This window comes from Streptomyces sp. DH10, from assembly GCF_029813805.1.
In the GTDB taxonomy this organism is placed as follows: Bacteria; Actinomycetota; Actinomycetes; order Streptomycetales; family Streptomycetaceae; genus Streptomyces; species Streptomyces coeruleofuscus.
Map to the genome: position 1 here is coordinate 1 of NZ_JARVKU010000024.1, position 115,343 is coordinate 115,343.

Consider the following 115,343-nt stretch of genomic DNA (forward strand, 5'->3'; position numbering starts at 1 on the left):
TGTTTCGGTGGTTATAGCGTAGGGGAAACGCCCGGTTACATTCCGAACCCGGAAGCTAAGCCTTACAGCGCCGATGGTACTGCAGGGGGGACCCTGTGGGAGAGTAGGACGCCGCCGAACAATTCTTGGGAAAACCCCCGCATCTTCGGATGCGGGGGTTTTCTGCGTTTGAGGGCCCTCTTTCGAGGGCCCCTCTTTGTCACAGGCGTCCAGCCGCCTTCAATGCCAAATACGCGTCCGCCAGTGCCGGCGCCAGGTCGTTCGGTGTCGCGTCCACGACTGTGACGCCGTGACGGCGGAGTTGTTCTGCCGTGCGGTGGCGTTCGGACTGGGCCTGGGCGGCTGCTGCCGCCTCGTAGACGGCGTCGACGTTTCCGCGTGCCTTGGCCATTTCGGTGATGTGCGGGTCCGCTACCGATGCCAGCAGGACCGTGTGGCGCTGGGTGAGCTGGGAGAGGACCGGGAGGAGGCCCTCTTCGATGGGGGCCGCGTCCAGGGTGGTGAGGAGCACGATCAGAGAGCGGCGGGGAGACGTGCGCAGCGCCGTGGCCGTGAGGCCGCGGGCGTTCGTCTCGACGAGCTCGGGCTCCAGCGTGGCCATCGCGTTGACCAGTGACGGAAGGACGTCGCCTGCCGTGCGGCCCTGGACCAGGGCGCGGACCTTGCGGTCGTAGGCGAGGAGGTCGACGCGGTCGCCGGCGCGGGACGCGAGGGCCGCGAGGAGGAGGGCCGCGTCCATGGAGGCGTCGAGGCGGGGTGCGTCGCCCACGCGGCCTGCCGAGGTCCGGCCGGTGTCGAGGACCAGGAGGATGTGGCGGTCGCGTTCCGGGCGCCAGGTGCGTACGGCGACCGTGGTCTGGCGTGCTGTGGCGCGCCAGTCGATGGAGCGGGTGTCGTCGCCGGGGACGTACTCGCGCAGGCTGTCGAATTCGGTTCCCTCGCCTCGGGTGAGGACGCTGGTGCGGCCGTCCAGTTCGCGGAGGCGGGCCAGCTTGGACGGCAGGTGCTTGCGGCTGGTGAACGGCGGTAGGACGCGTACCGTCCAGGGAGCCTTGTGGGTGCCCTGGCGGGAGAAGAGACCCAGGGGGCCGTACGAGCGGATGGTGACGCGGTCGGCCTGGCGGTCGCCTCGGCGGGTGGGGCGCAGCCGGGTCGTCACGCGCCGGCGTTCGCCTGGAGGGACCGTGACGCGGTGGCGGGAGGCCGTCGTCTCCGTGCCGGGCTGCCAGGTGCTCGGGGGCCAGGCGTCGCGGAGGCGGGCACGGAGGGGGCGGCGGGTCGGGTTGGTGATGGTCAGGGTCACGTCCGCTGTGTCGCCGAGTCGTACGGAGGTGTCGCCGGAGCGGGTCAGGCCCAGGCGTCGTACGGGGGCGGCCAGGGCGAAGTCGCAGGCGCAGGCCACGGCCAGGGGTGCGTTGACCGCCAGGATGCCCGTCCAGCTGGGTTCCCAGATGCCGACGGGAAGGGAGCCCAGGGCTGCGAGGAGGGCGGCGCGTCCGGTGAGTGCCATCAGCGGGGGACGGGGACGTGGGCGAGGATCGCGTTGATGACGGAGTCGGCCGTCACGCCTTCCATTTCGGCCTCCGGGCGCAGTTGCACGCGGTGGCGGAGGGTGGGGAGGGCGAGTGCCTTCACGTCGTCGGGGATGACGTAGTCGCGGCCTGTCAGCCAGGCCCAGGCGCGGGCGGTGGCCAGGAGGGCCGTGGCGCCTCGGGGGGAGACGCCGAGGGTGAGAGACGGCGACTCGCGGGTGGCGCGGCAGATGTCGACGACGTAGGCGGTGATCTCCGGGGAGATCGTCGTCTTGGCGACGGCGGCGCGGGCCGCTTCGAGGTCGGCCGGGCCCGCTACGGGGCGTACGCCGGCGGCGTGGAGGTCGCGTGGGTTGAAGCCTTCGGCGTGGCGGGTGAGGACGTCGATCTCGTCCTCGCGGGAGGGGAGGGGGATGGTGAGTTTGAGGAGGAAGCGGTCCAGCTGGGCTTCGGGGAGGGGGTAGGTGCCCTCGTACTCCACCGGGTTCTGCGTCGCCGCGACCAGGAAGGGGTCGGGGAGGGCACGCGGTGTGCCGTCGACCGTGACCTGGCGTTCCTCCATGGCTTCCAGGAGGGACGACTGGGTCTTGGGGGGTGTGCGGTTGATCTCGTCGGCGAGGAGGAGGTTGGTGAAGACCGGGCCGGGCTGGAAGGAGAACTCGGCGGTGCGGGTGTCGTAGACCAGGGAGCCGGTCACGTCGCTGGGCATCAGGTCGGGAGTGAACTGGACGCGTTTGGTGTCGAGTTCGAGGGCGGAGGCGAGGGCGCGGACCAGGAGGGTCTTGGCGACGCCGGGGACGCCTTCGAGGAGGACGTGGCCGCGGCAGAGCAGGGCGACGACGAGGCCGGTGACGGCGGGGTCCTGGCCGACCACGGCCTTGGCGATCTCGGCGCGCAGGGCCTCCAGGGCGGCTCGGGCGGTGCCCTGGTCCCCGGACTGCCCGGCGTTGTCAGTGGTCGGGTCCATCATGGACGGCGTACCTCTCTTTCGAGGGCGTCGAGTTGGTCGGCGAGTGCGATAAGTGCTGCGTCGTCGCTGGGCGGTGGTCCGAAGAGGAGGGTGCGCAGGTCCTGTCCGTCACCGTGGAGGTGGGCGGACAGAGCGGGGAGCAGGGCCTCGGGCGTGTGCGCCTGGGTGACGGGGACGCCTGTGAGGGGGGCGAGGCGGGTGCGTGTGGTGGAGCGAAGAGCGCTTGCCGCGCGGTCGCGGGCGTCGGCCTTGCGGTAGAGGCGGGCGCGGCCTTCGGCGGTTTCGGAGGCGCGGATCGCCACGGGGAGTTTTTCGGGCACGAGGGGGCCGAGCCGGCGTGCCCGCCAGAGGGCGGCCAGGGCTGCGGCGATGAAGAGTTGCAGGGTGCCCCAGAGCCAGCCCGAGGGCATCAGGTCGAAGAAGCTGCGTTCGTCGTCGCTGCCGGTGGCCGACGTGTCGGAGAGCGAGGGGAGGTACCAGACCACATGGGGGCGGGAGCCGAGGAGTTGGAGGGCGAGCGAGGCGTTGCCCTGCTTGTCGAGACGGTCGTTGAGGAGGATGTCGGGCGCGCCGAGGACGACGGTGTCGCCGTCCCCGGTCGGGGCCGGGATGCGCAGCAGGGTGGCCAGGCGCTCGCTGGTGTAGCACTTGTCGGCGTCGAGGTGGGTGGTGGTGTAGCGGACGCCGCCCGTGTCGGCGGTGCCCGCGCGCCGGGCGGCGGGCAGGTCGCAGTCGGGGGAGAGCGTCGAGTCGAGGCTGGTGGCGGGGTCGGCGGTGACGCCGGGGGCGAGCCGTTCGACGGACGCGCTGCCGGGGGCGACCAGGACGGTACGGCCGTCGGAGTCGGCGAACACGTTGTGCAGCCCGGACTGCTGACTTCTGCTCAGCAGGTCGGGGACGGCGACCAGGAGGGTCGTGTCCGGGCCGGTTGCGGCGGCTGCCTCGTCCAGGGTGGTGACCACGCGCGTGTCCACGCCCCGGTCGGCGAGGAGCTCGGCGACGGCGCGGCTGCCGTTGGGGTCGGCGGAGCGCGGGTCGAGTTCGCCGTGCCGGGCGTCGGAGCGGATCACGGCGATGGCGATGGCACCCACGAGAAGCAGTACCAGGGCGAGCGCGATGCCGCGCGTGCGGGTCCATACCTGGCGTGCGGTGGGCGAGGCCGAGGTGGACGGGAGCGTGGCCTCGGTGGTCATTCGGCGGCTCCCTGGCGGGGGTGGGGGGCCGTGCTGTGGGCGCTGCTGCTCGCGAGCTGGGGCTTTGTGCGTTCCAAGTCGCGGTCGAGTTCGGTGATGCGGTGGTACGACTGCTCGCTCGCCGACCGGCCGCCGTACGTCACGTCGTCGAAGTCGCGGGCGGCGGCGCGCAGTCGGTCGGTGTGGGCGGGCAGGGCCCGGCCGGCTTCGGCGGCGGCCTCGTCGGCGGTGCGGCCGGGGCGGGCGTCGAGGAGGGCGCGTTCCTCCAGGGCGCGGACGAGGGCCCGCATGCGTTCCTGGACGGCCTGGTTCCAGTGGCCCTGGGCGGCGTGTGCCTCGGCTGCGGCGCGGTGGTCCGCGGCGTTGCGGGGGCGGTCGTCGAACAGGGTGGCGGAGGAGGTGGGTTGGCGGCGCGGGGTGCCCAGGCGCCACCACAGGGCGGCCAGGACCGCGACGACGGCCAGGATGATGACGACCAGGCCGAGTGCTCCGCCGGGTGTGGCACTCGAGGCGGCGTTGAACAGTTTGTCGAGCCACTCCCAGAAGGCGTCCAGGGCCCGCTGGAACAGGCTGGGGTCGTCCTCGTGGTACATCCGCTTGGACAGCTCGCGTCGGGCCGCCTCGCGCGCGGGGTCGCGCGGTGTGGTGAGGGGCGGTTCGTCGTCGGAGCGTGCCGCCGCCAGCACCGGGGTGTCGCCGGCGCGCAGCACTGTGCGTATGGCGGCGCGTGGCAGCGCCGTTGTGAGAACTTCCCCCGCCCAGGTCACCGCATCAGCTCCCCGGGGTGGCGCCGGGTGCGTTGGGGCCGTAGCCCTGGACGCCGGCGGCGCGGGCCAGTTCGAGGTCGAGGGCCTCGCGGCGGATGCGCTGGTCGATGTACAGGAGCACGGTGACGCCCGCCGTGATCGGGAACGTGATCATGGAGCCGATCACCGAGCCGATGCCGCTGACGATGAGGAACGTCCAGCCGAGGCTGCCGACGCCGGAGTTGAGCCAGCCGGTGATGCCGTCGCCGCTCAGGGCCCCGGCGAGGAAGGTGAACGGGATGACGATGATCGAGGCGACGACGTTCGCGATGATCGTGGCGAGCAGCTGGATGCCGAAGATCCGCCACCAGGTGCCCCGGACCAGCTTCGTGGAGCGGCTCATCGCCTTCTTGATGCCCTGCTTCTCCAGCATCAGCGCCGGCGAGGCCAGGGAGAAGCGGATCATCAGCCACAGGGCGACGATGCCGGTGCCGATGATGCCCAGGACGGTCAGGGCGACGCCCGCGCCGGTGCTCCCGGCGACGCTGACGAGGATGCCGGGCAGCGTGCCCGCGGTGACGATGCCGGCGGTGATGAGCAGCAACAGGCAGATGAGGCCGAAGAGCTTGACGACCTGAGGACGGGCGTCCCGCCAGGCCTCGCCGATGGTCACCGACTTGCCGAGCACGGCGCGGCTGGTGACGGTGGTGAGCAGCGCGGTCGCGATGACGGTGCCGACGAGGGAGATGACGACGACGACGGTGGAGTTGAGCATGGCGTCGCCCAGGGCGCGGCTCAGTTCGCTGAGGGTGGCGCTCGGGTCGTTGAGGGCATCGGTGCTGGAGTCGTCCAGTACGAGGCCCTGGAACAGCACGACGATGATCTCGGTGATGACCGCGACGGTCAGGGAGATGCCCAGGACCGTGCGCCAGTAGGTGCGCATGGTGGAGACCGCGCCGTCGAGGATCTCGCCCACGCCGAGCGGGCGGAGCGGGATCACGCCGGGCTTGGCCGCGGGCGGGGGGCCGCCCCAGGCGCTGCCCCAGCCGCCGGGGCCGCCGGGGCCTCCTGGACCGCCGGGGCCGTATCCGCCGGGGCCGCCAGGGCCGTAGCCGCCGGGAGGCTGGGTGCCCCAGCCCGGGCCGGGCGGCGGGGGCGGGGGCGCCTGGCCGGGGCCGGCCGGGGCGCCGGGGCCGCTGGGGCCGCTGGGGGCGGACCACTGGGCGGGTGGCGGCTGGTCCTTGGACCACTGCGGGCCGGGGGCCTGCGGGGCCTGGCCCGGCTGGCCCTGCTGATCCGCGGGCTGTGCGGGGCCGGGGCGGTCGGCGGGCTCGGCAGGATTGGGGCGGTCGGCGGGCTCGGCAGGGCCGGACGCGTCAGGCTTCTGCCCGTCGGACGGGGCGGATCCGGGCGAGGCCCAGCCCGGAGTGTCGTTCATCGTCGCTCCTTCACGGTGCCCGTCCGCGGTCGCGGCGGCAGGTTGGCAGCCATCGTGCCATGGGGTGGTCTTGGAGTGACCGGCAGCGGTATGGGCTGCGTACCTTCAATTGTCCGCTGGTTAGGGGGCAGACTGACCGCATGGCTGATCAGTACGCGTACAGCGGCGATGACAAACGGCCGACCGAGATCCCGGCGATCCGCTGGGAAGAACCACCGGAAGGACCCGTTCTGGTCCTTCTCGACCAGACGAGGCTGCCGGTCGAGGAGGTCGAACTGGTCTGTACGGACGCGCCCGCGCTCGTGGAGGCGATCCGCTCGCTCGCCGTGCGCGGGGCGCCCCTGCTCGGCATCGCGGGGGCGTACGGTGTCGCGCTCGCCGCCGTGCGGGGCTTCGACGTGGACGAGGCCGCGGTCGCGCTGGCGAGCGCCCGGCCGACCGCGGTGAACCTGGCCGTGGGTGTGCGCCGGGCGCAAGCGGCCCACGAGGCCGCGCTCGCCAAGGGCGGTGACATCAGGCAGGCGGCCGCGGCGGCGCTGGCGGCGGCGCGGCAGCTGCACCGGGAGGACGCGGAGGCCAGTGCGCGGATGGCCGAGCACGGGCTGGCGCTGCTGGACGAGCTGCTGCCCGGCGGCGGGCACCGGATCCTCACCCACTGCAACACCGGTTCGCTGGTGTCGGGCGGGGAGGGGACGGCGTTCGCGGTGGCGCTCGCGGCGCACCGGTCGGGGCGGCTGCGGCGTCTGTGGGTGGACGAGACGCGTCCGCTGTTGCAGGGCGCCCGCCTGACGGCGTACGAGGCGGCGCGCAGTGGGATGGCGTACACGCTGCTCACCGACAACGCTGCCGGGTCGCTGTTCGCCGCCGGAGAGGTGGACGCCGTGCTGATCGGGGCGGACCGCATCACGGCGGACGGTTCGGTGGCGAACAAGGTCGGGAGTTATCCGCTGGCGGTGCTCGCGCGGTATCACCATGTGCCGTTCATCGTGGTGGCGCCGGTGACGACGGTGGATCCGGACACCCCGGACGGGGCGTCCATCGAGGTCGAGCAGCGGGCCGGCCATGAGGTCACCGAGTTCGTGGCGCCGCAGGTACCGGTGACCGGGGCGGAGGCGGGCGGTGGCATCCCGGTGGCGCCGCTGGGGACCCAGGCGTACAACCCGGCGTTCGACGTGACCCCGCCGGAGCTGGTGACGGCGATCGTCACGGAGGAAGGCGCGGTGTCGCCCGTCACGGCCGAGGCGCTCGCCGAGGTGTGCGCCCGCTCGCGCCGGGTGTCGGCGGGCTGAGCCGGGCGGCTGCCGGAGCGCGTGCGAGAGTGGCGCGGGCTCCGGCGATCTCGCCCCTTCGCGGGGGGACGGGAGCCTTGCCGCTGCCCGTCGTCGAGATCGACAGGGGTGGGCGCGGGCAGACAGTAGCGCTTGCTGCGACTATGGTCACTGCCGGTGACCTACCTCACCACTGCCTTCGCCACCGTTATGAGAATGGGATGATGTCGTTTATGAAGGGACGAGTCCTTGTCGTCGACGACGACACCGCACTGGCCGAGATGCTCGGCATTGTGCTGCGTGGTGAGGGTTTCGAGCCATCTTTCGTGGCCGACGGCGACAAGGCGCTTGCCGCCTTCCGTGAGTCCAAGCCCGATCTGGTGCTGCTCGATCTGATGCTGCCCGGTCGGGACGGCATCGAGGTGTGCCGTCTGATCAGGGCGGAGTCCGGGGTGCCGATCGTGATGCTCACAGCGAAGAGCGACACGGTCGATGTCGTCGTGGGCCTGGAGTCGGGTGCCGACGACTACATCGTGAAGCCGTTCAAGCCGAAGGAGCTGGTGGCCCGGATCCGGGCGCGGCTCAGGAGGTCGGAGGAGCCCGCTCCGGAGCAGCTCGCCATCGGTGACCTGGTCATCGACGTGGCCGGGCACTCCGTGAAGCGGGACGGGCAGTCGATCGCGCTGACGCCGCTGGAGTTCGACCTGCTGGTCGCGCTCGCGCGCAAGCCGTGGCAGGTGTTCACGCGCGAGGTGCTGCTGGAGCAGGTGTGGGGCTACCGGCACGCGGCGGACACGCGTCTGGTCAATGTGCACGTGCAGCGGCTGCGCTCCAAGGTCGAGAAGGACCCGGAGAAGCCGGAGATCGTGGTGACCGTCCGTGGTGTCGGGTACAAGGCAGGGCCGAGCTGACATGTCCGGCGACAGTGCCGCTTCGGCGCCCGGCCGGTCCGGGGGCCGCCCGGGGCGGTCTGTCGGGCAGAAGAAGGCCGGTTCCCGTTGGGGGCGGTTCCTGGAGAGCGGGCTGCTGCTCCAGGGCGGGGTCCAGGGCAGCCCGGTCATCCGGCTGTTCATGCGGTGGGTGCGCCGGCCGCTGCTACCCGTCATGCGGCTGTGGCGGCGCAACATCCAGCTCAAGGTCGTCGCGACGACGCTGCTGATGTCGCTGGGCGTGGTCCTGCTGCTCGGCTTCGTCGTGATCGGGCAGGTGCGCAACGGCCTGCTGGACGCCAAGGTGAAGGCGTCGCAGAGCCAGGCCGCGGGCGGGTTCGCGGTGGCCAAGCAGCGGTCCGACGAGGCGGCGAGCGGCACCGGCGACGATGTCGCGACGGCGGACGGCCGTCCCGCGCAGAACGTCATCCAGTGGATGAGCGACCTGGTGTCCTCGCTGTCCAGTGGCGGCCAGGGTGCCTTCGACGTGGTCACGCTTCCGGCCTCCGACGCGGACGGTGTACGCGGCCGCGGACCGCGTGCCTCCGGCGAGGTGGACTGGAGCAAGAGTGTGCCCGCCGACCTGCGCGAGCGGATCGGCAGCAGTACGACGGCCGCGCAGAGCTACACCCGGATCACGTACAACAACGAGACCAAGGACTCCCAGCCGGGCCTGGTCATCGGCAAGCAGCTCGACGATCCCAACAGGGATCCGTACCAGCTCTACTACCTCTTCCCGCTCACCCAGGAGGAGAAGTCGCTGAGCCTGGTCAAGGGGACGCTCGCGACGGCCGGGCTGTTCGTCGTCGTCCTGCTGGGGGCCATCGCCTGGCTCGTGGTGCGCCAGGTGGTCACGCCGGTGCGAATGGCGGCGGGGATCGCCGAGCGGCTGTCCGCCGGGCGGCTCCAGGAGCGTATGAAGGTCACCGGCGAGGACGACATCGCGCGGCTCGGCGAGGCCTTCAACAAGATGGCCCAGAACCTTCAGCTGAAGATCAGCCAGCTGGAGGACCTGTCGCGGATGCAGCGCCGGTTCGTGTCGGACGTGTCGCACGAGCTGCGTACGCCGCTGACGACCGTGCGCATGGCCGCGGACGTCATCCACGAGGCGCGGGAGGACTTCGACCCGGTGACCGCGCGGTCCGCGGAGCTGCTCGCCGACCAGCTGGACCGGTTCGAGTCGCTGCTCGCGGACCTGCTGGAGATCAGCCGGTTCGACGCGGGTGCCGCGGCGCTGGAGGCGGAGCCGATAGACCTCAGGGACGTCGTACGGCGGGTCGTGAGCGGGGCCGAGCCGCTCGCGGAGCGCAAGGGGACGCAGATCCGCGTCCTGGGCGACCAGCAGCCCGTCGTCGCCGAGGCCGATGCCCGGCGCGTGGAGCGCGTGCTGCGCAACCTCGTCGTGAACGCCGTCGAGCACGGTGAAGGCAGGGATGTCGTCGTCAAGCTCGCCGCGGCGGGCGGTGCGGTCGCGGTCGCGGTGCGGGACTACGGGGTCGGGCTCAAGCCGGGTGAGGCGACGCGGGTGTTCAGCCGTTTCTGGCGGGCCGACCCGGCACGCGCGCGTACCACGGGTGGGACGGGTCTGGGGCTGTCCATCGCCCTGGAGGACGCGCGGCTGCACGGCGGCTGGCTTCAGGCGTGGGGCGAGCCGGGCGGAGGTTCGCAGTTCCGGCTGACGCTGCCCAGGACCGCGGACGAGCCGCTGCGGGGCTCTCCGATACCGCTGGAGCCCAAGGACTCACGGCGCAACTGGGGGCTCGACGACGCCGGTCTGCCGTGCGGCGGCGGGGACGGCGAGAAGCGGGCAACCGTGCCGGCACAGTCGGCGAGCGGGCCGCGGCCGCCGGGGCCGGCGCGGGACCCGATACCGCCGCGGGCGGCCTCCGCGGCCCCCACGGCCGATCCGACGGCGCTGCCCGGCAACGGCGCGCGCGTGGTGCCGCGGCCCGCCTCGGGCACGCAGCGGCAGGACGACTCGCAGGCGGCCCCGGAGCAGCCGGCTCGCGGCGGGGCCGCAGGCGGTCCGGCGGGCGCGGGCGGCTCTGGCGGGGAGAGCAGTTCGTCAGACGTGGTCGGCGACGGTGCGGTGAGCGGTCCGGCGAGTGCGGCCGGCGAGGGCAGGCCGACTGATCCGGCGAGTGCGGCCGGCGACGGCAGGCCGAGTGGTCCTGCTGGGCCCTCTCGGGACCAGGTCGTGAACGGGCCGCGGGACGCGGACAGGGACAACGGATCCGCGGGCTCGGGCAGGAAAACCGAGTCGGAGAAGGCGGACAGGCATGGGGAGGCATCTCGTGGGCGCTGACCGTGGGGGGCGCGGTTGGCGTACGCCCGCGCGCGTGATGGCGTACGCCACTGGTGGCGTCCTGCTGCTGGCGGGGTGTGCCTCGATGCCGGACAGCGGGGATCTGCGGGGTGTGGAGTCCACACCGCGCCAGGAGAGCCAGGTGCGGGTGTTCGCGGTGCCGCCGGGTGAGGACGCGCAGCCCTCGGAGATCGTGCAGGGCTTCCTGGAGGCGCTCACCAGCGACGACCCGCACTACAAGACCGCGCGCCAGTACCTGACCGGTGAGGCCGCCAAGACGTGGCGGCCGGAGGTTTCCACGACGGTGCTGACGGACGGGCCGGGTGCCGAGCCCGAGGATGCCGGCGGCCGGGAGGACACCGGGGGCGAGATCACGTACATGCTGACGGGCACCAAGGTGGCCACGGTGGACGCACAGCAGTCGTACGCACCGGCGACCGGGGCGTACGGCAGGGCCGTGCACCTGAAGAAGAGCGAGAAGAGCGGGCAGTGGCGGATCGACGCGCTGCCGCAGGGCGTCGTCATGGGCCAGTCGGACTTCCAGCGCAACTACATGTCCGTCAACAAGTACTACTTCGCTTCGAACACCACGGTGGCCGGGGCCGACACCCAGCCCACCGCGGTCGCCGACCCCGTGTACGTCCGCCGGCGGGTGGATCCCATGACGCAGATGGTGCGCTCCGTCCTGAGCGGGCCCACGCGGTGGCTCGGACCCGTGGTCAGGTCGAGCTTCCCCACCGGTACGGCGCTGACGAAGAACGCCGGCGCGCTGACGCCCGACGACCGGAACAAGCTGACGATCCCGCTCAACGACAAGGCCGCGCGCGTCGGCACCAACCGGTGCGAGGAGATGGCGGCCCAACTGCTGTTCACGCTGCACAGCCTCAGCCCCGCGGTGGACGGGGTCGAACTGCGGGCCGGCGGAACGGAGCTGTGCTCGCTCACGCGGCAAGGTGCCGACGCCGTCGCCCTGCGGAGCGCGGTGCGCAGCCCCGACTTCCTGTACTTCGTCGACGCCAAGGACCGGCTGGTACGGATCCCCGCGGGCGACAGCGACACCAAGCCGGACCCGGCGCCGGGGGCGCTGGGCGAGGGCGACACGGCACTGCGGTCGGTGGCGGTGTCGCGCGACGAGCACACCGCGGCCGGAGTCAGCCTCGACGGCAAGTCGCTGTACGTGGGGTCGATGGTCTCAGGCGGTTCGCTGGGCGAGCCGGTGCTGCGCAGCCACGGCCCGACCGAGAAGGACCGGCTGACCACCCCCAGCTGGGACGCCCACGACGGGCTGTGGGTGGCCGACCGCGACCCGGACAATCCACGGCTGCTCCTGCTGGAGGAGGGCAAGGGCGATCCGCTGGAGGTCCGCACGCCGCACCTGGACGGGCGGATCCAGGCCGTGCGGGTGGCCGCCGACGGGGTGCGGATCGCGCTCGTCGTGGAAAAGGGCGGCAAGAAGACCCTGCTCATCGGGCTGATCGAGCGGGAGGGGAAGCCGGGCGAGCAGTCGGCCGTCAGGGTGGTCGAACTGCGCTCCGCGACCCCGGAGCTGGAGGAGATCACCGCCATGTCGTGGGCCGGGGACAGCCGGCTCGTGGTGGTCGGGCGCGAGCACGGTGGCGTGGAGCAGATGCGGTACGTCCAGGTCGACGGCTCCACGCCGGACATTCCGGCGCCCGCGGCCCTGACCGGCGTCAAGGAGGTCACCGCCGCCGAGGACGACCAGTTGCCGCTGGTGGCGTACTCGGTGGACGGGATCGTCCGGCTGCCGTCGGGTGCGCAGTGGCAGAAGGTGACTCAGGGGACGGCGCCGGTCTATCCGGGGTGAGGTGCCTCCTGTGACCGGTGCCCGGGGCGCGCTTGTGCGTGCGCTCCCCTGGCTGGTCCCGAGGTGCGCTTGTGGCTTCGGTCGCTTCTGCCAAGGGGTCGTCGCGCAGCGCCGTCACTCGTGTGGGGGACGAATGGTTCGCCTGGTGGGGAGTTGTCCACAGGCCGTTGTCCACAGGGGTGGCCGGAGAGGGCCCGGGGCGGCACAGTGGTGGCCATGCGGGGGTGGTGGCAGGATCTCACCGACCTGGTGCTGCCGGCCGAGTGCGGGGGCTGTGGGAGGCCTCGTACGGTGCTCTGCCCGGAGTGCCGTGCGGTGCTGAGCGGAGTCGCGGCACGCCGGGTGCGGCCGGTGCCGGAGCCGCCCGGGCTGCCCGTGGTGCACGCGGCGGTTCCGTACGCGGACGAGGTGCGGGCGACGCTGCTGGCCCACAAGGAACGGGGCGCCCTCGCTCTTGCCGGTCCCCTCGGGGTGGCCTTGGCGGGAGCGGTGCGGGCGGGGCTTCGGAAGGCGCGGGGCGGCTCCTGGGCCGGGGCCGAGGGGGCGTGGTCCCGGGGCGGCGGAGCCCCTGTGCTGCTCGTGCCCGTGCCGTCGGGGCGGCGGGCCGTGCGGGCCCGGGGGCATGATCCCGCGCGGCGGATCGCGCTCGCGGCGGCCGGCGAGCTGCGGCGGAGCGGGGTGCCTGCCCGGGTGCTCGGCGTGCTGCGGCAGCGGCGGGCCGTGGCCGACCAGTCGGAGCTCAACTCCCGGCAGCGACTGGACAATCTCGCGGGCGCGCTGGCGGTGGTGCCCGGAGGCGCCCGGCTGCTCTCCGGCGGGCCGGTCGTCCTAGTCGACGACGTGATGACCACGGGGGCGTCCTTGGCGGAGGCCGCGCGGGCGGTGCGGGTGGCGGGGCCGGTTTCGAACGCTGCGGGGGCCGCGGCCGTGTACGAGGGAGAGACGTGGGAAAGCAGAGAGGAACAGAGCGTCGGATCAAGGCGGGAGAGGACCGGCCGGCGGCCCGGTCGGCACGGAATGACGGGCGCGGGCTGCGCCGGCGGAGTCGTTGACGTGGTGTGTGCGGCAGTGGTCGCGGCATCACCGGACTCTTTCCAAATAAACCGGAACTGACTGAGATCTTGCGTCGTTGCAGGTAACGAGAGGGCTTATTCACCTGAACGGAGGTACGCCGCAGTAGAGGGTGACGACATCCGTCCGGGCGAGATATGTTCGGTTGAGAGGGAAAGCCGCAGGCCACACCTCTCAAATCCGAATGCCGTGCCGCGGGATTTTCTTCATCACTCGCGGCGGTGGAGTGGAGATCTCGCCCACGGGGGAGGAGGTGGAAGTCACCGAGTCCGAGGTTCCGGGGCACACCGGAACCTGGTGCAAAAGGGAGACGCTCCGCAGCGAAGCGGAGCGATCCGGGAACGGAGTTCTGCGTGGACATCGTCGTCAAGGGCCGCAAGACCGAGGTGCCCGAGCGGTTCCGGAAGCACGTGGCCGAGAAGCTGAAGCTGGAGAAGATCCAGAAGCTCGATGGCAAGGTGATCAGCCTCGACGTCGAGGTGTCCAAGGAGCCCAACCCAAGGCAGGCCGACCGTTGTGACCGAGTGGAGATCACGCTCCGCTCCCGCGGTCCGGTGATCCGGGCGGAGGCAGCGGCGAGCGATCCGTACGCGGCTCTCGACCTGGCGGCGGAAAAGCTGGAAGCCCGGCTGCGCAGGCAGCACGACAAGCGGTTCTCGCGCCGCGGCGCGCGCCGGATCTCGGCCGCGGAGGTCGCCGACCACGTCCCGGGCGTGGCGACGCTCAACGGAAACGGCCTGGTGCCGACTCCGCAGGAGGAGCCGGAAGAGGCCGTCCCCACGAAGAAGATCGGCTCACTCGAAGTGCAGGGTGACGGCCCCATCGTCGTCCGCGAGAAGACCCACGTCGCAGCCCCCATGACCCTCGACCAGGCTCTCTACGAGATGGAACTGGTCGGGCACGACTTCTACCTGTTCGTCGACTCAGAGACGAAGGAACCGAGTGTCGTCTACCGACGACACGCCTACGACTACGGCGTGATCCACCTCAGGACGGACACGATGGTCACACAGGCGCACTCGCCCGACGCGGGCGGTGCGCTCGGCGGCTGACCGTGCCGGGTGACAGCGGAGCAGGTGCCCCTGGGAGCGCGTGTGCGCCCCCAGGGGCACCCCCGTGCGACCACTTGGCGCCCCGCTCCGTCACCCTGGTGTCGTCCAGGCATGAAATCATGGTTGGCCACGGCCCAACCGGTGGGTCGTTGCTCTGGGTTGGCGATGGCTCAGGACCACAGGCCACAGCCTTCAGGGGGAGGAACGATGGCGGACAGCTTCGGACCGATGCGTGACGAGGATGCCGACGACGGCGTCGTCGGCATGGGCCCGGACACGGGCTCTCCACGCAAGGAACCGATCAGAGTCCTTGTGGTCGACGATCACGCCCTGTTCCGCCGTGGCCTGGAGATCGTGCTGGCGGCCGAGGAGGACATCCAGGTCGTCGGCGAGGCGGGCGACGGTGCCGAGGCCGTCGAGAAGGCCGCCGACCTGCTGCCCGACATCGTCCTGATGGATGTGCGGATGCCCAAGCGGGGCGGGATCGAGGCCTGCACCTCCATCAAGGAGGTCGCCCCCAGCGCCAAGATCATCATGCTGACGATCAGCGATGAGGAAGCCGATCTCTACGACGCCATCAAGGCGGGCGCGACCGGCTACCTCCTCAAGGAGATCTCGACGGACGAGGTGGCCACCGCCATTCGCGCGGTGGCCGACGGGCAGTCGCAGATCAGCCCGTCCATGGCGTCGAAGCTGCTCACCGAGTTCAAGTCGATGATCCAGCGCACGGACGAGCGCCGGCTGGTCCCCGCGCCCCGGCTGACGGACCGCGAACTGGAAGTCCTCAAACTCGTCGCGACGGGGATGAACAACCGCGATATCGCCAAGGAGTTGTTCATCTCCGAGAACACCGTGAAGAACCACGTGCGCAACATCCTGGAGAAGCTCCAGCTGCACTCCAGGATGGAAGCGGTGGTGTACGCGATGCGGGAGAAGATCCTCGAGATCCGGTAGGGCTCAGACCCGGTAGGGCTCAGATCCGGTGGGGCTCAGACGAGGATGCGGGCGAGTTCCTTCACGAGGGGCTCGCGCAGGTCCGGTGCGTCGACCAGCTCCACGCGTACGTCCGTGCAGTCCACCCAGGTCGCCGCCTCGGCCAGGGCCTGGGCGACGGCCGGGACCGCCTTCGGGCCGTCGAGCGCGACCTGCTTGGCCACCAGCGTGCGGCCCTCGCGGGCCGGGTCCACGCGGCCGACGAGCCGGCCGCCGGCCAGGACCGGCATCGCGAAGTAGCCGTACACCCGCTTCTGCTTGGGGACGTAGGCCTCCAGGCGGTGGGTGAATCCGAAGATCCGCTCCGTGCGCGCCCGCTCCCAGATCAGGGAGTCGAAGGGCGAGAGCAGCGTGGTGCGGTGGCGGCCGCGCGGGGGCGTCTCCAGGGCCGCGGGATCGGCCCAGGCGGGCTTGCCCCAGCCTTCGACCGTGACCGGGACGAGGCCTGAGTCGGCGATCACCGCGTCGACCTGCTCGCCCTTGAGGCGGTGGTAGTCGGCGATGTCCGCGCGTGTGCCGACGCCGAGGGACTGGCCCGCCAGGCGGACCAGACGGCGCAGGCACTCGGTGTCGTCCAGCTCGTCGTGCAGCAGGTCCTCCGGGATCGCGCGCTCGGCGAGGTCGTACACGCGCTTCCAGCCGCGGCGCTCCACGCAGACCACCTCGCCGTACATCAGGGCGCGCTCGACGGCGACCTTCGTGCCGGACCAGTCCCACCAGTCGTTCGTCTTCTTCGCGCCGCCCAACTCCGTGGCCGTGAGGGGGCCTTCCGCGCGGAGCTGCTTGATGACCTCGTCGTAGGCGCCGTCCGGCAGCTCGTGGTTCCAGTGCGGGCGGTTGCGGTAGGCGCGGCGGCGGAAGGCGAAGTGGGGCCACTCCTCGATGGGGAGGATGCAGGCCGCGTGGGACCAGTACTCGAAGGCGTGGGTGTCTTTCCAGTAGGCGTTCTCCACTGTCTTTCGGCCCACCGCGCCCAGGCGGGCGTACGGGACGAGTTCGTGGGAGCGGGCCAGGACCGAGATGGTGTCGAGCTGTATCGCGCCCAGGTGGCGGAGGATGCCGCGGACGCCGGAGCGGCGGAGTGGGGCGCCGAGGAAGCCCTGGGCGCGGAGCGCCAGTCGGCGGGCCTCGTCTGCGGAGAGCTCTGTTGTGGGGCGCGGGCGCGGGGTGGTCATGGTTTTGCACGATAGGGGGTGGGACTGACAGAGGGGCGTGAGCTGCGGGGTTGGATGTGGGGTGCTGGGCGTCGGGGCTGGAGTGGGGTGGGTGCGCAGCCCGGCGTGGCGGGGTGCCGCTGCGTCCACCCGTGCCGCCCTGGGGGTACCTCCCAGGCCCTCAAGGCACTGGGGGAGGCACGATTGCCCGCAGCTCAGCAGCTCAGCAGCACAAGGCGGCTACTAACGCGCCGGCAAGTATGGGGCCGTCGACGGGAGCCCCATGTCCGACGGGAGCAGGGAGCCGACCCAGGTGTCACGGCGTACGCCCTTGTTGTTGGTCGCGGCGCGCAGCGTGCCTTCGATCGTGAAGCCGGCCCGTTCCGCTACCGCGCGGGAAGCGCGGTTGCCCACCTCGGCGCGCCATTCGATGCGGTCGACGGCGGCCTGGACGAAGGCCCAGCGGCAGGCGGTGAGGGCGGCTTCCGTGATGTAGCCCTTGGCGCGGTGCTGCTTGACGGCCCAGAAGCCGATCTCGCCCATGCCCAGGGCGCGCATGGTGATGCCGAGCATGCCGGCGAGTTCTCCGGAGTGGAGGAAGACGCCGAAGGTGTACATGGATCCGTCCGCCCAGCCGTCGGGGACCAGCTGTTCCGTGAAGGCCTCGGCGTTCTCCCGGAGGTACGGCGAGGGGATCGTGGTCCAGCGCTGGACGTCGGGGTCCTGGCAGGCGTCGTGCACCGCGTCGGTGTCCTGGGGGCCGACCGTGCGCAGCAGGAGGCGGTCCGTGGTGAGTGTGACGGGGTCCATCGGCCGATTGTGGTCGGGGCACTCTGGGAAGCGCCATCTGTTTGCTGTGGGTGAGGGCTTGATCACGCTTCGCTTAATTCGGATGGGGGATGCGGCACCATCCGAGGGGCCCGGACGTTGTCCCCTTTGAAGCAGAGTGAAAACGAAACGAAGCAACGGACGGTCGCCGTCACGGCAGGCCCTCCCGGCGCGGTGGGGTCCTCGCATACGATGGCCGTTGCTCAGTGAGTCAAGTGGTAACCGACCGTCCCAGGCCCGACCGGCAAGGAGACCAACCCCCGTGTCCGTCCTCTCCAAGATCATGCGTGCAGGCGAAGGCAAGATCCTGCGCAAGCTGCACCGCATCGCGGACCAGGTCAACTCCATCGAAGAGGACTTCGTCGACCTCTCCGACGCCGAGCTGCGGGCCCTCACCGATGAGTACAAGCAGCGGTACGCCGATGGTGAGAGCCTGGACGACCTGCTGCCCGAGGCGTTCGCCACCGTCCGCGAGGCCGCCAAGCGCGTCCTCGGCCAGCGGCACTACGACGTGCAGATGATGGGCGGCGCCGCCCTGCACATGGGCTACGTCGCCGAGATGAAGACCGGTGAGGGCAAGACCCTCGTCGGCACGCTGCCGGCGTATCTGAACGCGTTGTCCGGCGGCGGCGTCCACATCATCACGGTGAACGACTACCTGGCCGAGCGTGACTCCGAGATGATGGGCCGCGTCCACCGCTTCCTCGGTCTCGAGGTCGGCTGCATCCTCGCCAACATGACGCCGGCTCAGCGCCGCGAGCAGTACGCCTGCGACATCACGTACGGCACGAACAACGAGTTCGGCTTCGACTACCTGCGCGACAACATGGCCTGGTCCAAGGACGAGCTCGTCCAGCGCGGCCACAACTTCGCCATCGTCGACGAGGTCGACTCCATCCTCATCGACGAGGCCCGTACGCCGCTGATCATCTCCGGCCCGGCCGACCAGGCGACCAAGTGGTACGGCGACTTCGCCAAGCTGGTCAAGCGCCTCAAGCGCGGCGAGGCGGGCCAGCCCCTCAAGGGCATCGAGGAGACCGGCGACTACGACGTCGACGAGAAGAAGCGCACGGTCGCCATCCACGAGTCGGGTGTCGCCAAGGTCGAGGACTGGCTGGGCATCGACAACCTCTACGAGTCGGTGAACACCCCGCTGGTGGGCTACCTGAACAACGCCATCAAGGCCAAGGAGCTCTTCAAGAAGGACAAGGACTACGTCATCATCGACGACGAGGTCATGATCGTCGACGAGCACACCGGACGTATCCTCGCGGGCCGCCGTTACAACGAGGGCATGCACCAGGCGATCGAGGCGAAGGAAGGGGTGCCGATCAAGGACGAGAACCAGACGCTCGCCACGATCACGCTCCAGAACTTCTTCCGCCTCTACAAGCGCCACGACCACAACGGCAAGGAAATGCCCGGCCTGTGCGGCATGACCGGTACGGCGATGACCGAGGCCGCCGAGTTCCACCAGATCTACAAGCTCGGTGTGGTGCCGATCCCGACCAACCGGCCGATGGTCCGCAAGGACCAGTCCGACCTGATCTACCGGACCGAGGTCGCCAAGTTCGAGGCGGTCGTCGACGACATCGAGGAGAAGCACCGCAAGGGCCAGCCGATCCTCGTCGGCACCACCTCGGTCGAGAAGTCCGAGTACCTCTCGCAGCAGCTCAGCAAGCGCGGCATCCAGCACGAGGTGCTGAACGCCAAGCAGCACGACCGTGAGGCGCAGATCGTCGCCCAGGCCGGCCGCAAGGGCTCCGTCACGGTGGCCACGAACATGGCCGGCCGTGGTACGGACATCAAGCTCGGCGGCAACCCCGAGGACCTCGCCGAGGCGGAGCTGCGCCAGCGCGGCCTCGACCCCGAGGAGCACATCGAGGAGTGGGCGCAGGCCCTGCCCGAGGCGCTCAAGCGGGCCGAGAAGGCCGTCCAGGCCGAGAAGGACGAGGTCGAGAAGCTCGGCGGCCTCTACGTGCTGGGCACCGAGCGGCACGAGTCGCGGCGCATCGACAACCAGCTGCGCGGTCGTTCCGGCCGTCAGGGCGACCCCGGCGAGTCCCGCTTCTACCTCTCCCTCGGCGACGACCTGATGCGGCTGTTCAAGGCCCAGATGGTCGAGCGCGTGATGTCGATGGCGAACGTCCCGGACGACGTGCCGATCGAGAACAAGATGGTCACGCGCGCGATCGCCTCCGCCCAGTCGCAGGTCGAGCAGCAGAACTTTGAAACCCGTAAGAACGTCCTGAAGTACGACGAGGTCCTCAACCGCCAGCGTGAGGTCATCTACGGCGAGCGGCGCCGCGTCCTGGAGGGCGAGGACCTGCACGAGCAGGTGCAGCACTTCATGGACGACACGATCGACGCCTACGTCCAGGCCGAGACCGCCGAGGGCTTCCCCGAGGACTGGGACCTCGACCGGCTGTGGGGCGCCTTCAAGCAGCTCTACCCGTGCAAGGTCACGATCGAGGAGCTGGAGGAGGCCGCCGGCGACCGTGCCGGGCTGACCGCCGAGTTCATCGGCGACTCCGTCAAGGACGACATCCACGAGCAGTACGAGGCGCGCGAGGCGCAGCTCGGCTCCGAGATCATGCGTGAGCTGGAGCGCCGGGTCGTGCTGTCGGTCCTCGACCGCAAGTGGCGCGAGCACCTCTACGAGATGGACTACCTCCAGGAGGGCATCGGCCTTCGCGCGATGGCGCAGAAGGACCCGCTGGTCGAGTACCAGCGCGAGGGCTTCGACATGTTCACCGCCATGATGGAGGGCATCAAGGAGGAGTCCGTCGGCTACCTGTTCAACCTGGAGGTCCAGGTCGAGCAGCAGGTCGAGGAGGTCCCGGTCGAGGACACCAAGCCGGTGGCCGACCTGGAGAAGCACGACGCGGTGCCGGCGCAGGCCGGTGCCCGCCCGGAGATCCGCGCCAAGGGGCTCGACGCCCCGCAGCGGCGCAACCTCCACTTCTCCGCGCCGACGGTCGACGGCGAGGGCGGCACCATCGAGGGTGACTTCGCCGCCGACGACGAGCCGGTGCGTTCCGAGGCCGACGGCCTCACGCGCGCGGAGCGCCGCAAGCAGGCGCGGAGCCGGGGGCGTCGTAAGAAGTGACGGTCGCTGAGGCACCGTAGCGGCTGAAGGGCCGGGCACCTGAGGGTGTCCGGCCCTTCGGCTTGGTGGATCGGCGGCTGTGCGGCCTGATGCGGTGGCTCAGTCGGACTCTGCGCGGGGTGGGCGGGGGCCGCCGAGTTCCACCGCCGTGCAGCGCCAGCGGAGGTCCTGGCCGAGTTCCAGGCGGAAGGCCATCGCGCGCAGCCGGTCTCCGGCGCCGATGCGGGCGAAGGCCTCGATGGCGCCGGGGCGGGGTTCGAAGTAGCCGATGTCGCGGACGACGGGGCGGGCGCCCCGGGTGCGCAGGGGGCCGCGTTCGGCGAGCCAGGCCAGTTCGTCGTAGGCGCGGCCCCGGGTGTGGCGGAGCATCGAGTGGACGGGGCGGTGGCCGCTGAGGACGGCGAGGAGGAGGTCGGCGAAGAGGTCGGTGGGGAGGGGGTGGGGAACCGGACGGCGGGGATGGCGCGCCGGGACGCGTGGTGCGGTGTCCCGGGAGGCCGGGGCGGTGGTTCGCGGCGCTCTGCGGGGTGCTGTGGCGGTGGCCGAGGGGGACGGCGGGCGGGTGTCCGTGGGGCGGGTGCGGGGCCTCACGGCGCGGGCGGAGCCCGGAGGGCGGTCGTCGGCTGCCGGGGTGCGGGTGGGGCCTCCGCCCGGGGTGCGGGGTGGGGCGGTGCCGCCGGAGGTGCGGGGAGTGGGGTTCGCGGGGGTGCGTGAGGTGGCGGTGCCGTCGGGGCGGCGTGGGTCGCGGCGGGCCGGTGGGCGGCCGTCGGCTGCCGGGGTGCGGGCGGGGCCTCCGCCCGGGGTGCTGAGCGGGGCCGTGCCGCCGGAGGTGCGGGAAGTGGGGCTTCCGGGCGGGCGTGGGGTCGTGCTGCCGGGGGTGCGGGGTGGGGCGGTGTCGCCGGGGGCGCGGGGAGTGGGGTTCGCGGGGGTGCGTGGGGCGGCGGTGCCGTCGGGGCGGCGTGGGTCGCGGCGGGCCGGTGGGCGGCCGGCCGGGCGCTGCTGTGCCCTGGTCATGACCTTGTTCATGGGGTCCCCGTTTCGTGGGCCCGGTGGATACCGGGGAGTAACTTCGGGTTGGTGATCTTGTACGGGGCCGACGGGGGCAAGGGCAAGGAAGCGGGCCCCGGGTGGCGGGCGCCGGAATGTTCACCTATCCGGGTGGCGTGGAGGGCATGGAGCCGGTCAGCGTGGGGATGCGCCGGGTGAATGCCGGGCCTGGAGTTGCCGCGTCCGGCGTCACGGGACGGAACTCAAAAGAGGACGTCCCGCACGTATCCTGAAGGCCCTCCGGAGCTCTCCGACCATGAAACGACCACGAAAGAAGCAGCCAGCCATGCGTGTCTACGTGCCCCTGACCCTCCCCGGTCTCGCCGAGGCGTACAGGACGGGTGAGCTGGGAGCCGGGCCGTTCGTCGCGTACGCCGTGACGCCCGGGCTGCGCGAGTGGTACCTCTCCGACGACATCGAGGAACTGGAGTACGCGGCGCTGAGCCGGGCCGCGCTGGCGTCGCTGCGGCTGCTGGCGGCCGAGCCGCAGGCGCCGCGGCGGCGGGTCGTGGTGGCCGTGGACGTGCCCGACCGGGTCGCGAGCGCGGATCCCGACCGGGGGCTCGACCCGGCGGCGCTGGGGGAGGTACGGGTCGTCGGCGCCGTCCCGCTGGCCAAGGCGGCGTCCGTGCACGTCGACGCGGCGGACGCGGAGGCGGACGTGACGGCGGCGGCCGAGGCGCTGCCCGCGGCGGACGGCGGGGACGACGACGCGCAGTTCGTCGTGGACGGGGCGGAGGACCACGAGCTGCTGTGGTTCGCCACGCAGGAGATCCCGAACCTGGTGGGGCGCGGGGACTGAGCGAGCCGGGGCGGGTGCTCTCGGCGTTCAGGGGGGCGCGTTGAGTCGCCGTTCTCTTGATTGTCAGTGGAGGCGGGTACGTTTTGGGCATGGGGAAGCAGACGGGCGCGCACATTGTCTGGGACTGGAACGGGACGCTGTTCCATGACATCGACGCGATCATCGGGGCGACGAACGCGGCGTTCACCGAGCTGGGGCTGGAGCCGCTGACGCTGGAGAAGTACCGGGAGCTGTACTGCGTGCCGGTGCCGAAGTTCTACGAGCGGCTGATGGGGCGGCTGCCGACCGAGGCCGAGTGGGAGGTCATGGACGACATCTTCCATCGGTACTACGCCGAGCACCGGGTGGCGTGCGAGCTGACGGTGGGGGCCGTGGAGCTGCTGGCGGGGTGGCGGTCGGCCGGGCGCAGTCAGTCGATCCTGAGCATGTACGTGCACGAGGAGCTCGTGCCGTTGGTGCGGGGCTTCGGGATCGAGCCGCACTTCATACGGGTGGATGGGCGGACCGGGCCGTCGGGGGGCAGCAAGGCCGAGCACATGGTGCGGCATCTGGGGTCGCTGAGAGTGGATCCTGAGCGGACCGTGGTGATCGGGGACGCGGCGGACGACGCGGTGGCCGCGCAGCATGTGGGGGCTCGGGCCGTGCTGTACACGGGCGGGTCGCACAGTCGGGCGAGTCTGGAGTCGGTGGGAGTGCCGGTCGTGGACACGCTGGAGGAGGCCGTGGCGGAGGCGGAGCGGCTGGCGGCGTAGTCAGGTGCTCGGCGCTGTCGCCAGATCGGCACCCATGCCTACCGCTGGGTGTAGCGGCACTGTGCAGAACGTCAAACTTCCAGGCCTGGTTTTGTACACATACGGCTCATGACGGGCCCCCTGTGAGGAGCGATAGCCTTGGTGGCGTGATCAGCGCGATAGTTCGCGGGGACGTCGTCGTCCCTGCCCTGCGCCCGGAGAGCACGGACCACATCCGTGACCGGGCGGCGGTCGCTGGTCTTCGCGGGCGGGACGGGGCTTCGAGGACTCCCGGGACGCCGAGCACCACCCGGACCGAGGCGTCGCAGAGAGCAGCCTCACACCCGTGGGGCAGCTCAAGATTGGCTCAGACACCCCCGCTCATCTCACCTTGCGGCATAGCGTCGGAACAGACCGGATACCCCGTGTCACGACGTGACGTCGTAAGCGCAGAGGCCGTACTTCCTTCTACGTCACGCAACGGCGCGCGACAGGAGCCAGAGGACAATGCAGACCAAGCTGGACGAAGCCAAGGCCGAGTTGCTCGAGAGGGCCGCCCGGGTTGCTGAGAACAGCCCGGTCGGGGGGCACCTACCGACCGGGTCGACGGGCGAGGAGACCCCAGACGCCCAGGACGCCCCGGATCGCGAGTCCCTCCTCTCGTTCCTCCAGCGTTACTACCTGCACACGGCCCCGGAGGACCTCACCGACCGCGACCCGGTCGACGTCTTCGGAGCCGCTCTCTCGCACTACCGGCTGGCCGAGAATCGCCCCCAGGGCACGGCCAACGTGCGGGTGCACACCCCCACGGTCGAAGAGAACGGGTGGACGTGCAGCCACTCCGTCGTCGAGGTCGTCACCGACGACATGCCCTTCCTCGTCGACTCCGTCACCAACGAGCTGACGCGGCAGGGGCGCGGGATCCACGTCGTCATCCACCCGCAGTTCATCGTGCGGCGCGACGTCACCGGCAAGCTCATCGAGGTGCTGCCCTCTCCCACGACCGGCCTCGGCGGTCTCCCGCACGACGCGCACGTCGAGTCGTGGATCCATGTCGAGATCGACCGCGAGACCGACCGGGCCGATCTGAAGCAGATCACCGCCGACCTGCTGCGGGTGCTGTCCGACGCCCGTGAGGCCGTCGAGGACTGGGGCAAGATGCGGGACGCGGCGACCCGGCTGGCGGAGGGGCTGCCGGACGAGCCCATCCCCGCCGACCTGCCCGGACCCCAGGTCGAGGAGGCCCGCGAGCTGCTGCGCTGGCTGGCCGACGACCACTTCACCTTCCTCGGCTACCGCGAGTACGAGCTGCGCGGGGACGACTCGCTGGCCGCCGTGCCCGGCACCGGCCTCGGCATCCTGCGCGCCGACCCGCACCACTCCGACCAGGAGAGCCACCCGGTCAGCCCGTCCTTCGAGCGGCTGCCCGCCGACGCCCGGGCCAAGGCGCGCGAGCACAAGCTGCTCGTCCTGACCAAGGCGAACAGCCGGTCGACCGTGCACCGGCCGTCGTACCTCGACTACATCGGGGTGAAGAAGTTCGACGCCGAGGGCAATGTCGTCGGCGAGCGGCGGTTCCTCGGGCTGTTCTCCTCCGCCGCCTACACCGAGTCCGTGCGCCGGGTCCCGGTCATCCGGCGCAAGGTCGAGGAAGTCCTCGAACAGGCCGGGTTCTCGCCCAACAGCCACGACGGACGCGACCTGCTCCAGATCCTGGAGACCTACCCGCGCGACGAGCTGTTCCAGACCCCGGTCGACGAGCTGCGGGCCATCGTCACCTCCGTGCTCTACCTCCAGGAGCGCAGGCGGCTGAGGCTCTACCTGCGCCAGGACGAGTACGGGCGCTACTACTCCGCGCTCGTCTACCTGCCGCGCGACCGCTACACCACGGCCGTCCGCCTGCGGATCATCGAGATCCTGAAGGAGGAGCTGGGCGGCATCAGCGTCGACTTCACGGCCTGGAACACCGAGTCGATCCTGTCCCGGCTGCACTTCGTGGTCCGGGTCCCGCAGGGCACCGAGCTGCCCGAGCTGTCCGACGCCGACAAGGAGCGCATCGAGGCCCGGCTGGTGGAGGCCGCCCGCTCCTGGGAGGACGCCTTCTCCGAGGCGCTCAACGCCGAGCTCGGCGAGGAGCGCGCGGCGGAACTGATGCGCCGGTACGCGCACGCCTTCCCCGAGGGCTACAAGGCCGACCACAACCCGCGCGCCGCGGTCGCCGACCTCGTCCACCTCGAACAGCTGAACGCCGAGGAGGGTGAGGACTTCGCGCTCAGCCTCTACGAGCCGGTGGGCGCCGCCCCCGAGGAGCGCCGCTTCAAGATCTACCGCACGGGCGACGCCATCTCCCTGTCGGCCGTGCTGCCGGTCCTCAACCGGCTCGGCGTCGAGGTCGTCGACGAGCGGCCGTACGAGCTGCGCTGCTCGGACCGGAGCGTGGCCTGGATCTACGACTTCGGCCTGCGCATGCCCCGCTCCCGCAGCGGCGGTGACTACCTCGCCGACGACGCCCGCGAGCGGTTCCAGGACGCCTTCGCCGCCACCTGGACCGGCAAGGCGGAGAACGACGGCTTCAACGCCCTGGTGCTGAGCGCCGGGCTGACCTGGCGCCAGGCGATGGTGCTGCGGGCGTACGCGAAGTACCTGCGGCAGGCGGCGTCCACGTTCAGCCAGGACTACATGGAGGACACCCTCCGCAACAACGTCCACACCACCCGCCTGCTCGTCTCCCTGTTCGAGGCGCGGATGTCGCCGGACCGGCAGCGCGCGGGACACGAGATCGTGGACGCGCTGTTCGAGGAGGTCGACGCGGCCCTCGACCAGGTGGCCTCGCTCGACGAGGACCGGATCCTCCGGTCGTTCCTCACGGTCATCAAGGCGACGCTGCGGACCAACTTCTTCCAGGAGGCGGCGGGCGGCAAGCCGCACGAGTACGTCTCCATGAAGTTCGACCCGCAGGCCATCCCCGACCTGCCGGCGCCGCGCCCGGCGTTCGAGATCTGGGTGTACTCGCCGCGCGTCGAGGGCGTGCACCTGCGCTTCGGCAAGGTCGCGCGCGGCGGCCTGCGCTGGTCCGACCGCCGTGAGGACTTCCGTACGGAGATCCTCGGCCTGGTCAAGGCGCAGATGGTGAAGAACACCGTCATCGTGCCGGTCGGCGCCAAGGGCGGCTTCGTCGCCAAGCAGCTGCCCGATCCGAGCGTCGACCGCGACGCGTGGATGGCCGAGGGCATCGCCAGCTACAAGACGTTCATCTCGGCGCTGCTCGACATCACCGACAACATGGTGGCCGGCGAGGTCGTGCCCCCGGCGGACGTCGTCCGGCACGACGAGGACGACACGTACCTCGTCGTCGCCGCCGACAAGGGCACCGCGACGTTCTCCGACATCGCCAACGGGGTCGCCGAGAAGTACAACTTCTGGCTCGGCGACGCCTTCGCCTCCGGCGGCTCGGCCGGCTACGACCACAAGGGCATGGGCATCACCGCCCGCGGCGCCTGGGAGTCCGTCAAGCGGCACTTCCGGGAGCTGGGTGTGGACACCCAGACCGAGGACTTCACGGTCGTCGGCATCGGTGACATGTCCGGTGACGTGTTCGGTAACGGCATGCTGCTCTCCGAGCACATCCGCCTGGTGGCCGCCTTCGACCACCGGCACATCTTCATCGACCCGAACCCGGACGCGGCCACCTCCTACGCCGAGCGCCGCCGCCTGTTCGAGCTGCCGCGGTCCAGCTGGGAGGACTACAACAAGGAGCTGCTGTCGGCCGGCGGCGGCATCTTCCCGCGTACGGCCAAGGCGATCCCGGTCAACGCCCACATCCGCGAGGCCCTCGGCATCGAGGCCAAGGTCACCAAGCTGACCCCGGCCGACCTGATGAAGGCCATCCTCCAGGCCCCGGTGGACCTGCTGTGGAACGGCGGCATCGGTACGTACGTCAAGTCCTCCACCGAGTCCAACGCGGACGTCGGCGACAAGGCCAACGACGCCATCCGCGTCGACGGCAAGGACCTGCGCGTCAAGGTCGTCGGCGAGGGCGGCAACCTGGGCCTTACCCAGCTCGGCCGGATCGAGTTCGCGCTGCACGGCGGCCGGATCAACACGGACGCCATCGACAACAGCGCGGGCGTGGACACCTCCGACCACGAGGTGAACATCAAGATCCTGCTCAACGGCCTGGTCACCGACGGCGACATGACCGTCAAGCAGCGCAACAAGCTGCTCGCCGAGATGACCGACGAGGTCGGCCAGCTGGTGCTGCGCAACAACTACGCGCAGAACACGGCGATCTCCAACGCCCTCGCCCAGTCCAAGGACATGCTCCACGCCCAGCAGCGCTTCATGAAGCACCTGGTCAGGGAGGGCCACCTCGACCGGGCGCTGGAGTTCCTGCCCACCGACCGGCAGATCCGCGAGCGGCTCGCCCAGGGGCAGGGCCTGACCAGCCCGGAGACGGCCGTCCTGCTGGCGTACACGAAGATCACGGTCGCCGAGGAGCTGCTGCACACCTCGCTGCCGGACGACCCGTACCTGCGGGGCCTGCTGCACTGCTACTTCCCGACCGAGCTGCGCGAGCAGTTCCCGGACCGTCTCGACGGGCACCCGCTGCGCCGCGAGATCGTCACCACGGTCCTGGTCAACGACACGGTCAACACGGGCGGTACGACGTATCTGCACCGGCTGCGCGAGGAGACCGGCGCGTCGCTGGAGGAGATCGTGCGGGCGCAGACGGCGGCCCGGGAGATCTTCCGCCAGTCGCCGGTGTGGGACGGGGTCGAGGCGCTCGACAACAAGGTCGAGGCCGACGTCCAGACCCGTATCCGGCTGCACTCGCGCCGCCTGGTGGAGCGCGGCACGCGCTGGCTGCTCAACAACCGGCCGCAGCCGCTCCAGCTCGCCGAGACCGTCGACTTCTTCGCCGAGCGGGTCGAGCAGGTCTGGACCCAGCTGCCGAAGCTGCTGCGCGGCGCGGACCTGGAGTGGTACCAGAAGATCTACGACGAGCTGACGGACGCCGGCGTGCCGGACGAACTCGCCACGCGCGTGGCCGGGTTCTCCTCCGCCTTCCCGACGCTGGACATCGTCTCGGTCGGCGACCGCATGGGCCGGGAGCCGCTGGATGTCGCCGAGGTCTACTACGACCTCGCCGACCGGCTGCGGATCACCCAGCTCATGGACCGCATCATCGAGCTGCCCCGCGCCGACCGCTGGCAGTCCATGGCCCGCGCGGCGATCCGCGAGGACCTGTACGCGGCGCACGCGGCGCTGACCGCCGACGTCCTGGCGGTGGGCAACGGCACCTCGACGCCCGAGCAGCGCTACAAGGCGTGGGAGCAGAAGAACGCGGCGATCCTCGGCCGGGCCCGCACCACACTGGAGGAGATCCAGGGCTCCGAGGCGTTCGACCTCGCGAACCTGTCGGTGGCGATGCGGACGATGCGGACACTGCTGCGGACGCATTCGTAGCGGTCCGGAGCAGTACGGCGCCCTGGGCCGGTCTCGGCCCGGGGCGCTTTCTTCTTGGCGTGCCTTAGGGCGATTCGAGTGGAGAACTTACCGTTTCCGGCTAAGGCTTGGGGCGTGACTGTGAACCTCCCCAGGGAGCGGGCGGCCGCTCCCGCCGCCCCGCCGGTGAAGCGCCTCGTCGTCGAAGTGGTGAAGTTCGCGCTGGTCGGTGGGAGCGGTGTCGCGGTGAACTTCCTGGTGTTCAACGCGCTCCTGCACGGGCTGCACCGGGCTGCCATGGTGGCGACCGTGGCGGCCAGCCTGATCGCCATGGGCACCAACTACCTCGGATTCCGGTACGTCACCTACCGCGACAGGGCGTCCCGCACGCGGCGCCAGATCGCGCTGTTCTTCGTCTTCAGCGGAATCGGCGTGGCCATGGAAAGCGGGCTGTTCTACGTCGGATATCACGGCCTCGGCCTGGCCGGTCCCTTCGAGTCGAACGCGGTCAAGGCGGTTTCCATCGTGCTGGCCTCCGCCTTTCGCTTCCTCGTCTACCGCACCTGGGTGTTCCAGCATGACGCGCACGGCGCCTAGGCCGACGGCCCTCGCCGCGCAGGCGGCCGCCGCGGTGGCCGTCCTGCTGCTGGTCCTCGTGATCGTGCGGCTGCCGTGGGCCGGGGACCTCGGCATGCACGCCGCGACGGTCCAGCGGCTGCGGCACGATCTCGTCGACCCGGGCAATCCGCTCGTCGACGCGGACACACCGAGCCCGTACTACTCGCCCTGGATGCTGGTGCTCGGCTGTGTCGCACGGGTGAGCGGTCTGTCGGTCTTCGTGGTGCTGCGGCTGGGGGCGCTGGCCGGGCTCGCGCTGCTGCTGTCGGGGGTGTGGCGGTATGCGCGGACGCTGAGCGGCCATCGCGCCGCACCCGCACTGGCCGTGCTGAGCCTGCTGTTCCTGTGGGGGACGGTCCTGTTCAACTGGAGCGGTTTCTACGGGCTCAACTCGCTCGCGCTGACGGTGTCGTATCCGAGCGTGTTCGCGCTGGGGCTCGCGTTCCACCTCTGGGCGTGGCTCGGGCGGGTGGTGCGCGGCGACGGTGACGGTGACGCGGGATGGGGCGTGTGGCTCGGGCTGGGGGCGCTGTGGGCGGTGATCCTGCTGTGCCATCAGTTCTCGGGTGTGGTGGCCACGCTGGGGGCGCTCGCGACGGTGGCCGCCGCGCGGCCGGAGCGGATGGTGTGGCTCCGGCTGGGCGGCGGGCTGGCGCTGGGGCTGGTGGTCCTGCTGCTGTGGCCGTACTACGACTTCTTCGCGCTGTTCGGCGCCGGGGGTGATCTGGAGTCGGTGCACCGGCCGCTGTACGAGGACCTGCTCGGACGGTACTGGCTGGTGCTGCTCGGGGTGGTGGCGCTGGGGGTGCGGTGGTGGCGGGACCGGTGGGATCCGCTGGTGCTGTTCTTCGTGCTGGGGGTGGTCGTGGTGGCGGCGGGCGGGCTGAGCGGGCACTGGTCGTGGGGGCGGGCGTTGCCGGCGGCGGTGATTCCGGCGCAGATCGCGGTGGCGGTGGAGGTCGGCGAGGCCGGGCGGCGGGGGGCTCGGGTGGGGTGGGCTTGTGTCCTGGGGGTGGCGTTGGCCGTGGGTGCCTGGACGCAGGTGGGGACGGTCGGGTACGTGGTGAAGCGGGGGGATCTGCCGGAGGCCGTCGCGGAGAAGTACCGGCGGCCGTGGGAGGGGTACTACTGGATGACGCCCTGGGTGAGGTACGGGGATGTGGTCATGGCCCGGGAGGGGCGGCCGGCTCGGCAGATCCCCGCGTACGGGGCGTACACCGTGGCGCCCGGGTATCCCGACTTCTTTCTGCCGGACGAGGCGCGGCGGGGGACGGCTGTGCGGAGGTACTTCGCGGAGGGGACGTCGGGGCGGGAGCGGGAGCGGATTCTTCGGGAGTACGGGGTGCGGTGGGTTGTGGACACGGGCGGTGCCGCCGGGGGTGGTGCGGGGCTGCGGGAGGTGGCTCGGGGGCCTCGGGGGCAGGTGCTCTACGCCGTGATGCCGTGAGCCTTGCGGCGGCGGTGGTACGACACCGTGACCGCGGCCAGGAGCGGGCCCCACAGGATCAGCGGCTGGTAGAGGATGCCCACCACGAGGTTGCCGGTGTCCGTCATGTTGTCGTGGGAGTACGTCCACCACCAAGGGATGTTCGCCCACAGCGCGGTCAGGGCCAGGGCGCCGAGGCCGGCGGTGATGACCACGGCCTTCGGGTGGACCGCGCGTCCGCCGAGAATCGGGATCCAGCGGGGGATGACCTCGCCCCAGGGGCGTACCAGACCGATCGTCAGGAAGGCCAGGAGTTCGCTGACGATGCTCAGCGTCAGCATCCAGACCTTGGTGCCGGGGGACTGGAAGTCCGTGAAGGCCTCGTCGGTGTAGCCGGCCGGGTGGCCGAGGACCAGGGCGATTCGCCATAACCCGCTGGGGAGTACGACGAGGGTTGTGGCGTGGGCTGCCCAGACTGCCCAGCGGGGCGGAGGCGAAGAGGTCATACCGTGAGACTGCCGGACCGGATGCCGGGTGCCATCGGCCTGTGGGGCAGGGCAGGCCGCCCGGGCGAGGGAGGTGCGGGCGGTGTCCTCATCCGTGTGGAGGAGCCGGTGGTGCTGGTGCTGAGGGCGGGCGGGGCCGCAGCCCGGCCGGTCGGGAGGCCGCTGCGCCCGCACACCCCCATGGGCCTACTTCAGCGCGCTGGCCAGCAAGCGCGCGGCCCTCTTCACCCGGGGCCTCGCCACTCGGCGTGTCATCGGGCGTATCACCCGCGCCGTCACGCCCACCGGTTCCCAGCGGACCTGCAAGCGGCCCGGGCCGTGGCCCTCTGGCTCCAGGGTCAGGCGGTGGTGGGGGACCTGAGCCGTCAGGGGCGGGAAGGCCAGGGGAGCCAGGAGGAGGCCCGTGTGGGACAGGCCCTGGTGTTGCAGGCGGAGCAAGGGGTGGCGGACTCCGGCGAAGCCGTGGAAGGGGAGGGGGGCCGCTGCCAGGTCCAGGTGGGCGTGGCCCTCGAAGATGCCGGGGCGGACGGGGGAGAGGCGGAACGGGACGCGGAGGCGGCGCCGGCCCGGGGCGATGAGGAGGGTCGCGCGCTGGGGGCCGACCGGGAGGCGCAGGGCAGGGTCGTACGTGCGGATGGTGAGGTCGACCGAGGCGCCCGGGCCGCGGGTGACCTCCGTGATCTCATGGCGGAACTGGGCGCTCGGGAAGGGGCGCGTCTCCAGGTCCAGGTCGGAGATGTCCAGTTCGCGGCGGGACCATTCGGAGGACGGAATGCGGGAGCCCCAGTAGGTGCGGCCGTGTTCGTCGGTCGTGACCTGCCGCGGTGCCACACCGTGGCCGAGGCCCCGTGCCGCCAGCCCGGCCTCCGGCAGGCGGTGGTCGCGGATCAGCTGGATGACCACCCGTTCGGCGCGGGGGAGACGGGCGAACGCGCCCGGGGTGAGCGTGTCCAGGTACGGCGTGACGATGTCCGCGAAGGCGGACAGCCACTCCTCGTCCCGGTAGGGCAGGTCACCGGCGTACATCCGGAAGTCGTGCTTGAGGAACTTGTGGTCCTTGTCCTCCCGCAGCGACTCGTGCCCGCTCTCGGCCAGGAACGCGTCGATGAGGTGCTGGACGTGGACGCGGTCGCGGACGTTGGCGAGCTTGTGCCGCTGGTTGGAGATCGAGGCCGCGTCGGAGGCGGCGAACGGGGCGACGTACCAGCGGTAGACCGGTTCCGGGATGATCGTGAAGGCCTTGGCCAGGCAGTACGCCTGCGCCGAGAACAGCTGGTCCTCGTAGTGGATGCCCTCCGGGAAGCGCAGGCCGTGCCGGTCGAGGAAGGCGCGGGCGTACATCTTGCTGGTGGCGAGGTGCTCGAAGAGCAGCCGCGGGTCGGCCTCGATGCCGTCGAGGGTGCGGCGCTCTGCGACCAGGTGCGGCATCCACGTCGAGCGGCGGCCGTTGTCGGCCCGGACGCGCTGCACCGCTCCCATCGCGAAGTCGATCTCGCGTTCGCGGTGGGCGGCGAGCAGCAGTGCGACGGCGTCGTCGGGGAGTTCGTCGTCGCTGTCGAGGAACATCAGGTACGGCGCACGGGCGGTCTCCAGGGCGCGGTTGCGCGGTGCGCTGCATCCGCCGCTGTTCCGCTCCAGCCGGAGGTGGCGGACGCGGGGGTCCTCGGCGGCCAGGCGGCGTGCCACCTGAGGGGTCTCGTCCGTCGAGTGGTCGTCGCTGATGACGATCTCCACGTTCGCGTGGGTCTGCCCGCGGACCGAGTCGACCGCGCGCGTGAGGCGTTCGGCGTCGTTGTAAACGATGACCGTCACGGTGACGTCGGGGGTGCTCATGCGGTCGCCTCCTGCGGGGTCGGGGCCGGGGTGCGTTCCTCGATCGGCAGCACCGGCGGCAGGGACCCCTCGTCCTGGCCGAGGAAGACCCGGCGTACGACGCGTTCGGCGGCGCGTCCGTCGTCGTACTCGCAGAACCGGCGCCGGAAGACGGCCCGTGCCTTCGCCGCGCCCTCGTCGCGCCAGGCCTCGGAGGTGAGGATCTCCGTCAGCTCCTGCTGGCTGCGGGCGACGGGGCCCGGCGCCTCGGCCATCAGGTCGAAGTAGACGCCGCGGGTGGTGCGGTACGTCTCCCAGTCGTCGGCGTGGATCACGATCGGCCGGTCGAGGTTGGCGTAGTCGAACATGATCGAGGAGTAGTCCGTGACCAGGGCGTCCGCCGCCAGGCACAGCTCCTCCACCGGGTCGTAGGAGGAGACGTCGATGATCCGGCCCGTGCGGCGCAGGTTGGTGAGCGGGGAGGCCGCGCCGCCGTAGAAGTAGTGGCCGCGGACGAGCAGGACCGTGTCGTCGCCGAGGCGGTCGGCGAGGGCGGCCAGGTCCAGGCGGGGGGTCCAGCCGGCCTCGTAGTCGCGGTGGGTGGGCGCGTAGAGGACGGCCCGGCGGCCCGGCGCGATGCCGAGCCTGTCGCGGACGCTGCGGATGTCCTCGGCGCCGGCCGTGTAGTAGACGTCGTTGCGCGGATAGCCGTGGTCGAGGGAGACGTAGTGCGACGGGTACGCGCGCTCCCACATGCGCGTGGTGTGGCTGTTGGCGGAGACGCTGTAGTCCCACTTGTCGATGCGCTCCAGCAGCGCCTGGAAGTCCAGGCCCTGGGCGGCGGCCGGGTACGCCATCTGGTCGATGCCCATGCGTTTCAGGGGCGTGCCGTGATGGGTCTGGAGGTGGATCGCGTCGGGGCGCTTGACCACCGCGTTGGGGAAGTTGACGTTGTTGACGAGGTACTTGGCGGTCGCCAGCACCTCCCAGTAGCGGCGGGTCCCCGGCACGACGTGGTCGGTGCCGGGCGGCAGCAGGGCCGCGTTCTCCTCGGTCACCACCCACACCGGGTGGATCTGCGGGGCGAGTTCGGCGAGCTTCGCGGCGATCGCGGCCGGATTGCAGGCGACGCCGCGGTTCCAGTACGCCGCGAACACCGCCAGGTGGGGATTGACCGGGCGGCCGAGCGCCCTGCGGTACTGGTGGTCGCGGAGCTTGGCGCCGGCCTGCCGCTTGCGGGCCCGTACGGCCGACTTGGCGGTGCGGCGGGTGCGGTTGACGGCCTGGAAGGCCCGGTACCTGGCGTAGGCGCCCTCTTCGAGCAGGGAGCGGCGGACGCCTTCCAGACCGGCGGGGCGCCGGTAGCCCTCGGGGCGGCGGCGCAGGGCGGCCAGCGACGCCCGCCGGAAGAACTCCCGCGCGGCCTCCTCCGGCATGCCGCCGCGCGCGAAGGTGCGCAGGCAGTCGCGGACCATGACGTCGTAGAGCACGGCGTGGGCGGCGCGGCGGTCCCGGGTGAGGTCGAGGAGCGACTCGTAGCGCTCGACGAGGCCGTAGCGCTGCTCGGGAGTGACCGGGGGCAGGCTCGCGGGGCGCAGCCTGCGGTCCTCGTAGGCGACGTGCGGCAGGCAGGCGACGCGGTCGGCGAGCAGCAGGGCGGCCAGGGCGGCGTACGGCTCGTCGTCGGTGGTGAGCCGCTGTTCGTGCGCCCGCCAGAAGTCCGCGCGCAGCACGCGGGTGCCGAGCAGCGGGGTCAGGCGCAGCAGCGGCGCGCAGTCGTCCAGGGCGACGTCGGCCCGGCCCGCCCGGGCCAGCAGGGAGCCGTCCCGGGAGGGCATGCCGGAGGTGTGCCAGGTGCTGCGGACGTGGTCGAGGAGCAGGACGTCCACCTCGGCCGGGAGCTCGGCCACCCGCTCGGCGACCGTGCGCGAGGCGCCGGCGGGCAGGCCGTCCTTGGCGTGGACGAAGTGCAGCCAGCGGCCGGAGGCCCGCGCCGCCCCAGCCGCCCGGGCCGCGGCGTCGCCGGTGCCGTCCGGCAGCGGGACGACCTGGACCTCCGGGGTGTGCCGCTCGGCCGTCTCCCGGGCCCAGTCGCCGACCGCGGCCACGATCAGCTCGGCGTCCGGCAGGGGATGGGCGGCGAGGGAGTCGAGGAGTTCCGTCAGATGGTCCTGAACGTTCGGCCCGTGGACGATGACGCTGAGCTCGGGCATCACGGGGCTCCTCCATCTCGTCGCACCGGGCGGACCTTATGCGGTCATGGTGTCACCAATACGACAAAAGGATCGACCGGGGTGCGCCTCACGAGGGAACCGGCACCTCACGAGGAAACAGGCACCTTGGGCTTCGGCTTGGCCTTGGGCGACTTGTCGCCGGTGAACGCCTCGTACTCCTTCAGGACGTCCTCCGTCGGCCCGTCCATGAGCAGTTCCCCCCGTTCCAGCCACAGCACGCGGTCGCAGGTGTCGCGGATCGACTTGTTGTTGTGGCTGACCAGGAACACCGTCCCGGCGTGCTTGCGCAGCTCGCGGATGCGGTCCTCGGAGCGCTTCTGGAAGGAGCGGTCGCCGGTGGCCAGCGCCTCGTCGATCAGCAGGACGTCGTGGTCCTTGGCGGCGGCGATGGAGAACCGCAGCCGCGCGGCCATGCCGGAGGAGTACGTGCGCATCGGCAGCGTGATGAAGTCGCCCTTCTCGTTGATGCCGGAGAAGTCGACGATGCCCTGGTAGCGGTCCCTGACCTGCTCGCGGGACATGCCCATCGCCAGGCCGCCGAGGTGCACGTTGCGCTCGCCGGTCAGGTCGTTCATCATCGCCGCGTTGACGCCGAGCAGGGAGGGCTGGCCGCCGGTGTAGATACGGCCGTTCTCCACGGGGAGGAGCCCGGCGACGGCCTTCAGCAGGGTCGACTTGCCGGAGCCGTTGGTGCCGATCAGGCCGATCGCCTCGCCCCGATAGGCGACGAAGGACACGTTCTTCACGGCGTGCACCCGGCGCACGCCCGACGCCTTCTCGGTCTGCTTGCGGCGCAGCATGCGGTTGAGGGCGGCGGTCGCGGAGCCGCGTCCGGCGCCGGTGCCGTTGACGCGGTAGACGATGTCGACGCCGTCGGCGACGACGGTGGGGATCCTGTCGTTGGCGATGTCAGCCACGGCCGTACGTCTCCTCAGCCTTCCAGAAGTAGATGAAGCCGCCGACGCCGGCGACCAGCGCCCAGCCGACGGCGAGTGCCCACACATGGGTTGGGAGCTGGCTCGCGTGGAAGCTGTCGATCAGGGCGAAGCGCATCAGGTCGATGTAGACGGCGGCCGGGTTGGCCGCCAGCGCCAGCGTCACCACGTGCGGCAGGCTGTCCTTCTGCGCCAGCTTGTCGATGCTCCACATGACGCCCGAGACGTACATCCAGGTGCGCAGCACGAACGGCATCAGCTGGGCGATGTCCGGGGTCTTGGCGCCCATCCGGGCCATGACCATGGAGACGCCCGCGTTGAACGTGAACTGGAGGAACAGCGCCGGCAGCGCCAGCAGCCAGGACACGCCGACCGGCACGCCGAAGCAGAGCAGGATGACGACCAGGGCGCCCATCGAGAACAGCAGCTGCTGGAGCTGCTGGAGGCAGAACGACAGGGGCAGCGCGGCGCGCGGGAAGTGCAGGGCGCGCACCAGGCCGAGGTTGCCGGAGATGGCGCGGGTGCCCGCCATGATCGAGCTCTGCGTGAACGTCCAGATGAACACGCCCGTGACCAGGAACGGGATGTAGTCCGGCACCCCGTGCTTGGTGCCGAGCAGCACGCCGAAGATGAAGTAGTAGACCGCCGCGTTCAGCAGCGGGGTCATCACCTGCCAGACCTGGCCGAGCTTCGCCTGGCTGTACTGGGCGGTGAGCTTGGCGGTGGCGAACGCGGTGATGAAGTGGCGCCGGGCCCACAGCTGGCGGACGTACTCGGGCAGGGAGGGGCGGGCGCCGCTGACGGAGAGGCCGTGGCGGGCGGCGAGGGCCGCGAGGTCGTCGGCGGCCGGGGCCGGGGCCGGGGCCGGTGCTTGGGGCGGTGTGTGGAGGACCTGGCTCACATCCGCTGCTTTCGTTCGGGGGGTGTGGGACCTATGGGGTCGCGAGGAGTGAGGCGGTGGGGCGGTTCTTACCGGACTCTTCACGACTTCTTACGTCGGGACGGGACCGTATCGTCGCAACGCGAGCGTATGCCGTCCGCACGTCGGAACGCAACCGTTTCGTCGTGACGCCCTATGCTGTCGGCATGACGACGAAGCCCGACGAGCCCCAGCAGCCCCGGCGCCGCCGGGCCCCCGCAGGGGCGGCCGTACTGCGGGAGGACGTGACGGAAGCCATCCGGGCGGCCGTCTTCGAGGAGCTCGCGGCCGTCGGCTACGCGCGGATGTCCATCGAGGGGATCGCGCGCCGGGCGGGGGTCGGGAAGACGGCGGTGTACCGCCGCTGGCGCTCCAAGCTGCACCTGGTCCTCGACATCGTCTCGGCGCTCGCGGTGCAGGGCCTGCCCGCGCCGGACACCGGCTCGCTGGAGGGCGACCTGCGGCTGCTGTACGAGGTGACCTCCCGCGCGCTGCGCCACCCCGTGGCCTCGCAGGTCATCCCCGACCTCCAGGCCGAGGCGGCCCGCAACCCCGAGATCGCCGAGGCCCTCCAGAAGGCCCTGCGCGAGGGCCAGGACGGGGTCGCGACCGGCATCGTCACGGCGGCGGAAGCCCGCGGCGAACTCCGCCGGGGCCTCGACCACGACCTGGCCCTCGACCTGATCTCCGGGCCGCTCTACTGGCGCTCGGTGGTGATCCGCAGCCCGAAGCTGCCCAAGGGGTATCTGGGCTCACTGGCCCGGGCCACGGCGGGGGCGCTGAAGGCGCTGTAGGCCTTGTAGGGACGTTTTCGCCGACTGCCGCGGATCAGCCCCGCGCCGCCCCCGGATGCAGACGCACCCAGCCCTCCCACGCCGACGTGATCATGTCCTGGACGTCGTGCCGGGCCTTCCAGCCCAGCTCCGCGGCCGCGCGCTCGGCGGAGGCGACGACCCGCGCCGGGTCGCCCGGGCGGCGGGGCGTGACCGTGGGCGGCCGGTCGTAGCCGGTGACCGTGTTGATGCGGTCGATCATCTCGCGGACGGAGACGCCCTCGCCCCGGCCGATGTTGAGGGTGAGGTCGCGGCCGGGTGAGGAGCGCAGGACCCTGGCCGCCGCGACATGGGCCTCGGCCAGGTCGACTACGTGGATGTAGTCGCGTACGCAGGTGCCGTCCGGGGTCGGGTAGTCGTCGCCGAAGACACGCGGCGGCGCGTCCTCCGTGAGCTTCTCGAAGACCATCGGGACGAGGTTGAACACGCCGACGTCCGCGAGCTCCGGGCCCGCCGCCCCGGCCACGTTGAAGTAGCGCAGGGACGCGGTCGACAGCCCGGTCGCCCGGCCCGTCGCGCGCACCAGCCACTCACCGGCCAGTTTCGTCTCGCCGTAGGGCGACATGGGCACGCAGGGCGTCTCCTCCGTGACCAGGTCCACGTCCGGCATGCCGTACACCGCCGCCGAGGAGGAGAAGACGAAGGACGGCACCCGTGCCGCCGTCACCGCGTCCAGCAGGACCCGCAGGCCCTCGACGTTCTCCCGGTAGTAGCGCAGCGGCTGCTCGACCGACTCGCCCACCTGCTTCTTCGCCGCGAGGTGGACGACACCGGTGACCGAGTGGTCCGCGAGGGTGCGCGCGAGCCGCTCGCCGTCCAGTGTCGAGCCCACCACCAGCGGCACCCCGTCGGGCACGCGCTCGGCGATACCGGTGGAGAGGTCGTCGTACACCACCGCCTGTTCGCCCGCCGCGGTCATCGCCCGTACGACGTGCGCTCCGATGTAGCCGGCGCCGCCGGTGATCAACCAGGTCATGTGCGGCCGTCCCCTCGTCAGTTGGCCCGTAGTGGTGGTGTTCCGTGCCGATACACGTCGTGCTCTCAGTGAAGCAGGCGGCGCAGCCTTCCGCGTGCGACGGACAGCACACCGCGTGCGCCGGGCGCGACGCGCAGTGCCAGCGCGCCGGAGTGGGTGGCGTACGGCTGTACGAGCACCACGCCGTGCCGGGCGCTCGGGAGGGCGCTGCGGCGCAGCAGACCGGCGCCCGTGAGGGCGTGCGCCGTGACGTCGCGGCTCACGCCGTCGCGGAAGCGGATGCGAAGGCGCAGGTCCCAGGTGCCCACGCCGTGCGCGGCCAGCGCGGGGAGGTCCACGGTCGTCTCCGCCGACCAGGTGCCGGCCGACGGCACCAGCGCGGTCGTACCGCGGACGGCCTCGTCGCCGTCGTCCCGGTGCCGCCACTCCACCTCCACCGCCTCCGGGCCCGCCCGCGCCACCCGGCCGTACAGCTCGTGCAGGCGCAGCCGGAGCCGGGCGCCACGCGCGCGTGGCCGCAGTTCCGCGTCGACGGCGAGGGGCAGCACAGGCACGGGCCGGGTGAGCAGCGGCTCCAGGGAGACCTGCGGGAGGTCCTCCGACCAGACGGGCGTGCCGTCGGCGGCGAGGGCGTACGGCGGGTACAGCCGGGCCGGGCGGGCGGCCAGCTCCCGCAGCCGGGGCAGGTCGCGCGGCTCCGGGGAGGCCAGGACGACCCGCCCGGCCAGCCGGCCGGGAGCGGCCGGGTCGCGGGCCCAGTCGTCCGCGTCGTACTCCGCGAGATGCGCCCGCGTGATCTCCCACCACGCGCGCCGGTAGGCGGAGTCCCGCAACCCCAGTTCGCGCAGGTACATCCGCAGGTCGTGGTCGAGGAACTTGGCGCGCGCGACCCGCGCGAGTTCTTTCTGCCCGGCGCCCAGCAGGACCTCGTACGCCTGCCGGCACGCCTCCGTACGGGCCCGCCAGTTCGCGACCCCGGACCGGTCGAGCGAGATCGACAGCCGCTCGGCGGACCGGCGCACGTGCCAGACGTACACCCGGTCCGGGATCAGGGCGATGCGCGGGGCGGCGGCCAGCACGCGCGCGGTGAAGACGACGTCCTCGTACGGGAAGCGGCCCTCGGGGAAGCGGATGCCGTGCTCGCGCAGGAAGCCGGTGCGGTAGAGCTTGTTCACGCAGAGGGTGTCGTGGACCAGGCGCGGGCGCTGCGCGGGGTGCGGAACAGCGGCGTGGAGTGCGTACAGGCGCGCTTGCCAGGGTACTTCGCGCCCCGATGGCAGTTCCCGGCGTACGCACAGGCCGCTCACGACCTCCGCGTGCGCGCCGGTCGCCGCGTCGAGCAGTGCGTCGACCGCGCCGGGCGGCAGGACGTCGTCGCTGTCCAGGAACATCACGTACGGCGACGTCACCGCGTCGAGTCCGGTGTTGCGCGGGGTGCCGCAGCCGCCGCTGTTGGCCCGGCGGCGGATGACCCTCAGACGGGGTTCTGACGCGGCGAGCCGGTCGAGGAGGCCGGCGCTGCCGTCCGTCGAGCAGTCGTCGACGGCCACGACCTCGCGCACGGCGGGGCCCTGGGCGAGCGCCGAGCGCACGGCGTCCGTCACATGGGCGGCGTCGTCGTAGCCGATGACCACGACGGCTACCTGGGGGAGGGGCCTCTCGGGGTTCTGTACGGCATTCATTACGGCCGATCGTAAGCCGGGCGAATGACATGAAAGTGGTAACACACCATCAAGTGTCATCAAGGCTGGCGTAACGTCACAGAATCAGGCCGTGATGAGCGCACAGTCGAGGGGGAGCGGCCGGTTCGGCCCGGGCGTGGTGCCCGTGGCGGTTCCCATGGCGGTGATGCTGGCGGTCGGGCTGTGGGGCCTGGACCGGGGCGGCATGTGGGGCGACGAGAGCGTCACTTTCCAGGTCGCGCAGCGCACGGTGCCGCAGATCTGGCGGCTGCTGCACGACGTGGACGCGGTGCACGGTCTGTACTACCTGCTCATGCACGCCGTCCTCGCGGTCCACCCGGACGAGGTCGTCCTGCGGCTGCCGTCGGTGTGCGCGGCGGCCGCCACCGCCGGCCTGGTCGCGGCCCTCGGCGTCCGGCTGTCCGGGCCACGGGTCGGCCTGTGGGCCGGTCTCCTCTACGCCATCACGCCGATGACCGGCCACTACGCCCAGGAGGGACGGTCGTACACGCTCGTCGCGGCGGGCGTGGCGGGGGCGACGCTGCTGCTTCTCCGGGCCGTGGAGGCGGTCACCGCACGGGCCTGGTGGCCGTACGGGACCGTCGTCGCCCTGACCTGTCTGCTGCACGAACTGGCGGTGCTGGCGCTGTGCGCGCACGCGGCGACGCTGGCCCTCATGCGGGTGCCGAGGAGGGCTTGGTCCGGCTGGGGGCGGGCGGCGGGAGCGGTCGTGCTGCTCCTGCTGCCGCTGGTGTGGGTGTCGCAGGGGCAGTCCGGGCAGGTGGCGTGGCTGGTGACGCCCGGGTGGGACGAGGCCGAGAGGCTGGTGCGGCACTTCTGTCCCGGGCCGGCCGGGGTGGTCTGCTGGGCGTCGCTGCTGCTGACGGCCGTCGGCCTCCGGACGCGGCGGCTCGCGGCGGTCGCGCTCCCGCTGCTGCTCGTGCCGCCGGGGATCCTGATGACTGTGTCGCAGGTGCGGCCGCTGTTCCACGGGCGGTACGTGCTCTACTCCCTGGCCGGGGCGTCCCTGCTGGTGGCCGCCGGGGCCGGGCGGGTGGCCGGAGTGCTGGGGCGGCTGCGGTTCGACGGGCGCCGGGTACGGGTCGGCGGTCGGCGGGTGCGCGCCCTGCTGGGCGTCACCGGCGTCCTCGCCCTCACGGTCACCTTCGTCCACCACCTCCCCGTCCACCGCCAGGACCGGTCCGCCGCACACCGCCCCGACAACCTCGCCGTCGTCTCCGCGCTCGCCCTGCGCCAGATGCGCCCCGGTGACCCGGTGCTGTTCGTGCCGTCGGTCGGGAGGCTCGCCGCGCTGGCCTACCCCAAGGGGTTCCGGCAGGTCCGGGACATCGCGCTGCGGGAGTCGGCCCCGCGGTCCGGAACCCTGTGGGGCCGCGAGGCGACCCCCGCGGAGCTCCGGCACCGGCTGGCCTCGGTGGACCGCGTCTGGACCGTCGCCGAGACGTACGCGCTGGACCCGCGCTGGTCTCCGCGCGACCCGGTCGAGCGCACGAAACTGGCCGTCCTGGCGGGGGAGTTCACGGTCCGGGAGGAACATGCCCGGGGCGGGGTGATCCTCCGCCTCCACGTGCGGAGGGCACCGGCGGACGCACCTGCCACCGACGAGCCGTCCACCGGGGTGGCGACCGCCGGTGAGCCGTTCGCCATGCGCCGTGGAAGTTCGGAGCGCCGGCCGTCGGTGGTTGATCGCGCAGTTCCCCGCGTCCCTTAGTGCCCGACGTGCCGGCCGCCGATGAGCCGCCCGGCGCGTCCACCGCGACCCCCCGCCTCCGCTACGACCGCTCGCCTGCCGGTGAACCGCCCGGCTGCTCCGTGAGGGCCGCCGCGTCCAGTGCCGTGGTGAGTTCGTCGACGCGGGCGCGCAGGGCGCGGATCTCGTCCGGGCCGAAGCCCGTCGAGGCGGCGATCCGGCGCGGTACCTGAAGCGCTCGCCGCCGCATCGCCACGCCCTCCTCGGTGAGCCGCACCTCCACCGACCGCTCGTCACGCGCACTGCGCTCCCGGCGCACGAGCCCTGCCGCCTCCAGCCGCTTGAGCAGCGGCGACAGCGTGCCGGAGTCCAGGCGCAGATGCTCTCCGAGCTTCTTTACGGGCAGCTCGTCGTGCTCCCAGAGCACCAGCATCACCAGGTACTGCGGGTAGGTGAGCCCGAGGTCCTTGAGGATCCCGCGATAGACGCCGTTGAAGGCGCGGGATGCCGCGTGCAGGGAGAAGCAGATCTGCTGGTCCAGGCGGAGCCAGTCGTCGTCCGGCGTGTTCATGCTTCCAGGATAGCTCGTGCCCACCATTCAATTGCGCACAACTTAATTGTGTGCTCTAATTCTGGGTGTCAGGCGGCCCGGAAGCGGGCCGCCGAACGTATGACGTGTGAGAGGGAAGGATTTCCATGGACGCGCTCTACACCGCTGTCGCCACCGCCACCCACGGCCGCGACGGCCGCGCCGTCAGCTCCGACGGCGTGCTGGACCTCGCGCTGGGAGTACCCCAGGCGATGGGCGGCAACGGCCAGGGCACCAACCCCGAGCAGCTCTTCGCCGCCGGGTACGCCGCCTGCTTCGGCAGCGCCCTCGGCCTCGTCGGCCGCCAGGCCAAGGTCGACGTCAGCGACGCCGCCGTGACCGCCGAGGTCTCCATAGGCAAGCAGGGTGAGGGCTTCGGGCTCGCCGTCATCCTCCGCGTGGAGCTCCCCGACAGCGTGGACGAGGCGACCGGCCGCAAGCTGGTCGAGCAGGCCCACCAGGTCTGCCCCTACTCCAACGCCACCCGCGGCAACATCGAGGTCGACCTCGTCATCGAGTAAGCGATCGAGTAAGCACCGGGCACGTCACCCCCCGACCCGCGCCAGCACCTCCCCCGTCCGTCTGCTCCACGCCACCACCACGGCCTCCTCGGGCACCGGGTGCCAGCGCGTCAGCAGCAGCCAGCGCACGTGATAGCGGCGGACGACGGCGGCCCGCTCGGCGCGGGTCGCGTCGGGGGCCAGGTAGGCGCGGACGTCGGCCGCCCGGCGTTCGCGTTCCCGTTCGTCCAGGGCGGGGTCGGGCCAGATGGGCGCGGCGAGGTTCGGCCCGTACCCGGCGATGGAGTGGCTGGCCAGATACCCGTCGGTGATCACCACCTCGCCCGGCCCGATGTGCCGCGCCGCCCAGTCGTACGACGGCCAGCGCGTCGGCTGCGTGAACCCCACCGGGTCGACCGAGCGCGGCACGACCGCCCCGGCGTGCACGGTGACGAACCCGACGCACGCCCCGGCCGCCGCCGCCCCGCCCAGCACCCTCCGGGCCCGCCGCCACGGCCGGGGCGCCGCCAGCTCCACCGCCAGCGCGAACTGGAGCGGCACCAGCACGGCCCACAGAGCCCGGGCGTACGTGTAGTGCCCGCTCACCCAGCCGTACGCCACCAGCAGGCACTGAAGCAGGAACATCAGCACCAGCGGGTCACGCACCGCCCCGCGGGCCCGCACCCACAGCGCGGGCAGGCCGAGCACAGCCAGCCAGGAGTTGGCGAGCATCCCCTCGTACAGCCGCCGGTGCATCGCGTCCATGCCGGTGTCGCCCACCAGCGACAGGACGTCGTAGTACGGCCACGACACGGCGACCGCCGCGCAGGACCCACCCGCGAGCGCCCAGCGCGCCACGACCGGCCGGCGCCACCCGCGCTGCCGCGACGCCACGATCGCCACCGCCCCGATGAGCGCCGAGGCCGCCGTGACGGGGTGGGTGAGCAGGATCAGCCCGTACAGGGCGCCGATCCCGGCGTACCCCCACCAGCCGCCGAGCCCGCTCGGGCCGACGAACCGCACGGACGGGGCGTCCTCACGCGCGCGCACGCAGGTCCAGGCCCACGCCCAGAACGTCAGCCCGATCGCGACCGCGGACGGATAGCCCAGGTTCGTCGTCATCGACATCAGCCCGAGGTAGCCGCTCCACAGGATCCGCGCGGTGCCCCACAGCAGCGTCATGAACAGCAGCGCCAGGACCGGCGCCCACGGGCGTGGGGAGAGGGCCCGGACGAAACGGCCGATCCCCGTCAGCAGCACCAGCAGGTGCACCGGCCCGGCGAGCTTCACCACCGCCCAGCCGGACAGCCCCGTCAGCCGTGCCAGGACGCCCTGGGCGACGGCGTACGGCCCGTAGTAGGGGCTGCCCTCGCCCGGCAGATCGGCCATGGTGTGGGCCGGATGCAGCAGATCGGCCTTGAGCCGCTCGACGACCGCCGCGTGCTGCCCGGCGTCGCAGCACAGCGGGACCCGCCAGAACGCCAGCGTCATCACCAGCCAGAACAGGGCGCCGAAGAACTGGTACGGGGTCGGGCGCCCCAGGCGGCCGCCGCGCAGCGCCGTCGCGCCGCGCACGGTCCGCCGGACGAGGACGTGGGCGCTCACAGGACTGCGGGAAAGGGGAGGGACTGGGGCATGCGCCGAATGTTCCCGCCCGTACCGGAGCCCTGACCGCGCGTCACTTCATCGGGTGAGGCGGCTACACCCACCTGCCGACAGGCCCACCTGCCGCCGTCAGTCGCACAGCGCCCGCTCCGCCGCGACCGGCCAGCGTGCGAACCGGAACTGCGTCCGCTCGAAGGCCCCCGTGAGGTTCCGCAGGAACCGCTCGGCGGTCAGCGGCGCGCGCACCGACTCCTTCAGCTCGGCCAGCTCGCCGCAGCCCAGCGCGGCCCGGGCCGCCTCGACCGCCTCCCGCGAGGCCCCGGCCCGCAGCAGGTCGCGCTGCGGCGGGTGCTCCAGCGCCCACTCCGCGAAGACCCAGTGGTTGCGCAGGAACTTCTCGTGCCCGGGCCAGCTCCAGCGCTCCAGCGCGAGGTGCGCGCCGACGGGACTGGCCAGCCCCCAGGCGTCGTTGACGTAGGCGTCGAGTGGCGCCGCGGCTCCCGTGACACCGAGATGACGTCCCACGATCACCACGTGGTACGGGGAGTCCTCCCGCATCGGCGTGGCGTGCAGCCGGCGTCCGGCGTCGAAGTACAGCAGCGTCGGCCGGGGCGCCCGAGCGGCCCGGGCCAGCATGCCGCGCCCCTCCGGCAGGGACGGCCAGTTGTCCACCCAGGTGGCGGTGCGCACCGGGTTGTGGTCGCCGAGGCCCTCCACGTCGGAGCTGCGCACGTTGAAGGAGCCGGGCGTGCTGCGTACGTCGAACGGTGTCCGCAGCGGGCTGACCGCGGCGCCCAGCCACATCAGCAGCAGCGCGCTCGCGACCCCCGTGAACCTGGTGGCGGGAACGACCAGGACCGGCAGGAGCAGCAGCAGGAGGGCGGGCAGGATCATGCGGGCGTGCATGTAGTCGCCGCCGACGCGGACGACGTACCCGGCCAGCAGCGCCCCCGCCACGAGCGGCGCGAGCAGCACCGCGAGCGAGGCCCGCCCCGGGGCGCGGTCTTGCCGTTCCCGGCGGACGCGCCGCACGAGGAGGACGGCCAGCGCGGCGAGCACGGGCACGACGGGCCACAGCCAGTAGGGCCCGAGTGTCTCCTGCACATAACCGGCGCCCCGGCCCCAGTCGCTGGCGCTGGCCTCCTTGGCGATGGCGGGCAGCGGCACCAGGATCCCGTAGTACCCGGCCCGGAACACCTCGTACGCCAGCGGCAGCGCCACCGCCGAGGCCAGCGTCGCCGCGGTGCCCCGCCGGGACGGTCGCAGCACCCACCACTGCGCCGCCAGGAAGCACACCGTGACCACCGCCAGATCGGGCCGGACCAGCGGCCCCAGCCCGAACACGAAGGCGGTGGCGCAGCTCGCCCGGGCCTCCTGACCACGCCGGGTGCCCGTCAGCAGCCACCACGACAGGCCGGTCCAGCAGGCGCCGAGGCCGCTCTCCAGGCCCGAGGTCATGTACGACCAGAACGGGGGCACGGCCAGCAGCACGAACACACCGGCCGGGAGAAGCAGCCCCGCGCCCCGGTGCAGCCGGCACGTGGCGATCAGGGCGAGCGCGAATCCGGCCGTACTCAGCAGCAGCCCCAGCCCGACGGCGAGGAACGCCGGGTCCTCGCCGGTGACCCAGGTGCCGAGCGCGAGCAGCCACTGCCACAGGGTGCCGGTCGAGCTCTCCGCCCGTTCCCCCACGTTGAACACGGGCCCGTTGCCCGCCAGGATCTGCCGGACCGGACGCAGATAGATCAGCCCGTCGTCGCAGATCCAGCGCCGCCGGTAGCCCAGCACGAACAGGGCCGCGGTCGGTACGGCGACCAGTGCCGCGTGCCACCAGTGCACCGGCCGCAGCCGTTCGACGGCGGCCGGGGGCCGTACCGAGGAGGCCCGCTGTCCGGGCAGGGAGGGAAGGGCCTCGGGGCCGGCGGGAGTTCTCATCGCTCGACCAGCGCCCCGGACCGGGCACGCAGCCCCGGGATCCGCCGGGCCGCGGGCAGCAGCGCACCGCCCCGCTCGCCCAGCATCAGCAGGCGTACCACGCGCTCGGCGGCCTGCCCGTCCTCGAACTCGCAGTACCGCTCCCGGAAGCCCGCCCGCAGCCGCGCGGACTCCGCGTCCTGCCAGGTGCCGGACGCGAAGAGCCAGGTCAGTTCCCGGTAGGAGCGCGACACGTGCCCGGGGGCGTCGGCCGTGATGTCGAAGTAGGCGCCCCGGCTCGCCGTGAACGCGCCCCAGTCGTCGGCGTGCACCACGACCGGCCGGTCGAGGAGGACGTAGTCGAACATCAGGGCGGAGTAGTCGGTGACCAGCGCGTCGGAGGCGAGCAGCACCTCCTCGACGTGCGGCTCGTCCGTCGCGTCCACCACCACGCCCCGCCGGTGCAGGTCGGCGAGGCCCAGGCCGCGCGCCACGCCTCCGGCCAGCGACGGGTGCAGACGGACGACGAGCGTGTGGCCGGGGCCGAGGTCCGCGGCGAACCGGGCCAGGTCGAACCGGTCCACGTGGCCGCCCCGCCGGTAGTCGCGGCGGGTCGGCGCGTACAGCACGGCCGTGTGGTCGGCGGGGATGCCGAGCCGCTCGCGCACGGCCAGGCCCCGCTCGGGGCCTGCGCCGACGAGCAGGTCGTTGCGCGGGCTGCCGGTCCGCAGCGAGGTGAAGTGACACGGGTACGCCCGCTCCCAGGCCCGCTCCGCGTGCCGCCCGGCGACCAGGCTGTAGTCCCAGCGGTCGGCGCGGCGCAGCATCTGCGGCACGTCGAAGCCGTGCCGGGCGCCCGGCTTGGTCAGCAGGTCCGCGCCCATGTACTTGAGCGGGGTGCCCTGGTGGGTGTGGATGTGGACGCTGCCGGGCCGCTTGGCCAGGGTGCCGGGCCAGTTGACGTTGTTCACCCAGTACGTGGCCCGCGCCATGACCTCGTGGTAGCGCCGCGAGCCCGGCGTGACGTGGTCGATGCCGGGCGGCAGCGCGTCCACCGCGTCTTCCCGGACCACCCACACGCCCCGGATGTGCGGGGTGAGCTCGCGCGCCTTGGCGTGGATCGCTGCCGGGTCGCCGGACACGCCCCGGTGGTGGGTCGCCGAGTAGACGGCGAGATGCGGATCGAGGGGCCGCTTCGACTGGGCCCGGTACCAGGTGCGCACGGCAGTCTCCGACGCCTTCCGCGCCACCCGCCGCTGCCCGCCCAGGACGGCCGCGCGCACGTCCCGCAGTCCCCGCACCGCCGCGTACGAGGCGTAGGGCGCCGACGCCACGAGCCGCATCTCGACCCCGCGCCAGCCGTCCGGCTCCGGGAAGCCGCCCTCGGGGAGGTGACGGCGGTGGAAGGAGCGGATCTCGCGGTAGAAGGCGCCCCGGTCCGCGGGCCGTACCCGGTCCTCCCGGGCCAGCACGAACAGCATGTGGTCCAGGGCCCGCTCCAGCAGCAGAGGCCGCGCCCAATCGAGGTCGGGGCGCTGCTCCAGGAAGGCGAACAGGCCCTCGTACTGCGGGAAGATGTCGAAGTGCCGGCGCCCGGGCGTCTTGGTGATGGCGCCCTGCCGGCGCTGCCGGTACTCCACCCCGATCCGGTCCAGGCAGGCGATCCGGTCCGCCAGCACCATCGACCGGTAGGTGACCGGCGCGTCCTCGTACAGCCCCGGCGCGTACTGAAGGCCGTGCTCCTGGAAGAAGGACCGGCGGTACGCCTTGTTCCAGGCGACCAGGAACAGGTTCAGGTACTGCGGGCTCTCCCGGATGCCGAAGGTGTCCGTGCCCGCCGCGGCCAGCAGGTCCGCCGCCTCGCTGCGCCCGCCCCGGCCCCACCAGTGGGTGCGCACGTGGTCGAAGACCAGGATGTCCGGGTCTCCCGTCACCTCCAGACGCGCGGCGACGGCCGCCAGCAGGCCCGGCGTGTAGTGGTCGTCGCTGTCGAGGAACAGGACGTAGTCGCCGGCAGCCTGTTCCAGGCCGGCGTTGCGGGCCCGGCCCAGGCCGACGTTCTCGGGCAGGTGCAGCACCCGCACCCGGGCGTCGCGGGCCGCGTACTCGTCGAGGATCGCACCGCTGCCGTCCGGCGAGCGGTCGTCCACGGCGATCACCTCGAAGTCGCCGTACGACTGGCCGAGTACCGAGTCGAGACACTCGCGCAGGAAGCCCTGCACCTTGTAGACGGGGACGATGATGCTGAAGCGGGGCACTTCTTCGGTCAGCTCCTTACGAGGGTGGCGGCGGCGGGGGCCGGGACGCGCTCCGCGAGCGGGATCACGGGCGGGAGCGACTCGGGCGGCTGACCCAGCAGCACCCGGCGTACGACGCGCTCGGCGGCCCGCCCGTCGTCGAACTGGCAGAAGCGCTCCCGGAACGCGGCGCGCAGCGCCGTGGCGGACTCGTCCGCCCAGCCGCCGTCGCGGAAGACGGCCGCCAGTTCCTCGGGGGTACGGGCGACCCGGCCGGGCGGGAACCGCATCAGGTCGAAGTAGACGCCCCGGACCTCCTGGTAGACCTCCCAGTCGTCGGCGTACACGACGATCGGCCGGTCCAGGTTGGCGTAGTCGAACATGATCGACGAGTAGTCGGTGATCAGCGCGTCGGCGGCCAGGCACACGTCCTCCGAGGAGCGGTGCCCGGTGACGTCGATGATCCGCCCGCCGCCCCGGCTCGACCCCTGGTCGTAGAAGTAGTGCGCGCGCAGCAGCACCACGTAGTCGTCGCCGATCGCCTCGCAGAACTCCGCCAGGTCCAGGCCCGACGCGAAGCCGGTGGCGTAGTCGCGGTGCGTGGGCGCGTAGAGCAGGGCCTTCTTGCCGTCGGGGACGCCCAGCTCCTTGCGGGCGCGGGCGACGTCCTCGGCGGACGCCGTGCAGTAGACGTCGTTGCGCGGATAGCCGTACTCGAGGGTCTCGTGGGCGCCGGGGAACGCCTTCTCCCACATCTCGGTGGAGTGGCGGTTGGAGGTGAGGTTGTAGTCCCAGCGGTCGACCCGGGCCAGCAGTCTGGCGAAGCTCCCGGTCGCCGCGGCCACCACGGGGTACGTCGCCTGGTCGGCGCCCATCTTCTTCAGCGGTGTGCCGTGCTGGGTCTGGAGATGCACGCTGCCGGGGCGTTTGACGACGGCGTCCGCGAAGTTGGCGTTGTTGACGAGGTACTTGGCGCGGGCCAGCACCTGCCAGTACTTCCGGCTGCCGATCACCGCGTACTCCACGTCCTTCGGCACGCTGTCCACCGCGTCGGGCTCCACCAGGAACACCGAGCGGATGTGCGGGGCGAGTTCGCGGGCCTTGGCGTGGATCGCGGCCGGGTTGCAGGCGTAGCCGCGGCCCCAGTACGCGCAGTACACGGCGAGGTTCTCGTCGAGGGGGAGGCGCAGGTCCGCGGCGTAGCGCAGGCGGGTGCGCAGTCCCCGGGGGCGCGGGAGCAGCGCGGCGGCCCGCGCGGCCCTCCGGTTGGCGGCGCGCAGGGTGCGGAACGCCGCGTACGACCCGGCCGCCAGCAGCCGGTGCTGGACGCCGAGGCTGCCGCCGGGCGGCTGGTAGCCCGCGGGGCGGTGCTGCCGGTAGAGCGCGCTCGCTCGGCGGAAGAAGGCGCGCCGCCCGGCCGGCAGCCGCCGGGGGTGGGCGGCCGTCTTCAGTACGGCGGCGAAGAGCTGCTCGAACAGCGGCCTCAGCCGGTCCGCCGGCAGCCCCTGCTCCACGGCCCGCGTCAGCACCAGCTCGGTCTGGTCGAGCAGTTCGGCGTGGTGTTCCCCGGGCAGGTTGAGACGGTTGCCCTGCCGGCGCAGCAGATGCCGGACGACGACCGCGCGCAGGGCCGCCACCCGCTCCGCCCGCAGGGCGACCAGACCGCCGAACCCGGTGTCGGTGAAGTGGTCCCCGGGGAAGGCGAGGCCCTGCTCGGTGAGGAAGCCCCGGCGGTAGGCCGCGCTCCACGCCGGCAGCGTCACGCCCGTCAGCCGCGGGGCACGGTCGGGGGAGAAGGCCCCGTCCGGCGTCCCGGCCAGCAGGGACGCGGCCGGGTTCGCCGGCTCGCCCTCCCACCAGGGGGTGCGCTCGTGCTCGAAGTACAGGACGTCGACGTCGCCGACCGCGCCCAGCCGGGCGTCCAGCGCCGCCAGCGCCCCCGTGACCAGGACGTCGTCTCCGTCGAGGAACAGCACATGGCCGCCGACCGCCGACCGCAGCCCGGTGTTGCGCGCCCCGGCCAGACCGGCCGACGGCGGCGAGTGCACCGGCGTCACCCGGGAGTCCCGCTCGGCGTACCCGGCGACGACGTCCGCCGCGGGTGAGTCGGGCGCGTCGCACACCGGGATCAGCTCGAAGTCGCCGAACGACTGGGCGAGGATCGAATCCAGCGCCTGGGACAGCCGGCCCGCGACCCCATGGGACGGGACGACGATGCTGAAGCGGGGCATTCTGCTCTTTCTGTCGAGGGGCGTGCGTTCTTCGGAGGCGGGGACCGCGTCAGGTGCGGCGAGAGGGCGTGCCGGGCGTCGCGGGGCAGGCGGGACTTCGCGGACACCCCCTGGGGCGTCCCGGTCTCCCGGACGGGCGCCAGGAGGGCGGCCGGCTCGGGGTCGGCCGCGACGGGCTGGAGGGCATACGGACTCCCACGTGAGAACCGGGGTCAGAGGCTGTCGGCGACGACGGCCGGCTGCGGCACCGTGGCGAGCGGCTCGCGCGCCAGCGAGGCCGCAGCCGACGGCACCGGCCGGCGCTCGTCGAGCGGCACGACCGGCGGCAGGTCCGACTCCCCGAGGACGACCCGGCGGACGACCCGCTCGGCGGCCCGGCCGTCGTCGTACGTGCAGAACCGCTCGCGGAACGCCGAGCGCAGCTGGGCCGACCGGGAGCCGCGCCAGTGACCGGTGGCGAAGATGTCGATCAGTTCGTCCTCGCCGCGCGCGACCGCGCCCGGCGGGAAGGAGCGCAGGTCGAAGTAGGTGCCGCGGGCCGCCTCGTACGCCTCCCAGTCGTCGGCGTGGATCACGATCGGCCGGTCCAGGCCGGCATAGTCGAACATCAGCGACGAGTAGTCCGTGACCAGGGCGTCCGAGGCCAGGCACAGGGATTCCACGCTCGGGTGGTCGCTGACGTCGACGACCCGGCCGCAGGTGCTGGTCAGCGGCGCGTCGTAGGCGTGGTGGGCGCGGGCCAGCACGAGGAAGCGCGGGCCCAGGCGGCGGACGATCCGCTGGAGGTCGAGGGTGTGGCGCTGGGAGCGCCGGTAGTCGCGGTGGGTCGGTGCGTAGAGGATCGCGACCGTGCCCTCCGGGATGCCGAGCGAGGCGCGCAGCCGGGCCACGTCCGCTTCGGTCGCCGTGCGGAACACGTCGTTGCGGGGGTAGCCGTACTCCAGCGTGGTGTAGCGGCCGGGGTGTACGCGTTCGTGGGTGAGGGTGGTGTGGCGGTTGGCGGACAGCACGTAGTCCCACTGGTCGACGCCCTTGAGCAGCCGGGCGAAGTCCCTGCCCCGGGCCGCCGCCGGGCGTTCCTGGAGGTCGAGGCCGATGTGCCCCAGCGGGGTGCCCTGCCCGGTCTGGATGAGGGTCTGGCCCCGGCGCTTGACCAGGCGGTGGTCGAACTCGGTGTTGCTGACCAGGTAGGCGGAGCGGGCCAGTGCCGTCCAGTAGGCGGCCGTGCCGGGGACGAGGCGGCGCGTACCCGGCGGGATGGTGTGGTGGTGCTCGGGACGGGCGATCCACGCCGTGCGGATGTGCGGCGCGAGATCGCGGAACGCGGACTCCAGCGCGCCCGGGTTGCAGCTGTGGCCGCGGCCGTCGTAGGCGGCGAAGACGGCCCGGTCGGCGCGCAGCGGGAGACAGTGCTGGACGCGGTAGTGGAGCCGGAGCGCGGCGGACCGCAGACCGCGCAGCAGCTTCCCGGTGGTCCGCGCGACGCCGCGGTGCAGGGCCGACACCAGCTGGAGCGTGCGGTAGGTGCGGTGCAGGCCGAAGCGGATCAGGGCGTGCTGCACCCGGGCGCGCAGGGGGACGGGGGCGCCCCGGGTGCGGTAGCGGCGGTAGTGGGCGCGGGCCCGGCGCATGAAGTCCGCGCGCGAACCGGGGGGCAGCCGGTCCCGCCGGGAGTACACGATCGCCAGGTGATGGACCATGCGCCGGAACAGCACCGGCCGCCAGCGGGCCAGCTCGGGGCGCTCCTCCAGAAACGCGAACAGCCGGTCGTACTGCTCGAAGACGTCGAAGTGCCGCTCGCTGGTGGTGCGCAGGATGCTGCCCTGCCGCCGCTGCCGGTAGTGCACGCAGACGCGGTCCAGGGTCGCGATCGAGTCCGCGGTCATCAGCACCGGGTAGGTCCACGGCGTGTCCTCGTAGTACCCGGGCGGGAAGGCGAACCCCTTCTCCTCGACGAACTCCCGCCGGTAGGCCTTGTTCCAGGCGACCATCAGCAGCCTCAGCAGACCGGGCCGGTCCTCCAGGCGGAACGGGGCCGGGCCCTGCTCGGTGAGCTGGAGGGCCGCCTGGTTGCGGATGGCCTCCCCCGTCCAGTAGGTGCGCGCGTAGTCGAAGACCAGGACGTCCGGATCGCCCGTCTCCTTCAGCCGGTCCGCGATCGAGCGCAGCGCATCGGGGGTGAGGGTGTCGTCGCTGTCGAGGAACAGCAGGTAGTCGCCGCTGGCGTGCGCCACTCCGGCGTTCCTCGCGAGGCCCAGGCCGACGTTCTCGGGCAGGTGGACGGGGTGGACGCGCGCGTCGCGGGCGGCGAACTCGTCGATGATCGCGCCGCACGCGTCCGGCGAGCAGTCGTCGACGACGATCAGTTCCAGATCGGGACAGGACTGGGAGAGCACCGATTCGAGGCACTCGTGCAGGTACGCCTGAACCTGGTACGCGGGGACAATGACACTGAACCTGGGCAAGAGGCCATCCATCGGTCGGCGCGGGCGTTCGGCCCGGGAACGGCCGGTGGGGTGAGTTGGTTACGGCGGCTACGGCATCCGGGGGAACGCGCAAGGGGCGGACCGTGACCGGTCCGCCCCTCCAACTGCCCTTCTCTGAACGCTACTTGACGGCTCCCGCCATCACGCCGGACACGAACTGCCGCTGGAACGCGAAGAAGACGGCCAGCGGGACCACCATCGAGATGAACGCGCCGGGTGCCAGCACGTCGATGTTGTTGCCGAACTGCCGTACCTGCGTCTGGAGTGCGACCGTGATCGGCTGGCTCCCGGAGTCCGAGAAGATCAGCGCGACCAGCAAGTCGTTCCACACCCACAGGAACTGGAAGATGCCGAGGGCCGCGATCGCCGGGGCGCCGAGCGGCATCACGACACGGAAGAACAGACGCAGTTCACCCGCCCCGTCCAGGCGTGCCGCCTCCAGCAGCTCTCTCGGGATCTCCGCGAAGAAGTTCCGCAGCAGGAACACCGCGAAGGGCAGGCCGAAGCCGACGTGGAAGAGCACCACGCCGATCACCGAGCCGAAGATGCCGAGGGAGCCGAAGAGTTCGGCGATCGGGATCAGCGCGACCTGCACCGGCACCACCAACAGGCCGACCACGCCCAGGAACCACCAGTCACGGCCGGGGAACTCCATCCAGGCGAAGGCGTAACCCGCCAGCGAGCCGATGATCACGACCAGCAGGGTCGCCGGCACGGTGATCCACACCGTGTTGACCAGGCTGCTGGTGATGTCCTCGTTCTCCAGCAGCTTGGCGTAGCTGTCGAACGTGAGCTGCGACGGCTCGGTGAACACCTTCCACCAGCCGCTCGCCGCGATGTCCTCCGGCGAGCGGAGACTGGACAGCAGCAGACCGATCGTCGGCACCAGCCAGAACAGGCCGACGACGATGAGCAACACCCTCACCAGCCCACCGCTGACGCCTTCGGCGAGCCGGGACCCCAGCGACTGCTTCGCCTTCATCGCCGCACCTCCCGCCTCAGCCGACGCACGTTGAACCACATCACCGGGATCACGAGCAGCAGCAGGAACACCGAGATGGCGCTGGCGATGCCCGGCTGGTCCTCGGAGAAGCCCTTGCGGTACAGCTCCAGGGCCAGGACGTTCGCGTCGTCCTGGGATGAGCCGGGGGCGATGATGAAGACCAGGTCGAAGACCTTCAGCACGTTGATCATCAGGGTGACGGTGACGACCGCGAGGACCGGCGCCAGCAACGGCACCGTGACCCGTCTGAACACCTGCCACTCACTCGCGCCGTCGACCCGGGCGGCCTCCAGCAGTTCACGCGGCACGCCCGCGAGCCCGGCCGCGATCAGCACCATCGCGAAGCCCGCCCACATCCAGATGTACGCGCCGATGATGGACGGGGTGACCAGGGACGGGCCGAGCCAGTCCAGGCCGTTGTACGGCTCCTTGAAGTTGCTGTCCGGGAGCCGGAGTTGGGCCCCGTCGGCCGAGGCCGGCAGCGTGAAGGTGCCGTCGTCGGCGGCCGTCGCCGACGCCACGACCCTGCCGTCCTTCACGGCCTCGATCTTCATGCCCGGATAGCCCAGCTCGGACGAGTCGACCCGGTTGAGCGTCCCCACGCCCTTGCCCCGCGTGAAGTCCTGCCAGGTCGTACCGGTGATCTTGTCCGGCTCGGGCTTCGCCGCCACGGCGGGCTTCGCGCCGTCCGGCATCAGGTCCGGCGCGACGCCCACCAGGGGCAGCGAGACGGTCTCGCCCGCGCGGACGGGCGACTTGGTGATGAAGGCGCCCCCGCCCGCCGGCTCCAGCGGCGACTGACGGCCCGGGTGGGCCTTCGGGAACGCCGACGACTGGGCGAAGGTGTCGTGCACGCCCACCCACACCGCGTTCGCGACGCCCTTGTCGGGGTCCTGGTCGTACACCAGGCGGAAGATGATGCCCGCCGCAAGCATCGAGATCGCCATCGGCATGAAGACGACCAGCTTGAAGGCCGTGCCCCAGCGCACCCGTTCGGTCAGCACCGCGAAGATCAGGCCGAGCGCCGTCGCGACCGTCGGCGCGAACACCACCCAGATGATGTTGTTCTTCAGCGCGGTGCGGATGCCCTCGTCGGTGAAGAGGGCCTTGTAGTTGTCGATCCCGGCGAAGCCGTCGCCGGACTGGTCGTAGAAGCTGCGGACCACCGAGTACCCGATCGGGTACACCACGAGCGCGCCGAGCAGGACGAGCGCGGGCAGCAGGAACAGCGCCGCGACCATCCTGCGGGTGCCGGTCACACTCTTGCGCGACTTGCCAACGGCAGGGGGCTTGACGCCCCCTGCCGCCGTGGCCGACGTCATGCCGTCAGCCTCCGTAGGCCGCGGCCGCTTCGGCCTCCAGCTTCTGCTGTGCCCCCGCGACGTCCTTCGGGTTCTTCAGGAAGTCCTGGAGGATCTTCCACTCGCCCTTGCCGGGCGTGCCGCCGAAGGCCTGCGGGGCCTGGTCGGACATGTCGAAGCGGAAGTCGTCACCGGCGTCGATGAGCGCCTTGGCGATCCTCTGCTGCACCGCGTTCGGGTACGCGGAGTTCGGCACGTTCTTGTTCGGCGAGAGGTAGCCGCCCAGCTTGGCCTGGATCTGGGCCGCGTCCGGCGAGGCGAGCCAGGTGGCCAGGGCCTGCGCCCCCTTCGAGTCCTGAAGGATCACGGCCGCGTCGCCGCCCGAGACCACCGGCCCGTTGTCACCGACCGCCGGGAACGGGAACACCTTCGCGTCCGTGCCGACCTTCATGGTCGTCGGGATGTTGACCTGCGCGAAGTCGCCCGCGGCGACCATGGCCGCCTTGGGCTGGTCCCCGCCGGTGAAGACCTGCGTGACGGAGGCCGGGAAGTCGGTCTGCAACGCCCCGGTCGCGATGTAGTCGGTCTTGCCCCAGACCTGCGCGAGCGTGGTCAGCGCGTCCTTCACGGACGGGTCCGTCCACTTGATCTCGTGCTTGGCCAGCTGGTCGTACTTCTCCGGCCCGGCCTGGGAGAGGTAGACGTTCTCGAACCAGTCGGTCAGCGTCCAGCCCTCGGCGCCGCCGACGGAGAACGGGGTGACGCCGGAGTCGTAGACCGTCTGTGCCGTCTTCAGCAGATCCGGCCAGGTCTCGGGCTCACTCGCCCCGGCGTTCTCGAAGACCTGGTTGTTGTACCAGATCAGGGACTTGTTGGCGGCCTTGTAGTAGACGCCGTACTGCTTGCCGCCCACCTTGCCGATGTCCTGCCAGCCCTGCGAGTAGTTCTCGCCGAGCTCCTTCTGCGCCTCCGTACCGATGGGCTTGGCCCAGCCCCGGTCGACGGCCTGCTTGATGGCGCCCGGCTGCGGCAGCATCGCGATGTCCGGCGGCTGCCCGCCGGCCACCTTCGAGCCGATGAAGTTGATGATCGGGTCCTGGGCGGGCACGAACGTGACCTTGGCGCCCGTGCGCTTCTCGAACTCCGCCAGGACCTTCTTGAAGTTGGCCTGCTCGGCGCCGGTCCACACGGCGGCGATCTCCAGGCTCGTCCCGTCCAGCTTCGGAAGAGTGACGTTGTTGGCGGTCTCCTCGGTGTTGCCCTCGGTTCCACTGTCTCCGTCGTCGGCGCCTCCGCAGGCGGTGAGCGAGAGCGCGAGCGCTCCCGCGGCGACGGCTGCCGCGGCCTTGGCGGCTCTGCGGTGGTGGGGGGTCGCCTGGTCCGGCTTCGGCGACCAGCGTTTCCGGATGGTGCTGCTCGTCATGCGCATGACTGCCCCGTTCTTCGTTCCATCGTCGAACGTCGAGCGCGCTCCCGTGCGATCTGGTCTACGCCCGGGTGTGCTGGGGCGGCAAGATGGCGTCGGCTGTCAAGCGGGGGATCGTGACCCCCTCGTGACCAGGGGCTCGTCCCTGATCAACGGACGGGGTCGGCATCCAGCCAGTGCCACGGACGAGTGCTACAGAAGTGACGGCACCTGCGCCGCCGCGACCTCCCGCGCCGCCCTTTCCAGCGCGCTGGCCAACAGTGCCAGGTCGGTCGGGCCGTTTCCGAGTTCCCGCACCGGACGCCGGGCCGGAGGGTCACCCATGCGGTGCCATTCCAGGGGTACGACGGTGGGCCGGAGCGTCGCCGTCCGGGGGATGCGGCCGGTGACACGCCCACCCTGGAACGGCGTGATCCGTCCGTCCGCGCAGGCGAGGCGGCCACGGCCCGGAGCGGGCTCGTCCGGGCCCGGCGCCGGGGCGTCGAGGGTGACGCGGAGCGTGGCCCGGCGCGCCGGTTCCGTCTCCGCCGTACGGGCGCACGGGCCGGTGGCCGCCACCAGGTGGACGCCCAGCCGCTCGCCCTCCCGGGCCACGGCCTCCAGCGCGCGCATCACCGATCCGGCCGCGGGCCGTCCGGTCGAGCCGAGGGCGGGGGAGACCAGCGCGTCCAGGTCGTCGACGACCACGACGAGCCGGGGCAGCGGCGGCGCCGCCTCCGTCTGCCGCCGGGCCGCTCGGGGCCGCAGCCGCATCGTCGAACTGGGCGGGGAGTCGAGATCCCCGGCCCCGGCGGCGGTCCCCGCACCGGCCCCGTCCTGGGCGCCGCCCCGGGCCGTCGCCGTGCGCTGGGCGACCATACGGCCCGACAGCTCGCGCCCGGTGTGCCACTCGGCGAAGTCGGACCGCCCCAGCAGCTCGGCGCGCCGCTTCAGCTCGGCGCTCAGGGACTGCGCGAACTCGCGCATCCGGACCGGGTCGTGGGCCGTGAGGTACGTGGTGACATGCGGGACGTCCGTACACACGCGCAGTCCCTCGCCGGCCCCGCCGCCCGCACCCGGGCCACCCCGGCCGTCGACCAGCACGATGCCCAGCCGGTCGGGCCGCTCCGCGGCGGCCAGGGACGCGACGACCGCCCGCAGCAGCTCCGTACGGCCGCTGCCCGGCGAGCCCTCGATCAGCAGATGCGGTCCCTGGGCCGCGAGGTCCGCGCAGACCGGGCCGCGCGGCCCGGCGCCCAGCACCGCGCGCACCCGCCCGCCCAGCGCCTCGGTGTCGTCGGCCGCGTCCGCCCAGCGCGCCATGAGCGACGCCGGGGTGGCCCGGGCCAGGCCCAGCTCGTCCAGCAGCCGGGCCGCCTGGGGCAGGGGCGCGGAGACGCGCGGCTGCCGCTCGCTCGTCGCGCCGTCCGTACGCAGCGGCGCCAGCGCCCGCGCGAACCGCTCGGCCCACGCGGGGGAGACGGCGTCGACGGTGGCGATGGTGCCGTGGCCCACGGGCCCGACCGGTCCGGCGGCGCCACCGACCCGGGCCACGCGCATCAGCCGCAACGCCGTCGCCACGTCCCCGCTGAGCAGCGCGATCGCACCGCACTGCCGGAACGTCGGCGACACCGCGCAGGCCGCTTCGTAGGTCTCCGTCACGGGCGAGGCGGGGGATGAGGCCGCCGTCTCGGCCAGGCAGACGACGTGGATCCCGGCCCGGGGGCCTTCCAGCGCCAGCCGCGCCACGGCCTCACGCAGGTCGGCTCCGCCGGGGTCGCCGTCCACGACGAGGACGGTGTAGGGGCCCGGGAAGTCCGGGTCCGGGTCGGGGAGGGGAGTGTCGTCCCGGGCCCAGGAGGGGCGGCGGGGCACGGGAGGGGCGGTGCCGGTCGCCGGGCTGTCGCCGCCCTGGGCGTCGGGGCCCGGCGCGTTGCCGCTCGGGCCGTCGGTCCCCTGGGCTCTGGTGAAACGCACGTTGCCCAGCAGGCCGGCGGCCCCTGCGGTGCCGACTCCCGCGTCCGCCAGCTGGTCCTCCAGGCGGCGGAGGAGCTCATCCGTGCGGGCGGCGGCCTGTTCCCGGTCGTAGGCGAGCAGCAGGCGGCAGTCCTGCCCGTGCCCCGGGCGGACATGCGGCAGCCAGCCCAGCCAGCCCCACTCGGCGGTGCGCTCCTCCAGGGGACGGGAGCGGTCCGCGGCGATCAGGACGATCTCCAGGGTGTCGGGGGAGTGCAGCGCGGTGAGCTGCGCCAGCACGGCACGGGCCAGCCCGGCGAGCCGCGCCCGGGGCCCGGCCAGCCCCAGTGCGCCGACCTCGCGCAACCCGGAGGTCACCGGCACGGCGGGCAGCAGACCCGAGCCGTCCGGCGCCGCACGGTCGGCGGTGCCCAGGCGTACCGCGAGCGCCTCCGGGTGGCCCGGGCCGCGCTCCCACAGCCGGGGCCCCGGCCCCAGCGCCGTCAGCAGCAGCGTGGCCGGATCCGGCCAGGTCTCCGGCACCGCCGGCCCGACGACGGAGCGCTCCACCGTGACTTCGGCCGGCTCGTCCTCGTACGTCCCGCCCGCTTCCGGCCCCTGCTCGCCACGCCCTCCGGCCAACCGCCGCGCCCACGCCCCGAGGCCACGCCTGCGCGTCCCCGGCGGAACATCGGTGCCCCGGAGGGGAGTGCCCTTGCGCCCGCGACCGGACCGCTCGTCCGTGGCGTCTGCCGGGGAGACCGGGCCGGCGCCGACAGGAGCCGTCGGGTGGGGGGCCGCCTGGTCCCCGGTCCGGGCATGAGGGACTGCGCCGTCCGCCGTTCCGGCGCCCTGGCCGGAACCGTCCGCCCGCCCGTCACCGAACGCCCCGGCCCCGGAGCGTCCCGCGTGGGTGTCCCCGGCACCGAGCCCGCCCTGCGTCGCACCGCGCTGCCGGGGAGCCCGGACGAATGGCCCCGACTCTTCCCGGTCGCGGTCGACGCCCGGCCCCTGCTCACCGGCAGCGGCCCGGGACCCGTCCTGCGCGGCCCCCGGCCCACCCCCGGAAGTCGGCCACGAAGCCTCCGCGGCCGCTCCCGCACCCCTGCTCTCGACCCGAGGCGCCCCACCCTGCCCCGGCACCACCGCGGAGTCCCCGGAGCCGTGCCCCGCGGTGCCCGGCGCACCCCAGGCCGCCGAGCCGTAAGCGTGACGGGTCGGCCCGGATGGAACGGCGGGCCCGGAAGGAACAGCGGGACCGGAAGCACTGAAAGGGCCGTAAGGCCCGGCAGGCCCGGCAGGCCCGGCAGATACGGAAGTCCCGGCAGCCCCCTGAGCACCGACAGGCCCGGCAGCGATCGGGTCCGACGCGCGCGCGTCCGCCCCCGAGGCGCCGGCAGGACCGGGCACGCGCACGTGCCCCTCCCCGTCCGGCGTCGTGTCCACCCGGCCCCCCGGCCCCCCGGCGGGAGCCAGCCGCAGCGCCGATTCACCGATCCGCAGCAGCGCCCCCGGAGCGAAACGGACCGCCCGGCCGCCCACCCGCGCGCCGTCCAGCGTCGTGCCGTTCGTGGAGTCGAGGTCGGCGACCGAGACGCGGCCGTCGGCGCTCACCGTCACCGCGCAGTGCAGCCGGGAGACGTCCGGGTCGTCGAGCGGTACGTCGGCGTCGGCGGAGCGGCCGATGCGGATCTCGCCGCCGTGCAGGAGGTGGACGCCGCCGGCGTCGGGGCCGGCGACCACCTGGAGCTGGGCCGGGGCGTCGTCCAGCTCGGGATGCGGCTCCGGCTCGCCCGGCGCGCCCACGGACAGCACGGCGCCGTCGGTCAGCGGGGGCTCGCCGAGCGTGCAGCGCTGGGCGTCGAGCCGCTGTTCCCCGGCGTACAGCACCGGGGAGCCCGAGCCGTCACCGCCGAGGACCACCTGGGCGAGCGCCGAGGACACCGCCGCGAGCGCCGTCCCGGCGGGCGCGGTGACCAGCACGTCGCAGCGCGCGGCGCGGTCCCGGGCCGGAGCCGCCAGGCCCAGCGGGTCTACGACGGTCAGCCGGATCTGCATCGCCGTCAGCGGTCCCTTCTGCCCGGGCGCGGAGTCCCCCGCCCCGCCCCAGCACGTCGGCCAGTACTGACACGCATCCTCGCACCTGCCACTGACAGCGCGCCCCTTGCTCGGGAACAAGTGATCTTGATTGGTCGGCTCTGCCCGCAAAAGTGCCTGAGAGATGACCCACTCGCGATCACTTGAGATCGGTCACGCTCACTCTCGGCAACCACGAGACCGAGGTGAGCGTCTTTCCTTCGAACGCGTGCGAGATTCGAACGCGCGCGAGAACGGATACGTAAGACCCACAGAAAGACGACACCCCGGTCCCCGGCGGCACGGCACTACAGTGGGTCGGACAGGCCAGCAGGCAAGGCAAGCACCAGGGAGCGCATGACGTGCGGCCGGTAGGCAGCAAGTACCTGCTCGAGGAGCCGCTCGGGCGCGGCGCCACGGGCACCGTCTGGCGAGCCCGCCAGCGCGAGACCGCGGGCGCCGAGGCGGCCGTGCCGGGACAGCCCGGCGAGACGGTCGCCATCAAGGTCCTCAAAGAGGAGCTGGCCAGCGACCCGGACATCGTCATGCGGTTCCTCCGGGAGCGCTCCGTCCTGCTCCGGCTGACCCACCCGAACATCGTCCGGGTCCGTGACCTGGTGGTCGAGGGCGATCTGCTGGCGCTGGTCATGGACCTCGTCGAGGGCCCCGACCTGCACCGCTACCTGCGCGAGAACGGGCCCTTCAGCCCCGTCGCCGCGGCCCTGCTCACCGCGCAGATCGCCGACGCGCTCGCCGCCAGCCACGCCGACGGCGTCGTCCACCGCGACCTCAAGCCGGCGAACGTCCTGCTCCAGCAGTACGACGGGCAGATGCACCCGCTGCTCACCGACTTCGGCATCGCCCGCCTGGCCGACTCCCCGGGCCTGACCCGCACCCAGGAGTTCGTCGGGACGCCCGCGTACGTCGCGCCCGAGTCCGCAGAGGGGCGCCCGCAGACCTCCGCCGTCGACATCTACGGCGCCGGCATCCTGCTGTACGAGCTGGTCACCGGCCGCCCGCCGTTCGCCGGCGGCTCCGCCCTGGAGGTGCTGCACCAGCACCTGAGCGCCGAGCCGCGCCGTCCCTCCACGGTCCCCGACCCGCTGTGGACGATCATCGAGCGCTGCCTGCGCAAGAACCCGGACGAGCGGCCCAGCGCCGTGAACCTCGCCCGTGGCCTGCGCGTCGTCGCCGAGGGCATCGGGGTGCACGCGAACTCCGGGCAGATCGCCGCCGCCGAGGGCGTCGGCGCGCTCCTGGTGCCCGACCCGGCGCCCGCGCCCGTGCCGGACATGTCAGGCGATGCCGACCCCACCCAGGTCCTCCCGCAGGGCGCCGGCTCCTACGACCCGAACGGCGCGACCAGCGTCATGCCGCACACCGGCGGCCCGGCCGGCGCCGCCGACCCCACGGCCGTCCTCCCCAACCGGGGCGCGGCCGACCCGACCGCCGTCATGCCGCCGGTCCCGCCGGGCTCGCCCGGCCACCCCGGTCAGCAGGGCCAGCAGGGCGGACCCGAGGACCCGCACCCGTGGCAGAACCAGCTGCGAGCGGCCCGCGACCGCAACGAACAGACGCAGGTCCAGTACCTCGACCCGAACGAGGACCCGCTGCGCCGCCGCCCCCAGCGGCAGGTCGCCCGGCCCCAGCAGCCGCCGCAACGCGGTCGGCAGCCCCAGCCCGGACCCGGCTACGGCCATCCGCAGCAGCAGCCCCAGCCCCAGCAGTACGCCCCGCAGCCGCAGCGGCCCCAGCCGCCGCAGCGTTATGCCCCGCCCGCGCCGCCGCCCCAGCCCCAGCAGCCGCAGCGGCCCCAGCGCGAGCCCCGGCAGCCGCGGCAGCGCAGTGCCAACCGGATGCGGATCCCCGGGCTGGGCTGCCTGAAGGGCTGTCTCTTCACGATCGTCATCCTGTTCGTCGCCGGCTGGCTGATCTGGGAGCTGAGCCCGCTCCAGGAGTGGATCGGCACCGGCAAGGGCTACTGGGACCAGCTCACCGACTGGTTCAACACCGTGACCGGCTGGTTGGAGAAGCTGGGGAACGGTTCCGGCACGAACTGACCGGAACCGCCCTGCGGGGTTGGTGATTTGTCGACACCTGGCGGGTGATTTCTGCCTCCGCAGTGAAGGTTGGCTCTCCGGGCGCGTAGTTTTAACGACAACACGCGTCGGTAGGAGCAGCCTTGGCACGGAAGATCGGCAGCCGGTACACCGCCCACCAGATCCTGGGGCGGGGCAGCGCCGGCACGGTGTGGCTGGGTGAGGGTCCCGAGGGCCCCGTCGCCATCAAGCTGCTGCGCGAGGACCTCGCCTCCGACCAGGAGCTCGTCGGGCGCTTCGTGCAGGAGCGGACGGCGCTGCTCGGCCTGGAGCACCCGCACGTGGTGTCGGTGCGCGACCTGGTCGTGGACGGCAACGACCTGGCGCTGGTCATGGACCTCGTGCGGGGCACCGACCTGCGGACCCGGCTGGAGCGGGACCGGCGCCTCGCGCCCGAGGCGGCCGTCGCGATCTCGGCCGACATCGCCGACGGGCTCGCGGCCGCGCACGCCGCGGGTGTCGTGCACCGGGACGTGAAGCCGGAGAACGTCCTCCTGGACATGCAGGGACCGCTCGGCCCGGGCGGCTCCCACCGGGCGCTGCTGACCGACTTCGGCGTGGCGAAACTCATCGACACCCCGCGCCGCACCAAGGCCACGAAGATCATCGGCACGCCGGACTACCTCGCCCCGGAGATCGTCGAGGGCCTGCCGCCGCGCGCCTCCGTCGACATCTACGCGCTCGCCACGGTCCTCTACGAGCTGCTGGCCGGCTTCACCCCGTTCGGCGGCGGCCACCCGGGCGCGGTCCTACGCCGGCACGTCACGGAGACGGTCGTCCCGCTGCCCGGCATCCCGGACGAACTGTGGCAGCTGCTCGTGCAGTGCCTGGCCAAGGCGCCGGCCTCGCGGCTGCGGGCCTCGGAGCTCGGCGCCCGGCTGCGGGAGCTGCTGCCGATGCTGGCGGGCATGCCGCCACTGGAGGTGGACGAGCCGGACCCGGAGTCCGCCGAGGAGGCGGACCGGGAGGAGCAGCCCGCCGGACCGGCACCGGCCGGGGAGCGGGTCCGGAGGCGGGGCGCGGTCCCCCTGGTGCCGGGCGCCAAACCGGCCGACTCCAACCGGGACACGCACACCTCGATGCGCGTACCCGCACCCGACGAGCTGGCCGGGGGCGCGCACGGCACGGCCCGGGCCCCGCGCGCGGCGGGCACGCCCCGGCCGGGTTCGGCCCGCAACCGTGCCATCGCCCGGCGCCGCCGCGTGGCCCTGGGCGCGGCCGCGGTCGTCCTGGCGGCGGCGGCCGGCGTCGGGGCGTGGATGTCCACATCGGGCGACGACGCGAGCACCCCGCCCCAGGACACGAAGAACTCGGCCCCGCAGTCCCCCTGACCCGCCCAGGCCCCGTCCCCCTTGATCCCTCCGGCAGGGCGGTCGAGGGACCGGCACTCGGCGCCCGTAGGGCGCCGGGACCTCGGAGCCCCGTCTCCTGACCCGTCGGCTCCGGTGGCCCGGCGCTGGCCGCCGGGCGGAGCCGTTACGCTGGAGGCGTGGCAGTCGTCGATGTATCCGAAGAGCTCAAGTCCCTCTCCTCGACCATGGAGTCGATCGAGGCCGTTCTGGACCTCGACAGGCTGAGGGCAGACATCGCCGTGCTCGAGGAGCAGGCGGCCGCGCCGTCCCTGTGGGACAACCCCGATGAGGCGCAGAAGATCACCAGCAAGCTGTCCCATCTCCAGGCCGAGGTGCGCAAGGCGGAGGCGCTGCGCGGTCGTATCGACGACCTCGCCGTCCTCTTCGAGATGGCCGAGGAGGAGGACGACCCGGACACCCGCGCCGAGGCCGAGTCCGAGCTCCTCGCCGTGAAGAAGGCGCTGGACGCGATGGAGGTCCGCACGCTCCTGTCCGGCGAGTACGACGCCCGTGAGGCCCTGGTGAACATCCGCGCCGAGGCCGGTGGCGTCGACGCCGCCGACTTCGCCGAGAAGCTCCAGCGTATGTACCTGCGGTGGGCCGAGCAGCGCGGCTACAAGACCGAGGTCTACGAGACGTCGTACGCGGAGGAGGCCGGCATCAAGTCGACCACCTTCGCCGTCCAGGCGCCCTACGCGTACGGCACGCTCTCCGTCGAGCAGGGCACGCACCGGCTGGTGCGCATCTCGCCCTTCGACAACCAGGGCCGGCGGCAGACCTCCTTCGCGGGCGTGGAGGTCCTGCCCGTGGTCGAGAAGTCCGACCACGTCGACATCGACGAGAGCGAGCTGCGGGTCGACGTCTACCGGTCCTCGGGCCCCGGTGGTCAGGGCGTGAACACCACGGACTCCGCGGTGCGCATCACCCACATCCCCACCGGCATCGTCGTCTCCTGCCAGAACGAGCGCTCGCAGATCCAGAACCGTGCGACGGCCATGAACGTGCTCCAGGCCAAGCTGCTGGAGCGGCGCCGCCAGGAGGAGCAGGCCAAGATGGACGCCCTCAAGGGCGACGGCGGCAACTCCTGGGGCAACCAGATGCGTTCGTACGTGCTGCACCCGTACCAGATGGTCAAGGACCTGCGCACCGACTTCGAGGTAGGCAACCCCGAGGCCGTGTTCAACGGCGAAATCCAGGGGTTCCTCGAAGCCGGAATTCGCTGGCGCAAGCAGCAGGAGAAGTAAGTTTGTCGACAAGGCAACTGCCGATGTCAGGACGGCAGTTGCCTTTTCTGTGCCCCGCATGTCTGGGTTTTACATCACACTCACAGAGTCAGACTCCCGGCATTGCCCCCGTAGTTGGACATGGCGCCCGCAAACGCCCTTGACGTGTCTTTGAAAAATGGGAAGGGTAAAGCGCGGCATGCGTGTCTCTGGGGCGCATGTGAACCGGGGGGCTCTTCACCGCAGCTATCCCCGTCGAGCACAGCCCCGAGCGGTGCCTAATGACGATGAGCTACTGGGGGTAGCAACCACATGACGAAGAAGACGCGGATCCGTGTCGCGCGGATAGCGGCCGGCGCCGTGATCGCGGCCGGTGCCTCGCTTACCGCCGCCGGTGCCGCATCCGCCGCGGAGTCCGATGACTGCCTGCTGGGCATCCTGTGCGCCGACGAGTCGCCCACCCCGACTCCGACGCCGCCGGTTCCCACCGAGCTCCCCACTGACCCGCCGACGGACCTCCCGACCGACCCGCCGTCGACCGGGGAGCCCACCGACGAGCCGACCGAGCCCACGGACGAGCCGACCGAGCCGACCGAGGACCCGACGAGCCAGCCGAGCAACCCGGGCAACGGGAACGGCGGCGGCAACGGCGGCGGCAACGGCAACGGCAACGGCGGCAGTGTCAGCGGCGGCAACGCCGCCGACCCCGACGGTGGCACCTCCCCGCAGGACGAGGGCTCCTCGTCCCTCACCGACACCGGCTCGGACGCCACCCCGGCGGCGCCGCAGGCCCAGGGCAACGGCCAGGAGCTCGCCGAGACGGGTGCCGCGCAGACCACCTTCCTGGTGATCGGCGCCGCCACGATGATCGCCGGCGGTGTCGGCTTCCGCGTCCTGCCGCGCCTCATGGACGGCCGTGGCGGGACTGCCGCCTAACGGTAGCCCCGTCCTTACGGACAGTAGGCACAGCGCAACGCCGAGGGCCCGGAGCGAAACGCTCCGGGCCCTCGGCCGTGTCTTTCGGACCGCGGTGTACGCCGCGGGCGTATCAGGCGGTCTGGTGCGCCAGCAGCGCCACCGCGGCGATCAGCACTGCCAGCAGTGCGATCAGCGCCATCGGGTTCAGACTCGCGAGGAAGTTCTCCTGCTGCAGCCGCTCGCGGTTCGCACGGCACACGTGGCACCGGCCCTCGCTCACGGGCGCCGCGCAGTTCGCGCACACCAGCCGGTCGTACGTCATGCGCTCGCCCTCCTTGCGCCGGTTCCTTGTGTGTAACGCTCGCAGTGGTGCGAACGTTCCCTCTCCACTGTGCCAGGTTCCTCCGGAGGTCGCGCGGGTCGCTCCCAGAGGGGTGGGTGTGCATTGTTGCGCGGCTGCGGGCCGGTGGGGGCTGGTCGCGCCCACGCGGCGGAGCCGCGTATGTCACATCCCCGCGCCCCTTGGGTCGGCACAAAACGCCACATCCACTACGCAACCACAGCCGGTGACTGCGGTCTGCTGCCCGGTTCGCGTATGGTCACGCTCATCTACCCCCGGCTACCCGTGGTGCATCCGTGATCCGATTCGACAACGTCTCCAAGGTCTACCCCAAGCAGACCCGCCCCGCCCTCAGGGATGTCTCCCTGGAGGTCGAGAAGGGCGAGTTCGTCTTCCTCGTGGGGTCCTCCGGCTCCGGAAAGTCCACCTTCCTGCGGCTGATCCTCCGCGAGGAGCGGTGCAGCCACGGTCAGGTGCACGTTCTGGGCAAGGACCTCGCGCGCCTCTCCAACTGGAAGGTGCCGCAGATGCGGCGCCAGCTGGGGACGGTCTTCCAGGACTTCCGCCTGCTGCCGAACAAGACGGTCGGCGAGAACGTCGCCTTCGCGCAGGAGGTCATCGGCAAGTCGCGCGGCGAGATCCGCAAGTCCGTGCCGCAGGTGCTCGACCTCGTCGGGCTCGGCGGCAAGGAGGACCGGATGCCGGGTGAGCTGTCCGGTGGTGAGCAGCAGCGCGTCGCCATCGCGCGGGCCTTCGTCAACCGGCCCAAGCTGCTCATCGCCGACGAGCCCACCGGCAACCTCGACCCGCAGACCTCCGTCGGCATCATGAAGCTGCTCGACCGCATCAACCGGACGGGCACGACCGTGGTGATGGCCACGCACGACCAGAACATCGTGGACCAGATGCGCAAGCGCGTCATCGAGCTCGAGAAGGGCCGCCTCGTCCGCGACCAGGCCCGCGGTGTCTACGGCTACCAGCACTGAGACCGCACCCGAGAGTCACGGAAAGGCATAACCCCTCGCCATGCGCGCCCAGTTCGTCCTGTCGGAGATCGGCGTCGGTCTCCGCCGCAATCTGACGATGACCTTCGCCGTCGTCGTCTCCGTCGCCCTGTCGCTCGCCCTGTTCGGCGGGTCGCTCCTGATGAGCGACCAGGTCAGCACCATGAAGGGCTTCTGGTACGACAAGGTCAACGTCTCGATCTTCCTCTGCAACAAGAGCGACGCCGAGTCCGACCCCAACTGCGCCAAGGGCGCGGTGACGGACGACCAGAAGAAGCAGATCAAGACCGACCTCGACAAGATGGGCGTCGTCCAGACGGTCACCTACGAGTCGCAGGACCAGGCGTACAAGCACTACAAGGAGCAGTTCGGCGACTCCCCGCTGGCCAGCTCCCTCACGCCGGACCAGATGCAGGAGTCGTACCGCATCAAGCTGAAGGACCCGCAGAAGTACCAGGTCATCGCCACCGCCTTCAACGGCCGGGACGGCGTGCAGTCCGTGCAGGACCAGAAGGGCATCCTGGACAACCTCTTCAAGCTGCTGAACGGCATGAACTGGGCCGCGCGCGCGGTGATGGCGCTGATGCTGGTCGTGGCGCTGATGCTGATCGTCAACACGGTGCGCGTCTCGGCGTTCAGCCGCCGGCGCGAGACCGGCATCATGCGCCTGGTCGGCGCCTCGGGCTTCTACATCCAGGCGCCGTTCATCATGGAGGCCGCGGTCGCCGGGCTCATCGGCGGCACCCTCGCGTGCGCCTTCCTGCTGATCGCCCGGTACTTCCTCATCGACCACGGGCTGGCCCTGGCCGACCAGCTGACGCTGATCAACTTCATCGGCTGGGACGCCGTCCTGACGAAGCTGCCGCTCATCCTCGCCACGAGCCTGCTGATGCCCGCGTTGGCCGCGTTCTTCGCGCTGCGCAAGTACTTGAAGGTGTGACGCATACCAAGAGGGGCCGTGCGGTCAACAAGCCGTACGGCCCTTTCCCTTGTCCTAGACTCACCGGCATGTCAGGTCGTGACCCGTTCTGTCAGCCCCGTCGTAACCGCCGCGGGGCCGCCCTGACATTGATGTTCGCGAGCGTGCTCGTCGCCGGCGCGGCCACGGGATCCCTCCCGCAGGCCGAGCGGAAGTCCGCGCAGGACGAGGCCCGTTCGGCCACCCCGGCCGGGCACCACGCGGACGTCGCCAGGGCGGCCGAGCAGGCCATGGCCGACGGCAAGTCCCCGATGGAGGCCGCGAAGCGCGCCGTCAGCCGCAGCGGTGACCGCTGGGGCGCCGTCTACTCCCGGGGAGACTACGAGGAGCTCGAGGAAACCCTCGACGGCCAGTACACCGGCGTCGGCCTGTGGGCGCGCAGTGAGCGCGACGGCCGTATCGAGGTGACGAAGGTGCGCGCCGGCTCGCCCGCGGCCACCGCCGGGATCCGCCCCGGAGACGTGCTGCGCAGCGTCGACGGCGAGAAGACCGACGGGCGGCCCGTCACGGAGGTCACCTCCTTACTGCGCGGGGACGCCACCGACGCCCCCGCCGGCACCACCGTCCGCCTCGGCCTGGAGCGCGGCACGCGCGCGTGGACCGAGACCCTGCGCCGCGCCCAGCTGTCCACGGACTCGGTCACCGTTCGGGAAGTCGCCGGCCCGGTCACCGTCATCCGGGTCGACACCTTCACCAAGGGCTCCGGCGGCCAGGTCCGCGAGGCCGTCCGGCAGGCCCCGCCCGGCGGCGGGATCGTCCTCGACCTGCGCGGCAACTCCGGCGGTCTGGTCGCCGAGGCCGTGACCGCCGCCTCCGCCTTCCTCGACGGCGGCCTGGTCGCCACGTACGGCGTCGACGGCGAGCAGCGTGCCCTGCACGCCGAGCCCGGCGGCGACACGACCAGACCTCTGGTCGCGCTCGTCGACGGCGGGACGATGAGTGCGGCCGAACTCCTCACCGGCGCCGTCCAGGACCGCGGGCGGGCGCTCGTGGTGGGCTCCCGGACCTTCGGCAAGGGCTCGGTCCAGATGCCGAGCCGGCTGCCCGACGGCTCCGTCGCGGAGCTGACCGTCGGGCACTACCGCACCCCTTCCGGCCGTGCGGTCGACGGCCGGGGCATCACGCCCGACCTGGAGGCCGACGAAGGAGCCCTCCAGCGGGCCGAGGCCGTACTGCGCGGTCTGACCGGTCCCTCGTAATCGACTTCCCGCGGGCCCCCTCCGTAGTGCGAAAATGGGCGGCACTATGGCTAAGGAAAAAGGGCGCAAGATGATCGCGCAGAACAAGAAGGCGCGGCACGACTACCTCATCATCGACACCTACGAGGCCGGTCTGGTCCTCACCGGCACCGAGGTGAAGTCGCTGCGCCAGGGACGGGCGTCGCTGGTCGACGGCTTCGTGCAGATGGACGGGCACGAGGCGTGGCTCTACAACGTGCACGTGCCGGAGTACACCCAGGGCACCTGGACCAACCACAGCGCCCGCCGTAAGCGGAAGCTGCTGCTGCACCGCGAGGAGATCGACAAGCTGGAGTCGAAGTCGCAGGAGACGGGTCACACCATCGTGCCGCTCGCCCTCTACTTCAAGGACGGCCGCGCCAAGGTCGAGATCGCGCTGGCGAAGGGCAAGAAGGAGTACGACAAGCGCCAGACGCTCCGCGAGAAGCAGGACCGGCGCGAGGCCGAGCGGGTGATCTCCGCGGTACGGCGCAAGCAGCGGGCGTGACTCGCATCACACGTCGGGGTCGGGAATGCTCCGGAGCGGGGAGGCGTTGAACCCGGTACGACGGCGGGATGACCGCCGGGAATACGGTGGCATCGGCGGAGGTTGATCCCGTACGATGGCATCTGCACCGCCCAGGCGGTGTGAGCCCCTCACAGCGGGGGCGACGATTGAAAAAACAACATGGGGATGATCGGTTTCGACAGCGGCTGTCGAAGTAGGGGAAGCGTGTCGAGGAAGCGGCCATGATCTCGTAAACCACAGGCCGAAAAAAATAATCGCCAATTCCAAGCGATCCATCTCCCAGGGCGAGCTCGCCCTCGCTGCCTGATCTTCAGGTAGCGAGCAGCGGCTCCCCTACTTAAGGGAGTGTCAGCCCGGGAGTGTTCCCGACCCGGTTCCTGGCATCATTTAGGGAACTAAACCTTGATCCCGGTCACGGGGTGAAGAGGGAAACCAAACAGTGACTGGGCCCGTCGGAGACTTGTCGGCGTGATCTCCGGGGCCGAGAAAAGCACAGCCGACTGCACACGGAGAAGCCCTGGTTCCGCACCGTTGGACGCGGGTTCGATTCCCGCCATCTCCACTCATCCCATGTGGGCACAGGCCCCGTCGCTTACGAGCGGCGGGGCCTTTGTCATGCGGGGCCGGTGCTCGCCCGCTCCGTCAGCCGCGGCGGCAGCAGCGTCATCTCCGGTACGGGAGTGCCGTGCAGCTTTTCCATCAGGAGTTCCACCGCTCGGGTGCCGAGCTCCGCGGCCGGCAGGGGAACCGACGTGATGGTCGCGGGGTCGTCGGGGCAGACGGCCGTGATCGACAGGTCCTCGGGGACGCGGAGGCCGAGCCGCTGAAAGGCCGTGATCAGGGGTTCCAGCAGGGGGGCGTTGTGCACGACCACGGCCGTCAGGGCGGGGTGTTCGCGCAGCAGCCGGTCCGCGATGCCGTGGGCCTCGGCCGGGGCCGGCGCGGCGGGGTGCACCGACGAAGCCAGCCCGTGGTGGTCGGCCGCGGCCGTGAAGCCCTCGACCAGGCGGTGGGCCGAGGCGGTCCTGCCGAGGAAGACCTCCGGCGGCGGGCCGACCAGGGCCACCGTGCGGTGGCCGAGCCGGGCCAGGTGGTGCACGCACGCCTCGCCCGCCGCCCTGTAGTCCAGGTCCACGCAGGTCAGTCCGTGCGGATCGGCGGGCAGGCCGAGCAGGACGGACGGGCGGTCCAGGGAGCGGAGCAGGGGGAGACGTGGGTCGTGGAGGCCGACGTCCATGACCACCAACGCGTCCGCCGGCGCCGATTCCCCGACGCGGGTCAGGCCCTCCTCGTGGGTGAGGAGCAGGACGTCGTGGTCGTACCCCCGTGCCGCCGTCACCACCGACTGCGTCACACGCATCATCGCCGGTACGTGGACGCCGGTGCGCAGCGGAGCCGCCACGGCCAGGACTTTGGACCCGCCGTGCGCCCGCGCGCCCGACTGCGGGCGGTAGCCCAGCTCCCGGGCCGCCGCCTCGACCCTCCGCCGGGTCTCGGCGGAGATCGGGCGCTTGCCGCTCAGCGCGTACGACACGGTGCTGGGGGAGACCCCGGCCCGCCGTGCCACGTCCGTGATCCTGACCATCAGGCCGGCTCCAGCCCCAGTGTCAGGGAGCGGGTCCCGGCCGCTGCCCGGACCTCGTGGCCTGCGGCGGCGAGCGCCCAGGGGGCCGCCGGGTCGCTGCATGTCGCCCGCAGGGTGTCTTCCTCGCGTACGACCGTGAAGGTCACGTCCCCGACCCGTACCGTCGTCTCGTCGCCGGGCCGGAGGCCGTACGCCCGCAGTGTCACCCCGTCGGCGTGGTCGTAGTCCGGGCGGTCGTCCACCGCGCCCACCGGGATCACCGCACCGGGCCTGACCAGCAGCGGCACGCTCAGGAAAGCGTGCCGCTCGCGCACCCAGCGCGGCCCGGTCACCTGCTCGCCGGTGAGGAAGTGCGTCCAGGTGCCCTCGGGGACGTAGTACGTGACGTCGCCCTCGTCGCTGAAGACCGGTGCCACGAGGAGATCCGGACCGAGCATGTACTGCCGTTCCAGGTGCGCGCAGCCCGGGTCGTCCGGGAACTCCAGCACCATCGCCCGCATCATCGGCACGCCCTCGGTGTGGGCGGTCCGGGCCGTCTCGTACAGGTAGGGCATGAGGCGCAGCTTCAGCCGGATGAAGTGGCGCGCGACCTCCACCGACTCCTCGTCGAACAGCCAGGGGACGCGGTAGGAGCCGCTGCCGTGCAGGCGGCTGTGCGAGGAGAGCAGCCCGAAGGCCAGCCAGCGCTTGAACAGGGCCGGTGTCGGAGTGCCCTCGAAGCCGCCGATGTCATGGCTCCAGAAGCCGAAGCCGGACAGCCCGAGGGACAGGCCGCCGCGCAGCGACTCGGCCATCGACTCGTACGTCGCCTCGCAGTCGCCGCCCCAGTGCACGGGGAACTGCTGGCTGCCCGCCGTCGCCGAGCGGGCGAAGAGAACGGCCTCCGCCTCGCCCCGGTGCTTGCGCAGCACCTCGAAGACCGTGCGGTTGTAGAGGTACGTGTAGTAGTTGTGCATCCGCTCCGGGTCGGAGCCGTCGGACCAGGCCACATCGACCGGCACCCGTTCGCCGAAGTCGGTCTTGAAGCAGTCGACGCCTTGCGTGAGCAGCGCCTCCAGCTTGGCGGCGTACCAGTCGCGGGCGGCCGGGCTGGTGAAGTCGACCAGGGCCATGCCGGGCTGCCACAGGTCCCACTGCCAGACGCCGCCGTCCGGGCGCTTCAGCAGATGCCCGAGCGCCTTGCCCTCGGCGAACAGCGGGGAGCGCTGGGCGATGTACGGATTGATCCAGACGGAGACGCGCAGGCCACGGGCCTTCAGCCGGGCCAGCATGCCCTCGGGGTCGGGGAAGACCCGGGCATCCCACCGGAAGTCGCACCAGTGGAACTCGCGCATCCAGAAGCAGTCGAAGTGGAAGACGGACAGGGGGAGTTCGCGTTCCCGCATGCCCTCGATGAAGGACGTCACCGTCTTCTCGTCGTACGACGTCGTGAAGGACGTCGACAGCCACAGGCCGAACGACCAGGCGGGCGGCAGGGCCGGGCGGCCGGTCAGGGCCGTGTACTTGCGCAGGATCTCCTTGGGGGTCGGGCCGTAGACGACGTAGTACGTCAGTTCCTGCGTCTCCGCGCTGAACTGCACCCGGGACACGACCTCCGAGGCGACCTCGAAGGACACCTTGCCCGGGTGGTCGACGAAGACGCCGTAGCCCGCGTCCGTGAGGTAGAAGGGGACGTTCTTGTAGGCCTGTTCGCTGCATGTGCCGCCGTCGGCCTGCCAGATGTCGACGACCTGGCCGTTCTTGACCAGCGGGCCGAAGCGCTCGCCCAGGCCGTAGACGGACGTGCCGACCTGGAGGACCAGCTGCTCGCGCAGGTGGTGGGCGCCGGTCGCGTCCCGCATGATGCCCATGCTCTTGTCGCCGCTGCTGGTGAGAGTGCGGCCGTGCGCGAGGAACTCCACGTGCCATGGGGCGCCGCGGGCCACCCGGACCGACAGCTCGCCCGAGGTCAGGGTCGCGTGCTCGTCGTCGCAGGAGATCCGCGGGGTGGTGCCCGACCCGGTGAGCTCGAACTCGGGGCCCCGCGGCTCCCCTCCCGTGAAGTGCGTCAGCGTCAGGCCGATGACGTCGGGCATGGGCGTGTGCGCGCGGAGCGTCAGGACGGGGCCCTTCAGCAGGTCCCCGCGGGAGCGGACGGGCCGGGTCGGCGCGTGGATCTCCAGGGCGCCGTCCGACTCGGTGACGTCGAGCACCTCGGCCGGGTACGCCGCGGTGACGCCCTCCCGGAGCAGCCAGTAGCCGTCGGTGAACTTCATGTGGGGGGTCCTTCTTCCCGTGCCCGCGGGGATCGGCACGTGACGTCGAAGCGCTTCGACGAAAGAACGTAGGTGGGGTACGGGGGAGCGTCAATGGGGCGTGCGTCGATCGGTGAAGCGATTCGACGTCCCGCGCAGGGACAATGCCAGGGCCACGGCTGCCGCCGCCACCGGGATGCCGTACCCCTCCGTCGCCGACAGGTGCTCCACCGTCCAGCCGCCGAGCGCGCTGCCGCAGGCGATGCCACCGAGCAGGCCGGTCACCGCCAGGGTCATGCCCTCGTTCAGCCGGCCCTCAGGGGTGCGCTGCTGGACCAGCGTCATGGTGGTGACCATCGTCGGGGCCGTCGCCATCCCGGCGATCAGCAGCGTGCCCGCCAGGAGCGGGAGCGAACCGGTGAGGACGGCCGCGAGCAGGGGCAGGGTCAGCAGCGCGGTCATCGCGGCCACGCACCACGGCAGACGGGACGCGGCCGGCCCGGTGGGCTTCGAAGCGCCGTACAGCAGGCCCGCCGCACACGAGCCCGCCGCCTGGAGCGCGAGCACGGCACCGGCCGCCGACCGGTGACCCCGCTCGTCCGCGGACGCGAGCGTGACGACCTCCGTCGAGCCGAACACCGCGCCCATCGCCAGGCAGACCGCGAGCAGCGGGGGCATGCCGGGGGCGCGCAGCGGCGCCTTCGCGGGTAGGTGCGCGCGGACCGGCGGCTCCGTCGCGCGCCGGGTCGTGAACAGGAGCATTCCCGCCAGCAGCAGCACCGCGCCGACGAGCGTGCCCGCCTCGGGGAAGAACGCCCCGCACAGGAAGGCCGCCAGGACCGGGCCCAGCATGAAGCACAGTTCGTCCGCGGCCTGCTCGAAGGAGTTGGCGGTGTGCAGCGCCTTGGTGTCACCGGCCAGCAGATACGCCCAGCGGGCCCGGGACATGCCGCCGGTGTTGGGGGTCGTGGCGGTGGCGGCGTAGGAGGCGAACAGGGTCCAGTCGGGGGCGCCGTGGCGCACGCACAGCAGCAGCGTGAGCGAGCCGAGGACGGCGATGACCGTGGCGGGCAGGGCCACCCGGGCCTGCCCGTGCCGGTCGACGAGCCGCGCGGTCCACGGTGCCACCACCGCGGTCGCCGCGAGCCCGGTCGCCGTGACGGCACCGGCGAGGGCGTACGAGCCCCGCGTCCCGGCGATCATGACGATCGCGCTGACGCTGAACATGCCCATCGGCAGCCGGGCGATCAGGTTCCCGGCGGTGAACGCACGGGCACCGGGCAGCCCGAACAGACGGTGGTACGGGGTGAGTTGCGGCATGCGCCCACCGTCGCCCGGAGGTGGCCGGGCGGTCCAACACCTGTTCCGTGCTCAATCACGCACCTGGGTTGTAGGACGTGGCGGGGCGTGACGGGGACGTGGCGGGAAATGATCGCTGCTTGTTCTTCATACAACGATATAGAGGGTCCTTAATGGCGCATCGAAAAGATGCTCAACCGGGAAATCCTTCACTCGTTTGCCGCGCATCCGCCGAAGTGGGCCGACGGTTAGTCGGTACATGACCGAGGCGACCAGGAAAGACGGTTGGGCGGTAACGCTCGGCCCCTACACTTACATTCCCGCTCCAGCGCACTCGTCGGCCACCATCAACGGCACGCTCACCAAGGCCGGTTGCCCGGTCGCGCTCCACGTGACCGAGCCGGTTCTGCGCGATTTCATCGACACCATGAGCGTGCTGGAAAAGGATCTAGCGCGACGGTGGATCAGTGCGACGGAATGGCCCGCATTCGCGCTCGCGGAATAGTCGGGCCGCGCCATGTATGACAACAAAATCGAGGGCACCGGCCGGCACCGGGCTCCGACCCGGGATTTCGTTACTCCCCTGACGCCACCGGACCCGACCTGGGACCCGGCCGAGGAACTGGCGTTCATCCTCGAGGAGGCACTCGGGGAGCAGGAGTCGAGGATCGCCGCCCCGCGTGACGCGGCACCGTTCGCCCCCGCGGATCCGGCCCCGGGCGAGCGCATGCAGCGGCTCCAGGACATCACCGAGGAACTGCCGCCCGTGCGGGAGGTCCCCCGGCGCCACCGCAAGGTGCGGGCCCGCAGAACCCCCCGCCTGCTCCGCACCACCAGTTTCCTCATCGCCGCCCTGGCGGCCGTCATCGCCTCCGCGGTGAGTGTCCTGAGCGGCATGGTCGCCTACGACCCGCTGCGTCTGGCCGCGCTGTCCCCCGCGGAGCGCAGCCTCGGCGTCTGGTGGCCCCTGCTGGTGTACGGGCCCTGGCTGGTGGCCTCCCTGTCCGTCCTGCGGGCCGCGCTGCACCAGCGCCGCGCCGTGCACTCCTGGTGTGTGGTGCTGGTCTTCTCGTGCGTCGCCGTGCTGCTGTGTGTCGCCCAGGCGCCGAGGACCGTCCTCGGTACAGCGGCGGCTGCCCTGCCCGGGCTGGCGGCGCTCACGTGCTTCCAGCAGGTCGTCCGCCAGATCACGCTGACCCGTCCGCCCGTGCGTACTGTGCCCCGGCATCGCCTGGGGCAGGTTCCGTCGAGGGAGCTGTCCGGTGGGGATGTTCCGGCGGGCGAAGTGACGGGTGCGGGTGCCGGTGGCGGCACCGGTGCGGTTTCGGGCGGGTGTGCGGGTGAGGGCGAGGGGCCTGGGCAAGTTGGCGGGGGCGGAGGAGGTCGCCGGGGCTGATAGGTCGCCGGGGGGCCGCGCGGGCAGCCCGCCGCTGTAGGTTCACGGCATGCCCGCCCACCTCGACCCCCGACTCCTGCGTGCCTTCGTCACCGTCGCCGAGGAGCTGCACTTCACCCGTGCCGCGGTGCGCCTCCACACGGCCCAGCAGGCACTCAGCCGGGACGTGCGGCGGCTGGAGCGGGAGCTGGGTGCCGAGTTGTTCGTGCGGACCACCCGGCAGGTGATGCTCACACCGGACGGGGAGCGGCTGCTGCCGTACGCCCGCCGCGTGCTCCAGGCGCAGGAGGAACTGCTCGCCGCCTTCGACCAGGCCCGGCCCCTGCTGGTGGACCTCAACTCCCCGGGCCTGGTCACACCGCGCCGCGTGCTGCACCGGGCGCGTGAACTCGCCCCCGGGCACGAGCTGATGGCCCGTTACGAGAGCGGCCTGACCGGGGCCGCCGGGGAGTTGCTCGCGGGCCGGCTGGACGCGTCGTTCGGACGGTTCGCCGGGCTGGACCCGGCGCTGCGGTCCGGGCTCGACCACCAGCCCGTGCGGTACGAGCCGATGGCTGTCGTACTGCCCGAGGACCACCGGCTTGCCGCGCTGGCGGAGGTGCCGCTCGCCGAGCTGGCCGGCGAGACCGTCTACGCGGGCGCCGGCAATCCCCGTACGCCGGAGTGGACGGGCCTCGCGCGGCTGCTGTTCGAGGGGCGGGACATCGAGATCGCGCCACCGGCACCACTGGCCGTCGGGGACGAGGAGTTCCAGCGGGTCATGGCCCGTACGCGCACCCCGGTCCTGGCCGTCGTGGGGTTCCCGGCTCCGACGGCGACGGTGTCACGTCCTCTGGTCGATCCCGTGCCGCTTTCCCCCGTCTCGCTGGTGTGGCGCAAGGGCCTGACGCACCCCGCGCTCGACGCGCTGCGACGGGCGGCGGCGCTGCTGGCAGCGGAGGATGGGTGGCTTCGGCGGCCCGCCGGGGGGTGGGTTCCGGCCACCGATCATGTCCTCATGATGTCTCGCCACTGACACGATTCGGCACGTGGTCCGCACATATCCTCCGCGTGCGCTACATTCGACGTCTGAGCACGGTGTGGTAATGGGGGGCGCTCTGGACGGGTTGGGGACCTGGTCCGGACGACGGGTGCTCAGGTCGTACGCGCACCTGAACCATCCCGTGGGGGGAAGTGCGTGCGTGTGAAACCGTGGCGAGAAGACGCCCAACCCGAATGGCCCGAGGTCGCGCCGGCGACCGGTGAACTCCCCGCCGACGGCAGAGCCCGGGACCGGAGAGCCACGCAGGTCTTCGCCAACGGTGACCTCCAGGTTGCGGGCAGCCGCCCGCCCGCCGGGACGGAGCTGACGGAGATACTGCGCGGCATTCCCCGGCAGAGCGAGGGCGAGGCCGACTCGTTCGCGACGGCTCCCGGCACCCGGCCGGCCGTCCGCGACCCCTGGCAGGAGGACGCCGACGCGGTCGGGCAGGTCCGGGCCGGGACCCTCGCCGGGCACACTCACGACCCGCACGAGGTCACCATCCAGCTCGACGCCGTGCAACTCGGGGACGGGTTCGTGCGGCAGGTCGAGGAAGACACCGGCGCGAGCACCGCCGACCGGCCCGTCTTCGTGGACGAGTCCGGTCGCCGCAGCCGTCGCCTCCGCCGGATCGGCATAGCCATCGCCCTGGCCTGCGGGGTCTACGCCGTCGTCATCGTCGCCACGGTGCTGTCGGGCAACTCCAACGCGCCCTGGCTGCCCGTGCCGGGCCAGCAGGAGGGCCAGCCGGCCGGGCAGGTCGACACCCCGTCGCTGCCCACGGAGTCGGCACCGGCCGGCGACAAGGGCGCCACCGCCCCGGGCAGCGCGCCGACGACCGGCGAGGCCACGGCACCTGCGCCCGGCCCCAGCGCCCTCGAACCCACGGCCTCCGCGAGCCCGGGCCGTTCCGGCGCGACCGCCGGGCCCTCGCCGACGGCGACCCCGACCGCACCGGCCCCGGGGAAGGTCGTAACCGACCCGACCCCGACCGAGCCGGCGAACCCGCCGACGACGCCGGCGACCGACCCGACACCGCCGGTCGAGCCCACGCCGACCCCGACCGAGCCCACGGGCGCCGACGACGGCGACGGCACCGAAACGGTCGCCGAAGGCCCGCCCGAGACGCCGCCCGTCGCCCAGCCGCCCGCCGCCGAGCCGCCCGTCGCCGAGCCGCCCGCCGTCTAGACCCGGTCGCGAGGGCGGCGTCCGCCGCGTCCGCCCTCCAGGAGAGGTCCGGGGGGAGGGCGCTCCGGCGCCCCGGATCTCAGGCCCCGAGCTCCCGGTCCCGCTGGAGCGGCGGGAGCCGATGACGCCGCGGTGCATGCCGGCACCGTCCCCGCACCACCCCGTCCCCGCAGCACTTCATCCCCGCACCACCCCGGAGTACCACCACCCATGGCATCCCATACCCGCCGTTCCGGGCCCGCCCCCCGAGCCCGTGGCGGTTCCAGGCGCCGCCTGCCCCTGCGCCTGCTGCTGCCGCTGCTCGTCCTCGTCGCGCTGATGGCGATGCTCATGCTGCGCGGCTACGTGCACAGCGAGATCCTCGCCGACCACCGGGTCCGGCCGCCCGCCGCCACCGACCTGGTGCCGGAGAAGATCATGAACGGCGGCCCGGTCATCGACACCCGCAGCGGCCGCACCGAGAGCCTGCGCGTACCCGACCGCCGTCTGGTCCTCACCTTCGACGACGGCCCGGACCCGGTCTGGACGCCGAAGGTGCTGGACGTCCTGAGGAAGCACGACGCGCACGCCGTCTTCTTCGTCACCGGCACCATGGCCTCGCGCTACCCGGACCTGGTCCGGCGCATGGTCGAGGAAGGCCACGAGGTCGGTCTGCACACCTTCAACCACCCCGACCTGTCCTACCAGTCCAAGAAGCGCATCGACTGGGAGCTGTCCCAGAACCAGCTCGCCCTCTCAGGTGCGGCGGGCATCCGCACCTCCCTCTTCCGGCCGCCTTACTCCTCCTTCGCCGGCGCCATGGACAACAGGTCCTGGCCGGTGACCGAGTACATCGGCCGCCGCGGCTACATCACCGTCGTCAACAACACCGACAGCGAGGACTGGCGCAAGCCCGGCGTCGCCGAGATCGTCCGCCGTGCCACACCCAAGGGCGGCAAGGGCGCGATCGTCCTGATGCACGACTCCGGCGGCGACCGTCACCAGACCGTCGAGGCACTGGACCGCATGCTGCCCGACCTGCGTGAGCAGGGCTACGAGTTCCGCAACCTCACCGAGGCCCTCGACGCCCCGAGCGCGCACTCCCAGGTCACCGGCCTCGACCGGTGGAAGGGCGCGGCGTGGATCTTCCTGGTCCAGGCCTCGGAGCACCTCACCGACGGGCTGGTCGTCGGCCTCGCGATCGTCGGCACCCTCGTCATCGGCCGCTTCGTCCTGATGCTGGTGCTCTCCGGGCTGCACGCACGCCGGGTGCGCCGCCGCGGCTTCAGCTGGGGGCCGCCGATCACCGAACCGGTGTCGGTCCTGGTCCCGGCGTACAACGAGGCCAAGTGCATCGAGAGCACGGTCCGTTCCCTCGCCGCCAGTGACCACCCCATCGAGGTCCTCGTCATCGACGACGGCTCCTCCGACGGCACGGCACGGATCGTCGAGGCCATGGGGCTGCCCAACGTCCGGGTGGTCCGCCAGCTCAACGCGGGCAAGCCGGCCGCGCTCAACCGCGGTGTGGCCAACGCCCGCTACGACCTGATCGTGATGATGGACGGCGACACGGTCTTCGAACCGTCCACCGTGCGCGAACTGGTGCAGCCCTTCGGCGACCCGCGTGTGGGCGCGGTTGCGGGCAACGCCAAGGTCGGCAACAAGGACACCCTCATCGGTGCCTGGCAGCACATCGAATACGTGATGGGCTTCAACCTCGACCGCCGGATGTACGACGTCCTGCGCTGCATGCCGACGATCCCGGGCGCGGTCGGAGCCTTCCGCCGCAGCGCCCTGCAACGGGTCGGCGGCATGAGCGACGACACGCTCGCCGAGGACACCGACATCACCATGGCCCTGCACCGCGACGGCTGGCGCGTGGTCTACGCGGAGAACGCCCGTGCCTGGACCGAGGCGCCCGAGACGGTCCAGCAGCTGTGGTCCCAGCGCTACCGCTGGTCGTACGGCACCATGCAGGCCATCTGGAAACACCGCCGGGCCCTGGTGGACAAGGGCGCCTCGGGCCGCTTCGGCCGCGTGGGCCTGCCCCTGGTGTCCCTCTTCATGGTCGTGGCACCGCTGCTGGCCCCGCTGATCGACGTGTTCCTCGTCTACGGCCTCGTGTTCGGTCCGACCCAGAAGACGATCATCGCGTGGCTCGGCGTCCTGGCGATCCAGGCGGTCTGCGCGGCCTACGCCTTCCGGCTCGACCGGGAGCGCATGATCCACCTCGTCTCCCTGCCCTTGCAGCAGATCCTTTACCGACAGCTCATGTACGTCGTCCTGCTCCAGTCCTGGATCACCGCCCTCACCGGCGGCCGGCTGCGCTGGCAGAAGCTGCGGCGCACCGGTGTGGTCGGCGCGCCCGGCGGCGGCCCCGTGCCGAGCCAGCGGTCCCAGAGCAGTGCCGAGCGGAGGCCGGTGGCATGACCCACGGAAACCCGATCCCCACGTCGTCGGCGGCGTCCGGCATACCGGGGCAGCCGTCGTACGGCATCCCGCAGCAGCGCACGAAGGACCCCGCGGCCACGGGCGGAACCGCCCCCGACGCGGCGCCGCGCCAGGGCGGCGGCCGCGACCGCTACCTGGACCTGCTGCGCTCGATCGCCCTGGTCCGTGTCGTCGTGTACCACCTGTTCGGCTGGGCGTGGCTGACGGTGCTGTTCCCGTCGATGGGCGTGATGTTCGCGCTGGCGGGCTCCCTGATGGCGCGCTCGCTGAACCGCCCCGCGCTCGGGGTGGTCCGGGGCCGGATCCGCCGGCTCCTGCCCCCGCTGTGGGCGTTCAGCGTGGTGGTGCTGGCGATGATGTTCGCGGCCGGCTGGAACCCGCTGAAGGACCCGGACCACGGCGGCACCTGGGGCCTGATCGACCTGTTCAACTACGTCTTCCCCGTCGGCGCCCCGCCCTTCCCCTGGCATCTCGGCGCCAAGTCCGGCCTGCTGGAGGACACCTGGGCGGTGCAGGCGGCCGGTCCGCTGTGGTACCTGCGGGCCTACCTCTGGTTCGTCATCGCCTCCCCGCTGCTGCTGTGGGCGTTCCGCCGGGCACCGTGGCCGACGCTGCTGGCACCCCTGGGCCTCACGGCGGTCGTCGGTACGGGCCTGGTGAAGATCCACGGCGAGACGGGCAACGCCGTGACGGACTTCGCGGTGTACGGCGGCTGCTGGGTCCTGGGCTTCGCCCACCACGAGGGCCTGCTCAAGCAGATCCCCCGCTACCTGTCGATCTCCTGCGCGGCCCTGCTGATGGCGTTCGGCCTGTGGTGGGCCTCCGGCCACCTGGGCCCCGACGGCTGGGACCTGAACGACATCCCCCTGGCCCAGGCGGCCTGGTCCTTCGGCTTCGTGGTGATCCTGCTCCAGTACTCCCCGTCCTGGCGCGAACTCCCGGGCCGCCTCGCCAGGTGGGACAAGCTCGTGACCCTCTCCAACAACCGCGCCGTCACGATCTACCTCTGGCACAACCTCCTCATCATGGCCACGGTCCCGATCCTCGACCTCCTCTACGAACTGCCGTTCCTCCAGAGCGACGGCGCGGTGTCCGCCCTGGACACCACGTACACGATCTGGATGTTCTTCCTGGTCTGGCCCCTGATCGGCGCGGCGATCCTCGCGTTCGGCTGGGTCGAGGACGCCGCGGCGAAGCGGAAACCCCGGTTGTGGCCGAATAGTGCGCCTCGGGTGAGGGGTCGAGGGAGCCGGAGGCGGGCGGCACCCGGCAGCTGAGCAGGGTCGGGCACCGGAGGGGAGAACCGCGCGGTCTGGTCGGCATGTACGCGGGTCCGGGCGGGCTCTCCCTTCCCGTGTGGGGTCCGTAAGGGACAACGGCCCCCGTCTCTCCGGCCTTTACCGGTGTGGAAAACTGCCCGAGTTGCGCATGTGAACAACTGTGCCCAGTGGGTCGACGGGGGAGCGGTCGGATGAGTAAGCGGCAGACACAGAAGATGCTGCGGTTGATGGCGAGCGGAGAACCGGTCGAGCTCACCAGCCCGATGGCGTCCGTGAAGAAGCTCGCCCGGCTGGCTTTCGTCGCCCAGCAGTTCGGCTACGAGTACGCGGACGTCCGGCAGAGCACCGGCCGCAACGGTGCGCTCACCATGCTGATCCTGCCCGACCCCAGCCCGCAGGCCCGGGCCCGGGCCGCACAGAACTGGGCGCAGTACCCGGGCGCCGGCGACGGCGTGTCCCTCCCGCCGCTCGTGCCGGACGCCTTCGAGCTCCTCAAGGCCCGCATCAACTTCGACCTCACCGGCAAGAACGCCGAGAAGCGCATGGGCTACGTGGCCCTCGGCATCACCCTCGGCTGCGCGGTCCTCGCCTTCCGCGCCGGCGGTGAGGCCTTCGACTTCGTGGCGGCGGGTGTGGTGTGGCTGCTGTTCGTGGCGATCCTCGGCATCGGGCTGCTGGTCACGCGCAAGCGCAACACCAAGTTCGCCGCGCGGTTGCAGGCGGCCGGCTTCATGCCGGTGACCGATGAGAACGGGCGGCTGCGGTATCTGCCGCCCGGGGCGCAGATGCCGGGGCACGGCAATCCGTTCGGGGCAGGGCCCTACGGCGGCGGGCCGGGGGCCGGGGCGCCGGGGTATGCCGGGGCGCCGGGGCAGGCGCCCGGGGTGCCGGCCCAGCCCGGCGGTATGCACGCTCCGGCCGGGGGCGCCCCCGCGGGTTACGGACAGCAGGCGCCGGGGGCGTACGCCCAGCCAGGGCCGTACGCCCAGCAGGCGCCGGGCCACCCGTACCCCGCTCAGCCTGCTCCCGGCCCGTACCCCGCCCAGCCCGCGCCGGGCCCGTACGGAGGCCAGCCCGCGCCCGGCCCGTACGGAGGCCAGCCCGCGCCCGGCCCGTACGGTGCTCAGCCCCCCGGCCCCTACAACCAGCCGTATCCTCAGCAGAACGCGCCCGGGCAGCCCCCGCAACGCTGACACAACACCACCGAACCTCTCATCCCGCCCAAGGCCGGGGTGAGAGCAAAGTTCCCTCGCGGTCACCCGCTGGCACAGTCACGAAACGAGTCCTCCCTACCTTCGGGACCAGCACACATGGAACAACCGAGTCCCGGAGCAAGTGGAGGCGTCATGACAGGCCCTGGCACGGCACCCGCACCCCCGAGCAGGGGCGGACGCTGGATCCAGCACTGGGATCCGGAAAACGAGACCTTCTGGAAGGAGACCGGAGAGAAGGTCGCCCGCCGGAACCTCTTCTTCTCCGTCCTCTCAGAGCACATCGGCTTCTCGATCTGGACCCTGTGGTCCGTGCTGGTCCTCTTCATGGGCCCGGAGTACGGACTGACCCCGGCCGACAAGTTCATGCTGACCTCGATGGTCACGCTCGTCGGCGCCGTCGTCCGCGTCCCCTACACCTTCGCCGTAGCGATCTTCGGCGGCCGGAACTGGACGATCATCTCCGCCGGCCTCCTCCTCGTCCCGACCGTCGCCGCGTTCACCGTGATGGAGCCGGGCACCTCCTTCTCCACCTTCCTCCTCGTCGGCCTGCTGGCCGGCATCGGCGGCGGCAACTTCGCCTCCTCCATGACCAACATCAACGCCTTCTTCCCGCTGCGGAAGAAGGGCTGGGCCCTCGGCCTGAACGCGGGCGGCGGCAACATCGGCGTACCGGTGATCCAGCTGGCCGCGCTCGGGATCATCGGCGCCGGCGGCGGGCCGCGCGTGCTGCTCGGGATCTACATCCCGCTGATCCTCGTGGCCGCCGTCATGGCCGCGCTCTTCATGGACAACATCGAGAACGTCAAGAACGACACCGGTGCCGCCAAGGATGCCGCGCGGGACGCCCACACGTGGATCATGTCCTTCCTCTACATCGGCACGTTCGGGTCGTTCATCGGATACAGCTTCGCCTTCGGGCAGGTCCTCCAGAACCAGTTCGGACGCACCCCGCTGGAGGCGGCGTACGTCACCTTCATCGGTCCGCTCCTCGGCTCGCTGATCCGGCCCCTGGGCGGCTGGATGGCCGACAAGTACGGCGGCGCGAAGATCAGCCTGTGGAACTACGTCGGCATGGGCATCGCGACGGCGGTCCTGATCGGTGCCTCGATGGAGAAGTCGCTGGCGCTGTTCACGGTGGCGTTCGTGGTGCTGTTCGTGCTCAGCGGGCTCGGCAACGGCTCGACGTTCAAGATGATCCCGGGCATCTTCCAGAACAAGGCACTCGCCAAGGGACTGGAGGGCGAAGCGGCCGCTGCCTACGGGCGTCGCCTCTCCGGCGCCTCCATGGGACTCATCGGCGCGGTGGGCGCGCTCGGCGGCGTCGGCATCAACCTCGCCTTCCGCCAGTCCTTCCTCTCCTACGGCTCCGGCACCGGCGCCTTCGTCGCATTCCTCGCCTTCTACGCGGTCTGCTTCGCGGTCACCTGGGCCGTATACCTTCGCCGTACGGCTCCCCGGGTACCCGCCACGACGGCGACCTCGGAGGCGGAGCCGCAGCTCAGCTACGCCAGGGTGTGACGTAACACCGTCGTCATCAAGCCGATCCGAGCCTGTCACGAGCCGTTGACAGGCTCGATCGGCATGTAGGTACGCCGTACCCATCAGTACGACGACTCGAGTGCGGGACGAGAGCCATGTACGAGGAAGAACAGCGACCGGACCACGGGCCCCTGGCGGGTTTCACCGTGGGTGTGACGGCCGCGCGCCGGGCCGACGAGCTGGGCACGCTGCTCCAGCGGCGCGGTGCAGCCGTCATGCACGCCCCTGCCCTGCGGATCGTGCAGCTCGCCGACGACAGCGAGTTGCTGGGCGCGACGAAAGAGCTCATCCGACAGGTGCCGGACATCGTGGTCGCCACGACCGCGATCGGTTTCCGAGGCTGGGTGGAGGCCGCCGACGGCTGGGGGCTCGGCGACGATCTGCTGGCACGGCTCGGCGGCGCACGCATCCTGGCGCGCGGCCCCAAGGTGAAGGGCGCGGTCCGGGCCGCCGGGCTGACGGAGGAGTGGTCGCCGTCGTCGGAGTCCATGGCGGAGGTGCTCGACCGGCTGCTGGAGGAGGGCGTCGACGGGCAGCGGATCGCGATCCAGCTGCACGGTGAGCCGCTGCCCGGGTTCGTGGAGGCGCTGCGGGAGGGCGGGGCCGAGGTCGTGGGCGTGCCCGTCTACCGGTGGATGCCGCCGGAGGACATCGCCCCGGTGGACCGCCTCCTGGACGCCGCGGTCTCCCGGGGCGTGGACGCGCTGACCTTCACCAGCGCCCCGGCCGCGGCCTCCCTGCTCTCCCGGGCGGAAGAGCGCGGGATGCTCCCCGACGTACTGGAGGCCATGAGCCACGACGTACTGCCGGCCTGCGTCGGCCCGGTCACCGCCCTGCCGCTGCAATCCCGCGGCCTTGACACGATCCAGCCCGAACGCTTCCGGCTCGGCCCCCTCGTCCAGCTCCTCTGCAAGGAACTGCCCGGCCGGGCACGCGCGCTGCCGATCGCCGGGCACCGGGTGGAGATCCGCGGGCACGCGGTCCTGGTGGACGGTGACCTCAAGCCGGTACCGCCCGCCGGCATGTCCCTCCTGCGTGCCCTCTCCCGCCGCCCCGGCTGGGTGGTCGCCCGCGCGGAACTCCTCCGAGCCCTGCCCGGCTCCGGCCGCGACGAACACGCGGTCGAAACGGCCATGGCCCGCCTCCGCACGGCCCTCGGCACGCCGAAACTGATCCAGACGGTGGTCAAACGGGGCTACCGCCTCGCCCTGGACCCGGCAGCGGACACGAAGTACGCGGACGCGTGACCGGGTCCATGACGTGCGCGGAGGCCTGACCGTGTCCGCTACGTGCGCGGAGGCCTGACCGTGTCCGCTACGTGCGCGGAGGCCTGACCGTGTCCGCTACGTGCGCGGAGGCCTGACCGTGTCCGCTACGTGCGCGGGGGAGTGGCCGCGTCCGTGACGTGTGCGGGGGTGTGGCCGCGTCCGTGACGTGTGCGGGTGTGTGGCCGCGTCCATGGCGGGCGCGGGGGTGTGACCGCGTCCGCGACCTATGCGGACGCGTGTCCCCGCCCGCGACCTACGCGGACGCGTGACAGCGCCCGCGACCTACGCGGACGCGTACCCCCGCCCGCGAGTTGAGCGAAATACCGCCACGCTGACGCCCCCCCCTCGCACGACCGGGGCCGCTAGGCGTGGCGTGTGCGCCGTGACCGGAACCCGTGCCCGGGCGAGGCCGCCTCTCATCACCGGCCCGTGCGAGGGGTTTCCGGCGTCGCAGTGGGCAGGCACTGTAAGAGGGAACGGTTTCCCAGCCCTCTCACTGGCACCCCACCGAACCCCTCGCGACCGGGGTGCACCCTAGGCGGTGACAGGCACATGGCACTGGGTACGGCCACGGCCCCGTACGAGCTGCGGTTCGACGCCGGGCGGATCTGCCTCGATCTGCTCTCCACCACGCACCCGGAGGAACGGCTGGACTCCGTGGACGTGCTGCGCGCCTGGATCACCGGCTCCGGCCTCGTCCCGGCGGACACCGCCCTGGCCCACGCCGACGCCACCTGGCCTGCGGCCTTCCGCGAACTGCGCGGTCAGATCGACCGGTTGGTGCGCGGCTGGCCGGGACCCGGAGCCCCGGCCTACGACTTCGCGCTGGCGCGCGTCAACGACCTCGCGCGTCCCGCGCCCCCCGCCCCGCGTGCCGTCCGCGGCTCGGACGGCGAGCTCGTACGGCAGTTGGACGGCCCGCCCGGCTGCCCCGCCCTGCTCGCGGCCGTCGCCCGGGACGCCGTGGACCTCCTGACCGACCCCGTCGCGCGCGCTGCCCTGCGCCAGTGCGAGGGCGACAACTGCCCGATCGTGTACCTCGACACGTCCCGGGGACGCAGGAGGCGCTGGTGCTCCAGCGAGGTCTGCGGAAACCGCGAACGGGTCGCCCGGCATCGCCGCCGCGCGGCACTCACCCGGGCTTAAGTCCCTTTTGCCCCTCACGACAAGGCCGTTGGGTGGTCGCTACATTCAATTTCCCTGTCCTAAATGCAACTTCTGTGGATGCACTGTCGAAGTGATTTCGATTACACGTCGTTTACCTACGCACCCGTAGGGAAAGCCTGGCTTGATCTGGTCGATGTGGCGGAAATGTAAAGACCGCGGGGTGGGAATGTGCTCCCATGTCCCCCTCGTCACGTCACTTCGAAGAAATCTGTCACGTCTCTTTGAACACCCAACGGCTCGCGTCCGTACGGCATGTGGAGCGACCGACTGGGGGAACCCCCGGACACCGGAGGTGGGCGTGCGCAAGGATTCCGTCGTGGCCAATGAACGTGCACCGAGGGCCCGACATCGCATGTCCCAGCCCTCGGAACCCGACGAGGAGCTGATGCGTGCGCTCTATCGCGAACACGCCGGACCCCTGCTCGCCTATGTCCTGCGTCTGGTGGCCGGAGACCGGCAACGCGCCGAGGACGTCGTGCAGGAGACGCTCATCCGTGCCTGGAAGAACGCCGGACAGCTCAATCGAGCGACCGGATCGGTACGCCCCTGGCTGGTGACGGTCGCCCGGCGCATCGTCATCGACGGCCACCGCAGCCGGCAGGCCCGGCCGCAGGAGGTCGACCCGTCGCCGCTGGAGGTCATCCCCGCGGAGGACGAGATCGACAAGGCGCTGTGGCTGATGACTCTCTCGGACGCACTCGACGACCTGACCCCCGCTCACCGGGAGGTGCTCGTCGAGACGTATTTCAAGGGGCGTACGGTCAATGAGGCGGCCGAGACCCTGGGTATACCCAGCGGCACCGTCCGCTCCAGGGTCTTCTACGCTCTGCGTTCCATGAAGCTGGCACTGGAGGAGCGGGGGGTGACGGCGTGATGAGTGTTTACGGGGGTAACCAGGGGTTCGGTACGGGAGGCATGGGTATGTCTGGACCCATGCAGGAATCTCCGGTGCCGAACGAGCACGAGACCGTCGGCGCCTACGCTCTCGGCATCCTCGACGACGCCGAAGCCACCGCCTTCGAAGCCCACCTCGCGACCTGCGAATGGTGCGCCCAGCAGCTGGACGAGCTGGCCGGCATGGAGCCGATGCTCGCCGCCCTCGCCGACCTGCCCGGCTCGGGCACACCCGCGATCGGCGAGTCGCTGTCCGCGAAGCCCCGGCCGCGCCTGGTGGAGAAGCTGGTCGACGAGGTCGCCGACCGCCGCGCCCAGAAGCGCCGCCGCAGCTTCTACATGGTGGCCGCGGCCGGCGCGCTGATCATCGGCGGTCCCTTCGTCGCGGTCGCGACGAACGGCGGTGGTGACGGCGGCGGCGCCGAGAACCGCCCGCTCGCCGCGAGCCCCGCCAAGGAAGCCTTCGACGGCATCTCCGACAAGATCTCGGCCACGGACCCGAACACCAAGGTCTCCGCGACCGTCGCAGTCCAGAAGAAGGACTGGGGCACCGGAATGGTCCTGGAGCTGAAGAACGTCAAGGGCCCGCTGAAGTGCGCCCTCGTCGCGGTCGGCAAGAACGGCGAGCGGGAGACCCTGTCCTCCTGGTCCGTCCCGGAATGGGGCTACGGCCTCCCGGACGCCAAGTCCGAGAAGGCCAAGGAGCCGCTGTACGTCCAGGGCGGTGCCGCCTTCGAGCCGAACGAGATCGACCACTTCGAGGTAGTGACCTTCGACGGCAAGCGGCTGGTCGAGGTCGACGCGTAGCCTTACCGGGTCCCCTTCGCGTACGGTGGACGGCTGCCCAGCACGTCAGAAGGGGGCCCGGTGGCCGCTCAGGCTCCACAGGAAACCGCGCTCGACTCCCTGAGAGACAGAGAGATCGGCGTCGAACAGGAACACCTGGACCGGGTGTACCGGCGTCTCGAGGAGAAGATCCACGAGGCCGAGTTCCTCATGAACGACGCGGCCCAGCGTGGCCAGGTCGGCACGCCCGGCGCGCTCGCCGAGCGGGACGCCCAGGTCTTCCGGGCCGGCATACACCTCAGCCGGCTGAACAACGAGTTCGAGGACTTCCTCTTCGGCCGCATCGACCTGCTGCGCGGCAAGGACGGCAAGAAGGGCCCCGACGGCGCGTACACCGCCGTCGAACCCGCCGAGGGCGCGATCCGCGAGGACAGCACCGCCGACATCGCCGAGACGCTGCACATCGGCCGCATCGGCGTCCTCGACCAGGACTACGCCCCGCTGGTGATCGACTGGCGGGCCCCGGCCGCCGCCCCCTTCTACCGGTCCACGCCCGTGGACCCCGGCCGGGTCGTCCGCCGCCGGGTCATCCGCTCCAAGGGCCGCAGGGTGCTGGGCGTCGAGGACGACCTGATGCGCCCCGAGCTGACGGCCTTCCTCGACGGCCGCGAGCTGCCGGTCATCGGCGACGGCGCCCTGATGGCCGCGCTCGGCCAGGCCCGCAGCCACACCATGCGCGACATCGTCGCCTCCATCCAGGCCGAGCAGGACCTGGTCATCCGCGCCCCCGCCGCCTCCGTGACCTACGTCGAGGGCGGCCCCGGCACCGGCAAGACCGCCGTCGCCCTGCACCGCGCGGCCTACCTCCTCTACCAGGACCGCCGCCGGTACGCGGGCGGCATCCTGATCGTGTCGCCGACCCCGCTGCTCGTCGCCTACACCGAGGGCGTGCTGCCCTCCCTCGGCGAGGAGGGCCAGGTCGCCATCCGCGCCATCGGCTCCCTCGTCGACGGCGCCGAGGCCACGCTCTACGACTCCCCGTCCGTGGCCCGCGCCAAGGGCTCGTCGCGCATGCTCAAGGTGCTGCGCAAGGCCGCGCGCGGAGCTCTGGAACTGAACGATTCACCGGCCCGGCTGCGTGTGGTCGCCTTCGGCCGCCGCCTGGAACTGGAGGCCGAGCGGCTGGCGGGCATCCGCCGCGCCGCCCTCGGCGGCACCGCCCCCGTCAACCTGCTGCGCCCCCGCGCCCGCAAGCTCCTCCTGGACGCCCTGTGGGAACAGTCCGGCGCCGCGGGCCGGCACACCGACCCGGAGCTCGCCGCCGAGCTGCGCTCCTCCTTCGACGAGGACATCACCTCCGAGGACAGCTTCATCGCCTTCCTCGACGCCTGGTGGCCCGAGCTGTCCCCGGCGGCCGTCCTGGACGCCATGGCCGACGAGCGGCGCCTCGGCCGCTGGGCCCGGCGGATCCTCAATCCCGGCGAGATCCGCAAGGTCGCCCGCTCCCTCAGGCGCGAGGGCCGCTCGGTGCACGACATCGCGATGCTCGACGAGCTCCAGGCCATCCTCGGGGCCCCGGCCCGCCCCCGGAGGAGGCGCGAACTCGACCCGCTCGACCAGCTCACCGGCCTGGAGGAGCTGATGCCGGTGCGCGAGGAGTCGCAGCGCGAGCGCGCCGAGCGCCTCGCGCAGGAGCGCACGGAGTACGCGCACGTCATCGTGGACGAGGCCCAGGACCTCACGCCGATGCAGTGGCGCATGGTCGGCCGCCGCGGCCGACACGCCACCTGGACGGTCGTCGGCGACCCGGCCCAGTCGTCCTGGTCCGACCCGGACGAGGCCGCCGAGGCTCGCGACGAGGCACTCGGCACCCGCCCGCGCCGCCGCTTCGAGCTCACCGTGAACTACCGCAACCCGGCCGAGATCGCCGAACTCGCCTCGAAGGTGCTGGCCCTCGCCATGCCGGGCTCCGCGTCCCCCAAGGCGGTCCGCTCCACCGGCGTCGAGCCCCGCTTCACCGTCGTGGACGACACGTTGGCCGAAACCGTCCGTGCCGAGGCGGCCCGGCTGCTGGAGCGCGTCGACGGCACGGTCGGTGTGGTCGTCGCCATGCAGCGCCGCGAGGAGGCCCGCCGCTGGCTCGCCGGGCTCGGCGACCGGGTCGTGGCACTCGGCAGCCTGGAGGCGAAGGGCCTGGAGTACGACGCGACGGTCGTGGTCTCCCCGGCGGAGATCGCCGACGAGTCCCCGGCCGGCCTGCGCGTGCTCTACGTCGCACTGACCCGGGCCACCCAGCAGCTCACGGTCGTCTCGGCGGACCGGGACGAGCCCGACGCGACGGGAGTACCGGACCTGCTCAGGGACTGATTCCGGTCCGTCCGGCGGGACCGCGCCCCGTTACCCACTTGCCGGCGAAATGAACTCCCGGTACGGGAATGGCCTTACGGGATCTGTTTGTTAGCCTGGACGTGGCACCGGCTCGATCCAAGCCCCCGGGCCCAACCATCGTCGCTACGAGCGACCACTTGCCGCGAGGCGAGCATGGCGGGTCGGTGCCACCTACTTCATAAGAGACCCACGTCCTCACGTGACGTGGGTCTCTTTTTGCTGGCCTGTTCCGCGAACAAAACGTTCGCAATCGAGGGTGGCTACCTGCTACTCAGCGGTAGGTGCGACGATCGGACGGCACAACTCAGCGTCAGGTGAAAGCAGAGGAAGTCGGCCATGGCAACGGCGCCCAGCGTCTCCTACTCGATGACGGTCCGGCTGGAGGTGCCCGCGAGCGGAACCGCCGTCTCGCAGCTCACCACCGCCGTGGAGTCCTCCGGAGGCTCGGTGACCGGCCTCGACGTCACCGCTTCCGGTCACGAGAAGCTCCGTATCGACGTCACCATCGCGGCCTCGTCGACCGCACACGCCGACGAGATCGTCGAGGAACTCCGCGGCATCGAGGGCGTCACGCTGGGCAAGGTCTCGGACCGGACCTTCCTCATGCACCTCGGCGGCAAGATCGAGATGGCGTCCAAGCACCCCATCCGCAACCGCGACGACCTCTCCATGGTCTACACGCCGGGTGTCGCCCGCGTCTGCATGGCGATCGCCGAGAACCCCGAGGACGCCCGCCGCCTCACCATCAAGCGCAACTCCGTTGCGGTCGTGACGGACGGTTCCGCCGTGCTGGGCCTGGGCAACATCGGCCCGAAGGCCGCGCTGCCCGTCATGGAGGGCAAGGCGGCCCTCTTCAAGCGGTTCGCCGGTATCGACGCCTGGCCGATCTGCCTCGACACCCAGGACACCGACGCGATCGTCGAGATCGTCAAGGCGATCGCCCCGGGCTTCGCCGGCATCAACCTGGAGGACATCTCCGCCCCCCGCTGCTTCGAGATCGAGGCCCGGCTGCGCGAGGCCCTCGACATCCCCGTCTTCCACGACGACCAGCACGGCACCGCGATCGTCGTCCTCGCCGCCCTCACGAACGCACTTCGCGTCACGGGCAAGGCGATCGAGAACATCCGCGTCGTCATGTCCGGCGCAGGCGCGGCCGGTACGGCCATCCTGAAACTGCTGATCGCCGCGGGCGTCAAGAACGCCGTCGTCGCCGACATCCACGGCGTCGTGCACGCCGACCGCGAGGACCTGGTGGACGCCGCCCCGGACTCGGCGCTGCGCTGGATCGCCGACAACACCAACCCCGAGGGCCTGACCGGCACCCTCAAGGAGGCCGTGCGCGGCGCGGACGTCTTCATCGGCGTCTCGGCCCCGAACGTCCTCGACGGCGACGACGTGGCCGCCATGGCCGAGGGTGCCATCGTGTTCGCGCTCGCGAACCCGGACCCCGAGGTCGACCCGGCAATCGCCCGCCAGACCGCGGCCGTTGTGGCCACCGGCCGTTCCGACTTCCCGAACCAGATCAACAACGTGCTGGTCTTCCCGGGCGTCTTCCGCGGCCTGCTGGACGCCCAGTCGCGTACGGTCAACACCGAGATGATGCTCGCGGCGGCGAAGGCCCTCGCGGACGTGGTGACCGAGGACGAGCTGAACCCGAACTACATCGTCCCGAGCGTCTTCAACGACAAGGTCGCGGGCGCGGTCGCCGGAGCGGTCCGGGAGGCCGCGAAGGCGGCCGGCGCGACGGCGAGCGGCTCGTCCGGCGTCTGAGGACGGGGCGCTCGACCCGCGGTGAGGTCCGGGGGCACCGGCCCCCGGACTGTGAGGATCCCCACGGCAACCCGGAAAACGGCGCGTCGAGGGACCACTGTCAGCGGCGGACCCCTATCGTGGCGGCCAGGCTCAGGCCCTCTTTTCGTGTGACTCCCCAAGGGTGTTCTCACGACTCCGCCGGGTGCCGGATTGGCTTTCCCGCCGCAGGTAGAGGCAGGATGCCTCCCTGGGCGCGAGGGTCTGACGACGGACCCGGGTCCGGGGACTCATTGAGGACCCTGGCAGCATCGGCTTCGATCTGACGCCTCAACGGCAAGATGAACACGGGAGTAACAACATGAACCGCAGTGAGCTGGTGGCCGCGCTGGCCGACCGCGCCGAGGTGACCCGCAAGGACGCCGACGCCGTGCTGGCCGCGTTCGCCGACGTGGTCGGCGACATCGTCTCCAAGGGGGACGAGAAGGTCACCATCCCCGGCTTCCTGACCTTCGAGCGCACCCACCGTGCCGCTCGCACCGCCCGCAACCCGCAGACCGGCGAGCCGATCCAGATTCCGGCTGGCTACAGCGTGAAGGTCTCCGCGGGCTCCAAGCTCAAGGAAGCGGCCAAGGGTAAGTGACCTGGTCGTCCGTGCGTCTCAGGACGGCGTACGAGGCACAGTGACACCAAAGGGGCGGCCACCCGATCCGGGTGGCCGCCCCTTTGGGCTTCACTGCGTGTACTGACCGGGTGCTACCCGAGCGCCTTGCCCGGCAGCTCGACCTTCGCACCGAGCTCCATGAGCTTCTCCATGCTGTGCTTTCCCGGGGGATAACCCCCGGACCCCCAGCCGGGCGGGCGTTGCTCCGGAGCCGGGATCAGCCGAGCGCCTTGCCCGGCAGCTCGACCTTCGCACCGAGCTCCATGAGCTTCTCCATGAAGTTCTCGTAGCCGCGGTTGATGAGGCCGATGCCGTGGACGCGGGACGTGCCCTGGGCCGCCAGCGCCGCGATGAGGTACGAGAAGCCGCCGCGGAGGTCGGGGATGACCAGATCGGCGCCCTGGAGCTTGGTGGGGCCGGAGACGACGGCCGAGTGGAGGAAGTTGCGCTGGCCGAAGCGGCAGTCGGAGCCGCCCAGGCACTCGCGGTAGAGCTGGATGTGGGCGCCCATCTGGTTCAGGGCGGAGGTGAAGCCGAGGCGGGACTCGTAGACCGTCTCGTGGATGATGGACAGGCCCGTGGCCTGGGTCAGGGCCACCACCAGCGGCTGCTGCCAGTCGGTCTGGAAGCCGGGGTGGACGTCCGTCTCCAGCGCGATGGACTTCAGCTGGCCGCCGGGGTGCCAGAAGCGGATGCCCTCGTCGTCGATCTCGAAGGCCCCGCCCACCTTGCGGAAGGTGTTCAGGAACGTCATCATCGAGCGCTGCTGGGCGCCGCGGACGTAGATGTTGCCCTCGGTCGCCAGCGCGGCGGACGCCCAGGAGGCGGCCTCCAGGCGGTCGGAGAGGGCGTGGTGGGTGTAGCCGCCGAGTTTGTCGACACCGGTGACGCGGATGGTCCGGTCGGTGTCCATCGCGATGATGGCGCCCATCTTCTGAAGGACGCAGATCAGGTCCTCGATCTCCGGCTCGACAGCCGCGTTCGAGAGCTCGGTGACACCCTCGGCGAGCACCGCCGTCAGCAGCACCTGCTCCGTCGCGCCCACGGACGGGTACGGCAGCCGGATCTTCGTACCCCGCAGCCGCTGCGGGGCCTCCAGGTACTGCCCGTCCGCCCGCTTCTCGATCCGCGCGCCGAACTGCCGCAGCACGTCGAAGTGGAAGTCGATGGGCCGGCCGCCGATGTCGCAGCCGCCGAGACCCGGGATGAACGCGTGGCCGAGGCGGTGCAGAAGGGGGCCGCAGAACAGGATCGGGATACGGCTCGAACCCGCATGGGCATCGATGTCAGCGACGTTCGCGCTCTCCACGCGCGTCGGATCCATCACCAGTTCGCCGGGCGCGTCCCCCGGGCGCACCGTCACACCGTGCAGCTGCAACAGGCCCCGTACGACCCGTACGTCACGGATGTCCGGAACATTGCGGAGGCGGCTCGGGGCACTGCCCAGCAGCGCTGCCACCATGGCCTTCGGTACGAGGTTCTTCGCACCGCGGACACGGATCTCGCCCTCCAGCGGGGTTCCGCCGTGGACAAGCAGGACATCGTCGTTGACGGTCATGAATCTCGCGTTCCGTGGAGTCGGGCAGGGGCCAGGAGGGAAAGGGTAATCGCCCTCCACCCCCCTTCCGTAAGCCTGGAGCAGACCCAGCCACGTCATAGCTCTGTCACAACACGAACCGTTCCGTGCCGGGCACATGGGGTCACCGTCACATCCGTGCGCGACAAACGCACCAGTGCGCCCTGAGCTGCGTTCCCTCCCGTACCCGCATTGCCTCCCCACGGAAAGGGAAGATGCGGGATCATGTCTGGCATGACCGAGGTGTCCTCGCTCACAGGGCGGTTGCTCGTGGCCACGCCCGCCCTGGCGGACCCGAACTTCGACCGCGCGGTGGTGCTGCTCCTCGACCACGACGAGGAGGGCTCTCTCGGTGTCGTCCTCAATCGCCCCACGCCGGTGGACGTGGGCGACATCCTGGAAGGCTGGGGGGATCTCGCCGGTGAACCCGGCGTCGTCTTCCAGGGCGGCCCGGTGTCGCTGGACTCGGCCCTCGGGGTCGCCGTCGTCCCCGGCGGCGCGTCCGGGGAGGCCGCTCCGCTGGGCTGGCGCCGGGTGCACGGCGCGATCGGCCTGGTCGACCTGGAGGCCCCGCCGGAACTGCTGGCCTCCGCTCTCGGCTCGCTGCGGATCTTCGCCGGGTACGCCGGCTGGGGCCCGGGCCAGCTGGAGGACGAGCTGGTGGACGGCGCGTGGTACGTCGTCGAGTCGGAGCCCGGTGACGTCTCCTCGCCGTTCCCGGAGAGACTCTGGCGCGAGGTGCTGCGCCGCCAGCGCAACGAGCTGGCGATGGTGGCGACGTACCCGGACGACCCTTCGCTCAACTGATGTCTGTGAGCTTCAGTACCCTTGGGCCTATGAGCACTCTCGAGCCCGAGCGCGGGACTGGTACGGGGACCCTCGTAGAGCCGACGCCGCAGACCTCCCACGGTGACGGTGACCACGAGCGCTTCGCCCACTACGTCCAGAAGGACAAGATCATGGCGAGCGCCCTCGACGGCACCCCCGTCGTGGCGCTGTGCGGCAAGGTCTGGGTGCCGGGCCGCGATCCGAAGAAGTACCCGGTGTGTCCCATGTGCAAGGAGATCTACGAGTCCATGAGCTCCGGCGACGACGACAAGGGCAAGGGCGACAAGTAGTCCCGGTCCGCGCGGCGTAAAGCCTCCAGGGTGCGTTTTGCGCACCTTGGAGGCTTTTGTGCTGTTCGGGCGTTGCGCAGGATGCGTCAGCCGGTCACAGAGTGGTTGAGACCTCTTGTGGGCGTGTTCATCCAGTCCATAGCCTCCGGGGTGTTGTGCACAGCGAAACCTTCATTGCGCATGTTGCAACACTCCCTCGGAGGAGCACTCCATGAAGCTGTCCGTCCGATGTGCCGGGCTCACCGCCCTCGCCGCTCTCCTGGCCACCGCCTGCGCCCCCCAGACCGCCACGAACTCCTCCTCCGACAAGGACGAGAAGACCGGCACGCTCCGCGTGTGGCTCTTCCAGGAGGTCGGCAACACCCCCAAGGAGAAGGTCGTCGACTCGGTCGTCGCCGCCTTCGAGAAGGCCCACAAGGGCACCGAGGTCGACGTCGAGTACATCCCGATCGACACCCGCGCCCAGCGCGTCAAGGCCGCGTTCAACGACCCCGCCTCCGCTCCCGACGTGATGGAGTACGGCAACACCGACACGGCCGGCTATGTGAAGGACGGCGGACTCCTCGACGTCACCAAGGAGTTCGGTGACTGGAGCGAGGCGAAGGACACCGACCCGACGGCCAGGCAGTCGGTGACGGTGGACGGCAAGGTCTACGGCGCTCCCTTCTACGTCGGCGTCCGCGCGCTGTACTACCGCACGGACGTGTTCGAGGAGCTCGGCCTGTCCGCCCCGAAGACGATGGACGAACTGGCCTCCACCGCCCGCGAGATACGCGCCGCGAAGCCCGACCTGTACGGGCTGGTCGTCGGCGGCGCCTACACCTACGGCGCGATGCCCTTCGTCTGGGCCAACGGTGGTGAACTGGCGAGCGGCAAGGGGGGCTCGTACGCCTCCGGCATCGACAGCCCGCAGGCGCGGAAGGGCATCAAGGCGTACACGTCCCTCTTCGGCGACGACAACTGTCCGGCCGCCAAGTGCGCGGGCATGGGCGGCAACGACACGATCTCCGCGTTCGCCGCGGGCAAGGCGGGCATGGCGATCGGCGGCGACTTCAGCCACACCGCCGTCGAGGCCGGGAAGGTCAAGGGCAAGTACGCCGTCGTCCCGCTGCCGGGTGTGAAGTCCGGCTCGATCGCACCGGCCTTCGCGGGCGGCAACAACATCGGCGTCCTGAAGAGCACGTCCCACCGCACGCTCGCGGTCCGGCTGATGGAACAGCTCGCCTCGAAGAAGACCCAGACCGAACTCTTCGAGGCGATGGGCTTCCTGCCGACCTTCACGGACGTACGGCAGGAGGTCGCGTCGAAGGAGCCGTTCGTGAAGCCCTTCGTGCGGACCCTCTCGGCCGGCACCAAGTTCGTCCCGGCCTCACCCGCATGGGCCCAGATCGACTCCTCGCTCGTCCTGCCCACGATGTTCCAGGAGATCATCAGCGGGAAGAAGGACGTGACCGCGGCCTCCCAGGACGCGGCGAAGAAGATGAACACCGCGTTCGGCTCCGCGGGGTGAGCCGGGTGAACGACCGGGGGGAACCGGCGGGCGCCGGCCTGGAGGGGAGCGATCCGGCAGGGGAGCGCTTGTCCGGCGCCGCGTCGGCGACGGGTGGCCTGGTGGAGACCGAGGGCGACTCGGCCGGGAGCGTCTCGGAGGTGGCCGGCCTGGCTGAGGATGGCCTGTTCGGGGTCGGCTTGGCGGGGGGCGGTTCCCGTGAGGCCCGCGCCGGGTATGGCGGTGGTCCACGGGGGCGGACTTCGGGCAAGGGCATCCGCGGGAGGCGGGGCGCGGCCGGCGCGTCGCCGCTCGCGGCCGGTGGGTGGACGCCCTGGCTGTATCTCGCGCCCGCGCTGGTCGTGCTCGGGGGACTGCTCGTCTACCCCATCTACCAACTCGGCCTGATCTCGTTCTTCGAGTACACGCAGGCGCAGGTCAGTGGCGGGAAACCGACCGTGTTCCGGGGGGTCGCGAACTACGCCGAGCTGTTCGGGGATCCGCAGTTCTGGCAGGTGCTGCTCGCCACCGTGCTGTTCGCGGCGGCCTGTGTCGTCTCCACGCTCGCGGTCGGCTGTGCCCTCGCCGTGCTGCTCACGCGCGTACGGGCCGTACCGCGGCTCGCGCTGATGCTGGCCGCCCTGGGCGCGTGGGCGACGCCGGCGGTGACCGGCTCCACGGTCTGGCTGTTCCTCTTCGACCCGGACTTCGGCCCGGTGAACCGGATGCTGGGCCTCGGCGACCACTCGTGGACGTACGGGCGTCTCAGCGCCTTCTTCCTCGTCCTGCTCGAAGTGGTGTGGTGCTCCTTCCCGTTCGTGATGGTGACCGTGTACGCGGGGATTCGCGCCGTACCGGTCGAAGTGCTGGAGGCCGCCGCCCTGGACGGCGCCTCGCAGTGGCGCATCTGGCGATCCGTACTCGCCCCGATGCTCCGGCCCATCCTGGTCGTGGTCACCATCCAGTCGGTCATCTGGGACTTCAAGGTCTTCACCCAGATCTACGTCATGACGGGCGGCGGCGGCATCGCGGGCCAGAACCTGGTCCTGAACGTCTACGCCTACCAGCAGGCGTTCGCGTCCTCGCAGTACAGCCTCGGCTCCGCGATCGGCGTCGTGATGCTGCTGATCCTGCTCGCCGTCACGCTCGTGTACCTGCGGCTGCTGCGCCGGCAGGGGGAGGAACTGTGAACCCGCTTCGCGTTCGTGTGCGCCGCCCGGGGCGGCTGGCCGCCGAGGCCTCGGCCCTGCTGGTCGCGGTCGTCGTCGCCTTTCCCCTGTACTGGATGGTGCTCAGCGCCTTCAAACCGGCCGGGGAGATCGAGTCGAGCGAGCCCAGGCCGTGGACTCTCGCGCCTTCTCTGGACTCCTTCCAACGGGTCTTCGGGCAGCAGGAATTCGGCCGTTACTTCCTCAACAGCCTCCTCGTCGCGGGCTGTGTGGTGATCGCCTCCGCGCTCATCGCGTTTCTCGCCGCGACCGCCGTGACACGATTCCGGTTCCGCCTCCGGACCACCTTGCTGATCATGTTTCTGGTGGCCCAGATGGTGCCCGTGGAGGCCCTGACGATCCCCCTCTTCTTCCTCATGCGGGACTTCGGCCAGCTGAACACCCTGGGCTCGCTGATCCTGCCCCACATCGCCTTCTCGCTGCCCTTCGCGATCTGGATGCTGCGGGGGTTCGTGAAAGCCGTTCCGGAGGCACTGGAGGAGGCCGCCTGCATCGACGGGGCGAGCCGGGCGCGATTCCTGTGGCAGATCCTTTTCCCGCTCGTCCTGCCGGGGCTTGTGGCCACCAGCGTGTTTTCCTTCATCTCCGCCTGGAACGACTTCCTCTTCGCCAAGTCGTTCATCATCAGTGACACTTCCCAGTCGACGCTGCCGATGGCGCTGCTGGTCTTCTACAAGCCCGACGACCCGGACTGGGGCGGCGTCATGGCCGCCTCGACGGTGATGACGATTCCGGTCCTGGTCTTCTTCGTACTCGTACAGCGGCGTCTGGTCTCCGGACTGGGCGGAGCGGTGAAGGACTGACGTGACTCCTCCGAACACGGACGTGATTCCGGCGCCCCTGAGCGTCGAGACCGAGGACGGACCGGGCTTCGTCCTCGACGCGGGCACCGGGATCGAGTCGGGCCCCGGCACCGAGCCGGTCGCGCGGTGGCTGCGCGCGACCGTCGGCGCGGCGACCGGTCTGCCGCTGGACCCGCACACCGGCGACGCCCACCGTGTCCGACTGGGGATCCTGCCCGCCCTGGGCGGACCCGAGGCGTACCGCCTCACGGCCGGCGCCGACCGCGTCCTCATCGAAGGGGCGAGTCCGGCGGGCCTGTTCTGGGGCGCCCAGACCTTCCGTCAACTTCTCGGCCCCGATGCCTTTCGCCGCGCTCCGGTGACCCGCCGGCGGAAATGGGAGGTGTCCGCCGTCACCATCCACGACGCTCCCCGATTCCGCTGGCGCGGCCTCATGCTCGACGTCGCCCGGCACTTCATGCCCAAGGAAGGCGTCCTGCGCCATCTCGATCTGATGGCCGCGCACAAACTCAACGTCTTCCACTTCCATCTGACGGACGACCAGGGCTGGCGCATCCGGATCGAGCGGCATCCCCGGCTGACCGAGATCGGCTCCTGGCGGGCGCGGACGAAAACCGGCCACCGGGCCTCACCTCTGTGGGAGGAGAAGCCGCACGGCGGCTACTACACCCAGGACGACATCCGGGAGATCGTCGCGTACGCCGCCGAGCGGCATATCACCGTCGTCCCCGAAATCGACGTACCGGGCCACTCGCAGGCCGCCATCGCCGCGTACCCGGAACTCGGCAACACCGACGTCATCGACACCACCGCCCTCTCCGTCTGGGACACCTGGGGAATCAACCCGAACGTACTCGCCCCCACCGACAACACCCTGCGCTTCTACGAGGGCGTCTTCGAGGAAGTGCTGGAGCTGTTCCCGTCGGAGTTCGTCCACGTCGGCGGCGACGAATGCCCCAAGGACCAGTGGCGGCGGTCGGAGACCGCCCAGGCGCGCATCAGGGAACTCGGCCTCGCTGACGAGGACGAGCTCCAGTCCTGGTTCATCGGGCACTTCGACGCGTGGCTGGCCGCGCGCGGGCGCCGGCTGATCGGCTGGGACGAGATCCTGGAGGGCGGGCTGGCGAAGGGCGCGGCCGTGTCCTCCTGGCGCGGCTACGCGGGGGGCATCGCCGCAGCCCGGGCCGGCCACGACGTCGTCATGTGCCCCGAGCAGCAGGTGTATCTGGACCACCGTCAGGCCCCGGGCCCCGACGAGCCGGTGCCGATCGGGTGGGTGCGCACCCTGGAGGACGTCTACCGGTTCGAGCCGGTGCCGCCGGAGTTGACGCCCGAGGAGGCCGGGCACGTGCTGGGCACCCAGGCCAACGTGTGGACCGAGGTGATGGAGGACCACGCACGGGTGGACTACCAGACGTTTCCCCGGCTCGCGGCCTTCGCCGAGGTCGCCTGGAGCGCCCTGCCCGTCCCGGCGGAACGGGACTTCACCGGCTTCGAGTGCCGTATGGCCGCCCACTACCGGCGGCTCGACGCCCTCGGCGTCGCCTACCGGCCACCCGCCGGACCGCTGCCCTGGCAGCGGCGCCCCGGGGTGCTGGGCCGCCCCAAGGACGGACCGCCGCCCAGCCGGTAACACCGGGCCGTCCCTGCCGAACAGCTCGGCCGTCGCTACCGAACAGCTCGAACAAGCCACGGAAAAAGCGCACAAGGGTCACCGAAAGTGCCAATCCCCACGCACTGGTGAACCCGGGTGAAAACGGACCATCTCCCCGGTGAGGTGGGCGAATGCCTCCTAGCGGACCCGTGTCCTCGGCTCTCGCCAAGATGTGCCAGAGTTGCCACGTCCGCCCTGTCAGCACGTACCGTACGGCAGCACAGGTGGGACCAGGTGGGGCAGCGGGAAGGGGCAGCCGGTTTGACCACGCACGCACCGCAGGCGGCGCAGGCCGTCACGCTGCCCACGACGCTGGACGAGGCCGTCGCGGCACTCACCGCCGTGCCCGCCGCCGTGCCCGTCGCGGGCGGCACCGACCTGATGGCCGCCGTCAACTCCGGACAGCTCAGGCCCGCCGCGCTGGTGGGACTCGGCCGGATCAGCGAGATCCGCGGCTGGCGGTACCTGGACGGTCACGCGCTGCTCGGCGCGGGCCTCACGCACGCGCGCATGGGCCGCCCCGACTTCGCGGCCCTGATCCCGGCGCTCGCCGCCGCCGCGCGCGCCGCGGGCCCGCCGCACATCCGCAACGCGGGCACCCTGGGCGGCAACATCGCCTCGGCCGCCCCCACCGGGGACGCGCTGCCGGTGCTGGCCGCCCTGGAGGCGACACTGATCATCGCGGGCCCGGGCGGAGCCCGCCGGGAGGTCCCCGTGTCGCACCTGCTGGCCGGGATGGACATGCTGCGGGCCGGTGAACTCATCGGCTACGTGCGCGTGCCGCTGCTGCACGCCCCGCAGGTCTTCCTGAAGGCGACCGGACGCACCGGCCCGGGGCGTGCGGTGGCGTCCGTGGCCCTGGTCCTGGACCCCGCACGCCGGGGCGTGCGTTGCGCAGTGGGCGCCATAGCGCCGATGCCGCTGCGCCCCCTGGAGGCCGAGCAGTGGGTCGGCAGCCTCATCGACTGGGACAACAACCGCGCGCTCGTGCCGGAGGCCCTGAGCGCCTTCGGCGAGTACGTCGCCGCGGCCTGCATCCCCGACGCGGCGCCGGCCGAGGACGGCTCGGTCGCACAGCTTCCGCCCGCCGTACTGCACCTGCGGCGTACCGTCGCCGCGCTGGCCCGACGAGCACTGGGGAGGGCGCTGTCGTGACCGACGACCAGCACGGAGAGGGCACGCCCCGGGGCGGGAGCCGCTGGGACCCGCTGCCCCAGGGCGAGTACGACGACGGCGCAACCGCCTTCGTCGAGCTCCCCGAGGGGGGCATCGACGCGCTGCTGGCCGCCGACAGCCCCCTCGCCGCGCCCGGCCACGGCTACGTGCCGCCGCAGATAACGGTCGACCCCGCCGCGACCGCCGGAACCGACCCGGCGGCACCGGGCGCGTGGCCGGTCCCCGGCGCGCCCGTCGACGGCACTCAGTGGCACGACCCGCACGCGGCGCACCGGCAGGGCCACGAGCACGGCGGTCACGAGCAGCCGGGGCACGACACGGGCGAGCGGACGTACGGCACGGAGGCGCCGTACGGATCCGGCACGCCGTACGGCTCCGGCGCGGGGACGGCGCGGCACGGCGAGGACGACCGCTTCATGTACAACCCGGGAGCCACCGGGCAGTGGAACTTCGAGGACACCTCGGCGACGGAGTCCGCGCCCGGCCATGACGTGACCGGGCAGTGGTCCATCCCCGTCGCCGGGGGCGACCTTCCGGACGAGTCGGGCGAGTTCACCACGTCCTCGCTGGTCGAGCAGTGGGGCGGCACGCCGCCACCCACGCTGCCGGGCGGTGCGCCCGCGCCGTGGGCGACACAGGCGGCGGGCCGGCCGTGGGGGCAGCAGGACACGGCGGGGCAGGAGCAGTCCGGGCCGGGTTATCCGCACGGGCACGAGCAGGACGGCGGACACGGACTCGGGCAGCCGCCGGCTGCCGGACCGGCCTCCGGGTACGCGCCGGATCCGGAGGCGCGGCGCGCCCACGCCCCGGAGCAGCCGCCCGCCGGGCCCATGCCGCAGGGGCCGGAGTCGTCCGGCTTCGGTGGCCATGGGCCGGAGTCGCAGGGGTTCGCAGGCCACGGGCCGGAGATGCCCGGTGCCGGTCACGCACCTCAGCCTTCCGACGGTGCCGGCCAGGGGCAGGAGCGGTCTGCTTTCGCCGACCACGGCTCGGATCCGCACGGCGTACCAGACCACGGCTCGGATCCGCACGGCTTCACGGACCACGGCTCGGAGCCGCACGCCTTCACCGACCACCGCCCGGAGCCGTCCGCCTTCACCGAGCACGGGTCGGACCTACAGGGCTTCTCGGGCCACGGCTCGGACGAGCCCGCCTTCTCGGACCACGGCCCGGATCCGCACGGCGCACCCGGCCAGGGCCCCAAGCCGGGCGACGTACCCGGCCACGGCCCGGACCCGCACGGCTTCACGGACCACGGCCCGGATCGGTCCGCCTTCACCGGCCACGGCCCGGAGCCGCACGACACGGACCACCACGGCCCGGAGCCACACGACACGGACCTCCACGGCCCGGAGCCACACGCCTTCACGGATCACCACGGCCCGGAGCCCACCGGCGCACCCGGCCACGCGCCGGAGCCGTCGGGCCACTTCGGTGAGCCGGCCGGGCACTCCGCCGCCACCGATGACGCACCCGAGCACGCCGAGCACTCCGGGGCAGCCCCGCCCGCCCCCGAACAGCCCGAGTCCCCCCAGCCGTACTCCGAGGCCCCGGGGGAGGCCCCCGGCGAGCCCGCGCCCGAGGCGCACGCGGAAGCCGGCGCGCCCCCGCAGACCGCCCAGGAAGCCTCACAGGACGCTCCCGGCCCCGGTGAGGCCGCCGAGGACGCCACAGAGGGCGCAGGGGCCGCAGACGGCGCTGACGCCCCCGCCGAGCCGTCCGCCGCCGGGCCCCTCCCGGCCGAGGCCGGCCCGGACAACGCCGGACCGGAGGACGCCGAAGGCGAGACCCCGGACGACCCGGCAGCGCACGACCACCCCGCCGTCTCGCACGACCCGGCCGGCACCCAGGGCGAGGCGCCCCAGGACGCGCCCTCCACGGCCCCGCAGGAGGACCACCCCCTCGCCTCCTTCGTCCTGCGCGTCAACGGCACCGACCGCCCCGTCGCCGACGCGTGGATCGGCGAGTCCCTGCTGTACGTGCTGCGCGAGAGGCTCGGACTCGCGGGGGCCAAGGACGGCTGCTCGCAGGGCGAGTGCGGCGCGTGCAACGTCCAGGTCGACGGGCGGCTCGTCGCGTCCTGCCTGGTCCCGGCCGTGACCGCCGCCGGCAGCGAGGTCCGTACCGTCGAGGGCCTGGCCGAGGACGGGCAGCCCTCGGACGTGCAGCGGGCGCTCGCGCGCTGCGGCGCCGTGCAGTGCGGCTTCTGCGTGCCCGGCATGGCGATGACCGTGCACGACCTCCTGGAGGGCAACCCGGCGCCCACCGAGCTGGAGACCCGCCAGGCGCTGTGCGGCAACCTGTGCCGCTGCTCCGGCTACCGGGGCGTGGTGGACGCCGTACAGGAGGTCGTCGCCGAACGCGAGGCACACTCCGCGCCCGCCGACGGCGACACCGACGAGGCCCGTATCCCGCACCAGGCGGGCCCGGGCGCCGGCGGCGTCCACGCGTCGGCCTTCGGCTCGCCCCCGGAACCGCACACTCCAGACCCCCATGACCAGCCCTACGGCCAGGACGGAGGCCCCGCGTGAGCAACGAAGCAGCCACCGCGCAGGCCGCGGAGGCCGCCCCCGCCCCCGAACCACTGCCGCACGGCCTGGGCGCATCCCTCCCGCCCGCGGACGCCCGCGCCAAGACGGAGGGCACCTTCCCGTACGCCGCCGACCTGTGGGCCGAGGGCCTGCTGTGGGCGGCCGTGCTGCGCTCACCGCACCCGCACGCGCGCATCGTCTCCATCGACACCTCCCACGCGCGCGAGATGCCCGGCGTACGCGCCGTCGTCACCCACGAGGACGTCCCCGGCAGCCCGTTGCACGGCCGCGGCAAGGCCGACCGCCCGTTCTTCGCCTCCGAGATCGTGCGCCACCACGGCGAGCCCATCGCCGCCGTCGCCGCCGACCACCCGGACACCGCGCGGATGGCCGCCGCCGCGGTCATCGTCGAGTACGAGGTGCTCGACCCGGTGACCGACCCGGAGCAGGCCTTCGAGGCGGAGCCGCTGCACCCCGACGGCAACCTGATCCGGCACATCCCGCTGCGCCACGGCGACCCGGAGGCGGCCGGCGAGGTCGTCGTCGAGGGCCTGTACCGCATCGGCCGCCAGGACCCCGCGCCCATCGGCGCCGAGGCGGGCCTGGCCGTACCGCGCCCGGACGGCGGTGTGGAGCTGTACCTCGCCTCCACCGACCCGCACGCCGACCGCGACACGGCCGCCGCCGCCTTCGGCCTGGAACCCGAGCGGGTCAAGGTCGTCGTCACCGGTGTCCCCGGCGCCACGGCCGACCGCGAGGACCATGGCTTCCAGCTCCCGCTCGGCCTGCTGGCGCTGCGCACCGGCTGCCCGGTGAAACTCGCGGCCACGCGCGAGGAGTCCTTCCTCGGGCACGCCCACCGGCACCCCACCCTGCTCCGCTACCGCCACCACGCCGACGCCGAGGGCAGACTCGTGAAGGTGGAGGCGCAGATCCTGCTCGACGCGGGCGCCTACGCCGACACCTCCGCCGACGCCCTGGCCGCCGCCGTCGCGTTCGCCTGCGGCCCGTACGTCGTCCCGAACGCCTTCATCGAGGGCTGGGCCGTCCGTACCAACAACCCCCCGTCCGGCCACGTACGCGGCGAAGGCGCCATGCAGGTCTGTGCCGCCTACGAGGCGCAGATGGACAAGATCGCCAAGAAGCTCGGCATCGACCCGGCCGAGGTGCGGCTGCGCAACGCGATGGCGACGGGCGACGTGCTCCCGACCGGCCAGACGGTGACCTGCCCGGCCCCGGTCGCCGAACTGCTCCAGGCCGTGCGGGACTTCCCGCTCCCGCCCCTGCCCAAGGACACGCCCGAGGAGGAGTGGCTGCTGCCCGGCGGCCCCGAGGGCGCGGGCGAACCGGGCGCGGTGCGCCGGGGCGTGGGCTACGGCGTGGGCATGGTCCACATGCTCGGCGCGGAGGGCGCGGACGAGGTCTCCACGGCGACCGTGAAGGTCCACGACGGTGTGGCGACGGTGCTGTGCGCGGCCGTCGAGACCGGCCAGGGCTTCACGACCCTGGCCCGGCAGATCGTGCAGGAGACGCTCGGCATAGACGAGGTGCACGTGGCGCCCGTCGACACCGACCAGCCCCCGGCGGGCGCCGGCTGCCGTGGCCGGCACACCTGGGTGTCGGGCGGCGCGGTGGAGCGCGCGGCCAAGATGGTGCGCACGCAGCTCCTCCAGCCGCTCGCCCACAAGTTCGGCATGTCCACGGAGCTGCTCCAGATCACCGACGGCAAGATCACCTCGTACGACGGAGTCCTCTCGACGACCGTCACCGAGGCGCTGGACGGCAAGGAACTGTGGGCCACCGCCCAGTGCCGCCCGCACCCGACCGAGCCGCTGAACGAGGCCGGCCAGGGCGACGCCTTCGTCGGCATGGCCTTCTGCGCGATCCGCGCGGTGGTGGACGTCGACATCGAGCTCGGTTCCGTACGGGTCGTGGAACTGGCCGTCGCCCAGGACGTGGGGCGGGTCCTGAACCCCACCCAGCTGGCCGCCAGGATCGAGGCGGGCGTGACCCAGGGCCTGGGCATCGCGCTGACCGAGAACCTGCGCACCCCGCGCGGTCTGATCCGCCACCCGGACCTGACCGGTTACGCCCTCCCGACCGCCCTCGACGCGCCCGACATCCGCATCGTCAGGCTGGTCGAGGAGCGGGACGTGGTCGCCCCGTTCGGGGCGAAGGCGGTCAGCGCGGTGCCGGTGGTGACGTCCCCGGCGGCCATCGCGTCCGCCGTACGGGCCGCCACGGGCCGCCCCGTGAACCGGCTGCCGATCCGCCCGCAGGCCGCGGTGGTCACGGAACGGTCCTGATGCCCGTTCTGGACGGGGTCGTCCTGGTCACCGGAGTGATGGCGGCCGGCAAGTCGACGGTCGCCCAGGCGCTGGCGGAGGCCCTGCCGCGGGCCGCGCACGTACGTGGGGACGTGTTCCGGCGCATGATCGTGTCCGGCCGCGAGGAGTACGTCCCAGGCGCCGGGGACGAGGCGGAGGCCCAGCTCCGGCTCCGGTACCGCCTGTCGGCGGCGACGGCGGACGCGTACGCCGGGGCCGGGTTCACGGCGGTCGTGCAGGACGTGGTGCTGGGCGAGGACTTGAGAACGTACGCCGGTCTGGTGCGCACCCGGCCGCTGTACGTGGTCGTCCTCGCGCCGCGGCCCGAGGCGGTGGCCGCGCGGGAGGCGGAGCGTTCGAAGACCGGATACGGCGACGCCTGGACCGTCGGCATGCTGGACGAGGCGCTGCGCACGGGGACACCGCGCATCGGACTGTGGCTGGACACCTCGGAACTGACGGTGGAACAGACCGTGGAGGCGATTCTCGCGGAAAGGGAACGCGCGAGGGTGGTCTGAGCGTCTGCTGAGGTGGACGCGCCCTAGGGTCTGTCGTCACATTCCCGTCGTCGCCCGAAGGGCGGCCTCGCGGCGTCAGGTGCGTGCTCTCGGCGTGCCGGGCGTAGGCCCTCGTACTGGACGTACTTGGGTCTGCGCCCGGTGCGGCGAGTGGGGGCACCTCCCACGCCCTTAAGGCAGTGGGGGAGCGTGCATGGCGTCGCGAGGCAGACGGGAATGTGACGACAGGCCCTAGCTGGGCGCGTCGCTGTTCCGGGGCGTTGTCAGTGGTGGGGCGTACTGTTCTGGGCAGTGGGGGACGGCTGCCGGGCCTGGCCGGGCGGTCCGCCGTGCTCCGCCAGGGGACGGTGAGCAAGCGCATGCGGGGGAGCCCATGAGTATGACCGACGCCGGTTCCGCGGTGATCACCCTGACCGAGTCCGAGCTGGACCCGTGGGTGACGCACGCGTCGACGCGGCACTGGCTGACCGGGCCCGGACTGCCGGGCGACAGCGGCGTGCTGAGCTTCGCCGAGCTGGACCGGGAGGGTCTGCGCACGGTGGCGGACTCGACGGGCGGCCCGGAGGACCGGCTGTCGGCGGAGCTGCGCGAGCAGCTCGTGATAGGCGGACTGCTCGGCCCCGGAGGCCTGGAGACGGAGTCCGTCCTGCTGGACGGCGCGACGGGCGAGATCTCGACGACGTACGTCCTGCACGACCGCCCCGACCTGATGGACCGCCGCCCGCTGGCGCCCTCGCTGCGGACACTGGTCCGCTTCGCCGAGGCGACGGACGAACTGGCCGGTCTGCGCGGCCAGTTCGCCTCCTACGCGGGCCGCTTCGGCCCGAAGGCGGTGGCGGAGGCCTCCCAGCACCTGCTGGCGGTGTTCCGGGACGGGACGGACGGCGAGCCGGCCCCGTTCTGGAAGATGGCGGCCCTGATCCGCCCCCTGTCCCTGGTCGCGGGCCGGGGCGGCGCGTCCGGACTGTCCCTTGACCTTCCGCACCGCCTCCTGGACCAGGAGTTCGGCCCCGGCAAGGTGGCCCGCTTCGAGGACCTCGACTTCCCCGCGACCCTCACGCACGAGCCGACCCGCCGTTTCCTGCGCGAGGTGGGCCTGCCGGAGGACGCCTACGTCTTCTCCCTGGACACGGACGTCCCCCTGGCGACGCTCGCGGAGTACTACGCCGACACGGACGGCCCGACGGAACTTCCCTCCGGCGCCCACCGCCTGATACGTCTCGGCCACCTCGTCGAGGACAACAGCCTGGTCGTCGACGGCGAGACGGGCGCGGTCCTGAACTGGTGCGAGCCCGAGGCGACGCTGTACCCGCTGAACACGGACGTGTCGACCCTGGCCTTCACCCTCTGGCTGCTGCACCGCGAGCGCGCGATCGACGCCCAGTCGGACCACGAGCTGACGACCGACACGTACGACCAGCTGGCCATGACGATGCTCCAGGTTCTGTCGGCGGTCGACCCGACGGGCGTCACTGCGGGCGGCTCGGGCCGCCACTACTGGACCGACGCGTTCCAGGACGAGGCGGGCGGGGTGCTGTAGGAGCGGGGCCCACCCGACTGCTCCCGTTGCGCCCCGATTGCGCCCTGGCCGACTCCCGAACGCACGCACATGCTCGGTCCCATGGGGGATACAGGCCAGCCGAGCAGCATCATCCCGTTACCCGATCCCGACGGACACCGGCAACGGCCACCGGGAGCGCCGCAACCATGGGAGAAGACCGACCGGGCCCAGGCGGCGATGGAAGGCGCCACCGGCCCTGAGCCGCCCGCTCCACCCGTCTGCCCCAACTGCGGGCTCGTCGGGGACCGGCGTGTCACCTACTACGGCTGGCACGTCCTCCTCGAACCGGACATGCCGGTGCCCGCTCACATGGTGCCCGCCTGGCACCGCTGGTACCTGGACTCCAACGGGACGGCGTGGAACAGCCGCGAGGACGAGCCCGCGGCGGGTGCCGTGTGCCGTGTACCGCACCGGATCGCCTGTCCCGGGCTGCGGCTGGAGGAGATCGGTCTCTGGCGGTGGCTGGACGCCGTGCGGGCGGAGAACGGGCGCCGGGCGTGGCGAAAGGCAGAGAAGGAAGCCGGTCCGGGAGCGCTTCCCGATGCCGGCTAGTGCCGCCGACGCCGCCGCGTGCGGGCGGGCCGCCCGCTCCCGTGGAAGATCCCCGAGAGGGCGAATAGGCTGGTCGCAGGGGTCGACATGGTTCGATCCGAGGAGCCTTTCATGACCAGGAAAAGGAACGGCGCCTGGCGGGCGACGGGAGTTGTCACCGCACTCGCCACGGCCGCCGCGATCGCCTTCGTCGCCCCGGCCCAGGCTCAGTCCACCGCTCAACTGTCCGCGTGGGTCAGCGACGGCTGGGGCGGCGGAACCATCACCAGCCAGCCCGCCGGGATCAACTGCCACCAGTCGGCGTGGGATCCGTACGCGACCAACGACCCGCAGCCGAACCCGACCGGCACCTGCACCGCGAGCTTCGAAGTCGGCACGACGGTCACCTTCACCGCCACACCCGACCCGGGGTCCCACGTCAATCAGGGCCCCGCACCGAATCCGGTGACCGTGCGAACGGGCTACAACTACACGTGGGTCCTGTTCTGCCCGAACGACGGTCTGTGCTCCGCGGGCTAGCGGCAGAGTGGCCCTTGGGCTCAGGACAGCACGCGGTACGTCAGGTGTGTGACCTGGGTCGCCGGGCGGGACTTCACCTGTTCCAGTCTCAGCGGTGGGACGTCCTCGAACAGGCGCGTGCCGACGCCCAGTGTGAACGGCACGATGTGCAGCCGCAGTTCGTCGATCAGCCCGGCGGTGAGGTACTGGTTGATGGTGGTCGCGCCGCCGAGGATCAGGACGTCGCCGTCGCCGTCGCCGGCCGCGGCCCGGGCCTGAGCCAGTGCCGACGCGATTCCGTCCGTGACGAAGTGGTACGTCGTGCCGCCGTCCATCGGCTGCGGCCCGCGCGGGTGGTGGGTGAGCACGAACACCGGCGCGTGGAACGGCGGATCGTCGCCCCACCAGCCGTTCCATTGACGGTCCCACTCGCCGCGCACGGGACCGAACATGTTGCGGCCCATGATGAATGCTCCGGCGGCGGCCAACTGGTCGATCTCGGCCCGGTTCTCGTCGGGGTGGTCGAACATCCAGGCGTGCAGCTTGTCGCCCGTGCCGTCGCCGCCGTCGTCGCCGAACGGGCGTTCCTCGGTCTGGTCGAGCCCCGCGGAGTAGCCGTCGGCCGAGACCGTGATGTCGCAGATCACCCTGCCCGTTCGTTCGGTCATCGTTCTCTCCTCCAAGCGCCGGCGTGAACAGACACAGCATGACGCTTTGTGGCGGGGAGGCGTACGACCAAGGTCCCAGTCCGGGACCGTCTCGCGACAGGGGTCAAAGTGTTCCGTGGCCCTTACCCTGGCGTTCATGACCGTCCCGAAGCCGCGTGACGCAGATGTCGTGGAAGCCGAAGACCTGGCCTGCGCCCCCGGGGCGGACGAGACCGTGCTGGGGCGGTCCTATCGGGCCCTGAGCTTCGGGATCGTCTCCGTGGTGCTGCTCATCGCCTTCGAGGCGACGGCCGTCGGTACGGCGATGCCCGTCGCGGCGCGGGAGTTGGACGGGGTGTCGCTGTACGCGTTCGCGTTCTCCGGCTACTTCACGACGAGTCTGTTCGGGATGGTGCTCTCCGGGCAGTGGTCGGACCGGCGCGGGCCCCTCGGGCCGCTGACGACGGGCATCGCCTCCTTCGGGGCCGGGCTGTTGCTGTCGGGGACCGCCGGGGCGATGTGGGTGTTCATCCTGGGGCGGGCCGTGCAGGGGCTCGGCGGCGGGCTGGTGATCGTCGCGCTGTACGTCGTCGTCGGGCGGGCGTATCCGGAGCGGCTGCGGCCGGCCATCATGGCCGCGTTCGCCGCGAGCTGGATCCTGCCGTCGATCGTCGGCCCGCTCGCCGCCGGCACGGTGACCGAGCGGCTCGGGTGGCGGTGGGTGTTCATCGGGATACCCCTGCTCGTCGTCTTTCCGCTCGCGCTCGCCCTGCCGCAGATACGGCGCCGGGCGGCCGGACCAGTACCCGCGGCGGAGCCTTCCCGGCCCGGCGAACCCGCCTCCCTCAACGGCCGCCGCATCCGCCTGGCCCTGGCCATCTCGCTCGGCGCCGGCCTTCTCCAGTACGCCGCCCAGGACCTGCGCCCCCTCTCGCTCCTGCCGGGCGCGGCCGGACTGGCCCTGCTGGTGCCCGCCGTGCTCGGGCTGCTCCCGCGCGGGACCTACCGGGCCGCTCGCGGGCTGCCCTCGGTCGTGCTGCTGCGAGGCGTCGCCGCGGGGTCCTTCATCGCTGCGGAGTCCTTCGTGCCGCTGATGCTGGTGACCCAGCGCGGGCTCAGTCCGACGTTGGCCGGGTTCTCGCTCGCCGCGGGCGGCGGGACGTGGGCGCTGGGCTCGTGGGTGCAGTCGCGGACGCGGTTCGAGCCGTACCGGGAGCGGCTGACGACTGTCGGGATGCTGCTGGTGGCGGCGGCCATCGCCACCGCACCGAGTGTGCTGATCGACTCCGTGCCGGTCTGGACCCTGGCCGTCGCCTGGGCCTTCGGCTGCTTCGGCATGGGCCTCGTCATCTCCTCCACGAGCGTGCTCCTGCTCAAGCTCTCCGCCCCGGAGGAGGCCGGCACCAACTCCGCCGCCCTCCAGATCTCCGACGGCCTCTCCAACGTCGTCCTGCTCTCCGCCGGCGGCGCCGCCTTCGCCGCCCTCGGCGGCGGCACGGTCAGCCACACCACCACCGACGCCACCGGCTCCCACCCGGCCGCCTTCGCCGCGGTGTTCCTGCCGATGGCGGTGGTGGCGCTGGTAGGGGCGTGGGTGACCACGCGGTTGCGGGAGCGGTGAGAGCCGGTGGGCGGTGGGCTGGTCCGGCAGGAGCTCGACGACCTGCCGGCCGCCACCGGCCGCCTCCCAGAGGACATCCGTCTCACCGCCGAGCGCCTGCGGGGGCTGTGACGTGGGTCCCACCCTGGTGTGACCCGGCCTGATCCGCGCATGAGCAGTGGTGGGCCGCCGGTAGGGTGGCCCGGTTGTCATACGTAGCCGAGCCGTCAGGCTCCCTCGAACGAGCCGCCCGACCCCCAACGGAGACCGTGACTACCACCGCCGGCACCAGCTCTGCCTCGCACCACCTGTCCCCGGCGTTCCCCGGCCGCGCCCCCTGGGGTACCGCCAGCAAGCTGCGCGCGTGGCAGCAGGGCGCGATGGAGAAGTACATCCAGGAGCAGCCGCGGGACTTCCTGGCGGTCGCCACCCCCGGCGCCGGCAAGACGACCTTCGCGCTGACGCTGGCGTCGTGGCTGCTGCACCACCATGTCGTGCAGCAGGTCACCGTCGTGGCACCGACCGAGCACCTGAAGAAGCAGTGGGCCGAGGCCGCGGCCCGGATAGGCATCAAGCTCGACCCGGAGTACAGCGCCGGGCCGCTCGGCCGGGAGTACCACGGGGTCGCCGTGACCTACGCGGGTGTCGGTGTGCGGCCGATGCTCCACCGCAACCGTGTCGAGCAGCGCAAGACGCTGGTCATCCTCGACGAGATCCACCACGCCGGTGACAGCAAGTCCTGGGGCGAGGCCTGTCTGGAGGCGTTCGAGCCCGCGACGCGGCGGCTGGCCCTGACCGGTACGCCCTTCCGGTCCGACACCAACCCCATCCCCTTCGTGACGTACGAGGAGGGGAACGACGGCATCCGCCGGTCCGCCGCCGACTACACCTACGGCTACGGCAACGCC

At 71.9% G+C, this 115,343-nt stretch carries 84 protein-coding genes, 1 rRNA gene, 1 other RNA gene and 1 pseudogene (1 of these 87 running past the window's edge); 56 read left to right on the plus strand and 31 right to left on the minus strand.

The genetic code is table 11. The annotated features are described in order from the left end of the window. The first annotated feature begins 3 nt into the window (after window positions 1–3). Window positions 4–120: ribosomal RNA gene (gene rrf, locus QC385_RS35730) — 5S ribosomal RNA — on the plus strand. A gap of 79 nt (window positions 121–199) precedes the next feature. Here the strand turns inward: rrf and QC385_RS35735 are convergent. From QC385_RS35735 to QC385_RS35755, 5 genes are read right to left on the minus strand one after another with little or no spacing between them, the layout of a single operon-like run. Beyond that, complete coding sequence (locus QC385_RS35735; RefSeq protein WP_279545541.1) at window positions 200–1,510, minus strand: DUF58 domain-containing protein; 1,311 nt, start codon at window positions 1,508–1,510, stop codon at window positions 200–202. Next, on the minus strand, window positions 1,510–2,499 hold the full coding sequence (locus QC385_RS35740) for an AAA family ATPase (RefSeq protein ID WP_279545542.1): 990 nt from the start codon (window positions 2,497–2,499) through the stop codon (window positions 1,510–1,512). Before QC385_RS35740 ends, QC385_RS35735 begins: the two co-directional genes overlap by 1 nt. After that, on the minus strand, window positions 2,499–3,695 hold the full coding sequence (locus tag QC385_RS35745) for a DUF4350 domain-containing protein (protein ID WP_279545543.1): 1,197 nt from the start codon (window positions 3,693–3,695) through the stop codon (window positions 2,499–2,501). Before QC385_RS35745 ends, QC385_RS35740 begins: the two co-directional genes overlap by 1 nt. Then, window positions 3,692–4,462 (minus strand): DUF4129 domain-containing protein, encoded by a 771-nt coding sequence (locus QC385_RS35750; RefSeq protein WP_279545544.1) that lies wholly within the window; start codon window positions 4,460–4,462, stop codon window positions 3,692–3,694. The genes QC385_RS35745 and QC385_RS35750 overlap by 4 nt, the downstream gene beginning before the upstream one ends. A gap of 4 nt (window positions 4,463–4,466) precedes the next feature. Continuing rightward, the gene (locus QC385_RS35755) at window positions 4,467–5,879 is read right to left on the minus strand and encodes a glycerophosphoryl diester phosphodiesterase membrane domain-containing protein (protein ID WP_279545545.1); all 1,413 of its coding nucleotides are present in this window, start codon (window positions 5,877–5,879) and stop codon (window positions 4,467–4,469) included. A gap of 140 nt (window positions 5,880–6,019) precedes the next feature. Here QC385_RS35755 and mtnA point away from each other — a divergent pair, with 140 nt between their 5' ends. The 7 genes from mtnA (at window position 6,020) to QC385_RS35790 (ending at window position 15,283) form a co-directional block, all read left to right on the plus strand. Then, window positions 6,020–7,168: an S-methyl-5-thioribose-1-phosphate isomerase gene (mtnA, locus tag QC385_RS35760; RefSeq protein WP_279545546.1), complete on the plus strand. Its 1,149-nt coding sequence runs from the start codon at window positions 6,020–6,022 to the stop codon at window positions 7,166–7,168. Window positions 7,169–7,368: 200 nt separating this feature from the next. Continuing rightward, window positions 7,369–8,058: a two-component system response regulator MtrA gene (gene mtrA / locus QC385_RS35765; protein WP_003990656.1), complete on the plus strand. Its 690-nt coding sequence runs from the start codon at window positions 7,369–7,371 to the stop codon at window positions 8,056–8,058. A gap of 1 nt (window position 8,059) precedes the next feature. Continuing rightward, a complete protein-coding gene (gene mtrB, locus QC385_RS35770; RefSeq protein ID WP_279545547.1) occupies window positions 8,060–10,381 on the plus strand; it encodes an MtrAB system histidine kinase MtrB in 2,322 nt (773 codons plus the stop codon). Further along, window positions 10,371–12,206, plus strand: a complete 1,836-nt coding sequence (locus QC385_RS35775; RefSeq protein ID WP_279545548.1) for an LpqB family beta-propeller domain-containing protein — start codon at window positions 10,371–10,373, stop codon at window positions 12,204–12,206. Before mtrB ends, QC385_RS35775 begins: the two co-directional genes overlap by 11 nt. Window positions 12,207–12,422: 216 nt before the next feature. Further along, entirely contained in the window at window positions 12,423–13,319 is an 897-nt protein-coding gene (locus QC385_RS35780; RefSeq protein WP_279545549.1) for a ComF family protein, read from the plus strand. A 311-nt stretch (window positions 13,320–13,630) separates the two neighbouring features. Further along, window positions 13,631–14,329, plus strand: a complete 699-nt coding sequence (gene hpf / locus QC385_RS35785; protein WP_279545550.1) for a ribosome hibernation-promoting factor, HPF/YfiA family — start codon at window positions 13,631–13,633, stop codon at window positions 14,327–14,329. A 207-nt stretch (window positions 14,330–14,536) separates the two neighbouring features. Next, a complete protein-coding gene (locus QC385_RS35790) occupies window positions 14,537–15,283 on the plus strand; it encodes a response regulator (RefSeq protein ID WP_059421798.1) in 747 nt (248 codons plus the stop codon). Between the two features lie 35 nt (window positions 15,284–15,318). On the opposite strand, the gene QC385_RS35795 is transcribed toward QC385_RS35790, so the two are convergent. Together QC385_RS35795 and QC385_RS35800 are read right to left on the minus strand one after the other, a co-directional pair. Next, a complete protein-coding gene (locus QC385_RS35795; protein ID WP_279545551.1) occupies window positions 15,319–16,497 on the minus strand; it encodes a winged helix-turn-helix domain-containing protein in 1,179 nt (392 codons plus the stop codon). A 222-nt stretch (window positions 16,498–16,719) separates the two neighbouring features. Continuing rightward, entirely contained in the window at window positions 16,720–17,286 is a 567-nt protein-coding gene (locus tag QC385_RS35800; RefSeq protein ID WP_279545553.1) for a GNAT family N-acetyltransferase, read from the minus strand. Between the two features lie 280 nt (window positions 17,287–17,566). Here QC385_RS35800 and secA point away from each other — a divergent pair, with 280 nt between their 5' ends. Beyond that, window positions 17,567–20,413, plus strand: coding sequence for a preprotein translocase subunit SecA (secA, locus tag QC385_RS35805; RefSeq protein WP_279545554.1), 2,847 nt, complete (start codon window positions 17,567–17,569; stop codon window positions 20,411–20,413). Between the two features lie 99 nt (window positions 20,414–20,512). Here the strand turns inward: secA and QC385_RS35810 are convergent. Beyond that, window positions 20,513–21,175: pseudogene (locus QC385_RS35810) on the minus strand (Rv3235 family protein); the annotation flags it as partial. A gap of 571 nt (window positions 21,176–21,746) precedes the next feature. Between QC385_RS35810 and QC385_RS35815 the strand changes: the two are divergent. The 5 genes from QC385_RS35815 (at window position 21,747) to QC385_RS35835 (ending at window position 30,503) form a co-directional block, all read left to right on the plus strand. After that, window positions 21,747–22,262 carry a DUF6912 family protein gene (locus QC385_RS35815; protein ID WP_279545555.1) on the plus strand — a complete coding sequence of 172 codons (516 nt, stop codon included), beginning with the start codon at window positions 21,747–21,749 and terminating at the stop codon, window positions 22,260–22,262. Window positions 22,263–22,351: 89 nt separating this feature from the next. After that, window positions 22,352–23,014, plus strand: a complete 663-nt coding sequence (locus QC385_RS35820) for an HAD family hydrolase (RefSeq protein WP_279545556.1) — start codon at window positions 22,352–22,354, stop codon at window positions 23,012–23,014. A gap of 486 nt (window positions 23,015–23,500) precedes the next feature. Beyond that, entirely contained in the window at window positions 23,501–28,459 is a 4,959-nt protein-coding gene (locus QC385_RS35825) for an NAD-glutamate dehydrogenase (RefSeq protein WP_279545557.1), read from the plus strand. A 114-nt stretch (window positions 28,460–28,573) separates the two neighbouring features. Further along, window positions 28,574–29,035, plus strand: coding sequence for a GtrA family protein (locus QC385_RS35830; RefSeq protein WP_279545558.1), 462 nt, complete (start codon window positions 28,574–28,576; stop codon window positions 29,033–29,035). After that, complete coding sequence (locus tag QC385_RS35835) at window positions 29,016–30,503, plus strand: hypothetical protein (RefSeq protein WP_279545559.1); 1,488 nt, start codon at window positions 29,016–29,018, stop codon at window positions 30,501–30,503. The genes QC385_RS35830 and QC385_RS35835 overlap by 20 nt, the downstream gene beginning before the upstream one ends. Here the strand turns inward: QC385_RS35835 and QC385_RS35840 are convergent. From QC385_RS35840 to QC385_RS35860, 5 genes are all read right to left on the minus strand, one after another. Beyond that, entirely contained in the window at window positions 30,485–30,988 is a 504-nt protein-coding gene (locus tag QC385_RS35840; protein ID WP_279545560.1) for a hypothetical protein, read from the minus strand. The genes QC385_RS35835 and QC385_RS35840 overlap by 19 nt on opposite strands. Window positions 30,989–31,174: 186 nt before the next feature. After that, complete coding sequence (locus tag QC385_RS35845; protein ID WP_279545561.1) at window positions 31,175–32,821, minus strand: glycosyltransferase family 2 protein; 1,647 nt, start codon at window positions 32,819–32,821, stop codon at window positions 31,175–31,177. Beyond that, window positions 32,818–35,013 carry a CDP-glycerol glycerophosphotransferase family protein gene (locus QC385_RS35850; protein ID WP_279545562.1) on the minus strand — a complete coding sequence of 732 codons (2,196 nt, stop codon included), beginning with the start codon at window positions 35,011–35,013 and terminating at the stop codon, window positions 32,818–32,820. The genes QC385_RS35845 and QC385_RS35850 overlap by 4 nt, the downstream gene beginning before the upstream one ends. Window positions 35,014–35,120: 107 nt before the next feature. Further along, on the minus strand, window positions 35,121–35,951 hold the full coding sequence (locus QC385_RS35855) for an ABC transporter ATP-binding protein (RefSeq protein ID WP_279545563.1): 831 nt from the start codon (window positions 35,949–35,951) through the stop codon (window positions 35,121–35,123). Beyond that, complete coding sequence (locus QC385_RS35860; protein ID WP_279545564.1) at window positions 35,944–36,870, minus strand: ABC transporter permease; 927 nt, start codon at window positions 36,868–36,870, stop codon at window positions 35,944–35,946. Before QC385_RS35860 ends, QC385_RS35855 begins: the two co-directional genes overlap by 8 nt. Window positions 36,871–37,055: 185 nt before the next feature. Between QC385_RS35860 and QC385_RS35865 the strand changes: the two genes are divergently transcribed. Continuing rightward, on the plus strand, window positions 37,056–37,682 hold the full coding sequence (locus QC385_RS35865) for a TetR/AcrR family transcriptional regulator (protein WP_279545565.1): 627 nt from the start codon (window positions 37,056–37,058) through the stop codon (window positions 37,680–37,682). Between the two features lie 34 nt (window positions 37,683–37,716). Here QC385_RS35865 and galE read toward each other — a convergent pair whose 3' ends face one another. Next, the gene (gene galE / locus QC385_RS35870; RefSeq protein WP_279545566.1) at window positions 37,717–38,697 is read right to left on the minus strand and encodes a UDP-glucose 4-epimerase GalE; all 981 of its coding nucleotides are present in this window, start codon (window positions 38,695–38,697) and stop codon (window positions 37,717–37,719) included. A 65-nt stretch (window positions 38,698–38,762) separates the two neighbouring features. After that, a complete protein-coding gene (locus tag QC385_RS35875; protein ID WP_279545567.1) occupies window positions 38,763–40,379 on the minus strand; it encodes a glycosyltransferase family 2 protein in 1,617 nt (538 codons plus the stop codon). 157 nt (window positions 40,380–40,536) lie between these two features. On the opposite strand from QC385_RS35875, the gene QC385_RS35880 reads away from it, so the two are divergent. Next, window positions 40,537–42,111: a glycosyltransferase family 39 protein gene (locus QC385_RS35880; RefSeq protein WP_279545656.1), complete on the plus strand. Its 1,575-nt coding sequence runs from the start codon at window positions 40,537–40,539 to the stop codon at window positions 42,109–42,111. A 61-nt stretch (window positions 42,112–42,172) separates the two neighbouring features. Here the strand turns inward: QC385_RS35880 and QC385_RS35885 are convergent, their stop codons facing one another. Then, window positions 42,173–42,661 carry a MarR family winged helix-turn-helix transcriptional regulator gene (locus QC385_RS35885; RefSeq protein WP_279545568.1) on the minus strand — a complete coding sequence of 163 codons (489 nt, stop codon included), beginning with the start codon at window positions 42,659–42,661 and terminating at the stop codon, window positions 42,173–42,175. Window positions 42,662–42,786: 125 nt separating this feature from the next. Between QC385_RS35885 and QC385_RS35890 the strand changes: the two genes are divergently transcribed. Next, window positions 42,787–43,200 (plus strand): organic hydroperoxide resistance protein, encoded by a 414-nt coding sequence (locus QC385_RS35890; RefSeq protein WP_020276254.1) that lies wholly within the window; start codon window positions 42,787–42,789, stop codon window positions 43,198–43,200. A 24-nt stretch (window positions 43,201–43,224) separates the two neighbouring features. On the opposite strand, the gene QC385_RS35895 is transcribed toward QC385_RS35890, so the two are convergent. The 9 genes from QC385_RS35895 to QC385_RS35935 form a co-directional block, all read right to left on the minus strand. Beyond that, complete coding sequence (locus QC385_RS35895; RefSeq protein ID WP_279545569.1) at window positions 43,225–44,784, minus strand: hypothetical protein; 1,560 nt, start codon at window positions 44,782–44,784, stop codon at window positions 43,225–43,227. A 129-nt stretch (window positions 44,785–44,913) separates the two neighbouring features. Beyond that, window positions 44,914–46,719 (minus strand): hypothetical protein, encoded by a 1,806-nt coding sequence (locus QC385_RS35900; RefSeq protein ID WP_279545570.1) that lies wholly within the window; start codon window positions 46,717–46,719, stop codon window positions 44,914–44,916. After that, complete coding sequence (locus tag QC385_RS35905; protein ID WP_279545571.1) at window positions 46,716–48,956, minus strand: bifunctional glycosyltransferase/CDP-glycerol:glycerophosphate glycerophosphotransferase; 2,241 nt, start codon at window positions 48,954–48,956, stop codon at window positions 46,716–46,718. Before QC385_RS35905 ends, QC385_RS35900 begins: the two co-directional genes overlap by 4 nt. A gap of 8 nt (window positions 48,957–48,964) precedes the next feature. Continuing rightward, window positions 48,965–51,166: a bifunctional glycosyltransferase/CDP-glycerol:glycerophosphate glycerophosphotransferase gene (locus tag QC385_RS35910; protein WP_279545572.1), complete on the minus strand. Its 2,202-nt coding sequence runs from the start codon at window positions 51,164–51,166 to the stop codon at window positions 48,965–48,967. 212 nt (window positions 51,167–51,378) lie between these two features. Beyond that, window positions 51,379–53,631, minus strand: a complete 2,253-nt coding sequence (locus QC385_RS35915; protein ID WP_279545573.1) for a bifunctional glycosyltransferase/CDP-glycerol:glycerophosphate glycerophosphotransferase — start codon at window positions 53,629–53,631, stop codon at window positions 51,379–51,381. 142 nt (window positions 53,632–53,773) lie between these two features. Then, a complete protein-coding gene (locus QC385_RS35920; protein WP_279545574.1) occupies window positions 53,774–54,634 on the minus strand; it encodes a carbohydrate ABC transporter permease in 861 nt (286 codons plus the stop codon). Beyond that, window positions 54,631–55,977: a carbohydrate ABC transporter permease gene (locus tag QC385_RS35925; RefSeq protein WP_279545575.1), complete on the minus strand. Its 1,347-nt coding sequence runs from the start codon at window positions 55,975–55,977 to the stop codon at window positions 54,631–54,633. Before QC385_RS35925 ends, QC385_RS35920 begins: the two co-directional genes overlap by 4 nt. Window positions 55,978–55,981: 4 nt before the next feature. Continuing rightward, a complete protein-coding gene (locus QC385_RS35930; protein WP_279545576.1) occupies window positions 55,982–57,385 on the minus strand; it encodes an ABC transporter substrate-binding protein in 1,404 nt (467 codons plus the stop codon). A 189-nt stretch (window positions 57,386–57,574) separates the two neighbouring features. Then, window positions 57,575–61,375 carry an FtsK/SpoIIIE domain-containing protein gene (locus QC385_RS35935; protein ID WP_279545577.1) on the minus strand — a complete coding sequence of 1,267 codons (3,801 nt, stop codon included), beginning with the start codon at window positions 61,373–61,375 and terminating at the stop codon, window positions 57,575–57,577. Window positions 61,376–61,755: 380 nt separating this feature from the next. On the opposite strand from QC385_RS35935, the gene QC385_RS35940 reads away from it, so the two are divergent. The 4 genes from QC385_RS35940 to QC385_RS35955 all read left to right on the plus strand — a co-directional run bounded on the left by QC385_RS35940 (window position 61,756) and on the right by QC385_RS35955 (window position 67,003). Then, window positions 61,756–63,453: a serine/threonine-protein kinase gene (locus QC385_RS35940; RefSeq protein ID WP_279545578.1), complete on the plus strand. Its 1,698-nt coding sequence runs from the start codon at window positions 61,756–61,758 to the stop codon at window positions 63,451–63,453. 122 nt (window positions 63,454–63,575) lie between these two features. Further along, the gene (locus tag QC385_RS35945) at window positions 63,576–64,823 is read left to right on the plus strand and encodes a serine/threonine-protein kinase (protein WP_279545579.1); all 1,248 of its coding nucleotides are present in this window, start codon (window positions 63,576–63,578) and stop codon (window positions 64,821–64,823) included. A 158-nt stretch (window positions 64,824–64,981) separates the two neighbouring features. After that, entirely contained in the window at window positions 64,982–66,088 is a 1,107-nt protein-coding gene (gene prfB / locus QC385_RS35950; RefSeq protein ID WP_279545580.1) for a peptide chain release factor 2, read from the plus strand. Window positions 66,089–66,379: 291 nt separating this feature from the next. After that, window positions 66,380–67,003 (plus strand): LPXTG cell wall anchor domain-containing protein, encoded by a 624-nt coding sequence (locus QC385_RS35955; RefSeq protein ID WP_279545581.1) that lies wholly within the window; start codon window positions 66,380–66,382, stop codon window positions 67,001–67,003. 112 nt (window positions 67,004–67,115) lie between these two features. Here QC385_RS35955 and QC385_RS35960 read toward each other — a convergent pair whose 3' ends face one another. After that, window positions 67,116–67,307 carry a hypothetical protein gene (locus tag QC385_RS35960; protein WP_279545582.1) on the minus strand — a complete coding sequence of 64 codons (192 nt, stop codon included), beginning with the start codon at window positions 67,305–67,307 and terminating at the stop codon, window positions 67,116–67,118. 314 nt (window positions 67,308–67,621) lie between these two features. Here QC385_RS35960 and ftsE point away from each other — a divergent pair, with 314 nt between their 5' ends. The 5 genes from ftsE to ssrA all read left to right on the plus strand — a co-directional run bounded on the left by ftsE (window position 67,622) and on the right by ssrA (window position 71,619). After that, window positions 67,622–68,311 carry a cell division ATP-binding protein FtsE gene (gene ftsE, locus QC385_RS35965; protein WP_003990615.1) on the plus strand — a complete coding sequence of 230 codons (690 nt, stop codon included), beginning with the start codon at window positions 67,622–67,624 and terminating at the stop codon, window positions 68,309–68,311. 40 nt (window positions 68,312–68,351) lie between these two features. Then, window positions 68,352–69,269 (plus strand): permease-like cell division protein FtsX, encoded by a 918-nt coding sequence (gene ftsX, locus QC385_RS35970; RefSeq protein ID WP_279545583.1) that lies wholly within the window; start codon window positions 68,352–68,354, stop codon window positions 69,267–69,269. A gap of 68 nt (window positions 69,270–69,337) precedes the next feature. Next, window positions 69,338–70,507: a S41 family peptidase gene (locus QC385_RS35975; protein ID WP_279545584.1), complete on the plus strand. Its 1,170-nt coding sequence runs from the start codon at window positions 69,338–69,340 to the stop codon at window positions 70,505–70,507. Between the two features lie 46 nt (window positions 70,508–70,553). Further along, complete coding sequence (gene smpB / locus QC385_RS35980) at window positions 70,554–71,033, plus strand: SsrA-binding protein SmpB (protein WP_059421449.1); 480 nt, start codon at window positions 70,554–70,556, stop codon at window positions 71,031–71,033. A 182-nt stretch (window positions 71,034–71,215) separates the two neighbouring features. Beyond that, window positions 71,216–71,619, plus strand: a transfer-messenger RNA (tmRNA) gene (gene ssrA, locus QC385_RS35985). A 48-nt stretch (window positions 71,620–71,667) separates the two neighbouring features. Here the strand turns inward: ssrA and QC385_RS35990 are convergent. The 3 genes from QC385_RS35990 to QC385_RS36000 form a co-directional block, all read right to left on the minus strand. Beyond that, window positions 71,668–72,639 (minus strand): LacI family DNA-binding transcriptional regulator, encoded by a 972-nt coding sequence (locus tag QC385_RS35990; RefSeq protein ID WP_279545585.1) that lies wholly within the window; start codon window positions 72,637–72,639, stop codon window positions 71,668–71,670. Continuing rightward, window positions 72,639–74,894, minus strand: a complete 2,256-nt coding sequence (yicI, locus tag QC385_RS35995; RefSeq protein WP_279545586.1) for an alpha-xylosidase — start codon at window positions 74,892–74,894, stop codon at window positions 72,639–72,641. Before yicI ends, QC385_RS35990 begins: the two co-directional genes overlap by 1 nt. Before the next feature lie 90 nt (window positions 74,895–74,984). Next, entirely contained in the window at window positions 74,985–76,193 is a 1,209-nt protein-coding gene (locus QC385_RS36000; RefSeq protein WP_279545587.1) for an MFS transporter, read from the minus strand. A gap of 238 nt (window positions 76,194–76,431) precedes the next feature. Here QC385_RS36000 and QC385_RS36005 point away from each other — a divergent pair, with 238 nt between their 5' ends. The 15 genes from QC385_RS36005 to QC385_RS36075 all read left to right on the plus strand — a co-directional run bounded on the left by QC385_RS36005 (window position 76,432) and on the right by QC385_RS36075 (window position 95,135). Then, window positions 76,432–76,677: a hypothetical protein gene (locus tag QC385_RS36005; protein ID WP_279545589.1), complete on the plus strand. Its 246-nt coding sequence runs from the start codon at window positions 76,432–76,434 to the stop codon at window positions 76,675–76,677. A 12-nt stretch (window positions 76,678–76,689) separates the two neighbouring features. Next, a complete protein-coding gene (locus QC385_RS36010; protein WP_279545591.1) occupies window positions 76,690–77,568 on the plus strand; it encodes a hypothetical protein in 879 nt (292 codons plus the stop codon). A gap of 49 nt (window positions 77,569–77,617) precedes the next feature. Next, window positions 77,618–78,583, plus strand: coding sequence for a LysR family transcriptional regulator (locus QC385_RS36015; RefSeq protein ID WP_279545592.1), 966 nt, complete (start codon window positions 77,618–77,620; stop codon window positions 78,581–78,583). 162 nt (window positions 78,584–78,745) lie between these two features. Next, on the plus strand, window positions 78,746–79,777 hold the full coding sequence (locus tag QC385_RS36020) for a hypothetical protein (protein ID WP_279545593.1): 1,032 nt from the start codon (window positions 78,746–78,748) through the stop codon (window positions 79,775–79,777). A 210-nt stretch (window positions 79,778–79,987) separates the two neighbouring features. Beyond that, window positions 79,988–82,186: a glycosyltransferase gene (locus tag QC385_RS36025; protein ID WP_279545594.1), complete on the plus strand. Its 2,199-nt coding sequence runs from the start codon at window positions 79,988–79,990 to the stop codon at window positions 82,184–82,186. After that, complete coding sequence (locus tag QC385_RS36030) at window positions 82,183–83,484, plus strand: acyltransferase family protein (protein ID WP_279545595.1); 1,302 nt, start codon at window positions 82,183–82,185, stop codon at window positions 83,482–83,484. The genes QC385_RS36025 and QC385_RS36030 overlap by 4 nt, the downstream gene beginning before the upstream one ends. 194 nt (window positions 83,485–83,678) lie before the next feature. Beyond that, window positions 83,679–84,680, plus strand: coding sequence for a hypothetical protein (locus tag QC385_RS36035; RefSeq protein WP_279545596.1), 1,002 nt, complete (start codon window positions 83,679–83,681; stop codon window positions 84,678–84,680). Between the two features lie 153 nt (window positions 84,681–84,833). Continuing rightward, complete coding sequence (locus tag QC385_RS36040; RefSeq protein ID WP_279545597.1) at window positions 84,834–86,219, plus strand: nitrate/nitrite transporter; 1,386 nt, start codon at window positions 84,834–84,836, stop codon at window positions 86,217–86,219. A gap of 116 nt (window positions 86,220–86,335) precedes the next feature. After that, window positions 86,336–87,487, plus strand: a complete 1,152-nt coding sequence (locus tag QC385_RS36045; protein ID WP_279545598.1) for a uroporphyrinogen-III synthase — start codon at window positions 86,336–86,338, stop codon at window positions 87,485–87,487. A 573-nt stretch (window positions 87,488–88,060) separates the two neighbouring features. Continuing rightward, window positions 88,061–88,654: a CGNR zinc finger domain-containing protein gene (locus QC385_RS36050; protein ID WP_279545599.1), complete on the plus strand. Its 594-nt coding sequence runs from the start codon at window positions 88,061–88,063 to the stop codon at window positions 88,652–88,654. 373 nt (window positions 88,655–89,027) lie between these two features. Further along, complete coding sequence (locus QC385_RS36055) at window positions 89,028–89,549, plus strand: sigma-70 family RNA polymerase sigma factor (protein ID WP_010039908.1); 522 nt, start codon at window positions 89,028–89,030, stop codon at window positions 89,547–89,549. Next, the gene (locus QC385_RS36060) at window positions 89,549–90,376 is read left to right on the plus strand and encodes an anti-sigma factor family protein (RefSeq protein WP_279545600.1); all 828 of its coding nucleotides are present in this window, start codon (window positions 89,549–89,551) and stop codon (window positions 90,374–90,376) included. The genes QC385_RS36055 and QC385_RS36060 overlap by 1 nt, the downstream gene beginning before the upstream one ends. A gap of 60 nt (window positions 90,377–90,436) precedes the next feature. Beyond that, window positions 90,437–92,722, plus strand: a complete 2,286-nt coding sequence (locus QC385_RS36065; RefSeq protein ID WP_279545601.1) for a HelD family protein — start codon at window positions 90,437–90,439, stop codon at window positions 92,720–92,722. Between the two features lie 357 nt (window positions 92,723–93,079). After that, window positions 93,080–94,513, plus strand: a complete 1,434-nt coding sequence (locus tag QC385_RS36070; protein ID WP_279545602.1) for an NAD-dependent malic enzyme — start codon at window positions 93,080–93,082, stop codon at window positions 94,511–94,513. 340 nt (window positions 94,514–94,853) lie between these two features. Then, the gene (locus QC385_RS36075) at window positions 94,854–95,135 is read left to right on the plus strand and encodes an HU family DNA-binding protein (RefSeq protein ID WP_003990598.1); all 282 of its coding nucleotides are present in this window, start codon (window positions 94,854–94,856) and stop codon (window positions 95,133–95,135) included. 238 nt (window positions 95,136–95,373) lie between these two features. On the opposite strand, the gene murA is transcribed toward QC385_RS36075, so the two are convergent. Further along, a complete protein-coding gene (gene murA, locus QC385_RS36080; protein ID WP_279545603.1) occupies window positions 95,374–96,714 on the minus strand; it encodes a UDP-N-acetylglucosamine 1-carboxyvinyltransferase in 1,341 nt (446 codons plus the stop codon). A 252-nt stretch (window positions 96,715–96,966) separates the two neighbouring features. Here murA and QC385_RS36085 point away from each other — a divergent pair, with 252 nt between their 5' ends. The 13 genes from QC385_RS36085 (at window position 96,967) to QC385_RS36145 (ending at window position 112,209) form a co-directional block, all read left to right on the plus strand. Beyond that, complete coding sequence (locus QC385_RS36085) at window positions 96,967–97,539, plus strand: YqgE/AlgH family protein (RefSeq protein ID WP_279545604.1); 573 nt, start codon at window positions 96,967–96,969, stop codon at window positions 97,537–97,539. 29 nt (window positions 97,540–97,568) lie between these two features. After that, on the plus strand, window positions 97,569–97,850 hold the full coding sequence (locus QC385_RS36090) for a DUF3039 domain-containing protein (RefSeq protein ID WP_003990595.1): 282 nt from the start codon (window positions 97,569–97,571) through the stop codon (window positions 97,848–97,850). A gap of 211 nt (window positions 97,851–98,061) precedes the next feature. Continuing rightward, complete coding sequence (locus QC385_RS36095; RefSeq protein ID WP_279545605.1) at window positions 98,062–99,360, plus strand: extracellular solute-binding protein; 1,299 nt, start codon at window positions 98,062–98,064, stop codon at window positions 99,358–99,360. 254 nt (window positions 99,361–99,614) lie between these two features. Beyond that, the gene (locus tag QC385_RS36100; RefSeq protein ID WP_279545657.1) at window positions 99,615–100,529 is read left to right on the plus strand and encodes a carbohydrate ABC transporter permease; all 915 of its coding nucleotides are present in this window, start codon (window positions 99,615–99,617) and stop codon (window positions 100,527–100,529) included. Next, window positions 100,526–101,371 carry a carbohydrate ABC transporter permease gene (locus QC385_RS36105; RefSeq protein ID WP_279545606.1) on the plus strand — a complete coding sequence of 282 codons (846 nt, stop codon included), beginning with the start codon at window positions 100,526–100,528 and terminating at the stop codon, window positions 101,369–101,371. Before QC385_RS36100 ends, QC385_RS36105 begins: the two co-directional genes overlap by 4 nt. 1 nt (window position 101,372) lies before the next feature. Further along, entirely contained in the window at window positions 101,373–103,004 is a 1,632-nt protein-coding gene (locus tag QC385_RS36110; RefSeq protein WP_443033077.1) for a beta-N-acetylhexosaminidase, read from the plus strand. A gap of 282 nt (window positions 103,005–103,286) precedes the next feature. Next, window positions 103,287–104,180 (plus strand): FAD binding domain-containing protein, encoded by an 894-nt coding sequence (locus QC385_RS36115; RefSeq protein ID WP_279545607.1) that lies wholly within the window; start codon window positions 103,287–103,289, stop codon window positions 104,178–104,180. After that, entirely contained in the window at window positions 104,177–106,732 is a 2,556-nt protein-coding gene (locus tag QC385_RS36120; RefSeq protein WP_279545608.1) for a 2Fe-2S iron-sulfur cluster-binding protein, read from the plus strand. Before QC385_RS36115 ends, QC385_RS36120 begins: the two co-directional genes overlap by 4 nt. Beyond that, the gene (locus QC385_RS36125) at window positions 106,729–109,038 is read left to right on the plus strand and encodes a xanthine dehydrogenase family protein molybdopterin-binding subunit (RefSeq protein WP_279545609.1); all 2,310 of its coding nucleotides are present in this window, start codon (window positions 106,729–106,731) and stop codon (window positions 109,036–109,038) included. The genes QC385_RS36120 and QC385_RS36125 overlap by 4 nt, the downstream gene beginning before the upstream one ends. Then, window positions 109,038–109,577, plus strand: a complete 540-nt coding sequence (locus QC385_RS36130; protein WP_279545610.1) for an AAA family ATPase — start codon at window positions 109,038–109,040, stop codon at window positions 109,575–109,577. Before QC385_RS36125 ends, QC385_RS36130 begins: the two co-directional genes overlap by 1 nt. A gap of 373 nt (window positions 109,578–109,950) precedes the next feature. Continuing rightward, complete coding sequence (locus tag QC385_RS36135) at window positions 109,951–111,117, plus strand: SUKH-4 family immunity protein (protein WP_279545611.1); 1,167 nt, start codon at window positions 109,951–109,953, stop codon at window positions 111,115–111,117. Window positions 111,118–111,198: 81 nt separating this feature from the next. Further along, on the plus strand, window positions 111,199–111,690 hold the full coding sequence (locus QC385_RS36140) for a DUF6083 domain-containing protein (protein WP_279545612.1): 492 nt from the start codon (window positions 111,199–111,201) through the stop codon (window positions 111,688–111,690). Between the two features lie 111 nt (window positions 111,691–111,801). Continuing rightward, a complete protein-coding gene (locus tag QC385_RS36145) occupies window positions 111,802–112,209 on the plus strand; it encodes a hypothetical protein (protein ID WP_279545613.1) in 408 nt (135 codons plus the stop codon). Window positions 112,210–112,229: 20 nt separating this feature from the next. On the opposite strand, the gene QC385_RS36150 is transcribed toward QC385_RS36145, so the two are convergent. Then, the gene (locus QC385_RS36150; protein ID WP_279545614.1) at window positions 112,230–112,856 is read right to left on the minus strand and encodes a dihydrofolate reductase family protein; all 627 of its coding nucleotides are present in this window, start codon (window positions 112,854–112,856) and stop codon (window positions 112,230–112,232) included. A gap of 136 nt (window positions 112,857–112,992) precedes the next feature. Here QC385_RS36150 and QC385_RS36155 point away from each other — a divergent pair, with 136 nt between their 5' ends. Next, a complete protein-coding gene (locus tag QC385_RS36155; protein WP_279545616.1) occupies window positions 112,993–114,456 on the plus strand; it encodes an MFS transporter in 1,464 nt (487 codons plus the stop codon). 248 nt (window positions 114,457–114,704) lie between these two features. Further along, window positions 114,705–115,343: the 5' portion of a DEAD/DEAH box helicase gene (locus tag QC385_RS36160; RefSeq protein WP_279545618.1), read on the plus strand. 1,161 nt of this gene lie beyond the right edge of the window; only the first 639 of its 1,800 coding nucleotides appear in the window; it begins with the start codon at window positions 114,705–114,707; the stop codon falls past the right edge of the window.

Bases quoted from the DNA above. Each gene is read 5' to 3' on its own strand.
- QC385_RS35835 (WP_279545559.1), top strand. From the start codon at position 29,016: ATGACGCGCACGGCGCCTAGGCCGACGGCCCTCGCCGCGCAGGCGGCC.
- QC385_RS36150 (WP_279545614.1), bottom strand. From the start codon at position 112,856: ATGACCGAACGAACGGGCAGGGTGATCTGCGACATCACGGTCTCGGCC.
- QC385_RS35745 (WP_279545543.1), bottom strand. From the start codon at position 3,695: ATGACCACCGAGGCCACGCTCCCGTCCACCTCGGCCTCGCCCACCGCA.
- QC385_RS35825 (WP_279545557.1), top strand. From the start codon at position 23,501: ATGCAGACCAAGCTGGACGAAGCCAAGGCCGAGTTGCTCGAGAGGGCC.
- QC385_RS36050 (WP_279545599.1), top strand. From the start codon at position 88,061: ATGGCACTGGGTACGGCCACGGCCCCGTACGAGCTGCGGTTCGACGCC.
- QC385_RS35955 (WP_279545581.1), top strand. From the start codon at position 66,380: ATGACGAAGAAGACGCGGATCCGTGTCGCGCGGATAGCGGCCGGCGCC.
- QC385_RS35930 (WP_279545576.1), bottom strand. From the start codon at position 57,385: ATGCGCATGACGAGCAGCACCATCCGGAAACGCTGGTCGCCGAAGCCG.
- QC385_RS36015 (WP_279545592.1), top strand. From the start codon at position 77,618: ATGCCCGCCCACCTCGACCCCCGACTCCTGCGTGCCTTCGTCACCGTC.
- smpB (WP_059421449.1), top strand. From the start codon at position 70,554: ATGGCTAAGGAAAAAGGGCGCAAGATGATCGCGCAGAACAAGAAGGCG.
- mtrB (WP_279545547.1), top strand. From the start codon at position 8,060: ATGTCCGGCGACAGTGCCGCTTCGGCGCCCGGCCGGTCCGGGGGCCGC.
- QC385_RS35900 (WP_279545570.1), bottom strand. From the start codon at position 46,719: ATGAGAACTCCCGCCGGCCCCGAGGCCCTTCCCTCCCTGCCCGGACAG.
- ftsX (WP_279545583.1), top strand. From the start codon at position 68,352: ATGCGCGCCCAGTTCGTCCTGTCGGAGATCGGCGTCGGTCTCCGCCGC.
- QC385_RS35990 (WP_279545585.1), bottom strand. From the start codon at position 72,639: ATGGTCAGGATCACGGACGTGGCACGGCGGGCCGGGGTCTCCCCCAGC.
- galE (WP_279545566.1), bottom strand. From the start codon at position 38,697: ATGACCTGGTTGATCACCGGCGGCGCCGGCTACATCGGAGCGCACGTC.
- QC385_RS36060 (WP_279545600.1), top strand. From the start codon at position 89,549: ATGAGTGTTTACGGGGGTAACCAGGGGTTCGGTACGGGAGGCATGGGT.
- mtnA (WP_279545546.1), top strand. From the start codon at position 6,020: ATGGCTGATCAGTACGCGTACAGCGGCGATGACAAACGGCCGACCGAG.
- QC385_RS35850 (WP_279545562.1), bottom strand. From the start codon at position 35,013: ATGCCCGAGCTCAGCGTCATCGTCCACGGGCCGAACGTTCAGGACCAT.
- yicI (WP_279545586.1), bottom strand. From the start codon at position 74,894: ATGAAGTTCACCGACGGCTACTGGCTGCTCCGGGAGGGCGTCACCGCG.
- QC385_RS35820 (WP_279545556.1), top strand. From the start codon at position 22,352: ATGGGGAAGCAGACGGGCGCGCACATTGTCTGGGACTGGAACGGGACG.
- QC385_RS35885 (WP_279545568.1), bottom strand. From the start codon at position 42,661: ATGAACACGCCGGACGACGACTGGCTCCGCCTGGACCAGCAGATCTGC.
- QC385_RS35795 (WP_279545551.1), bottom strand. From the start codon at position 16,497: ATGACCACCCCGCGCCCGCGCCCCACAACAGAGCTCTCCGCAGACGAG.
- QC385_RS36000 (WP_279545587.1), bottom strand. From the start codon at position 76,193: ATGCCGCAACTCACCCCGTACCACCGTCTGTTCGGGCTGCCCGGTGCC.
- QC385_RS35890 (WP_020276254.1), top strand. From the start codon at position 42,787: ATGGACGCGCTCTACACCGCTGTCGCCACCGCCACCCACGGCCGCGAC.
- QC385_RS35735 (WP_279545541.1), bottom strand. From the start codon at position 1,510: ATGGCACTCACCGGACGCGCCGCCCTCCTCGCAGCCCTGGGCTCCCTT.
- murA (WP_279545603.1), bottom strand. From the start codon at position 96,714: ATGACCGTCAACGACGATGTCCTGCTTGTCCACGGCGGAACCCCGCTG.
- mtrA (WP_003990656.1), top strand. From the start codon at position 7,369: ATGATGTCGTTTATGAAGGGACGAGTCCTTGTCGTCGACGACGACACC.
- QC385_RS35800 (WP_279545553.1), bottom strand. From the start codon at position 17,286: ATGGACCCCGTCACACTCACCACGGACCGCCTCCTGCTGCGCACGGTC.
- QC385_RS36090 (WP_003990595.1), top strand. From the start codon at position 97,569: ATGAGCACTCTCGAGCCCGAGCGCGGGACTGGTACGGGGACCCTCGTA.
- QC385_RS36135 (WP_279545611.1), top strand. From the start codon at position 109,951: ATGAGTATGACCGACGCCGGTTCCGCGGTGATCACCCTGACCGAGTCC.
- QC385_RS36005 (WP_279545589.1), top strand. From the start codon at position 76,432: ATGACCGAGGCGACCAGGAAAGACGGTTGGGCGGTAACGCTCGGCCCC.
- QC385_RS35740 (WP_279545542.1), bottom strand. From the start codon at position 2,499: ATGGACCCGACCACTGACAACGCCGGGCAGTCCGGGGACCAGGGCACC.
- QC385_RS36055 (WP_010039908.1), top strand. From the start codon at position 89,028: ATGTCCCAGCCCTCGGAACCCGACGAGGAGCTGATGCGTGCGCTCTAT.
- QC385_RS36155 (WP_279545616.1), top strand. From the start codon at position 112,993: ATGACCGTCCCGAAGCCGCGTGACGCAGATGTCGTGGAAGCCGAAGAC.
- QC385_RS36075 (WP_003990598.1), top strand. From the start codon at position 94,854: ATGAACCGCAGTGAGCTGGTGGCCGCGCTGGCCGACCGCGCCGAGGTG.
- QC385_RS35875 (WP_279545567.1), bottom strand. From the start codon at position 40,379: ATGAATGCCGTACAGAACCCCGAGAGGCCCCTCCCCCAGGTAGCCGTC.
- QC385_RS36140 (WP_279545612.1), top strand. From the start codon at position 111,199: ATGGGGGATACAGGCCAGCCGAGCAGCATCATCCCGTTACCCGATCCC.
- QC385_RS36130 (WP_279545610.1), top strand. From the start codon at position 109,038: ATGCCCGTTCTGGACGGGGTCGTCCTGGTCACCGGAGTGATGGCGGCC.
- QC385_RS35960 (WP_279545582.1), bottom strand. From the start codon at position 67,307: ATGACGTACGACCGGCTGGTGTGCGCGAACTGCGCGGCGCCCGTGAGC.
- QC385_RS36085 (WP_279545604.1), top strand. From the start codon at position 96,967: ATGACCGAGGTGTCCTCGCTCACAGGGCGGTTGCTCGTGGCCACGCCC.
- QC385_RS36030 (WP_279545595.1), top strand. From the start codon at position 82,183: ATGACCCACGGAAACCCGATCCCCACGTCGTCGGCGGCGTCCGGCATA.
- QC385_RS36010 (WP_279545591.1), top strand. From the start codon at position 76,690: ATGTATGACAACAAAATCGAGGGCACCGGCCGGCACCGGGCTCCGACC.
- QC385_RS35925 (WP_279545575.1), bottom strand. From the start codon at position 55,977: ATGACGTCGGCCACGGCGGCAGGGGGCGTCAAGCCCCCTGCCGTTGGC.
- QC385_RS35790 (WP_059421798.1), top strand. From the start codon at position 14,537: ATGGCGGACAGCTTCGGACCGATGCGTGACGAGGATGCCGACGACGGC.
- QC385_RS36025 (WP_279545594.1), top strand. From the start codon at position 79,988: ATGGCATCCCATACCCGCCGTTCCGGGCCCGCCCCCCGAGCCCGTGGC.
- QC385_RS36145 (WP_279545613.1), top strand. From the start codon at position 111,802: ATGACCAGGAAAAGGAACGGCGCCTGGCGGGCGACGGGAGTTGTCACC.
- QC385_RS36070 (WP_279545602.1), top strand. From the start codon at position 93,080: ATGGCAACGGCGCCCAGCGTCTCCTACTCGATGACGGTCCGGCTGGAG.
- QC385_RS35815 (WP_279545555.1), top strand. From the start codon at position 21,747: ATGCGTGTCTACGTGCCCCTGACCCTCCCCGGTCTCGCCGAGGCGTAC.
- QC385_RS36045 (WP_279545598.1), top strand. From the start codon at position 86,336: ATGTACGAGGAAGAACAGCGACCGGACCACGGGCCCCTGGCGGGTTTC.
- QC385_RS36035 (WP_279545596.1), top strand. From the start codon at position 83,679: ATGAGTAAGCGGCAGACACAGAAGATGCTGCGGTTGATGGCGAGCGGA.
- QC385_RS35920 (WP_279545574.1), bottom strand. From the start codon at position 54,634: ATGAAGGCGAAGCAGTCGCTGGGGTCCCGGCTCGCCGAAGGCGTCAGC.
- QC385_RS35780 (WP_279545549.1), top strand. From the start codon at position 12,423: ATGCGGGGGTGGTGGCAGGATCTCACCGACCTGGTGCTGCCGGCCGAG.
- QC385_RS36040 (WP_279545597.1), top strand. From the start codon at position 84,834: ATGACAGGCCCTGGCACGGCACCCGCACCCCCGAGCAGGGGCGGACGC.
- QC385_RS35865 (WP_279545565.1), top strand. From the start codon at position 37,056: ATGACGACGAAGCCCGACGAGCCCCAGCAGCCCCGGCGCCGCCGGGCC.
- QC385_RS36095 (WP_279545605.1), top strand. From the start codon at position 98,062: ATGAAGCTGTCCGTCCGATGTGCCGGGCTCACCGCCCTCGCCGCTCTC.
- QC385_RS35845 (WP_279545561.1), bottom strand. From the start codon at position 32,821: ATGAGCACCCCCGACGTCACCGTGACGGTCATCGTTTACAACGACGCC.
- QC385_RS35975 (WP_279545584.1), top strand. From the start codon at position 69,338: ATGTCAGGTCGTGACCCGTTCTGTCAGCCCCGTCGTAACCGCCGCGGG.
- QC385_RS35755 (WP_279545545.1), bottom strand. From the start codon at position 5,879: ATGAACGACACTCCGGGCTGGGCCTCGCCCGGATCCGCCCCGTCCGAC.
- QC385_RS35840 (WP_279545560.1), bottom strand. From the start codon at position 30,988: ATGACCTCTTCGCCTCCGCCCCGCTGGGCAGTCTGGGCAGCCCACGCC.
- QC385_RS35935 (WP_279545577.1), bottom strand. From the start codon at position 61,375: ATGCAGATCCGGCTGACCGTCGTAGACCCGCTGGGCCTGGCGGCTCCG.
- QC385_RS35910 (WP_279545572.1), bottom strand. From the start codon at position 51,166: ATGCCCCGCTTCAGCATCGTCGTCCCGTCCCATGGGGTCGCGGGCCGG.
- QC385_RS35880 (WP_279545656.1), top strand. From the start codon at position 40,537: ATGGCGGTGATGCTGGCGGTCGGGCTGTGGGGCCTGGACCGGGGCGGC.